At 59.5% G+C, this 112120-nt stretch carries 102 protein-coding genes, 5 tRNA genes and 1 pseudogene (1 of these 108 only partly in view); 57 read left to right on the top strand and 51 right to left on the bottom strand.

Annotation, left to right across the window (positions count from 1 at the left end; genetic code table 11):
* Positions 1-269: pseudogene (locus ACFC5L_RS17825) on the top strand (recombinase family protein); the annotation flags it as partial.
* On the opposite strand, the gene ACFC5L_RS17820 reads toward ACFC5L_RS17825, so the two are convergent.
* A tRNA-Asn gene (locus tag ACFC5L_RS17820) sits at positions 240-315 on the bottom strand. The pseudogene ACFC5L_RS17825 and the gene ACFC5L_RS17820 overlap by 30 nt on opposite strands.
* 75 nt (positions 316-390) lie before the next feature.
* On the opposite strand from ACFC5L_RS17820, the gene ACFC5L_RS17815 reads away from it, so the two are divergent.
* Together ACFC5L_RS17815 and ACFC5L_RS17810 are read left to right on the top strand one after the other, a co-directional pair.
* Positions 391-1872 carry an MmgE/PrpD family protein gene (locus tag ACFC5L_RS17815; protein WP_375204041.1) on the top strand — a complete coding sequence of 494 codons (1482 nt, stop codon included), beginning with the start codon at positions 391-393 and terminating at the stop codon, positions 1870-1872.
* A 14-nt stretch (positions 1873-1886) separates the two neighbouring features.
* Positions 1887-2681, top strand: coding sequence for a hypothetical protein (locus tag ACFC5L_RS17810; protein WP_375204040.1), 795 nt, complete (start codon positions 1887-1889; stop codon positions 2679-2681).
* A gap of 182 nt (positions 2682-2863) precedes the next feature.
* Here the strand turns inward: ACFC5L_RS17810 and ACFC5L_RS17805 are convergent, their stop codons facing one another.
* From ACFC5L_RS17805 to ACFC5L_RS17785, 5 genes are all read right to left on the bottom strand, one after another.
* The gene (locus tag ACFC5L_RS17805) at positions 2864-6052 is read right to left on the bottom strand and encodes an efflux RND transporter permease subunit (protein WP_375204039.1); all 3189 of its coding nucleotides are present in this window, start codon (positions 6050-6052) and stop codon (positions 2864-2866) included.
* A 2-nt stretch (positions 6053-6054) separates the two neighbouring features.
* Entirely contained in the window at positions 6055-7251 is a 1197-nt protein-coding gene (locus tag ACFC5L_RS17800) for an efflux RND transporter periplasmic adaptor subunit (RefSeq protein ID WP_375204038.1), read from the bottom strand.
* Positions 7252-7260: 9 nt separating this feature from the next.
* Positions 7261-8841, bottom strand: coding sequence for an efflux transporter outer membrane subunit (locus ACFC5L_RS17795; RefSeq protein WP_375204037.1), 1581 nt, complete (start codon positions 8839-8841; stop codon positions 7261-7263).
* A gap of 227 nt (positions 8842-9068) precedes the next feature.
* Positions 9069-11075 carry an acyltransferase family protein gene (locus ACFC5L_RS17790; protein ID WP_375204078.1) on the bottom strand — a complete coding sequence of 669 codons (2007 nt, stop codon included), beginning with the start codon at positions 11073-11075 and terminating at the stop codon, positions 9069-9071.
* A 99-nt stretch (positions 11076-11174) separates the two neighbouring features.
* A tRNA-Cys gene (locus ACFC5L_RS17785) sits at positions 11175-11248 on the bottom strand.
* A 218-nt stretch (positions 11249-11466) separates the two neighbouring features.
* Here ACFC5L_RS17785 and ACFC5L_RS17780 point away from each other — a divergent pair.
* The 5 genes from ACFC5L_RS17780 to ACFC5L_RS17760 all read left to right on the top strand — a co-directional run bounded on the left by ACFC5L_RS17780 (position 11467) and on the right by ACFC5L_RS17760 (position 19426).
* Positions 11467-12120 (top strand): protein-L-isoaspartate O-methyltransferase family protein, encoded by a 654-nt coding sequence (locus ACFC5L_RS17780; RefSeq protein WP_375204036.1) that lies wholly within the window; start codon positions 11467-11469, stop codon positions 12118-12120.
* A gap of 129 nt (positions 12121-12249) precedes the next feature.
* Positions 12250-13611 (top strand): TolC family outer membrane protein, encoded by a 1362-nt coding sequence (locus ACFC5L_RS17775; RefSeq protein ID WP_375204035.1) that lies wholly within the window; start codon positions 12250-12252, stop codon positions 13609-13611.
* 114 nt (positions 13612-13725) lie between these two features.
* Positions 13726-14277 (top strand): DUF2497 domain-containing protein, encoded by a 552-nt coding sequence (locus ACFC5L_RS17770; protein WP_375204034.1) that lies wholly within the window; start codon positions 13726-13728, stop codon positions 14275-14277.
* A gap of 111 nt (positions 14278-14388) precedes the next feature.
* Positions 14389-16488, top strand: a complete 2100-nt coding sequence (locus tag ACFC5L_RS17765) for a prolyl oligopeptidase family serine peptidase (RefSeq protein ID WP_375204033.1) — start codon at positions 14389-14391, stop codon at positions 16486-16488.
* A gap of 55 nt (positions 16489-16543) precedes the next feature.
* The gene (locus tag ACFC5L_RS17760) at positions 16544-19426 is read left to right on the top strand and encodes a valine--tRNA ligase (RefSeq protein ID WP_375204032.1); all 2883 of its coding nucleotides are present in this window, start codon (positions 16544-16546) and stop codon (positions 19424-19426) included.
* Here ACFC5L_RS17760 and ACFC5L_RS17755 read toward each other — a convergent pair.
* From ACFC5L_RS17755 to radA, 6 genes are all read right to left on the bottom strand, one after another.
* Positions 19423-20502, bottom strand: a complete 1080-nt coding sequence (locus ACFC5L_RS17755) for a WD40/YVTN/BNR-like repeat-containing protein (protein WP_375204031.1) — start codon at positions 20500-20502, stop codon at positions 19423-19425. The genes ACFC5L_RS17760 and ACFC5L_RS17755 overlap by 4 nt on opposite strands.
* A gap of 18 nt (positions 20503-20520) precedes the next feature.
* Positions 20521-20790, bottom strand: coding sequence for a MoaD/ThiS family protein (locus ACFC5L_RS17750; protein ID WP_375204030.1), 270 nt, complete (start codon positions 20788-20790; stop codon positions 20521-20523).
* A gap of 432 nt (positions 20791-21222) precedes the next feature.
* Entirely contained in the window at positions 21223-21921 is a 699-nt protein-coding gene (locus ACFC5L_RS17745; protein ID WP_375204029.1) for a hypothetical protein, read from the bottom strand.
* A gap of 238 nt (positions 21922-22159) precedes the next feature.
* Entirely contained in the window at positions 22160-23731 is a 1572-nt protein-coding gene (gene purF / locus ACFC5L_RS17740) for an amidophosphoribosyltransferase (protein WP_375204028.1), read from the bottom strand.
* Positions 23728-24429 carry a CvpA family protein gene (locus ACFC5L_RS17735; protein ID WP_375204027.1) on the bottom strand — a complete coding sequence of 234 codons (702 nt, stop codon included), beginning with the start codon at positions 24427-24429 and terminating at the stop codon, positions 23728-23730. Before ACFC5L_RS17735 ends, purF begins: the two co-directional genes overlap by 4 nt.
* Before the next feature lie 102 nt (positions 24430-24531).
* The gene (gene radA / locus ACFC5L_RS17730) at positions 24532-25890 is read right to left on the bottom strand and encodes a DNA repair protein RadA (protein ID WP_375204026.1); all 1359 of its coding nucleotides are present in this window, start codon (positions 25888-25890) and stop codon (positions 24532-24534) included.
* 187 nt (positions 25891-26077) lie between these two features.
* On the opposite strand from radA, the gene ACFC5L_RS17725 reads away from it, so the two are divergent.
* Entirely contained in the window at positions 26078-27349 is a 1272-nt protein-coding gene (locus ACFC5L_RS17725) for a response regulator (RefSeq protein WP_375204025.1), read from the top strand.
* A gap of 93 nt (positions 27350-27442) precedes the next feature.
* On the top strand, positions 27443-28834 hold the full coding sequence (locus ACFC5L_RS17720; RefSeq protein ID WP_375204024.1) for a carotenoid oxygenase family protein: 1392 nt from the start codon (positions 27443-27445) through the stop codon (positions 28832-28834).
* Between the two features lie 38 nt (positions 28835-28872).
* On the opposite strand, the gene ACFC5L_RS17715 is transcribed toward ACFC5L_RS17720, so the two are convergent.
* Together ACFC5L_RS17715 and ACFC5L_RS17710 are read right to left on the bottom strand one after the other, a co-directional pair.
* Positions 28873-30948 carry an EAL domain-containing protein gene (locus ACFC5L_RS17715; RefSeq protein WP_375204023.1) on the bottom strand — a complete coding sequence of 692 codons (2076 nt, stop codon included), beginning with the start codon at positions 30946-30948 and terminating at the stop codon, positions 28873-28875.
* A gap of 171 nt (positions 30949-31119) precedes the next feature.
* On the bottom strand, positions 31120-31908 hold the full coding sequence (locus ACFC5L_RS17710; RefSeq protein WP_375204022.1) for an NAD kinase: 789 nt from the start codon (positions 31906-31908) through the stop codon (positions 31120-31122).
* 87 nt (positions 31909-31995) lie between these two features.
* On the opposite strand from ACFC5L_RS17710, the gene egtB reads away from it, so the two are divergent.
* Together egtB and ACFC5L_RS17700 are read left to right on the top strand one after the other, a co-directional pair.
* Positions 31996-33282 carry an ergothioneine biosynthesis protein EgtB gene (egtB, locus tag ACFC5L_RS17705; RefSeq protein ID WP_375204021.1) on the top strand — a complete coding sequence of 429 codons (1287 nt, stop codon included), beginning with the start codon at positions 31996-31998 and terminating at the stop codon, positions 33280-33282.
* Positions 33283-33353: 71 nt separating this feature from the next.
* Entirely contained in the window at positions 33354-34184 is an 831-nt protein-coding gene (locus tag ACFC5L_RS17700; RefSeq protein ID WP_375204020.1) for a class II aldolase/adducin family protein, read from the top strand.
* A 151-nt stretch (positions 34185-34335) separates the two neighbouring features.
* On the opposite strand, the gene ACFC5L_RS17695 is transcribed toward ACFC5L_RS17700, so the two are convergent.
* Positions 34336-34770, bottom strand: a complete 435-nt coding sequence (locus ACFC5L_RS17695) for a c-type cytochrome (RefSeq protein WP_375204019.1) — start codon at positions 34768-34770, stop codon at positions 34336-34338.
* Positions 34771-34848: 78 nt separating this feature from the next.
* Here ACFC5L_RS17695 and ACFC5L_RS17690 point away from each other — a divergent pair.
* Positions 34849-34924, top strand: a tRNA-Thr gene (locus ACFC5L_RS17690).
* A 320-nt stretch (positions 34925-35244) separates the two neighbouring features.
* Positions 35245-36078 carry a S1 family peptidase gene (locus ACFC5L_RS17685; RefSeq protein WP_375204018.1) on the top strand — a complete coding sequence of 278 codons (834 nt, stop codon included), beginning with the start codon at positions 35245-35247 and terminating at the stop codon, positions 36076-36078.
* 110 nt (positions 36079-36188) lie between these two features.
* Here ACFC5L_RS17685 and ACFC5L_RS17680 read toward each other — a convergent pair whose 3' ends face one another.
* Positions 36189-36659 (bottom strand): Dps family protein, encoded by a 471-nt coding sequence (locus ACFC5L_RS17680; protein ID WP_375204017.1) that lies wholly within the window; start codon positions 36657-36659, stop codon positions 36189-36191.
* Between the two features lie 124 nt (positions 36660-36783).
* Positions 36784-37992, bottom strand: a complete 1209-nt coding sequence (locus ACFC5L_RS17675; RefSeq protein WP_375204016.1) for a pyridoxal phosphate-dependent aminotransferase — start codon at positions 37990-37992, stop codon at positions 36784-36786.
* Between the two features lie 309 nt (positions 37993-38301).
* Here ACFC5L_RS17675 and ACFC5L_RS17670 point away from each other — a divergent pair, with 309 nt between their 5' ends.
* The 4 genes from ACFC5L_RS17670 (at position 38302) to rimK (ending at position 42007) form a co-directional block, all read left to right on the top strand.
* Complete coding sequence (locus ACFC5L_RS17670) at positions 38302-39390, top strand: PAS domain-containing protein (protein ID WP_375204015.1); 1089 nt, start codon at positions 38302-38304, stop codon at positions 39388-39390.
* 93 nt (positions 39391-39483) lie between these two features.
* Entirely contained in the window at positions 39484-40599 is a 1116-nt protein-coding gene (locus ACFC5L_RS17665) for a CaiB/BaiF CoA transferase family protein (protein ID WP_375204077.1), read from the top strand.
* Between the two features lies 1 nt (position 40600).
* Positions 40601-41089 (top strand): ATP-dependent zinc protease family protein, encoded by a 489-nt coding sequence (locus tag ACFC5L_RS17660; RefSeq protein ID WP_375204014.1) that lies wholly within the window; start codon positions 40601-40603, stop codon positions 41087-41089.
* Positions 41090-41101: 12 nt separating this feature from the next.
* Positions 41102-42007 (top strand): 30S ribosomal protein S6--L-glutamate ligase, encoded by a 906-nt coding sequence (gene rimK / locus ACFC5L_RS17655; protein WP_375204013.1) that lies wholly within the window; start codon positions 41102-41104, stop codon positions 42005-42007.
* Here rimK and ACFC5L_RS17650 read toward each other — a convergent pair.
* Positions 42004-43467, bottom strand: coding sequence for a pyridoxal phosphate-dependent decarboxylase family protein (locus ACFC5L_RS17650; RefSeq protein ID WP_375204012.1), 1464 nt, complete (start codon positions 43465-43467; stop codon positions 42004-42006). The genes rimK and ACFC5L_RS17650 overlap by 4 nt on opposite strands.
* A gap of 207 nt (positions 43468-43674) precedes the next feature.
* Here ACFC5L_RS17650 and ACFC5L_RS17645 point away from each other — a divergent pair, with 207 nt between their 5' ends.
* Complete coding sequence (locus ACFC5L_RS17645) at positions 43675-44052, top strand: VOC family protein (protein WP_375204011.1); 378 nt, start codon at positions 43675-43677, stop codon at positions 44050-44052.
* On the opposite strand, the gene ACFC5L_RS17640 is transcribed toward ACFC5L_RS17645, so the two are convergent.
* The 4 genes from ACFC5L_RS17640 to lgt form a co-directional block, all read right to left on the bottom strand.
* A complete protein-coding gene (locus tag ACFC5L_RS17640) occupies positions 44049-44993 on the bottom strand; it encodes a ribose-phosphate pyrophosphokinase (protein WP_375204010.1) in 945 nt (314 codons plus the stop codon). The two genes, ACFC5L_RS17645 and ACFC5L_RS17640, sit on opposite strands and share 4 nt — an antisense overlap.
* Positions 44994-45082: 89 nt before the next feature.
* Positions 45083-45880 carry a peptidoglycan editing factor PgeF gene (pgeF, locus tag ACFC5L_RS17635; RefSeq protein ID WP_375204009.1) on the bottom strand — a complete coding sequence of 266 codons (798 nt, stop codon included), beginning with the start codon at positions 45878-45880 and terminating at the stop codon, positions 45083-45085.
* Positions 45877-46986: a class I SAM-dependent methyltransferase gene (locus tag ACFC5L_RS17630; RefSeq protein WP_375204008.1), complete on the bottom strand. Its 1110-nt coding sequence runs from the start codon at positions 46984-46986 to the stop codon at positions 45877-45879. The genes pgeF and ACFC5L_RS17630 overlap by 4 nt, the downstream gene beginning before the upstream one ends.
* Positions 46983-47849 carry a prolipoprotein diacylglyceryl transferase gene (lgt, locus tag ACFC5L_RS17625; protein WP_375204007.1) on the bottom strand — a complete coding sequence of 289 codons (867 nt, stop codon included), beginning with the start codon at positions 47847-47849 and terminating at the stop codon, positions 46983-46985. Before lgt ends, ACFC5L_RS17630 begins: the two co-directional genes overlap by 4 nt.
* Before the next feature lie 253 nt (positions 47850-48102).
* Between lgt and ACFC5L_RS17620 the strand changes: the two genes are divergently transcribed.
* The 3 genes from ACFC5L_RS17620 (at position 48103) to proC (ending at position 50327) form a co-directional block, all read left to right on the top strand.
* Positions 48103-48342: an accessory factor UbiK family protein gene (locus ACFC5L_RS17620; protein ID WP_375204006.1), complete on the top strand. Its 240-nt coding sequence runs from the start codon at positions 48103-48105 to the stop codon at positions 48340-48342.
* A gap of 306 nt (positions 48343-48648) precedes the next feature.
* Positions 48649-49152: a type III secretion system chaperone family protein gene (locus ACFC5L_RS17615; RefSeq protein ID WP_375204005.1), complete on the top strand. Its 504-nt coding sequence runs from the start codon at positions 48649-48651 to the stop codon at positions 49150-49152.
* Between the two features lie 362 nt (positions 49153-49514).
* On the top strand, positions 49515-50327 hold the full coding sequence (proC, locus tag ACFC5L_RS17610; RefSeq protein ID WP_375204004.1) for a pyrroline-5-carboxylate reductase: 813 nt from the start codon (positions 49515-49517) through the stop codon (positions 50325-50327).
* 22 nt (positions 50328-50349) lie between these two features.
* Here the strand turns inward: proC and ACFC5L_RS17605 are convergent, their stop codons facing one another.
* From ACFC5L_RS17605 to uvrC, 11 genes are all read right to left on the bottom strand, one after another.
* On the bottom strand, positions 50350-51660 hold the full coding sequence (locus ACFC5L_RS17605) for an ATP-binding protein (protein WP_375204003.1): 1311 nt from the start codon (positions 51658-51660) through the stop codon (positions 50350-50352).
* Between the two features lie 5 nt (positions 51661-51665).
* Positions 51666-52367, bottom strand: coding sequence for a response regulator (locus ACFC5L_RS17600; protein ID WP_375204002.1), 702 nt, complete (start codon positions 52365-52367; stop codon positions 51666-51668).
* Positions 52364-52918: a CDP-diacylglycerol--glycerol-3-phosphate 3-phosphatidyltransferase gene (pgsA, locus tag ACFC5L_RS17595; RefSeq protein ID WP_375204001.1), complete on the bottom strand. Its 555-nt coding sequence runs from the start codon at positions 52916-52918 to the stop codon at positions 52364-52366. Before pgsA ends, ACFC5L_RS17600 begins: the two co-directional genes overlap by 4 nt.
* A gap of 54 nt (positions 52919-52972) precedes the next feature.
* Complete coding sequence (locus tag ACFC5L_RS17590) at positions 52973-54370, bottom strand: DUF2330 domain-containing protein (protein ID WP_375204000.1); 1398 nt, start codon at positions 54368-54370, stop codon at positions 52973-52975.
* 15 nt (positions 54371-54385) lie between these two features.
* Positions 54386-55282 (bottom strand): RnfABCDGE type electron transport complex subunit D, encoded by an 897-nt coding sequence (locus ACFC5L_RS17585; protein WP_375203999.1) that lies wholly within the window; start codon positions 55280-55282, stop codon positions 54386-54388.
* Between the two features lie 101 nt (positions 55283-55383).
* Positions 55384-56172, bottom strand: coding sequence for an agmatinase (speB, locus tag ACFC5L_RS17580; protein ID WP_375203998.1), 789 nt, complete (start codon positions 56170-56172; stop codon positions 55384-55386).
* Between the two features lie 55 nt (positions 56173-56227).
* On the bottom strand, positions 56228-56431 hold the full coding sequence (locus ACFC5L_RS17575) for a hypothetical protein (RefSeq protein WP_375203997.1): 204 nt from the start codon (positions 56429-56431) through the stop codon (positions 56228-56230).
* A complete protein-coding gene (gene infA / locus ACFC5L_RS17570; protein ID WP_375203996.1) occupies positions 56428-56709 on the bottom strand; it encodes a translation initiation factor IF-1 in 282 nt (93 codons plus the stop codon). Before infA ends, ACFC5L_RS17575 begins: the two co-directional genes overlap by 4 nt.
* A complete protein-coding gene (locus ACFC5L_RS17565; RefSeq protein ID WP_375203995.1) occupies positions 56627-58186 on the bottom strand; it encodes a DEAD/DEAH box helicase in 1560 nt (519 codons plus the stop codon). The genes infA and ACFC5L_RS17565 overlap by 83 nt, the downstream gene beginning before the upstream one ends.
* 332 nt (positions 58187-58518) lie before the next feature.
* Positions 58519-58752, bottom strand: a complete 234-nt coding sequence (locus tag ACFC5L_RS17560) for a hypothetical protein (protein ID WP_375203994.1) — start codon at positions 58750-58752, stop codon at positions 58519-58521.
* Positions 58753-58839: 87 nt separating this feature from the next.
* Positions 58840-60765 (bottom strand): excinuclease ABC subunit UvrC, encoded by a 1926-nt coding sequence (gene uvrC, locus ACFC5L_RS17555; RefSeq protein ID WP_375203993.1) that lies wholly within the window; start codon positions 60763-60765, stop codon positions 58840-58842.
* 78 nt (positions 60766-60843) lie between these two features.
* Here uvrC and ACFC5L_RS17550 point away from each other — a divergent pair, with 78 nt between their 5' ends.
* Positions 60844-61329: a DUF3592 domain-containing protein gene (locus tag ACFC5L_RS17550; RefSeq protein ID WP_375203992.1), complete on the top strand. Its 486-nt coding sequence runs from the start codon at positions 60844-60846 to the stop codon at positions 61327-61329.
* Between the two features lie 147 nt (positions 61330-61476).
* Here the strand turns inward: ACFC5L_RS17550 and folB are convergent, their stop codons facing one another.
* The 3 genes from folB to ACFC5L_RS17535 are packed head-to-tail and all read right to left on the bottom strand — an operon-like array spanning position 61477 to position 63652.
* Positions 61477-61905 carry a dihydroneopterin aldolase gene (gene folB, locus ACFC5L_RS17545; RefSeq protein WP_375203991.1) on the bottom strand — a complete coding sequence of 143 codons (429 nt, stop codon included), beginning with the start codon at positions 61903-61905 and terminating at the stop codon, positions 61477-61479.
* A 4-nt stretch (positions 61906-61909) separates the two neighbouring features.
* Positions 61910-62671, bottom strand: a complete 762-nt coding sequence (locus ACFC5L_RS17540) for an SDR family oxidoreductase (protein WP_375203990.1) — start codon at positions 62669-62671, stop codon at positions 61910-61912.
* Between the two features lie 3 nt (positions 62672-62674).
* Positions 62675-63652, bottom strand: coding sequence for a calcium/sodium antiporter (locus ACFC5L_RS17535; RefSeq protein ID WP_375203989.1), 978 nt, complete (start codon positions 63650-63652; stop codon positions 62675-62677).
* 441 nt (positions 63653-64093) lie between these two features.
* On the opposite strand from ACFC5L_RS17535, the gene ACFC5L_RS17530 reads away from it, so the two are divergent.
* From ACFC5L_RS17530 to ACFC5L_RS17490, 9 genes are all read left to right on the top strand, one after another.
* Positions 64094-64561, top strand: a complete 468-nt coding sequence (locus ACFC5L_RS17530) for a hypothetical protein (protein ID WP_375203988.1) — start codon at positions 64094-64096, stop codon at positions 64559-64561.
* 134 nt (positions 64562-64695) lie between these two features.
* Positions 64696-65199: a hypothetical protein gene (locus tag ACFC5L_RS17525; protein ID WP_375203987.1), complete on the top strand. Its 504-nt coding sequence runs from the start codon at positions 64696-64698 to the stop codon at positions 65197-65199.
* A gap of 239 nt (positions 65200-65438) precedes the next feature.
* Positions 65439-65750 (top strand): encapsulin-associated ferritin-like protein, encoded by a 312-nt coding sequence (locus ACFC5L_RS17520; RefSeq protein WP_375203986.1) that lies wholly within the window; start codon positions 65439-65441, stop codon positions 65748-65750.
* A 76-nt stretch (positions 65751-65826) separates the two neighbouring features.
* Positions 65827-66456, top strand: a complete 630-nt coding sequence (locus ACFC5L_RS17515) for a DedA family protein (protein WP_375203985.1) — start codon at positions 65827-65829, stop codon at positions 66454-66456.
* 21 nt (positions 66457-66477) lie between these two features.
* Positions 66478-66756, top strand: a complete 279-nt coding sequence (locus ACFC5L_RS17510) for a hypothetical protein (RefSeq protein WP_375203984.1) — start codon at positions 66478-66480, stop codon at positions 66754-66756.
* Entirely contained in the window at positions 66734-67795 is a 1062-nt protein-coding gene (locus tag ACFC5L_RS17505; RefSeq protein WP_375203983.1) for an enoyl-CoA hydratase/isomerase family protein, read from the top strand. Before ACFC5L_RS17510 ends, ACFC5L_RS17505 begins: the two co-directional genes overlap by 23 nt.
* A gap of 105 nt (positions 67796-67900) precedes the next feature.
* Positions 67901-68185, top strand: coding sequence for a GIY-YIG nuclease family protein (locus ACFC5L_RS17500; RefSeq protein WP_375203982.1), 285 nt, complete (start codon positions 67901-67903; stop codon positions 68183-68185).
* 3 nt (positions 68186-68188) lie between these two features.
* Complete coding sequence (locus ACFC5L_RS17495; RefSeq protein ID WP_375203981.1) at positions 68189-68605, top strand: EVE domain-containing protein; 417 nt, start codon at positions 68189-68191, stop codon at positions 68603-68605.
* 302 nt (positions 68606-68907) lie between these two features.
* Positions 68908-69579: an SDR family oxidoreductase gene (locus ACFC5L_RS17490; protein ID WP_375203979.1), complete on the top strand. Its 672-nt coding sequence runs from the start codon at positions 68908-68910 to the stop codon at positions 69577-69579.
* A gap of 5 nt (positions 69580-69584) precedes the next feature.
* Here ACFC5L_RS17490 and ACFC5L_RS17485 read toward each other — a convergent pair whose 3' ends face one another.
* Positions 69585-69986, bottom strand: a complete 402-nt coding sequence (locus tag ACFC5L_RS17485; protein ID WP_375203978.1) for a PilZ domain-containing protein — start codon at positions 69984-69986, stop codon at positions 69585-69587.
* A gap of 182 nt (positions 69987-70168) precedes the next feature.
* Between ACFC5L_RS17485 and ACFC5L_RS17480 the strand changes: the two genes are divergently transcribed.
* Complete coding sequence (locus ACFC5L_RS17480; RefSeq protein WP_375203977.1) at positions 70169-72007, top strand: ABCB family ABC transporter ATP-binding protein/permease; 1839 nt, start codon at positions 70169-70171, stop codon at positions 72005-72007.
* On the opposite strand, the gene ACFC5L_RS17475 is transcribed toward ACFC5L_RS17480, so the two are convergent.
* Positions 72004-75516, bottom strand: coding sequence for a response regulator (locus ACFC5L_RS17475; RefSeq protein ID WP_375203976.1), 3513 nt, complete (start codon positions 75514-75516; stop codon positions 72004-72006). The two genes, ACFC5L_RS17480 and ACFC5L_RS17475, sit on opposite strands and share 4 nt — an antisense overlap.
* 187 nt (positions 75517-75703) lie before the next feature.
* Between ACFC5L_RS17475 and ACFC5L_RS17470 the strand changes: the two genes are divergently transcribed.
* The 4 genes from ACFC5L_RS17470 to ACFC5L_RS17455 all read left to right on the top strand — a co-directional run bounded on the left by ACFC5L_RS17470 (position 75704) and on the right by ACFC5L_RS17455 (position 78819).
* Positions 75704-76675, top strand: coding sequence for a DUF3137 domain-containing protein (locus ACFC5L_RS17470; RefSeq protein WP_375203975.1), 972 nt, complete (start codon positions 75704-75706; stop codon positions 76673-76675).
* 77 nt (positions 76676-76752) lie between these two features.
* Positions 76753-77169, top strand: coding sequence for a thiol-disulfide oxidoreductase DCC family protein (locus ACFC5L_RS17465; RefSeq protein WP_375203974.1), 417 nt, complete (start codon positions 76753-76755; stop codon positions 77167-77169).
* Positions 77151-78311: a saccharopine dehydrogenase NADP-binding domain-containing protein gene (locus tag ACFC5L_RS17460; protein WP_375203973.1), complete on the top strand. Its 1161-nt coding sequence runs from the start codon at positions 77151-77153 to the stop codon at positions 78309-78311. Before ACFC5L_RS17465 ends, ACFC5L_RS17460 begins: the two co-directional genes overlap by 19 nt.
* Positions 78268-78819, top strand: a complete 552-nt coding sequence (locus tag ACFC5L_RS17455; RefSeq protein WP_375203972.1) for a DUF4166 domain-containing protein — start codon at positions 78268-78270, stop codon at positions 78817-78819. Before ACFC5L_RS17460 ends, ACFC5L_RS17455 begins: the two co-directional genes overlap by 44 nt.
* Here the strand turns inward: ACFC5L_RS17455 and ACFC5L_RS17450 are convergent.
* Complete coding sequence (locus tag ACFC5L_RS17450) at positions 78816-79301, bottom strand: PH domain-containing protein (protein WP_375203971.1); 486 nt, start codon at positions 79299-79301, stop codon at positions 78816-78818. The two genes, ACFC5L_RS17455 and ACFC5L_RS17450, sit on opposite strands and share 4 nt — an antisense overlap.
* Positions 79302-79447: 146 nt before the next feature.
* Between ACFC5L_RS17450 and ACFC5L_RS17445 the strand changes: the two genes are divergently transcribed.
* Complete coding sequence (locus ACFC5L_RS17445; protein WP_375203970.1) at positions 79448-80122, top strand: hypothetical protein; 675 nt, start codon at positions 79448-79450, stop codon at positions 80120-80122.
* Positions 80123-80135: 13 nt separating this feature from the next.
* Here the strand turns inward: ACFC5L_RS17445 and ACFC5L_RS17440 are convergent, their stop codons facing one another.
* Positions 80136-80462 (bottom strand): DUF4282 domain-containing protein, encoded by a 327-nt coding sequence (locus ACFC5L_RS17440; RefSeq protein WP_375203969.1) that lies wholly within the window; start codon positions 80460-80462, stop codon positions 80136-80138.
* Between the two features lie 138 nt (positions 80463-80600).
* A complete protein-coding gene (locus ACFC5L_RS17435) occupies positions 80601-81686 on the bottom strand; it encodes an ATP-dependent DNA helicase (RefSeq protein ID WP_375203968.1) in 1086 nt (361 codons plus the stop codon).
* Positions 81687-81779: 93 nt separating this feature from the next.
* Here ACFC5L_RS17435 and ACFC5L_RS17430 point away from each other — a divergent pair, with 93 nt between their 5' ends.
* The gene (locus ACFC5L_RS17430) at positions 81780-82193 is read left to right on the top strand and encodes a hypothetical protein (RefSeq protein ID WP_375203967.1); all 414 of its coding nucleotides are present in this window, start codon (positions 81780-81782) and stop codon (positions 82191-82193) included.
* Positions 82194-82196: 3 nt separating this feature from the next.
* Here ACFC5L_RS17430 and xth read toward each other — a convergent pair whose 3' ends face one another.
* The 3 genes from xth to ACFC5L_RS17415 all read right to left on the bottom strand — a co-directional run bounded on the left by xth (position 82197) and on the right by ACFC5L_RS17415 (position 84325).
* Complete coding sequence (xth, locus tag ACFC5L_RS17425) at positions 82197-82991, bottom strand: exodeoxyribonuclease III (RefSeq protein WP_375203966.1); 795 nt, start codon at positions 82989-82991, stop codon at positions 82197-82199.
* A 162-nt stretch (positions 82992-83153) separates the two neighbouring features.
* On the bottom strand, positions 83154-83648 hold the full coding sequence (locus tag ACFC5L_RS17420; RefSeq protein ID WP_375203965.1) for an SRPBCC family protein: 495 nt from the start codon (positions 83646-83648) through the stop codon (positions 83154-83156).
* Between the two features lie 5 nt (positions 83649-83653).
* A complete protein-coding gene (locus tag ACFC5L_RS17415) occupies positions 83654-84325 on the bottom strand; it encodes a nitroreductase (protein WP_375203964.1) in 672 nt (223 codons plus the stop codon).
* A gap of 76 nt (positions 84326-84401) precedes the next feature.
* On the opposite strand from ACFC5L_RS17415, the gene ACFC5L_RS17410 reads away from it, so the two are divergent.
* Positions 84402-85130: a hypothetical protein gene (locus ACFC5L_RS17410; protein WP_375203963.1), complete on the top strand. Its 729-nt coding sequence runs from the start codon at positions 84402-84404 to the stop codon at positions 85128-85130.
* A 234-nt stretch (positions 85131-85364) separates the two neighbouring features.
* Positions 85365-86243, top strand: coding sequence for a tetratricopeptide repeat protein (locus ACFC5L_RS17405; protein ID WP_375203962.1), 879 nt, complete (start codon positions 85365-85367; stop codon positions 86241-86243).
* On the opposite strand, the gene ubiG is transcribed toward ACFC5L_RS17405, so the two are convergent.
* Positions 86244-87029 (bottom strand): bifunctional 2-polyprenyl-6-hydroxyphenol methylase/3-demethylubiquinol 3-O-methyltransferase UbiG, encoded by a 786-nt coding sequence (gene ubiG / locus ACFC5L_RS17400; RefSeq protein ID WP_375203961.1) that lies wholly within the window; start codon positions 87027-87029, stop codon positions 86244-86246.
* Positions 87030-87135: 106 nt separating this feature from the next.
* Here ubiG and ACFC5L_RS17395 point away from each other — a divergent pair, with 106 nt between their 5' ends.
* From ACFC5L_RS17395 to ACFC5L_RS17355, 9 genes are all read left to right on the top strand, one after another.
* Positions 87136-88401, top strand: coding sequence for an aspartate kinase (locus tag ACFC5L_RS17395; RefSeq protein WP_375203960.1), 1266 nt, complete (start codon positions 87136-87138; stop codon positions 88399-88401).
* A gap of 31 nt (positions 88402-88432) precedes the next feature.
* A complete protein-coding gene (gene ptsP / locus ACFC5L_RS17390; protein WP_375203959.1) occupies positions 88433-90724 on the top strand; it encodes a phosphoenolpyruvate--protein phosphotransferase in 2292 nt (763 codons plus the stop codon).
* Between the two features lie 136 nt (positions 90725-90860).
* On the top strand, positions 90861-91685 hold the full coding sequence (locus tag ACFC5L_RS17385; protein ID WP_375203958.1) for a TonB family protein: 825 nt from the start codon (positions 90861-90863) through the stop codon (positions 91683-91685).
* A gap of 148 nt (positions 91686-91833) precedes the next feature.
* Positions 91834-92964 (top strand): flavodoxin-dependent (E)-4-hydroxy-3-methylbut-2-enyl-diphosphate synthase, encoded by a 1131-nt coding sequence (gene ispG / locus ACFC5L_RS17380; RefSeq protein WP_375203957.1) that lies wholly within the window; start codon positions 91834-91836, stop codon positions 92962-92964.
* Between the two features lie 76 nt (positions 92965-93040).
* A complete protein-coding gene (prfA, locus tag ACFC5L_RS17375) occupies positions 93041-94114 on the top strand; it encodes a peptide chain release factor 1 (RefSeq protein WP_375203956.1) in 1074 nt (357 codons plus the stop codon).
* On the top strand, positions 94107-94982 hold the full coding sequence (prmC, locus tag ACFC5L_RS17370; protein WP_375203955.1) for a peptide chain release factor N(5)-glutamine methyltransferase: 876 nt from the start codon (positions 94107-94109) through the stop codon (positions 94980-94982). Before prfA ends, prmC begins: the two co-directional genes overlap by 8 nt.
* 302 nt (positions 94983-95284) lie before the next feature.
* Positions 95285-95836 (top strand): DUF4167 domain-containing protein, encoded by a 552-nt coding sequence (locus ACFC5L_RS17365; protein ID WP_375203954.1) that lies wholly within the window; start codon positions 95285-95287, stop codon positions 95834-95836.
* Between the two features lie 85 nt (positions 95837-95921).
* Positions 95922-96713: an SDR family oxidoreductase gene (locus ACFC5L_RS17360; RefSeq protein WP_375203953.1), complete on the top strand. Its 792-nt coding sequence runs from the start codon at positions 95922-95924 to the stop codon at positions 96711-96713.
* 8 nt (positions 96714-96721) lie between these two features.
* Complete coding sequence (locus tag ACFC5L_RS17355; RefSeq protein ID WP_375203952.1) at positions 96722-97468, top strand: class I SAM-dependent methyltransferase; 747 nt, start codon at positions 96722-96724, stop codon at positions 97466-97468.
* Here ACFC5L_RS17355 and ACFC5L_RS17350 read toward each other — a convergent pair.
* On the bottom strand, positions 97465-99282 hold the full coding sequence (locus ACFC5L_RS17350) for an aminopeptidase P family protein (RefSeq protein ID WP_375203951.1): 1818 nt from the start codon (positions 99280-99282) through the stop codon (positions 97465-97467). The two genes, ACFC5L_RS17355 and ACFC5L_RS17350, sit on opposite strands and share 4 nt — an antisense overlap.
* Before the next feature lie 74 nt (positions 99283-99356).
* Positions 99357-100250, bottom strand: coding sequence for a 50S ribosomal protein L11 methyltransferase (locus ACFC5L_RS17345; protein ID WP_375203950.1), 894 nt, complete (start codon positions 100248-100250; stop codon positions 99357-99359).
* Positions 100251-100344: 94 nt separating this feature from the next.
* Here ACFC5L_RS17345 and ACFC5L_RS17340 point away from each other — a divergent pair, with 94 nt between their 5' ends.
* A complete protein-coding gene (locus ACFC5L_RS17340) occupies positions 100345-101442 on the top strand; it encodes a glycosyltransferase family 61 protein (protein ID WP_375203949.1) in 1098 nt (365 codons plus the stop codon).
* A gap of 3 nt (positions 101443-101445) precedes the next feature.
* Here the strand turns inward: ACFC5L_RS17340 and ACFC5L_RS17335 are convergent, their stop codons facing one another.
* On the bottom strand, positions 101446-103797 hold the full coding sequence (locus ACFC5L_RS17335) for a DUF3553 domain-containing protein (protein ID WP_375203948.1): 2352 nt from the start codon (positions 103795-103797) through the stop codon (positions 101446-101448).
* Positions 103798-104116: 319 nt separating this feature from the next.
* Between ACFC5L_RS17335 and ACFC5L_RS17330 the strand changes: the two genes are divergently transcribed.
* Together ACFC5L_RS17330 and ACFC5L_RS17325 are read left to right on the top strand one after the other, a co-directional pair.
* Positions 104117-104452 (top strand): YegP family protein, encoded by a 336-nt coding sequence (locus ACFC5L_RS17330; RefSeq protein ID WP_375203947.1) that lies wholly within the window; start codon positions 104117-104119, stop codon positions 104450-104452.
* Between the two features lie 96 nt (positions 104453-104548).
* Positions 104549-105103 carry a GNAT family N-acetyltransferase gene (locus tag ACFC5L_RS17325; RefSeq protein ID WP_375203946.1) on the top strand — a complete coding sequence of 185 codons (555 nt, stop codon included), beginning with the start codon at positions 104549-104551 and terminating at the stop codon, positions 105101-105103.
* On the opposite strand, the gene ACFC5L_RS17320 is transcribed toward ACFC5L_RS17325, so the two are convergent.
* Both ACFC5L_RS17320 and ACFC5L_RS17315 read right to left on the bottom strand, forming a co-directional pair.
* Positions 105100-105402, bottom strand: coding sequence for a DUF4286 family protein (locus tag ACFC5L_RS17320; RefSeq protein ID WP_375203945.1), 303 nt, complete (start codon positions 105400-105402; stop codon positions 105100-105102). The two genes, ACFC5L_RS17325 and ACFC5L_RS17320, sit on opposite strands and share 4 nt — an antisense overlap.
* Positions 105403-105405: 3 nt before the next feature.
* Positions 105406-106230 carry a hypothetical protein gene (locus ACFC5L_RS17315; RefSeq protein WP_375203944.1) on the bottom strand — a complete coding sequence of 275 codons (825 nt, stop codon included), beginning with the start codon at positions 106228-106230 and terminating at the stop codon, positions 105406-105408.
* 207 nt (positions 106231-106437) lie between these two features.
* On the opposite strand from ACFC5L_RS17315, the gene ACFC5L_RS17310 reads away from it, so the two are divergent.
* On the top strand, positions 106438-108114 hold the full coding sequence (locus tag ACFC5L_RS17310) for a M28 family metallopeptidase (protein ID WP_375203943.1): 1677 nt from the start codon (positions 106438-106440) through the stop codon (positions 108112-108114).
* 52 nt (positions 108115-108166) lie between these two features.
* Here the strand turns inward: ACFC5L_RS17310 and ACFC5L_RS17305 are convergent, their stop codons facing one another.
* On the bottom strand, positions 108167-108886 hold the full coding sequence (locus tag ACFC5L_RS17305) for an SIMPL domain-containing protein (protein ID WP_375203942.1): 720 nt from the start codon (positions 108884-108886) through the stop codon (positions 108167-108169).
* 201 nt (positions 108887-109087) lie between these two features.
* On the opposite strand from ACFC5L_RS17305, the gene ACFC5L_RS17300 reads away from it, so the two are divergent.
* The 3 genes from ACFC5L_RS17300 to ACFC5L_RS17290 form a co-directional block, all read left to right on the top strand.
* Positions 109088-109164, top strand: a tRNA-Ile gene (locus tag ACFC5L_RS17300).
* A gap of 83 nt (positions 109165-109247) precedes the next feature.
* A tRNA-Leu gene (locus tag ACFC5L_RS17295) sits at positions 109248-109334 on the top strand.
* A gap of 179 nt (positions 109335-109513) precedes the next feature.
* Positions 109514-112120: the 5' portion of a LuxR C-terminal-related transcriptional regulator gene (locus ACFC5L_RS17290; protein ID WP_375203941.1), read on the top strand. Its footprint extends 93 nt past the window's final position; 2607 of the gene's 2700 nt are visible here — the first part of the coding sequence; it begins with the start codon at positions 109514-109516; its stop codon lies beyond the right edge, outside the window.

Genomic DNA, 112120 nt, shown 5'->3' with positions numbered 1-112120 from the left:
CCTACATGGACGAGGGTGTCGAACTGTTGAAATTGGCGAAGGACGCCCATCGCCTGTTCGAAAAACAGTCGGCAAAAGAGAAGTCGAGGATGTTGAATTTCTTACTTTCGAACTGCACCTGGGCGCATGGAGAATTGAATGCAGAATTCAAGCAACCATTTGATTCTCTTGCAGAAACGGCAATGATTGCCGCGCAAGCCTCGTCATCGAAAATGGGCGATTCGGCTCGTTTTGAGAAATGGCTCCCCGAACTGGACTCGAACCAGTGACCCGCTGATTAACAGTCAGCTGCTCTACCAACTGAGCTATCGGGGAACGCCGTTGGAACGCGGCCTATAGCAAAGCCGCCGCCTTGAATCTACACCCTTTTGCTTAACAAGAACCGTTTTTTTGAGGTTCCGGGCGGGGCTCGCAACGCGCGGCGCGCTTTTCATCGCCCCCGCCCGAGCCTATCTTCGCCGCATGTCGCAAAACCCCGTTACCGCCTATGGCCGCTGGATCGCCGAGACGCCTGACGCATGGCCTGAGGACGCTATAGAGGCCGCGCGCCGAGCCTTTATCGATATCGTCTCGGTCTCGATTCCCGGCGCGGTTGAGGAGGTGACGCGGCTCGCCTTCGGGACGGTCGCGCCCTGGGGCGCCGGGCCGTCAACGGCGATCGGTCACGGGGCTTCGCTGGCTCCGCCCTGGGCGGCGCTGGTTAATGGCGCGGCCGCCCATGCGCTCGATTTCGACGATAATTTCGACCCGGCGAAAGCCCATGCGACGGCGGTGCTGGCGCCCGCCATTCTGGCGCTTGCCGAAAGCGAAGGCGCGTCGGGCCGCGACTGCCTCGATGCTTATATCGCAGGGCTTCAGATTCTCGGCCGCGTCGGGCAGGGCGTGAATCCCGTCCATCGCAATCGCGGCTGGCACGCCACGGCGACAATCGGGGCGGTCGGCGCGGCGGCGGCCTGCGCGCGTCTTTTAAAGCTGGACGCCGAGCGCGCCGCCAATGCAATCTCGATGGCGACCAGCATGGCTGGCGGGTTCATGTCGCAGTTCGGCACGATGACCAAACCGCTGCACGCCGGTCTCGCCGCCAAGTCGGGCGTGATGGCGGCAAGTCTCGCCCGCGCCGGCGTCGACGCCGGGCGCGATACGCTCGATGGTCCGACCGCCATGAACCGGCTGATGGTCGGGCCCGATTATGAGCAGCTTCGCGACGGCCTCACCCATGTGGAGCACGGCCAGACTTTGCGTTTTGAAACGGAGGCGATCGGGGAGCCGCTGCTCATCCTCTCGAGCGGCCTCAAGGTGAAACGCTTTCCCAATTGCGGCAGCGCCCATCGCGCGATGGATGGCGTTCTGGAGTTAAGGCTGGCCAACGCCTTCACGCCGGATGAAGTCGAGGCGGTGCATATCTATGCGCCGGTGACGCATCTGAACAACCTGATGCATATGAATCCGCAGGACGGGCTCCAGGCGAAATTCTCTCTTGAATATGGCGTCGCCATTGCGCTTCTGACCGGCGCCGCGACTCTCAAGGACTTCACAGACGAGGCGGTGCGGCAACCGGAAATCCGCGCTTTTTTCCCCCGCATTCATCGCCATCCCGTGGACAAGGCGGAGGGTGAATTTCCGACCGAAGTCGAAATCGCGCTGAAAGATGGGCGGGTGCTGAAAACGGCTGTAGCGATGCCGGCCGGAAGCCTCGCGGCGCCATTTACGATGGATCAGCACTGGGCGAAACTCGAGGGCTGCGCCGCCGGATTGCTTGCGCCGGACCGGCTCGAAAAGCTCCGCAACGCCCTTGCTGAATTCGCCGAATTGCCATCTGTTGCGCCGCTTACAGAGTCGATAAAAGGCCCCTTCCTGACCAGGGAAGCATAAAGGGAAAGACGGCCATGACCGAACCACGTTGTACTGCGCTTGTCCTCGCTGCGAGCCGCGGCAATCTCGATCCGCTGGCGCAGGCTGGCGGCGTTTCCCATAAATGTTTCATCGACATCGCCGGTCAGCCGATGCTCCGCCGCGTTGTCGGCGCGGTGCTCGAATCCAGCCGCGCAACACGCACGATTGTCGTTATTGAAGAAGAGAGCATCGCGGAGGCCAAAACAATTCTGGCCGGTCTTCCCGGCGCGGAGGATATCACCTACACGCCCAGCCGCGACAATATCGGCTCCAGCGTCGCCGAGGTCGCCAAGCCTGACATGTTGCCGCTTGTCATCACGACCGGGGATAATGCGTTGCACACGGCGGAAATGTTCGCATTCTTTTGCGACGCGCTGGACGGTGTCAGCGAAGATGTCGCCGTGGGCCTGACGCCCGCGACGTACGTTCTGGAAAAATATCCCGACGGCAATCGCGCCTTTCACCGTTTCCGGGACGGCGCTTTTTCTTCCTGCAATCTCTATGCGCTTTTAACGCCAAAGGGGATCGAGGGCGCCCAGGTTTTTAAATCCGGCGGTCAGTTCGGCAAAAAACCGAGACGGCTCATCGGTGCGTTCGGGCTCTTTGCTTTCCTGTTGTACAGAAGCCGGCTGTTCACCCTGCGCACCGTGCTGCGGACATTGTCGCGCGGCATTGGCGTCAAGACGGCGCCGGTCCTCATGCCTTTCGCCGAAGGTCCGATCGACGTCGACCGGCCGGTGGACTGGGAACTTTCCAATCGAATCATTGCGGCCAGAGAAGCTGGCTGACCCATAAAAGCGAGACGGCCGCGTTTGGGGGAAACGCGGCCGGTACTCACTGTCGTGGGGTATGGTGGGGTATCTTCTCGGGAGAAGACCTTATTAAGGTCTCATCAAGGTCTTAACATATGGTTAACAGAAAACGGGGCCGAAGGCCCCGTTTCCCGGTTTTTCTCGAAGGAAAGCCGCGCCTATTCGGCCGGATCCCAGAGCGGGTTCCGGCGGCCGCTAAGGCCCGGCAGGTGACCTTCATGTGATTCGCCGTAATCGGACTGTTCCGACGCGCCGTGTCCGACCGGCGGCTGTTTCTCGCCCGTCCAGGCCCAGCGATAGAAGCGCGAGATGTCCGCACCCACGGCATACATGGCCGGCACGAAGAGCAGCGTCACGAAGGTTGCGAAAAAGACGCCGAAGGCGAGGGAGACAACGGTCGGCATCAGGAACTGCGCCGAGGTCGAGCGTTCGAACATGATCGGCAACAGTCCCACAAATGTCGTCAAGGATGTGAGGAGGATCGGACGGAAACGTCCGACGCCCGCTTTGACGAGGGCTGAGATAGCGCCTTCGCCTTCTGCGCGCAGGCGATTCACATAGTCGATCAGAACAAGGTTGTCGTTGACGACAACGCCCGCCGCCGCCGCAATCCCAAAGAAGGAAAACAGCGCGAAGTCGAGGCCGAACAGAAAGTGTCCGAAAGCGGCGCCCATAAAGCCGAACGGGATCGCCGACATGACCAGCAGCGGCTGGAAGTAGGAGCCGAACGCGATTGCCAGCAGCATATACATGGCGAAGAAAGCAAACCCCTGAAGCCCCGCCCATTCGGCGATGAAGTCTTGCTGGTCTTCCGCGTCTCCGCGCTGGGCGAGATCGACGCCCGGATGGCGCTGCTTGAACTCGGGAACGAATTCCTCGCGATAGATTTTCATCACCGCTTCGCGGTCGGCGCCTTCGCGCAGTTCACCGGTGATGCGGGCCGAACGCTGGCGGTCGCGGCGGTCGATGCGCTTGAAGCTGGGGGCGAATTTGGCGTCGGCGACAACCGTCAGCGGCACCTCGCGTCCATCCGGGGTGCGGATGCGCATGGATTCGATGGTGGTGAGCGACTCCCGGTCGGATTTGGGATAGCGCACCATGACGCGCACATCCTGGCCGCCGCGGGGCAGGCGCTGCACCTCTTCGCCGTAAAACGCCTGACGGATCTGACGGGAGACTTCGGCCAGCGTGAGGCCGAAGCGTTCTGCGCCGGGTTTCAGCTCAACCTGAAGTTCGGGCGTTGCGGACTGAAGATTATTGCGGACGTCATAGGTGTCGGGCAGCGTGCGCAGGAAGTTCTGCAAGTCGAGCACGCCGAGACGCAGCTCTTCAAGGCTGTCGGATTCGATGCCGAAAGAAAGATCGGGCCCGCCGTCGTTCAGCGTGTAGCTGATGGTGACTTCCTCGGCGTCCGGAATATCGCCAAGTTTTTCACGGAAAAGTTCGGCGATTTCCTTGGTGGATTGCTTGCGCTCGTCTGCCGGAAGAATGGTGACATAGGCGGAGATGTCTTCTTCATCAGCGCCGATATAAACGGATTTTACGAATTCTTTTTCCGGCGTGTCGAGTTCGGCTTTCAGTTTGCTGGCGGCGACCTCGATCTCTTCAAAGATTTGCGCGGACCGCGCCCATGGCGAGCCCTCGGGCATGCGCACGGTGAGCGACATGAAAGTGCCTTGCACTTCGGGCTGGAATTTGAAGGCGACCCAGCCTTGGGCAAGAAGGGCGGCCGCGATGGCGAACGCGCCAATGAAGAAGGCGACCGTGAAATAGCGGAAGCGCAGCGCAGTTTTGACGAGTGGACGGTAAACATTATCCGCAAAGCCCATCAGGCCTTCCGCGAATACTTTCTGCAGCCGGTAGTAAACGCCTTCCTTGTTCTGTTTTTTCATGTGCGCCAGATGCGACGGCAGAATAAGGAAGGATTCAATCAGCGAGAATAAAAGCGCGAAGATGATCGTGTAGCTGATATGTTTGGTGAACTGCGCCGTGCCGCCGGAAAGGAACAGCCATGGGGCGAAGGTGATCATTGTCGTAATGACCGCGAACAGCACCGGCTTTGCGACGAGCTGTGTGGAAAGCGTCGCGGCGTCAACGCCTTTGCCGCCGGCTTCGACTTCATTGTGAATCGCCTCGCCGACAATGATGGCGTCGTCAACGACAACGCCGATCACAAGAAGGAAGGCGAACAGCGACAGCATATTCAAGGATACGCCAACCATGGGCAGGAAAATGAACGCGCCAAAGAAAGAAACCGCAATGCCGACCGTCACCCAGATGGCGACTGCCGGGCGAAGGAAAAGAAGCAGCACGATCATGACGAGCACGAGCCCGATGCCGGCGTTGGAGGCGATCAGGTTCACCCGTTCAAAATAAAGATCGGCGAAGTCGAACCAGATATAAAGTTCGGCCTTGCCCTCATATTCCTTGTTCTTTTCCTCAAGCCATTTGTCGACAGCCTCGGAAAGGGTGACGATGTTGAGCGTGTCCGGGGCCTGAATCGCAAGGTTTACTGCCGGATGACCATTCACTTCGCGGATGGATTTGGAATCTTCGAAGCCGTCAACGACGTTGGCGATATCTCGTATGCGGATGACGGATCCGTCTGCGCGCTGACGCACGACGATCTGCTCGAACTCTTCCTCGGTGTCGGCGAGATTGCGCGTGGCGAGCTGGATGTTGCCCGTGTCGGTGCGCACTTGTCCGCCGGAAAGGTTCAGCGAGGAGCCGCGAATGGCCTGCGCCACATCATCGAAGGTCAGGCCGTAACGGCGCAGGGCCTCTTCGGAGACCTCAATGGAGACTTCTTCATTGCGGACGCCCCAGGTTTCGACAAGCGGCGATCCGTTGGGGATCTGCGCCAGCTCATCGCGCAATTCGCGGCCGAGGCGGTAAAGCTCACGCGGCTCCAGATCGCCATAGATGGCGATGAACTGTGTCGGGTTCTGGTTGCGCCACTGTCTGATGATCGGGGGGAAGGCGTCCTGCGGCAGGGTGGAGATGCCGTCAACGCGGTTCTTGATCTCGTTGAGGAAAAAGGTGGCGTCGACGGTGTCGAGCCCTTCCACATTGACCGTGGCGACGCCTTCGCGCGCGACTGAGCTGATATGCTCGACGCCGTCAATATCGGAAATCGACTCCTCGATACGCAGGATGACCTGTTCTTCAACCTCCTGCGGCGAGGCGCCGGGCCAGGCGACGGAAATGGTTGCGCCGTTAAACGAAGCCGAAGGAAAGACCTCCCGCTCCATTCTGGTGAAGGCGATGATGCCGGCGATGACGCAGGCGACCATCAAGAGGTTTGCAGCAACCGAATTGCGAGCCCACCATGCGATAAGTCCGTTCACGTCTATTCTCCGGATGTATTATTGGAGGCGGTGGCGCTCGGCGTCGGCTCTTCGGAGTTGATGGAGCCGGGTGTGTCCTCAAGAGGATTGGCGGGGCTCACCTTGTCGCCGGCGCCGGCGCCGCGTAGCGGCGACGTCACAACGCGGTCGCCTTCATCAAGGCCGCTGGCGATGGTGATGGTGTCGCGGTCGGTGGAGACGATCGCCACTTTGTGCTCGACCAGGGTGTCGTCATCGTCGATCGTATAAACCGTATCGCGGCCATAAAGCGCGGAGCGCGGCAGCACGATGGCGTTTTCATAAGGCTTGCCGGTGATCGTCGCCTCCACAAAGAGACCCATGGCGAGGGGCGTGCCATTGTCGGAGCCGGCGCCATATGGATCGTCCAGAACTGCGATGGCGATCACCTGACGGGTTGCGGCGTCGATTGCGCCTTCTGTACGGGCGAGGCGGCCGACCCAGTTATGAGTATTTCCGGCGATCGTCGCTGTCATATAGACCGGCGGGCCCGGCTCTTTATCGGATTCGGTGAAGGCGAGCGGCACACCGAGCTTGGCGAGATCATTATCGGTGAGCGGCAATTTGATTTCCGCCACATCGGTTGAGAAGATGCGGCCGAGCTGCGCGCCCGGGGCCACATATTGGCCGACGCCGGCGATGCGCTCGCGAACGCGGCCCTTGAATGGCGCGCGGATCGTGGTGCGGTCCAAGTCCAGTTTTCTGGCTTTATATTCCGCGCGCGCCTGTTGCAGTTGGGGAATCCGCAAGGTCAGCGCCGTCGGGTCTTCTTCAAGGCCGAGTTCTTCATAGTCTTTGCGCGCCAGCGCCGCTTCGGCTTCTTCCTGCGCAAGGCGCGCGCGGGCCGCCGCTTCAGCGGCGCGATAAGGCGCGTCTTCGATCTTGATCAGCATGTCGCCTTTTTCAAAGGCGCCGCCATTGACGAAGGCATCCGAGGTCGAGACGATCTGCCCGGAAACCTGCGCCGTCAGGTTAATATCCGTACGCGGACGAACTTCGCCTTGCGCAGAAACGTCCAGCGTCACCGACTGCGAATCCGCAATGGTGTAAAAAACCGAAGGGGGCGCGACTTCCGGCGCCTGAAGCTCAGGCTTGGGCCGGAGGGAACCCATTGCAAAGACAAGAACAGCAAAACCGACGAAAATGCCGATTGTGCCGAGGATAGTAAAAAGTTTGCGCATAACGGCTACTTACTCTCCGGTGTCAGCTTGCAGCGCAGCCAGTCTTTCCTCTGTGAGGAAATCGCCCCCGATGGCGAGATAAAGCTGGACGCGGTTCGAAACGCGCTGCTGCTGGGCCTGGATATAGGCGCTCTCGGACGAAATTCTCCGGGTTTGCGCATCCAGAAGGTTAAAAATAGTGGCGGCGCCGCTGGAATAACGGCGTTCTGTCAGTTCTTCGGCCGCGGCTGCTTCTTCATAGGCGAGAAGGAGCGCTTCTTCGCGCGCCGCAAGAAGCGTTTCGGCGGCGATGGCGTTTTCCGCTTCCTGATAGGCGGTGAGCACCGTCTGCACATAGCTGTAGAGGCTTGCCTCCGCCGCGGCCCGGGCGCGTTTGGAGTTTGCGAGAATCCGTCCGCCCTGGAACAGGGGCTGGAAAAGTCCGGCGGCGATGTTGCCGGCGAGACGTTCCGGATCGATGAGGTCGGCGAGATTGGGACCCGATGTAGAGATCTGCGAACTCAATGTCAGTTGCGGCAATAATTGCTTGCGGGCGGCGCGGGCTTGAAGGCCGGCCGATTGCATGCGGGCTTCGGCCGCAATGAGATCGGGGCGGCGTGAAAGAATGTCGCCCGGCGCCCCGGCGCCGGCCAGCTCGGGAAGCGACGGCAAGGTCGCGGCTGCTTCAAGCTCTGCGGCGGGATAGCGGCCAAGCAGAACTTCGAGCGCGCGTGAGGCTTCGAGTTCAAGGCGCTGGCGCAACGCCAGGTTCGCCTGACTTGATCCGAGCGCAGAGCGTGAAAGACGTACATCGAGACTCGAAGAGACGCCGCGATCATAGCGCCGTTCGGTGACGCGCAAGTTGCGTTCGCGCGCTTGCGTGTCGCGTTCGGCGAGTTCGCGCTGCTGGCGCGCTTCGATCAAGGCGAACCAGGCTTGCGCCACGCGCGCTGCGAGCGACAGGCGCGCGGCTTCGAGATCGGCGTAGGCTGCGGCTGCGTCTTTATAGGCGGCGCGGGTCTGGTCGGTCAGACGGCCCCATACATCAAGCTCCCACTGGATTTGGGCGCCAAGGGAGAAGTTGTTGATGTAAAGACGGCGGTTCGGAAGATCAGCGTCAATAAAGCCGTCGCTGTCAGTATCGAGCCCGTCGAGATTGCCGTCGCCATCAGTGTCGAGGCCAAAGCGGTCTTCGATTTCCTGTGCGCGCAAACCGCTGACATCGGAATTGCCGCCCGCCTGCGCCGCCGATGTGGGATCGGTGACGATGGCGTTGCGGCTGACATTGCCCGACGCGCCAAGGGTCGGCAAAAGATTTGCGCGGCTGATGCGTGCGCCCGCGCGGGCTTGTTCGAGATTGGCGGCGGTGGCGAGATAATTGTTGTTGCGTTCAAGCGCCTCGTCGATCAGGCCGCGCAACGCCGTATCATGAAACGCAGCGACCCAGTCGCCGGTCGGGGCGATGCCGACCTCAGCGTCCGCGGTCCAGCTCTCCGGCGTTTCCGGCAACTGCGCCTGCAAAAGCTCCTGATCCACGCTCGCACAGGATGCGGCCATAAGAATTGCTGTCGCTGCGGCGCTGCTGCGAAAGATTGTTTTGCCAGAAAACATCAGGCCCCTCTTTGTCCTTTTTCTTTATGCGTACATGTCGGCGCCGCGCCCTGACTGCAAGGCTCTTTCGGCCAGATGAGCGGCGTCTGCGACAAACACCGTGCATTTGGGCGAAACTGGTGACGCAACCTACCGTCCCATCTTGACACGATGGTTAACAAATAGGGACTACGCCCGGAAAATCTCAGGAAAACTGCGGCCTTTCCCCCACACTTGAGGGCTTTTTTTCACCGGATCGGCGGGAAAGCAATCTCGGTTTTCAACGCGCGCGCGCCGGCTGCGCTGAGATGGCCGGGATCGCGATAGGCGAAAATCCCGTTCACGACCGGCAGGCAGACCGCGTCCCCGCAAAAAATATCAGATATATCAACAAAATAGACGCCGTTTTCGACGGCTGCCAGCGCCTGCATATTTGGCTCCGTCAAGGACAGTTCGCGGTCCACATCGCGCCGGGGCGTTCCGCAATCCTCTATCTTGCCGTCTGAGGCCACAGCCCGCGCGATGCAGCGCGCCGGAAGCTCGGCATAATGTGGGATGCGCCCCAACAGCAGCACCTCAATGTCTTGCGCGCGAAGTTCGCGCACAGTCATTTCAAGCGCGTCGGCGAAGACGACAGGACCGGATGAGACCCGGCTGGTCATCTCACTGAGATAGCTCGACCAGTTTGCAGACAGGATGACAAGTTTCAGGTCCGGGTTTTGAGCGACGAAACGCCGGACCGTTTCATGATAGTCAGCGCATTGTTGTCGGGTGAGGGCGGGCAGAAGCAAGCGCTGCACATCATAGACAGGCCCGCACTGACTTTGCGTGACTTGCCGTCCGGCGAGATTGTTTTCAGCCGCCCAGTCGGCGATGAGCGGCGTGAAATGATCCGCATTGGAATCGCCGAACAGCGCAATGTCATAGGAACTGTCGTCGCTTTTGCGCCGGCCGAAATTGCATTCGTCGTCATGGATGAGCGCATTTTCGACGCCGTCGCAGCGCTCTCGCCACGGGTTGCCCTGGCCCATATCCGTAAACATTTTTCCCACCTCGCCCGGGAACCGTCGCGGCAGGCCGTCGGCTTCGCGTAAGGCAAGCCCGCAAAGGGCAAAGACGATTATGCCTGCAACGGCGAACCCAAGCGTTTGCGTTTTTGTGGCTTTGCGCGCGCCCCTGGGCCGGCGGATCGGTTCTTCTACAAACCGCCAGGACAGCGTCGCAAGCGCCAAGCTTGCAGCCAGCACGCCAAGGGTCTCGACAACCGTAAGGCTGCGTTCGGCCTGATAGCGCGCCAGGGCGAGCAGCGGCCAGTGCCACAGATAAAGCGAATAGGAAATAAGCCCCACAAAGACGGCGGGTTTTGAGGCGAGCGCATCGATAATGAGGGAGCGCCGATTGAGGCCCGCGACAATCAGGCCCGCAGAACCGAGACACGCCGGCAGTGCGGCAAGACCGGGAAAATAAGGCCCGCTCTGCAACAGGAAGGCGCTGGCGATGATGGCCGCTGCGCTGACCAGCGCGAGCGCTGAATTTGCATATCTGTTTTCGATCGCGATGGGCCCTGCAAGGGCGAGCGCAGCGCCGAGCATGAGCTCCCACGCGCGCGGCGCCAGCATGTAAAACGCATAGTCGGCATTGCCGGGAATCGCGCTGACGGCATGGACGAAGGAGACGAAACCGATGGCGACGACCATCCCCGTTAGAGCCGCCTTTCCACGCAGTTTCATCAGCGCGGCGAGCAGCAATGGCCAGATCAGATAAAACTGATCTTCAACCGCCAGCGACCATGTGTGCAGCAACAACATTTCCTGCGCGGGCGGGGCGAAATATCCGGCGCGGTCGAGGAAATGAAAATTTCCCAGCATCACCGAGACCGATACGAGACTGCGCCCGAAGGCTTCATAGGCGTCGGGAAGAAGGATGAACGCGCCGAGCAGGGCGACGCCTGCGAAACAGGCAAACGCCGCGGGCAGGAGACGGCGCACCCGCCGCGCCAGAAATCCAAGATAAGTGAATCGCTCTGCGCGCATGTCTCCGGCGAGCAGGCGGGTGATCAGAAAGCCGGAAATGACGAAGAAGACATCGACGCCGATAAAGCCCCCGGAAACGAGACCGGGAAAGGCGTGATAAAGAAGGACGCAAATGATGGCGAGCGCGCGCATGCCGTCGACAAACGGCAGATAGGATTGATCCGGCTGGGTGCCGGTTGGCGAAGCAGGGGCCGGAGAACTGGTCTGACTTGGGCGCGGCATCACGGCGATGTAGCCGGGTTCCGCCCCCTGACGCCAGATCCTTAGAAGTCGGATCCCGTGACGCCGGATTTTGCGCGATCTATTTCTGCGCCGGAGAAATGGAGGCCACGGCCGGAATCGAACCGGCGTACACGGCTTTGCAGGCCGCTGCGTCACCACTCCGCCACGTGGCCGAAAAGAAATCCGCCCTGTGGTGAGGAAGGGCGGCTCCGAAGGGCCGCCCTCATAGCGCGGGGCGGGGGCCCGGTCAAAGGCGAAATAGCGGGGGCTTTCAAGGCGGTGACATGGGGGCTAATTGGTCCCAGCCTGAAGGGGGCGGTGCGCGTTGCCATAGGGCGCGGCCGGATGTATTCCCCGGGGACGAAAAAAACCGGCCACAAGGGGCTTAAAGATGGACTTCAAGACGGCGCGGCGACGGATGGTGGAAAGCCAGGTGCGCACCAATGACGTCACCGATTTGCGGTTGCAGGCAGCGCTCGAAACCATACCGCGGGAGATGTTTCTCCCGTCAGACCTGCGTGAGCAGGCTTATGTGGAACGCGAGCTGCCTTATGCGCCGGGCCGGTCCATGTTGACGGCGCGGGATTTCGCCAAGCTTGTCGCCGCCGCCGATCCTCGGCCTGGCGATCTCTGTCTCGATGCTGTGGCCGGAACCGGTTATTCCACGGCTGTGCTGGCGGGGCTGGTCGATATGGTGGTTGCGGTCGAGAGCGATGAGGCGCTGGCCGCCGCCGCGCAGGAAAATCTCACCCAGCTCGATGTGGCCAACGCCGCCGTCATCATTGGAGACAGCCTTAAAGGCGCGCCGGATCAGGGCCCGTTCGACCTCATTTTGGTTGACGGGGTGATTGAAATCCGGCCGGACGCCCTGTTGGCGCAGCTCAAGGATGGCGGCCGGCTCGCGGCCATTGAGCGGCGGGAGGGCGTATCGCGCGGCGTCGTCTATCGGCGCAGCGGCGATGCTTTCGCAGCAAAAGAGAAATTCGACGCCATGGCGAAAACTGTGCTGCCCGGATTCGCCGCGGCCAAAAGCTTCGTCTTTTAACGGGATATTCACGCAGGAAGCTGCTGAATCCCCTTGAAGACAGGCTTGTCGGGCGCAGATTAAGACAGTGGGCGCGATCAATTGCGCCCGGCGCCCGGTTAAAGATTGTCTGTCAAGGAGCGTTTGGTTGTGCGGGTTTCGGTTTCTCTTCTTGCAGTGGCGGCGTTGGGCGCAAGCGTAAGCGTGCCGGCTTCCGGCGAAACCCTCAATGACGCGCTGGCGCTCGCCTATCAGACCAATCCGACCATTCGCGCCGAACGGGCAAGGCTGCGCGCGATCCGCGAGACGAAATCGCAAGCCTGGGCCGGCGCCCTGCCGCAGGTTTCAGCCTCCGCCAGCTATCAGCATGTGGATCAGACAGTGACGTCGCTGTTCAATGTGGACCCGAACGATCCCAATCCCATGCCGCAGGCGCAGGATACGGAGTTCGAACCGATTACAGCGGGCGTCAACGCCGAGCAGCCGGTCTTCACGGGCTTTCGCAATTACAACGCAATCAAGCAGGCGGGCGCCCGGGTGCGCGCCGGCGGCGCGCAACTCGCCGCCGCTGAACAGCAAGTGCTGCTCGATGTCGCCAGCGCCTATTTCAACGTCCAGCGCAACATGGCGGTTTATGAGTTGAACACGAACAATGTGTCGGTGCTGTTGCGCCAGCAGGATATGGCCAAGGCGCGCTTCGATGTGGGTGAGATCACCCGCACCGACGTGTCGCAGGCTGATGCGCGTCTTGCTGAATCGCGTGCGCGGCTGTCTTCGGCGCAGGGCGATTTGGCGATCGCCCGCGCGCAATATGTGGAACTTGTGGGACAGGCGCCCGGCGATCTCGAGCCGGTCGAGGCTTTGCCGGAATTGCCGGAAACGCTAGAAACTGCACTCGCCATCGCCGAACAATACGCGCCCGCGAATATCGCTGCGCGCGAACAGGCGGAAATCTCCCGCCGTCAGGTGAACATTGCGCGCGGCGCTTTTCTCCCCTCGGTGTCGCTGACGGCCGGTTATCAGTATGCGGAGGAACCGAGCTTCTTCGTCAATAACAGTGAAGAGTTTACGTTCGGCGCCCGCGCTTCGGTGCCGATTTTTCTCGGCGGTCTCAACTTCTCCCGTGTGCGCGAGGCGAAGGCATTGCATGAGAGCGACCGCTCAAGCGCTGTCGCCGCCGCGCGTCAGGTGGAGGCGCAGACGATCGCCGCATGGGAGCGTCTTGTTACAGCGCGCGCCATTGTCCGCTCGGCGGCCGCCTCGGTCGACGCCAACACGCTTGCGCTCGAGGGCGTCCGCCAGGAAGCCCAGGTCGGGTCGCGCACGACGCTCGACGTGTTGAATGCGGAACAGGAATTCCTCAACGCCCAGGTGACGCTTGTGAGCGCGCAGCGCGATGCGCAAACGGCTGCGTTCGGCCTTTTGGCCGCCATCGGCATGCTGACGCCGGAAGCGGCTGGCGTGTCGCAGGAGGCGCTTTCCGCCGCGGCGGGCGCGTTTTACGAGGATTAGGCTTCGCGTTAAGCTAGGCCTTGATAAGTGGTGCGAAGCGCCTGAAAACCACAGAACAAGCGCTATGCGCGCCAATTCCGACGAAATGACCCCCGTCAGAGGACCCTAGGTCTCATGGAAAACGCCCAACCTGAACCCAGCATGGAAGAGATTCTCGCCTCGATCCGCCGGATTATCTCCGAGGATGAGGACGATCAGGCCGCGCCTGCGCCAACGGCTGCGAAAGCCGCCCCGGAACCGGCGCCGGCCCGGGAATCGGCTCCGGCCGCGACGCCGGAACCGGCAGGTGAGCCGGCAAAGCCCGAACTGACGCTGACGCCTGAAGCGGCCAGTCCTCCTGCCGGGCAGGCCGGCAATGTTGGCGGCGAGGGCCGATTCAAGACCGAAGACGTTGAAATGGTTAAGCAAAAGGCGGCTGCCCCCATGCAACAGGAAACCGAAGAAGACATTCTCGACCGGTCTGCGGCGGCTGCGGCCTCGCAAGCCTTCCAAAATCTCTCCCAGTCGGTCCGGATTTCCGAAGGGCCGGGCAAGACGCTGGAAGACATCGTCACCGAGATGCTGAAACCCATGGTCAAGGACTGGCTCGACGCCAATCTCCCCGCAATTGTCGAGGAGAAGGTCGAGGAGGAAGTCCAGCGGGTGGCGCGCCGCCGCCGCGGCTAAGCTTGGCGGCTGAGCCTACCGGAATTGAATTTGTGGAAAGCCGGCTTCCGAAACGGAAAAGGGGCCGGCTTTTTCTTTGCGTCCGAGCAGATGATGCGCGAAACCGGTCCCATGAAACAGGATCAAATGAAACCGGCTTATCCGGCGACCAAAACCGTCGATCAACAGGATGAATTTTTTGGCGTCGCCGTCGTCGACCCCTATCGCTGGCTCGAAAATGACGTGCGCAAGGATGATGCCGTGGCGGATTGGGTCGCGGCGGAAAATGAGACGACCTTCGCCTATCTCGAAACCCTGCCGGGACGGAGCGCCATCAAGGCGCGCCTCAAAACGCTCTGGGACTACGAAAAATTTCTGCTGCCGGTCAAAAAAGGCGGACGGATTTTTTACCGCCGCAATGACGGCCTCCAGAACCAGTATGTGCTTTATGTGCAGGACGGCGACGAGACCCCGCGCGTTCTCCTCGATCCAAACGCATGGTCAAAAGACGGCGCCACGGCGCTGAGCACCTATCATCCGTCGCCGGACGGATCGCTTGTCGCTTATCAGGTGCAGGAAGGCGGGTCCGACTGGATGACGCTGCGCATCGTCGATGCGGGCGAGGGCGCGGTTCTCGATGATAAAATCGACTGGGTGAAATTCTCCGGCGTCTCATGGGCGAAAGACGGATCGGGCTTTTACTATTCGCGCTATCCCGAACCCGAAGAAGGAGAGGCGTTTCAGAGCCTCAACCTCAATCAGGCGGTTTTTTTCCATAAGATCGGCGACGATCAGGAAAAGGACAGGCTCATACACGCGCATCCGGAACGGCCCGAAGAAGGGTTCAGTGCGACAGTGTCGAGCGACGGAAAAACCCTTGTTGTCACCGTCTGGAAAGGCACCGACAGTCGTTATGAAGTGGTGCTGATCGATATTGAGCATTTTGCGGCGGAGCCGTTGAAAATCGTTTCCGGCTTTGAGCATGACTATAGCTATATCGCTACCGCGGCGGGCCGCCATTACTTTTTCACCGACAAGGACGCGCCGAAGGGCAGGCTGATCTGCACCTCAACAGCCGCGCCAGGGGCCGAATGGACGGAAGTCATTCCCGAAAGCGAGCATGTTCTGTCCGGCGTCAACATCGTCGGCAGCCGCATCTTTGCTCATTACATGGAAGACGTGAAATCCGCGGTGCGGATGTTTGCGCTTGACGGCGCCGCGTTGGGCGCCGTTGATCTGCCCGGCGTCGGTTCGGCAGGCGGCTTTGGCGGCGAACCCGATGACACGGAAACTTTTTTCAGTTTCGAAAGTTTCAACCGGCCGCCGACGATTTATCGATATGAGGTAGATACGGGCGAACAATCCGTGTTCAGGGCGCCGCAAACGCCCTTCGATGCTACGGATTACGAAGTGCGCCAGGTTTTTTATCCGTCAAAGGACGGAACAACGATCCCGATGTTCATCGCACACAAAAAGGGGCTCGATTTATCCAATGGGGCGCCGACGCTGCTTTATGCGTATGGTGGGTTCAATGTGTCTGTGACGCCGGCTTTTTCTGTGACGCGCCTTCAGTGGATGGAAATGGGCGGCGTCTTTGCGCTCGCCAATATTCGCGGCGGCGGTGAATATGGCAAAGCCTGGCACGACGCCGGGCGGCTCCTCAACAAACAGAATGTCTTCGATGATTTCATTGGGGCTGGCGACTATCTGATCGCCGAAGGGATCACGACGAAAGAAAAACTCGCCATTCAGGGCGGGTCCAATGGTGGGCTCTTGGTGGGCGCCGTCATCAACCAGCGCCCGGATCTCTTTGCGGCGGGGCTGCCTGCGGTGGGCGTCATGGACATGTTGCGTTTCAACCAGTTCACGGCGGGCCGGTTCTGGGTCGATGACTATGGCGACCCGGCGGAAGAGGCGCATTTCCGGAACCTTTACGGCTATTCGCCCTATCATAATATTCGAGAGGGAGAGGAGTATCCGGCGATCCTCGTCACAACCGCCGATACTGACGACCGGGTGGTGCCGGGCCATAGCTTCAAATACGCCGCCGCGCTTCAGGCGGCCGAGATCGGCGACAAGCCTCATCTGATCCGGATCGAGACCCGGGCGGGCCACGGGGCCGGCAAGCCCACGGACAAGATCATTGAGGAATATGCCGATATGTGGGCCTTTATCGCCGCCCATACGGGGCTTGAGGTCCCCCAAGAGCTAAAGGGCGGCCAAAGCGGTTGAGCATTGGCCCGGCGGCGGATAAACCCGGACTTCCGCAGCCGCGAAGAATGACCCCATGTCCGAGAAGACCCTAGAGAAGAATTTCGATTTCCAGTCCGCCGAAGCCCGCCTTTACGAGGCATGGGAGGCTTCAGGCGCCTTCAAGCCGTCGGGTGAGGGTGAGCCCTTCACCATCGTCATTCCGCCGCCCAATGTCACCGGCTCCCTCCATATGGGGCACGCCCTCAACAACACGTTGCAGGACATTCTCTGCCGGTTCGAGCGCATGCGCGGCAAGTCGGTGCTGTGGCAGCCGGGAACGGATCATGCGGGCATCGCAACGCAGATGGTGGTTGAGCGCCAGATGATGGAGCGCCAGGAACCCAAGCGCACCGACATCGGCCGCGAGGCGTTTGTCGAGAAAGTCTGGAAATGGCGCCATGAGAGCGGCGGCACGATCATCAACCAGCTAAAGCGCCTCGGCGCTTCCTGCGACTGGTCGCGCGAGCGCTTCACTATGGGCGACGACGGCTCCTCCGACGACCAGATGGTCAAGGCCGTGATGAAGGTCTTTGTCGATCTTTACAATGAAGGCCTCATCTATCGCGACAAGCGTCTCGTTAACTGGGACCCGAAATTCGAAACCGCGATTTCCGATCTCGAAGTGGAGAACAGGGAAGTCGACGGCCATATGTGGCATTTCAAATACCCGCTGGCCGGCGGCGAAACTTACGAATATGTCGAAAAGGATGAAGACGGCAACGTCACCTTGCGCGAGACGCGCGATTACATCTCCATCGCGACGACGCGCCCCGAGACGATGCTTGGCGACGGCGCGGTGGCGGTGCATCCGTCGGACGAACGTTACGCGCCCATCGTCGGCAAGCTCTGTGAAATTCCTGTGGGCCCGAAGGCGCATCGCCGTCTCATTCCGATCATCACTGACGATTATCCCGATCCGGAGTTCGGCTCTGGCGCGGTGAAGATCACCGGCGCCCATGATTTCAACGACTATCAGGTCGCGAAACGCGGCGACATTCCTTTGTACCGGTTGATGGACGAGCAGGGCGCCATGCGCGATGACGGCGCGCCCTATGCTGAGGAATCCGCGAAGGCGAAAAAGATTGTCGAAAAGGGCGGAACGCCCGACGCCAAATATGTCGACGACATCAATCTCGTGCCGGACGAATATCGCGGGCTTGACCGGTTCGAGGCGCGAAAGCGCGTGATCGCCGATATCGATGCTGAAGGCCTGATGATCATGGTCGAGGACAAGAAGATCATGCAGCCTTTCGGCGACCGTTCCGGCGTCGTCATCGAGCCCATGCTTACCGACCAGTGGTATGTGGATGCAAAGACGCTGGCGAAACCCGCGATCAAGGCGGTGGAAACCGGCAAGACGAAATTCGTGCCCGAAAACTGGTCGAAGACTTACTACCAGTGGATGAACAATATCGAGCCGTGGTGCGTCTCGCGCCAGCTCTGGTGGGGCCATCGCATTCCCGCGTGGTATGGGCCGGACGGTCACTGCTATGTGGCTGAAAGCGAGGAAGAGGCGACCAAGCTCGCCATCGCGAAATACACCGAAGAGGGATATTCGCTCGAAGACATTAACGACATGCGCCGCCATGAACATCATGGCGCGCCGCTGCTCGTTCAGGACGAAGACGTTCTCGACACCTGGTTTTCCTCTGCATTGTGGCCGTTCTCGACGCTCGGCTGGCCGGAGAAAACGCCGGAGCTTGAGCGGTATTATCCGACCAGTGTGCTCGTCACCGCCTTCGACATCATCTTCTTCTGGGTGGCGCGGATGATGATGCAGGGTGTTCACTTCATGAAGGACGTGCCGTTCCACACGGTCTATATCCATGCGCTGGTGCTCGATGAGCATGGGGCAAAGATGTCGAAGTCGAAGGGCAATGTCATCGACCCGCTCGTCCTCATCGATAAATACGGCGCCGATGCACTGCGCTTTACGCTGGCCGCGCAAGCCGCGCAGGGCCGCAATGTGCGCCTCGCGGAATCCCGCGTCGAAGGCTATCGAAATTTCTCAACGAAATTGTGGAACGCCGCGCGTTTCTGCGAGATGAATGAGTGCAAGCCGGACCCGAATTTCGACCCGGTGAAAGCGACGCTGACGCTCAACAAATGGATTGTGCATGAAGCGAACCAATGCGCCGCTGACGTGACGCGCGAGATCGAGGCTTACCGCTTCAACGATGCGGCGGGCGCCAATTACAAATTTATCTGGAATATTTTCTGCGACTGGTATCTGGAACTCGCCAAGCCCATCCTGATGGGGGAGGATGAAGCGGCGAAAACGGAAACCCGCGCCGCCGCCGCCTGGGCGCTCGACCGCATCCTGCAACTCTTGCATCCGTTCATGCCCTTTGTGACGGAAGAGCTTTGGGGCAGTTTCGCAGACCGCGACGCGCTGATGTTGAGTGCGTGGCCGTCTTTCGATGAGACGCTCAAAAATGACGACGCCTCGACTGAAATGAACTGGGTGATTGATCTCATCTCCGGCGTCCGTTCGGTGCGTCAGGAAATGAATGTGCCGGTCGCCGCGAAAATCCCGCTGATCCTTGTCGGCGGTTCGGCGGAGGACGCCGCCAAACTGAAACGCCATGACGATGTATTAAAGCGCCTTGCGCGTCTTTCGGATATCTCAACCGCGGACGCTGCACCCAAAGGTGCGGTGCAGGTGGTGCATGGGGGCGCCGTGGCGGCGCTGCCTGTCGCTGACTTCATCGACATCGCGGCGGAAAAAGCGCGTCTCGCCAAGGAAAAAGACAAGACCGAAAAGGAAGTCGCCGGCATCGACAAGAAGCTCGCCAACAAGAACTTCGTCGACAAGGCGCCCAAAGAAGTCGTCGAGGAACAGCATGTGCGGCGCGCGACTTATGTCGAGCAGCTTGAAAAGATCGACGCGGCGCTCGCGCGGCTCGCCGACCTTTAACCGAACGCAACCTGCGCAATCGGCGGCAGGTGTGCGTTCAATTGGCGCCAGCTTGCCCCGCCATCGTCGCTCGCCCAGAGATTGCCGGTGGTGGAGCCCATGATGAGGCGGTTGCCGCTTTCATCGACATCAAGGGCGTGGCGAAATACAAGGTCATAGCTCGGCTCCGGCAGGCCCTTTGCGTGGGGTGTGAATGATTTCCCGCCATCCGTGGTTTTATTGACGATGAGCTTGCCATCCACGGGGACGCGATATTCGTCTTTCACGCCGGGAACCAGCCAGGCGATGTCGGGATCGTTGGGGTGAACCGCGACTGCGAAACCGAAGACGGCCGGTTTGACGTCCTTGAACTCGACAAATGTCTCGCCGCCGTCGCGCGATAAAAAGATCCCGTTGTGATGCTGGCACCAGATGGTGTCGGGATCGCTGGCGCATGATGCGAGGCGGTGGGGGTCTTGGGTGTTCAGTTCCTCCGACTGGTCGGGCGGCGTGTAATCCGAACGCAAGCCCTTGCCCGTGAGGCGCCAGGTCTCGCCGTGGTCGTCGGATTTCCAGATCCCGCCACAGGAGACGCCAAGGGTGATTTTTTTCGAATCTCGCGGGTCGACGAGAATGGAATGAATGCCGGGCTTGTCATAACCGCCGCCGAACCAGCCCTTTCGCTCTTCACGGTTCCAAAGAGATTCAATCAGCGTCCAGCTTTCACCGTGGTCTTCGCTGCGGAACAGGCCGCCCGGAATGACGCCGGCGTAAAGAACGCCGGGCTCATCATCGCCGCCGGTTTCGAGCGTCCAGATGAGATCGACGGAGGGCGCGTCTTCGGCGCTGTCTTCCGCCTTTGGGAACGCGGGCGGCGTCAGTTCCTTCCAGGTGGCGCCGTCATCGTCGGAGCGGTGCAGCTTGCAGCCGAAATGGCCGAGATTGAGCGCCGCGTAAATCGCGCCGTCTCTTTTGTCTCGTAAGACTGCGCTCACCGGTTCGCCAAGAAATTGCGGCGCAGCCGTTTCCCAGTCCGCACCATTGCGCCTGTAAGTGAACAGCCCCTTGCGGCTCGCGACGTAAAAGACATCGGTCATGTTTCTTCTCCCCAATGATTATCCGCCCGACAGCGCCTGAAACACGAAGACGCGATCATTCTCGGCGACGGCGTCGCTCAGTTTCACGCGGTCCGAAATCGCCACGTCGTTGATGAAGATGTTGACGTGTTTCCTTAAGCGGTCCTGATCGTCGAGAATGTAGCCGCGTAAAGGCGGGTTCTCCTCGAACACCGCATACATCACGGCGCGCACCGTTTTTCCCGGCGCCGTTTGCGGCGGGCAGGGCAGGTGTTTTTGAAGGTTATCCGTGAAGGAAACATGAGGCATGACCGGATATCCCTAGAGCCTTCCTATTGATCAATCTTTCCTAGCAAGCAAAAAGTGATTAATTTCGGTAAACACTAAAAGGAAAGGTGAATTGCAACAATAAGAGCTAATCTGAGCTAAGCCTCACTCGTCGGGAACATTCTCATAGTCCCATGACTCATATTTTGTCTCTTCTTCGCCAATACCAGAATACGCTTCCGTGTTATCGGTAGGGCCAATAACAATTTCAGAGATAAACCAAAGAATAAAGACAATAAAGATAATACCCCCTCCAACGGCTGAAAGGAATTTTCCTAACGGGCCATCGGAGCCGCCTGGCAGGTTAGGGAAATTAGGGACCCGGCCATCATCACGATCGTCATCATCATCGTGATCATCCCAATCATCAAAATCAAAACTTTTTCTAATCAGTTATTCTCCTGACTTTGGAAATTAACGCCCACAACGGGACATTACGCCAATCACTACGTTTTGAGTGGTGATTGGAGAAAATTTGTGGATGATGCGCGTATCTTTTCCGACTTGGAAAGCGAATGTAAGGTCGCGGGCAAATTTAATTCGCTCAAGGATTGTTTGAGATGGGTTATATACGCTTGCTGCAATAAACGCTGGAAAAGCAGATCGAGATTGGACGTACCCTTCTTTCAATAGCCATGGTTTGTGATCGTCTGCAATAACGCCGATTCCGAAATCTTGACTGTAATTCGAGCGCCTGTCGAATGTGAGGTCTGGGTATTCCATGACAAAATTATCAATTTCGTTGCCTTTGACATTGCTTTGAGCAAAATAAGTTATGCTTAAGCTTGAGGCGCAAGAAACAATCACTTTGTAATGCGCATTTTCTTGTTGATCAGACAGTATAGCTTGTTTGTGAACTATTCCTTGGTCGTTTGTATTCTCTTTATACTCCCATCTAAAATCGGTTCGTCTTTTTGGGAGAGGCTCCGATTTTCTGTTTCGGTAGCGCTCAGCTTTTATTGTATTCCCGTGAAGCTGTGACAGCTCGTAGTAATTCGACGATGCCGGAGGGGTTTGATATTCCACGCAACCAGAAAGCGTCCCATACGTACTAAGCAAAAATATAATAAAAAACTGATGAGGCTTTCTACGAATAAAGAAGGACAGTAACATGCACATAAAGTCCTCGCACGTATATACCGCTGCATTTTCGCAACATCATAACTTATTACACTAGAAATTAGTTATTTTCGTTCTTCATTATTGTAAGGGTCTATGACGTGCAAAATAAAGCGTAATTTATAGTGCAGTTATTGTCGTGCATGAACCTGACATCTCATAACCATCTGAATTCTTTAGAAAAGTCTGATGGCGTGAATGCGCAGTATTTTTCAAGCAAGAGGTTACGCCGTCAGCTCGTCTCAGCCAGGAACGACAGCTGGGTCACCATGGCGTTGCGGGCTTCGGCGTCGCGGTCGGTGAGCTTGGTCGGGTAATCGCCGGTGAAACAGTGATCGGTGAAAGCGGGCGAGCTTTCGTCGCGCTTGCCTTTGCGGAACGCCTTATAGAGCCCTTCGAGCGACAGGAAAGCGAGACTGTCGACGCCGATCATCTCACGGATTTCCTCGACCGTGCGGCCGACGGAAATCAGTTCTTCATAGGACGGCGTGTTGATGCCGTAAAAATCCGGGTGAATGATCGGCGGGCAGGCGATGCGCATATGCACTTCTTTCGCGCCTGCATGTCGCAACATCTGCGCAATCTTGCGAGAGGTCGTGCCGCGCACCACGGAATCGTCAATCAGGACGACGCGTTTGCCTTCGATCAGGGCGCGATTCGGCGAATGTTTGCGCGCCACGCCCGCTTCGCGAATTTTCTGCTCCGGCTCGATAAAGGTGCGGCCGATATGATGGCTCCGGATCAGCGCCATCTCATAGGGAAGGCCGGTCTTTTGCGAATAGCCGATGGCGGCGGGCACGCCAGAGTCAGGGATTGGCGAAACGAGATCGGCTTCGCAGGGCGCTTCCTTGGCGAGACGTTCGCCGAGGCGCTTGCGCAATTCATAAACGCTTTGCCCGTCGACGACAGAGTTCGGCTTGGCGAAATAAATGAGCTCGAAGATGCAGGGTCGGGCGTGATCTTTTTTCGGAAAGACCTGACGGCTTTCGATCGCGCCGTCCGCCTTGCAGATGACGACTTCGCCGGGATTGATGTCGCGCACGAATTTCGCGCCGATAATGTCAAGCGCGCACGTTTCCGAGGCGAGGATCGGCGCGCCGTCAAGGTCGCCGAGAATGAGCGGGCGGATGCCGACCGGATCGCGCGCGCCAATGAGGCCTTCCGGCGTCAGCACGGTCAGCGCATAGGCGCCTTCGATCTGTTTTAAGGACTCGATCAGCTTGTCGACGACGGAGAGATATTGCGAGCGCGCCGTCAGTTGCAGGAAGATTTCAGAATCCGAGGTCGACTGAAAAATGCAACCGCGCCGGACAAGGTCGGCGCGGAGCGTTTTCGAGTTGGTGAGATTGCCGTTATGGGCGATGGCGATGCCGGTCTGGTCGAGATCGGCGTAAAGCGGCTGCACATTGCGCAGCACCGTGTCGCCTTGCGTCGAGTAGCGCGTATGGCCGATGGCGGCGTCGCCTGCGAGGGAATGAAGCGTTTCCGCGTCCGAGAAATTGTCGGAGACGAGGCCCATAAACCGTTCGGTATGAAAATGCTTGCCGTCATAGCTGGCGATCCCGGCGGCTTCCTGACCGCGATGCTGGAGGGCGTGGAGGCCGAGCGCCGTCAGGGCCGCGGCGTCGCTTGTGCCGATAACGCCAAAGACGCCGCATTCTTCAATCAGCTTGGGCTTGCCGACAAGCGCTTCAAGCTCCCGGGTGTGGGCCTTGAAGGCCGCGCCGTCCTTTTTGAGGAATCTGGCGGCGCGTTCGGTAAAAGTCATGGCAGCGTCGCCTGTTTCCTCAAATGGCGTGGTCATTCCGGTGTGTCCTCGTTCAGAATGTCAGCGATGGGATCGTCTTCTTCGGCCGTCCCGTTGTCCGTCGCGTCTGCATTTTCGGCGCCGGGCGCGCTGTCCGCGATGGCGGGGTCTGTCGTCGTCACCGTGGTGACGATTTCATTGAGGCTGTTGCGGTCGCTGCGGTCATAGCCGGAAACAGCGGCGTCATCCTCAGGGTCGATTTGGGAAGGCGCTGTCGGCGCGTCAAGGTCGGCGGTTTCCGGCGTGAAGCTTTCGAACCAGTGCGCCATGCCGGCCGCGACGGGGCGAGTGATGGCGGTTTTGACTTCCTCGGGCTGCTTGGCTTCGTCGAGATAGTAGGAATAGCCGAGATAGCCGAGGCCAATGAGGACAAGACCGCGAAAGAATCCGAAAACGCCGCCGCCGACGCGGTCAATGGTCTTGGCGCGGCCTTCGAGGGGAAAGCGCTTGAGGCCGATATGAAGGCCGATATGGGCCGCCAGAAAGAAAACACCGATCAGGAGGCCGGCGATCAGGGCGGTGCCAAAAAAACTGCCCGCCTGACCGGTTAAGGCGAGAACGGGCTCAATCAGGAGGAGAGTGATTCCGCCGGCGATGGCGAGCGCGAGCAATGTCGACAATTCACGCAAGCCGCCACGCAACACGGCGAAGGCGGTGGACACGCCAACGACCACTAAAAACAGGAGATCAAACATTACCGAACCCGCCTATCGTCGCCCCGAAACTGTAGGGCGAGTCGCATACAGCCCCCGGCCAATTCCATAGCGGCGCTGGGGATTTTTCTCAACCATTCACGCTCACGGATTGCGCGCCCAGCGCACCAAATCGGCAAGCGTTTCCGCCTCAGCGACCTTTATTGTCCCGCTTTGGGCCCCGGCCGGGGCGAGGGCGCCTGAAAAGCCCAGCTTTTTGGCTTCTTTAAGGCGGGCTTCGGTCTGGTTGACCGGCCGGACCGCGCCCGACAGCGCAACTTCGCCGAAAACCACGCGATCGCGGGGCAAAGGCGAATCAAAGAGCGACGAACAAAGGGCCGCGGCGGCGGCGAGATCGGCGGCGGGCTCCGCGATCCTGAGCCCCCCGGCGACATTGAGGAAGACGTCATTGCGGCCGAAATCGAGCCCGGCGCGGGCGTCGAGAACGGCGAGGAGCATGGAAAGCCGCGCCCCGTCCCAGCCGACGACCGCTCGGCGCGGCGAGGCCAGCGACGAAGGCGAGACGAGCGCCTGAATTTCAACCAGCACGGGACGCGTTCCCTCGATCCCCGCAAAGACGGCGGCGCCCGAGACGGCCGCGTCGCCGCCGGTGAGGAAAAGTTCGGACGGGTTCGCCACTTCGCGCAGGCCGTCGCCCGCCATTTCGAAAACGCCGATTTCATGCGCGGCGCCGAAACGGTTTTTGACGGCGCGCAGGATGCGGAAATCGCGGCCCTGTTCGCTTTCGAAATACATCACCGCGTCGACCATATGCTCAACGACGCGGGGGCCGGCGATCTGTCCGTCCTTGGTCACATGACCGACGAGGATCAGAATGCAGCCGGAGGATTTGGCGAAGCGCACAAGCTCCTGAGCGCAGGCGCGCACCTGGGTGACCGTGCCAGGCGCGGCGGGCAGGGCGTCCGACCATAGCGTTTGAATCGAGTCGATAATGACCGCGTCCGGTTTTTCCGCTTTCAAGGTGGCGAGGATGTCGCGCAGGGACGTCGCGGAGGCGAGATGGACCGGCGATTGTTCAACGCCGAGCCGTTTGGCGCGCAGGCGGATCTGCGCCGGCGCTTCCTCGCCGGAGATATAGGCGACCGACGCGCCGCCCTTGGAAAGGCCCGAGGCGATCTGCAGCAGAAGGGTCGATTTGCCGACCCCGGGCTCGCCGCCGATGAGGATCGCGGAGCCGGGCACCAGCCCGCCGCCGCAGGCGCGGTCGAATTCGTTATTGCCCGTGAGGAGCCTTGGCGCTTCTTTTGTGGAGCCTGAAAGGGTCGTGAAATCGAGCTTGTTGGCTTTCGACTTGGTCCCGCCGCTCAAACTTCCTGGGGGCCCCGCTTCGGACGCCTCCAGTTCGATGGTGTTCCATTCCCCGCACGCCTCACAGCGCCCGGCCCATTTTCCATAAACCGCGCCGCAGGACTGGCAGACATAAGTGTCGGAGTGTTTGGCCATTCAGGGTTAATGGATCACGCCGGGCGAGAAAACAATCAGCCGTCCGGCGCCGCGCCCGAAAAGGCGCGCGCCGGGATAGCTAAAAACTGCGGATAATTTTTCATTATTTGGGAGCGGTTCTGGATTTAAGTGATGCAACCATAAGTAGTAGCCTCACTGGCGGGGGAGGACAACGCCGGAGGATTTTGTGACGGTCTTTGCAACCGGGCTTGCTCTTCTATCATTTTTCGCCGGGGCCGCTGTCATGTGGCTCCTTGGCCGCAGAGCGCATAAACAGGAGCTGGGCGCCGCAGCCGCGACGAACAACGCCTTCCTCTCGGCCTCGGCGCAGCAGTTGCGGGCCCCGCTGAACCAGATTGTCGGCGCTTTGCAGGCGCTCGATTTCCAGAGAGCCGGTCTCACCAAAAAGCAGGAAGAACTGGTCGGCGTCCTGAACGAGGGCTCCTACAATCTTCGCGGCGCCTTGATGGATATTCTGGACATCCTCGATCTGCAGGCGGACCGGCTTGCGATTGAACCGGCCAGGATCAATTTCCGGCGGACGTTAAAAACGCTTGAGCGCCGTTTCACCAAGCGGGCGGCGGCGAAAGGGCTGTCGTTGCGCTTCGATGTCCGGAAATTGTCTCACTGGTATTTCGACATGGACCAGACCCGTTACATTCAATGTCTTTCAACGGTCATCGCGCAGTGCCTTAAACAGACGGAGACAGGCGCGGTGAGCGTTGCTTTCGATCTCGCCCATACGGGCGCGCAAAAACACGGCTATCTGGAAGCGGTCATCAAGGACAGCAGCCGGGGCATGGATCAATATATGACGGAGGCTTACTTCCGTCCTGACAAATACGACGTCAATGCGGAAATGATGAACACCGACGGCCGCCGTCTTGCGTTGATGCTGGCGCGGATGCTGGTTCAGAAAATGGGCGGCTCGCTGACGGTGAAAAGCGCCTATGGCAGCGGAGTTGTGTTTAAACTGAAGGTCCCGGTTACGCTGGCCGAGGCGCCCGCGGCGGACATGGAGCCCGCCGATGTAAAACCGGTGGACCGCATGCGGGGACGTCTGGAGAACACGACGATTCTCGTGGTGGATGACGACAAGATCAATCTGCTGATCATGAAAGAACTGCTCGATCAGGGAGAAGTGCATAATGTGCTGATGGCGGCGAACGGAAGCGAAGCCGTTGACATCATCAAAGCCGGTAAATGCGATTTGGTGTTCATGGATATTCAAATGCCGGTGATGGATGGAATCGCCGCGACGCGTGAAATCCGGCAATGCGGCGAGCCCTGTTCAAGCGTGCCGATCATCGCCATGACCACGTCGGTCACTCGGGAATATCTGGTGCGCTATAAAGAGGCGGGCATGAACGCCGTCTTGCCGAAACCGGTGATCATCGACGCTCTCTACGAAACGCTTGAGACGTTTCTGGTCAAGAAAAAGCAACGGGAAGCGGCGTAAGCCTGAACTCAAAATGTGGGCTGCAAGCTGATCTGCATAACGTGCTGGCGCACATCAACCACAAGCAGTAATCTCGCATGAAGCAGCTTCTGTATGTGCGAGATGAACCTGAATGATGTAAATCCTTACCTCCATGGCCTCTATGCGCCGGTGAGGGAAGAAGTGAGCGCCGATGATCTGCCGGTGATTGGCGAAATCCCGCGCGAGCTTCATGGCGCCTATTTCCGCAACGGGCCGAACCCCGCCGAACCGCCCAAAGGCATGCATCACTGGTTCGACGGCGACGGCATGATCCACGGGATCTGGTTTGAGAACGGGCGCGCCCGCTATCGCAACCGCTATGTTCAAACGGAAGATTTGAAGCTGAATGGCGCGTCGCCGCTTGGCGGGATATTCGAGCCGTCGCGCGAGGCGGCGGGCCGCAAGGTCAATTACCGCGACACCGCCAATACCGATGTCATCGTCCATAACGGAAAGCTGCTCGCGCTCTGGTATATCTCCGGTCAGCCGGTGGCGGTGGATATGGAAACGCTTGAAACCATCGGCGCCGAAAATTTTGGCGGCAAGCTGCCGCGCAATATTTCCGCCCATTCAAAGACCGATCCTCAAACCGGCGAACTCGTCTTTTTCGACTATGCGCTTTACGAGCCGAAAATGTGGACGGGGACCGTGTCGCGCGAAGGCGCGCTGACGCAGTTTCAGGAAATCGGTCTGCCGGGGCCGCGCCTGCCGCACGATATGGGGATGACAGAAAACTATGTCATCCTGCATGACCTGCCGGTCATCTTTTCCGAACAGGCGATCCGCAACCGCTTGTGGCAGATCCATGTCGCCGATCAGCCGACGCGTTTCGGCGTTGTCCCGCGAAAGGGCGGAGACGTGAAATGGTTCGAGTTTCCGACCTGCTATGTCTATCACGTCATCAATAGCTGGGAGGACGGTGACGAGGTTGTCATGGCCGCCTGCAAGATGGTTCCGAACGGGTTGAAGCCCGATCCGAAATACGGGCCCTATGCGGCGATGGCTGATGTGCTCGCCTTGCGCGCGCAGCCATTTCTCTGGCGCATGAACATGAAAACCGGCGAGGGGCGCGAGGAACAGATCGACGACGCGCTGTCGGAGTTTCCGGTTGTGAATAACGCCTATGCGGGACGCAAGACGCGTTATTCCTACCACGTCATTTTCGATGACTGCATCGAACAGCGCTTCTCCGCGCTATTGAAATACGATCTGCAAACCGGTCAGAGCGAACGTCATGATTTTCCGAAAGGCGTTTACGGATCGGAACCTGCGTTCGCATCACGCACTGGCGCCATTGAAGAAGACGACGGTTGGCTCGTCACTTTCACCACTGACATGGATGGAAAGTCGGAAGCGCATGTGATTGATGCGCGAAATTTTTCAGCGCCGCCGGTTGCGCGTGTGACGCTGCCTTGCCGCGTGCCTGCGGGATTTCATGGAATATGGGCGCAAGGCGCTCAATAAAGATTGCTGCGCCTGAAGGATGACAACCGGCCGCCGGATTATTCCGCCGCTTGCGGTTGTTCCACTGCGCGGGCGGCCGCGCGGCGCTTCCAGGCGCGTCTCCAGCTTTTCGGCCAGAAGTGCCTTGAGATCGGCACAACCGTGCGCTTGAGGAAGGGCTTGCGGCGGCGAACCGGCGCGGTGGTGTCGGGTGCGTCGCTGTGAAGATCGCCAAGCACGGTTTTCTTGGTGGGATCTGCAAAAAGCGGCGCCTCGATGGCGGGCTGGGGGTCGCGGACCGGTGCTGACGGCGGCGATTCCGGCGTTTTGGTTTGGGGCGCCCTGACTTCCGACGCCTTGGCTTGCTGCGTGTTGGCTTGCGGCCTTTCGGCTGGCGCGGCCGGGGCTCTGGGAGCGGCCGGGGCTGCTGGCGGTTGCGGCAGGCTGAGCCCGCTCGGTTCGATCGGTGTGTCGGGTTCGCCAAACAATGCCGGCGCGCCGACGCGAATGCCCGGCTGGAAATAGGCGCCTGAGGCGCCGACGGCGAGCGAGACCGCTCCGCCCGATGCGGCGGCCCGTGCGGCGGGTTGCTGCGCTGCGGTCTGTTGTTGGGCACGGCTTTCCTGGGCCCGATTTTCCTGAGCCATGGCGCGCTCGATAATGGACGGCTTTGCGGCTTCGTCTTTTTTCACGGATTTTTCAGCGGCCGGAGGTTGCGCGTTGTCTTTTGCGGCCGGCGCAAGCTCATCACGCGAGATGAAGACGGGCGTTCCTGTTTCGGCGGCGTCATCGGCGGGCGCAGCGTCAACAGACCCAGCATCATCAGGCGCCGCTTCCGGCGCAGGCTTGGGCGGTTTGGGTTCTTGCCGGGGGGCGCTTGCAGCTGGCGCCGTGGCTTCGGATTTTTCTTCGGGCGTAAAGGCGCGGGTTAACATGTCCTGCATGTCGCGCGGCGCTGAGCTGTCGGCGGGCACGTTTGTTGTCTCGTCCGCGGGCCGGCCGGCGGCTTTCGCTTTCGCCCGTTCTATCGCAGCGGTCTTGCGTGCGGCGCGCGCCTTTGCGCGCTTGGCCATGGCGAGCGCTTTCGCTTTCTCGCGCGCTTTTGCTTTCTTGGCGTCTTCTGCGGTTTGCGCCGGTGCGGCTTCGCTTTCAGGCTCCGCCGGGGAGGTAGCCTGTGAAGGCGTGTCGTACTGGGCGACGCGCTCGTTCAATCTTTCGATCAGGGCGTCTTCCGCAGGCTCGCTGTCCGCCGCCTTTGCAGATTCAGTTTCCGCCGCCTGCGCCGCTGGCGCTTCGGTGCGGAAGAGGGCCGTGAGATTTTCCTGGCTCAACGGTTCGAGGTCCAGAAGGCCGCGCACTTCGTTGATGCGGTGGGGACGGAAATCCTTGAGCGCGCCAACCTTGGCGAGATGATTGCCCTGCGCGGCGGTGAAGCCGAGACCGCGCAGCGCCGCAAGCGACGCCTGATCCTCAACGCCCACGGCCGTGATGGCGGCGTTGGCGTTGTTGGCGACGTCAAGAAGATCGGCGATAGCAGAAAGGCCGGGGCCGCGCACCGTGCGCGCAAAGCGCAGGATCGCGGAGCCGCCGGTTTTGATTTCGTCAAAAGGAAAGGGGTCGAGCGACCGCAACAGCTCATTGGCGCGCCCACGCACTTCAATGGCGAGGCGCGCGCCGGTTTCCGAGAGCCGCTGGAAATGCCCCTGCGCCGCCTCGATGGACATATCCACAGGCGGCATCGGGCATTCGAGCGTCACGAGATCGGCGGGGAAATCGTTGTCGCGCAAAAGCTTGGTGAAATGCGAGGTGAACGCCTCGTCGCTCAAATCCGAGAGCGCCAGATTGACCGACAGTCCTGGCGGCCACGGGCCGCGCCAGTCCATATAGGATTTCAGCGAGCTCGCCAGCACATAGCGGGTGAGTTCACTCATCCGGCCTTGCGATTCGAAAAACGAAATGAATGCGCCCGGCGGCAACAGGCCGAGCTTTGGGTGACGCCAGCGCACAAAGGTCTCAACCCGGGCGAGGGCGCCGTTGCCAAGATCAAACACCGGTTGAAACAGGACTTCGAAGTCCTTGTTCTTCAACGCGTTGTCGATGTCGACATTGGAAAGCCGAACTGCCTGAGCGCCCATCCCTTAAAGCCCTTCCGCCAGCCGAAATGGCTGCGACTCCCCGGTTAACATTCCGTCCATAATCCGTGGCGCGGGTTAATTCTCGCTGAACAGAAACCGGAAGTATTCGGCGGCACACTGCGTCGATTCAGGGCCGAAGGTAAACCGCTGATTAACCGGTCTGGAAAAAGCTTAATAGTCGAACTGTTCGCGGAGAACGCGCTCCTCCAGCGACTGGCCGCGGTCGAACAGCAGGGTCATGGAGATATCTCGATTCTCCCACGCCTCCACCTGGATCACGTCGCGCACTTCCTGATTGTCGGCCACGGCCGAGACCGGACGCTTGTCGCTTTCGAGGGTCTCAAAGGTCACCGACGCGTCCCGGGGCAGGAGCGCCCCGCGCCAGCGCCGCGGTCGGAAGGCGCTGATCGGGGTGAGGGCGAGCATCTGGGCCGAGATCGGCAGGATCGGCCCATGGGCTGAAAGATTGTAGGCCGTGGAGCCCGCCGGCGTCGACAGGAGTACGCCGTCGCAGGTGAGGCTTTCCATCCGCACCTTGCCGTTGACGGAAATGCGGATGCGCGCGGACTGCCGGGTCTCGCGGAAGAGGGACACTTCATTGATCGCCGTCGCCGTGACGGTTTTCCCCTCCATGGTCGTCGCTTTCATGACGAGGGGGTGAATCACCGTCGGCTCTGCGTCGGCGATCCGTTCCGGCAATTCCTCAAGCCGGGCGTCATTCATCATGAAACCGACGGTGCCGCGATTGATGCCGTAAAAAGGTTTGCCCGTGTCCATATGCGCACGCAGGACGTCGAGCATGTAACCGTCGCCGCCCACCGGCACGATGACATCGCAATCTTCGACGCTGTGATTGCCGTAGCGGTCTTTCAGCTCCGCAAGCGTTTCCTGCGCCGTCGGCCGGTCCAGGCCGATGAAATACATTTTCACCTTTGCTGCGGTCAGCGCGCCCTCAGGCATTTGTATTCCCCCCATTTGCGTTACAGGGGGGCTTTCGGGTTATGATGGGTTGCGCCTGTTGTCTGCCGTCAAACGTCATGGAAGCCAATGCCTCTGGATATTCCCGCTGGTCTCGATCGCGCCACTATACTCGAAAGATTCCGCCGCGTCAGGAAAGATAGCGAGACTTTGGCGGCGCCGCTCACGCCCGAAGACTGCCTTTTGCAGTCCATGGAGGCGGCGAGCCCGGCCAAATGGAATCTCGCGCATACAAGCTGGTTTTTCGAAACCTTCATCCTTGCGCCTCATGCGGCGGAATACGAACAGTTTCACCCTGATTTCGGCTATCTCTTTAACTCCTACTATAACGGCGTCGGCGAGCGGCATCCGCGAGATATCCGCGGGCTCGTCTCCCGGCCGTCGCTCGACATGGTTTACGCCTATCGCAGCCATGTGAACGAGGCGTTGACGAGATTTATCGAAAAGGCGGACGCGCAAACGCTGGCCGGTGTCGTGAGTTTCCTTGAACTCGGTTTTGCGCATGAAGAACAGCATCAGGAATTGCTGGTCACGGATTTGCACCACGCCATGTCGTTCAATCCGACCAAGCCCGTCATTTATGAAGATGCGGGCGCTCCTGCGCACAATGCGGCGCCGGCGATGCGCTGGCGGCGAATGGAAGGCGGTCTGTGCGATATCGGCTGGAACGGCGAAGGCTTCGCTTTCGATAATGAAGGCCCGCGCCACAAGATTTATCTTCATCCCTTCGAGCTTGCGAACCGGCCGGTCACGAATGCGGAATTTATCGCCTTCATGGAAGACGGCGGTTACGAAACGCCCGATCACTGGCTTTCCGACGGCTGGGACAGGGTGCAGGCCGAAGAGTGGCGCGCGCCGCTTTATTGGCGCAAGGCCGATGGGCGCTGGCTGCACTATTCGCTGTTCGGCGAACGCGAAATTGATCCGCATGCGCCGGTTTGCCATGTGAGCCATTTCGAGGCCGCGGCCTATGCAAGCTGGGCCGGCGCGCGCCTGCCGACGGAAGTCGAATGGGAGGCGGCGGCATCGCTGTTTCCGACCCAAGGGCGGTTCATGGAAGGCGGCGCCCCGCGCGCGCCGGCGCCGGCGCCGCAGCCTGAAGGCGATGAGCTGTTGCAGCTGTTCGGCGATGTCTGGGAATGGACGGCGAGCGCTTATCTTCCCTATCCCGGCTTTGCCGTCGCCGATGGGGCGGTGGGCGAATACAACGGCAAGTTCATGTCGGGCCAGATGGTGCTGAAGGGCGGGTCCTGCGCCTCGCCGGCCGGGCATTTGCGCGTTTCCTACCGCAATTTCTTCCCGCCCGATGCGCGCTGGCAATATTCGGGCTTCCGTCTCGCCCGCGATATTAACTGATCTCAATCATGGCGCTGCGCGCCCTGTTCCCATATGATTGCTCCCACCAAAAAACTTCAGGAGGAGCGGTCATGACTGCGCAGATGAAAGCCACGGGGATCGACAAGGCGCCTGGTTTTGACATTCCCGATCCGTTGAGCCTGCCGACGCTCAAGGGCAAGGTGAGCGATGAGGAATGGAAGCTGCGCTGCGATCTTGCGGCGACCTATCGTCTGGCTTCGATCTATGGCTGGACCGATCTCATCTTCACGCATTTCTCCGTGCGCTGCCCGGATGAGGACGGCAAGGCGCGTTTTCTCATCAATCCCTATGGCGTCCTGTTTGACGAAATGACCGCCTCGGCGCTGGTCAAGGTCGATGTGGACGGCCAGGTCGTCGCCGATACGCCGTATTTTTCAAACCCGGCGGGCTTTACGATACATTCCGCGGTGCATATGGCGCGCGACGACGCCCATGCGGTGCTGCATATTCATTCGCCATACGGGGTTGCGGTCTCGGCGCAGCAGGATGGCCTCAAGCGCTATACTCAATTCGCCATGGTGGTGCATGACGACATCGCTTATCATGACTATGAGGGGATCGCGCTGGACCATGACGAGCGCGAGCGTCTTGTCGCCGATATGGGCGTCCATCACTTTGTGATTTTACGCAATCACGGCACGCTGACCGTCGGCGCCAACTGCGCCACGGCGTTTTTACGCATGTATTTTCTGGAGCAGGCCTGCAAGGCGCAGATCCTTGCGCAATCGGATACGAAACCGCCGCGCGAGGAAGGCCCGGAAATGAGCGCCAAGGTGATGCAGCAGGGCGCGCCGGCCTTTGTGCCCGGTCTCGGCGACAATCTCGCCTGGCCCGGATTGCTCCGCAGGCTGAACAGGTTGAATCCGGGATATGATGTTTAGCATTCGACTTTGATTGCTTGGAGCCGTTGTGTCATCCCGGAAAACGCTGAAAGCGTTTATCCGGGAGCTCATTATTCAGCATGAGGAGATCCCGGCTCTCCGCTTCGCGGTGGCCGGGATGACAAGACGTGGTCAGGCTTGTTAGGCCGACCTATTTCAGCGTCTTCAGATAGGCGATAATGTCGGCGCGCTTTTCCGCGTCGCGCTGGCCGACATAGGCCATGCGGTTGCCGCGCAGGAACATTTGCGGGTTCTCGATAAACGCGTCGATATTTCCCTCGGTCCAGACGATGTCGCTTTCGGTCAGCGCCTTTGAATAGGCGAAGCCTTCGGCCTGGCCGGCGGCGCGGTCGACAATCCCGAAGAGATTGGGGCCGACGCGATTCGGTTCGCCTTCTTTCGCCGTGTGGCAGACCGCGCATTCGTTAAACAGCCGGCGCCCTCGTTCCTCCGGCGTCGTCTGCGGCGCAGGGGCGGCGGCCGATGGCGCAGAAGGGCTGGCGGAGCCGCCCGTGCTTTCGCTTTGCCCGCCGCAGGCGGCAAGCGTGAAGGCGGCGAAAATGGCGAGAGCGGCGGCGTATTTCATGAAGGACCCCGGCGAATGAAAACAGGGCTCTATACCCTCTAGTCAGACGGCGTCCAATCCGTTATCGGTGCGGCCAATGCCCCTATAGCTCAGCTGGTAGAGCAACTGATTTGTAATCAGTAGGTCGTTCGTTCGAGTCGGACTGGGGGCACCACCTCTCTCGTTTTTGCTGCTAGGCCACGGACGTTGCGCGGTTCTTTTGGTGACGCGCCGCAAGATTGCTTTTTGGTCAGCTTTCCGGCGGATCGCGATTAAATGTCAACGCGGTGGCGCTTTGTCTCTGTCTCGGCGTGCGCCGCGCAAGCTCTTGCTAAACCATAAGAACTCGACCTATCCGCTTATCTTTACACAAAAAATTCCGCCTTATAGCTTTCCTACAGCGCTTTTGCGATTCGCTATTCAAGCGTTTCGCAGTCGGCGTCATCCACAGCGTCCGCTGCGGATTTACCCTAAATTTCGGGAAGAGGGAGCACTATGCTTAAGAAGCTAATCGGCGCCGCTGCACTCGCATGCGCCTTTATGTCGACGTCCGCGAACGCGGTGACCTGGGGCCAGCCTGACGGCGGCGAAAACCCCAATGTGGGCACGCTCTTGTTCGTGCAGAATGGCGTCGGCTTTTTCAGTTGTACGGGGACGATGATTGCGCCGCGCGTCATGTTGACGGCGGGCCACTGCGTGTCTGAGGCCGGCAACACTAACGACCTGACCTATGTGCGTTTTGAAGAAGACGCGCTGTCGGGCATCGGCGATTACGCGTCGCTGCAAGACTGGTTCGACGCTGAATGGATCGCGACCGAAACGGTGATCGCACACCCGCAATGGGCCGACTATGCGCAGTTTCCGAACACCTATGATATTGGCGTCGTGATTCTCGCGGAACCTTATTATCCGTCGAACGGCTTCGGTGAAATTCCGCCGATCGACTTCCTCGCCAACCTCAAAGGCAAAGACAAGCAGTCCTTCAGAGCGGTCGGTTATGGCCAGCAAGGCACGCTTCCTCCGACGGCGATGAATGACTATGAGCGCTACAAAGGCGAGATTCGTCTTCTCGAAGTGAACAGCTATCTGAGCGGCGGCGGCAACGCCAGCGCAAAGTTCTCCAACAACCCCGGCATCGGCGGCGGCACTTGCTACGGCGATAGCGGCGGCCCGACCTTCTACAAGAACACCAATCTTGTCGTGGCGGTCACGTCCTTCGGCTGGGCGAAGAACGGCAACTGCGTCGGCAATGACTTCAACTACCGCACCGATATTCCCGATGCGCAGGACTTCCTCGACGGCGTCCTCGCGGAATATGGCGACGAATAAGCATTGAACTGAGCTTTTAAAAACGAACCCCGCTGCGGCTTGCGCAGCGGGGTTTTTTTCAGCGCAGTTTTATGGAGAGAGGGAAGGCTGCGCCGATTTTGTTGTGTAATTTACTGAGTAAGCGAGCGCAGCATCCACGCTGTTTTCTCATGGGTCTGGATGCGCACGGTCAACAAGTCGGCGCTCGCTGCGTCGCCTGCTTCTTCGGCTGTTTCCAAACCGTTGCGCGCGCGCTTGATGAGCGTTTCATGATCGGACAGGAGACGTTCAATCATCTCAGCCGCCTTGGGCGGCGAAGTGTCCGCATTATCGATCGCTGAAAGCTCCGCAAACTGCTTGCCTGATGTGGGCGCGAAAACGCCAAGGGCGCGCACGCGCTCTGCAATTTCATCGAGCGCTTCCCACATTTCGCGGTACTGCTCTTCAAACATGACATGCAGGGTTTGAAACTGCGGCCCGGTCACGTTCCAGTGATAGGCGTGAGTTTTCATATAGAGCGAATAGGTGTCGGCGAGGGTCGCATTCAAAGCCTCAGCGACGGAATTGCGCGCATTTTCTTCGATGCCGATATCAACTTTCATAAGGTCCTCTCCTTTTTGCTTTGTTGCTTCACGCAAGAAATAGGAAGGAGCCTTCGAACAATCAAATTGATAATATCAAAATGATTGTTCGGAATAATCGATGGAACTGAAAGGCGGCTGAGCCTTATTTCAGCCCGGCGCAAAAACGCTGAATCCGGGTGCAAGCCTCGCGCATATCGTCGATAGAGGCGGCGTAGGAGACCCGGAAGAACGGGGCAAGGCCAAAGGCCGCCCCGAACACGGCGGAAACGCCTTCAGCCTTGATAAGCTCGGTGGTGAAGTCCTCATCACTGGCGATTTTCGCGCCGTCCGGCGTCGTCTTGCCGATCGCGCCCGCGCAGGACGGATAGACATAAAACGCGCCCTCGGGTTTGGCGCAGGAAAGGCCCTCGGCGTCGTTCAGCATGTCGACGACAAGGTCGCGGCGCGCCTTGAAGGCGTTGTTGCGCTCGATCAGGAACGACTGGTCGCCATTCAGCGCCGCGACGCTGGCATATTGGGTGATGGAGCAGGGGTTCGAGGTCGATTGCGACATCACTTTCGCCATCGCCTTGATCAACGGTTGCGGCCCGCCGGCATAGCCGAGGCGCCAGCCGGTCATGGCGTAGGATTTCGAAACGCCGTTGATCGTCAGCGTCCGCTCATAAAGGCCGGGTTCGATTTGCGCCGGCGTTGTAAACTCAAAATCGTCATAGACGATGTGCTCATACATATCGTCGGACATGATCCACACATGAGGGTGGCGCATGAGGACATCGGTGAGCGCTTTGACTTCATCACGGGTGTAAGCCGCGCCGGTGGGGTTTGACGGCGAGTTGAAGATGAACCATTTCGTCTTTGGCGTGATGGCGCGTTCAAGATCTTCGGGCGTTAGTTTGAACTTGTTTTCCTGTGTCGTCGGGACGACCACCGGTTCGCCGCCTGCGAGCAGCGTCATGTCCGGATAGGATACCCAGTAAGGCGCCGGGATGATCACTTCGTCGCCGGGGTTCAGCGTCGCGACCAGCGCATTATAAAGCACCGCCTTGCCGCCCGGCGCCACATTGATCTGGCCGATCTCGTAATCAAGCTCGTTGTCGCGTTTGAATTTGGCGACGATCGCCTCTTTCAGTTCCGGAATGCCGTCCACATTCGTGTATTTCGTTTTGCCGTCGCGGATCGCCTTGATCGCCGCTTCCTTGACGAAGTCCGGCGTGTCGAAATCAGGCTCGCCTGCGCCGAGAGAAATAATATCGCGGCCCTGCGCCTTGAGGTCGCGCGCCATTTGGGTGGCGGCGAGGGTCGGGGAAGGTTTGATGCGCTGTAGCGCGGTCGATGACTGAAAGCTGGTCATAACGAATTCCAAGGGGGTTGATTCCAAGGCGGATGCGGGGGCTGTTTAGCCCCTTGTTGCGCCGCAACCAATGATTTTTAGGCGCGTTCCGCACGCCAATTGCCGCGGCCATAGCATGGCTAAACTTAAGGATAGCTTTGGCGCCTTTTTCAGCCGGCAAAGCGGCTGCGCCCGGTAACGCCTTCATAGTCAGGAGAATTTCACCATTCTGGGGAAAAGCGGCGAAAGGCCGCCCGGCCGCAACTTTTGGTTTGAGCCGGGCCGCGAATGTGATTTCATAGGTGTGAGCGGGGAACGAGGGAGAGCTTTATGATTGCGGAGCTCCAGACCGCCATTTCGCAAGTTCCCAGCCGCAAGGCCCGGCTCAAAGGGCTGACGCAGGTTGAGGCGGTAAAGATCAAGGTTGAAAGAGCGGCGCTTTTGTTCCGCGGCGCGCCGACCGCCGTGATCGCCAGTTCTTTAAACGCGCTCATCACCATGGTCGTCGCCTGGCGCGCCGTGGACCATCAGGTTCTGTTTTCATGGGTGAGCGTTGTTATCGCCATCGCGCTTTTGCGCGCGGGGTTATGGCTGCGCTATCGCATGGGCGGCGTCGGCGCGCGGCATCTGTCGAATTTTGCAAAACTCCATGTGCTCTTCATGGCGTTGAACGGCATGGCCTGGGGTGCCCTCGCGCCGATCTTCGCCGTGCATGGCGTTATTGATCACGCATTCCTTCCTTTCGTGATCGCCGGTATGACGGCGGCGGCGATTGTCTCCGCCGGCGCGTCCTGGCGCGCGGTGCTCGCTTTCAACATCCCGGCGCTGGCGCCGCTGGCCGCAACCTACGCTTATACGTCAAGCGCAAACGGGCTCGCGATCGCCGGCGTTGTTGTTCTTTACGGTGTGGCGACCGCCTATCTTGCGCTTGTGACGCAACGCATGATCGACCGCTCGATCCTGTTGCATACGAAGAACGAAAAACTGCTGACGGCGCTCCGGCGCAAGGTCGACACGGCGCATACGGCCGAACAGCGGTTCCGCGCGCTGGTGGAATCGTCACTCGACGTGACGCTGATCTTTTCTCCCGAAGGCCGCGTTGTTTACGCCAGCCCGTCTGCGGAAAAAGCCTTCGGGACGCCGGCCTATACGCTGCGCGGCCGCCGGACCAAGGAGATGGTCCATCCCGACGACATGCCCATGTTCAGGGCGGTGGGCGAGAAGTCGCTCTCGCAACTGGGCGAGGGTATGGCGCTGCCGCATGTCTGCATGCGTTCGGGCGAGGGCGGTGAGTATGTGGCGTTCTCCGGCCGTCTCACCAACATGCTTTATGTGCCGGGGGTTGAAGGTTTTGTCTTCACCGGCGGGCGCCTGAAGGAAACGGCCGCCCGCCGCCATCATATCCACGCAGCTGAATAACGGCCCTTCTTTCTTGCCTCATCCCGCGATCTTGCCCATTAACGCCGCAGGGCGCGCACACGGCGCGCAGGTAAAGGATTGAGGGCGGGCGTGCTGGAAGGCGTCAGGATTGTTGAATTCGAAGGGCTTGGGCCGGGACCGTTCTGCGGCATGCTGCTCGCTGATCTCGGCGCCGACGTCATCCTGATCGAGCGCAAGGGCGGGGCGGATGCCGGCGCCGCCGCCATCTATAAGCGCGGCAAGCGGTCAATTGCGCTGGATCTTAAAAATGAGGACGCGAAAAAGATCGCCCTCGATATTATCGCTAATTCCGACGCCCTGATCGAAGGCCTGCGTCCGGGCGTCATGGAGCGCCTCGGTCTCGGCCCTGACGAGGCGCGTGCGCGCAATAAAAAATTGGTTTACGGACGATTGACCGGCTGGGGCCAGACGGGACCGTTCAGCGCCGCCGCCGGGCATGACATCAATTATGCGTCGCTTTCCGGCGCGGCTTGGTATGCGGGCGCTGAAGGCGCGGCGCCGGTTCCGCCGCCAACCCTTGTTGGCGATGTGGGCGGCGGAGCCCTTTATCTCGCCATCGGCATTCTCGCCGGCGTGATGCGCGCGCGGGAGAGCGGAGAGGGAACGGTCGTCGACGCCGCGATTGTCGACGGCGCGGCGCATATGATGAACCTTCTTTATTCGGTGCGGGCTGTCGGCGGCATGCCCGATGACCGCGGACAGAGCATGCTCGACGGCGCGCATTTTTACGGCGCCTATCAATGCAAATGCGGCGGCTGGATCTCGATTGGCCCACTGGAGCCAAAATTTTACGCAGAGCTTGTTGAAAAGCTCGGGCTCGCCGGGGACGCAGAGTTCGCCGCGCAATATGACAAGTCGAAATGGCCAGCGCTGAAAAATCGCTTCGCGGAAATCTTCAAGACAAAGTCCCGCGAGGACTGGAGCGCGCAGTTTGAAGGGACCGATGTCTGTTTCGCGCCGGTGCTGGCCCCGTCTGAGGCGGCGGCGCATCCGCATATGAAGGCCCGAAATATTCTGCGTGATGTTAACGGCGTGTTGCAGGCCGCGGCCGCGCCGCGCTTTGACGGCGCCGAACCTGCCGATCCGCGCCCCATTCCGGCGCCCGGCCAGCATGCGGAAGAAATCCTCGCCGAGATTGGCGTCGATGACCGCATGATCGCGTCCTGGCGCGAGGCGGGAGTGCTATAGCGTGAGCGAGGCCGTCAAAAAGAAGAAGACTACAAAAAAGAAAAGGGAAAGACCGCTCATCGGCTGGCGCGAATGGGCCGCGCTGCCGGATTTCGACGTCACGGGCGTCAATGCCAAGATCGATACGGGCGCAAAATCTTCCGCCATCCATGCCTTCCGCATCCGGGAAGTTGTGCTCGATGGCGTCGATCACGTCGAATTTTACCTCCATCCGCTGCAACGGCGCAAAAAACCTGAAGTTTTCTGCCGCGCGCCCATCGCCGGCCGCCGGGTGATCCGATCCTCCAACGGGCAGGAGGAGGAACGATATGTCATCGAAACGCGTTTGCGTCTTAACGGCAGGACTTGGAAAATCGATTTGACTTTGACCAATCGCGACGCCATGGGGTTCCGCCTCCTGATCGGGCGCGACGCGTTGCGCCGGAAATTTCTCATCGACCCTGGCGCGTCCTACCTTTTGGGTCCCAATGATTCCGAAGACAAAGAATAGAGGATACTCACCATGAAACTTGCACTGATGTGCCGCAACGCGGAGCTCTATTCTCACAAGCGGATCGTCGAGGCTGCTGAAGCCCGCGGTCACGATATAGATGTTGTCGATCACCTGCGCTGTTACATCAACATCACCTCGCTTCGTCCGACCGTGCGCTATCGCGGCGAGGAGTTGCCTTATTTCGATGCTGTCATCCCGCGCATCGGCGCCTCGGTGACGTTTTACGGCACAGCCGTTTTGCGCCAGCTTGAGATGATGGGCGTTTATCCGGTGAATGAATCCGTCGCCATCTCCCGCTCGCGCGACAAACTGCGCTCGCTGCAATTGCTGGCCCGTAAAGGCGTCGGCCTGCCGGTGACGGTGTTCGCCCACCGGACCAGCCGGGCGGACGAAATCCTCGACATGATTGGGGGCGCGCCCGTGATCATCAAGCTGCTGGAGGGGACGCAAGGGATCGGCGTCGTTCTCGGTGAAACGCAGAAAGCCGCTGAGTCGATTATTCAGGCCTTTGGCGGCGCCAACACCAACATCCTCGTGCAGGAATTCATCAAGGAAGCTGGCGGCGAGGATATTCGCTGCATCGTTTTGGGTGAGAAAGTCGTCGCCACCATGAAACGCAAGGGCAAGGAAGGGGATTTCCGCTCTAACATTCACCGCGGCGGCACGGCTGAGAAAGTCAAAATCACGCCGCAAGAGCGCACGACGGCGGTGGCCGCCGCCAAGGCCATGGGGCTCAATTTCTGCGGCGTCGACATGCTGCGCTCCAATCACGGGCCGGTGGTGATGGAAGTGAATTCGTCTCCGGGGCTTGAAGGCATGGAGAAGGCGACGGGAATCGACGTCGCTGACCAGTTGATCGACTGGATCGAAAAGAACGCCAAGCCGGGCAAAACCAAAACCCGCGGCAAGGGTTAGGCGCGGTCGCCTGCAATTTCCCGCCCGAAGCGCAAGGCAAGCTCTATGAGTTTATCGATGTCTTCCTTGCGCGTGCGGTGATTGGCGACGCAGGCGCGCAGGCAAAACCGGCCCTTGATCATGGTGTGTGAAGGCAGCGCTTCACCGCTCTCCTGAATGCGATAGAGAATATCCCGATTGAGCGCGTCGAGCGCCGCTTCATCCGTAGACGGCGCCACATAGCGAAAGCAGACAATGTTCAGCGGCGCGGGCGCCATGATCTCCAGGTTGTTTTCATCGTCGACACGCTTTGCAAGATAGTGTGCGAGATCGACATTTTGCTGAATGAGCGCGCCAAGTTTGTCGGCGCCGGTTTCTTTCATCAGCATCCACGCCTTGAGCGCGCGAAATCCGCGGGAAAGCTGCAACCCCCGGTCAGCAAAATAGGTGGAGTCGACAGCAAGGCCCCGTTCCATCGAGGATATATAGGTGGCGTTTTGCGCGAACGCGCCTTTATGCGCGGCGTCGTCGCGAATAATCACGCAACCGATTTCGTAAGGTTGATACCCCCATTTATGAAGATCGAAGGCGATGGAGTCGGCCAGGGACTGGGCTTCAACCTGTCGCCGCGCTTCCGGCGCGAGCGCGGCTAACGCGCCGAAGGCGCCGTCCACATGCAGCCACAGACCGAATTCATCGGCGAGGGCGCGCAACGCCGCAACGTCGTCAGAGGCGCCGGTATTCACCGTTCCGACCGTGGCGATAAGGCAAAAAGGTTTGCAGCCCGCTTCGATGTCACTTCGGATCATGTCGCGGCAGGCTTTTACATCGATGGCGTAATCGTCGCCGCACGGGACTTTGCGAAACGCCTTTGACCCCAGTCCCGTTAGCTCGCACGCCTTGACGATCCAGTTATGGGTTTCGGCGCCGCCATAGACGGTGAGTTGCGGCGCGCCGGAAAGGCCCTCGCGGCGGATGTCGAATCCGGCGCGCTCACAGCGCGCAACGGCGAGTGCATTGAGATTCGCCATGGTGCCGCCCGAGACGAGAAGCCCTGAACTTTCCGGCGGAAAACCCAGCAAGTCGGCGAACCACGAGATCACCTGTTTTTCGACCATGGGCGCGGACTGGTCATAGCCCGCGAGATGCGGGTTCATGCCGGACGCCAGCATGTCGGCGAGCATGCCGGTCGGCGTGCCGTTGCCCATGACCCAGCCGAAAAAGCCGGGATGCTGATTGCCGGTGGGATAGGGCAGGATGTGCTCCTTGAAACTTTGGTACACATCCTCCAGCTGCGCGCCTTCCATAGGCGTCGGCGCATCGAGCGCCGCACGAGATTGCGGCGGCGGCGAGACCCAGGCCGGCCGTTCGCGCAGGCTCATGAGATAATCGAACATGTCGTCAAGCATCCGGTGACCCAGCGCCCGCGTCTCGTCCCAGTCATCGGGATCGAGTGTGTGTTGTGAAATGTCCCTGGTCACCCGTCGTTCTCCGGCAGAAGTTTTTGATTCTGGATCGTCCGGTCATAGCGGCGGCGCGCCAAAGCGAAAACCCGCGAGCGGCGATCAGCGCTCGTAAGATCGGGCGAAGTCATCACCCGGAAGGGTGAAATCAAGTCTTTTCAACGGGTTCGGTCTTGCTGTCTCAGGCGGCCTGTGATGGGCTTCAGGTGAAAAGGGAGCAGCATCATGGAAAAAGTCAGCGGCGTTGGCGGCGTGTTCTTCCGGGCGAAAGATCCGGACGGCCTGGCGAAATGGTATGAAGACAATCTCGGCGTCGCCAAGGTGCCGAGCGATTACGACACGCCCCCCTGGCGGACGACTGCGGGGACCGTCGTGTTCGCGCCGTTCAACCAGGACACGACCTATTTCGGCGACATGAAGAACCAGTGGATGATCAATTTCCGCGTGGACAATCTTGACGCGATGGCGAAGCAACTGCGCGCCAACGGGATCGAGATTGAAGTCGACCCGGAGACACATCCCAATGGCCGCTTCGCCCATTTGACGGACCCTGAAGGGAACCGGATTGAGCTCTGGGAGCCGGGCGACAAGGACCCGGGCTAATCGAACAGGCTCGACACCGACTCTTCATTGGCGATGCGGCGAATGGCTTCTGCAAGCAGCGTTGCAATGGAGACCTGTTCGATCTTCGGGCACTCCGCGACGCCTTCACGCGCTTCGATGGAGTCGGTGATGATGAGACGCGTGAGCGCTTCTGACTTCATCACCCGCTGTTCTGCGTGATCGGAAAGAACGCCATGGGTGATGCAGGCGGTGACCGATGACGCGCCTTTGTCCATCAACGCTTGCGCCGCATTGCAGAGCGTGCCGCCCGAGTCGACGATATCGTCGAAGATCACGCAATGGCGGCCTTTGACTTCGCCGATGATGTTCATCACTTCGGAAAGGCCGGGGCCTTCGCGGCGTTTGTCGACAATGGCGAGGGGGCGGTCTTCAAGACGCTTGGCGAGAGCCCGGGCGCGCACCACGCCGCCGACATCGGGGGAGACGACGGTGACATCGCCGAGATCGCCGTTCTGCAACTCGCGGATGCGGCGCTCGAATTCCTTGACGGCGTAAAGATTGTCCGTGGGAATGTCGAAAAAGCCCTGGATCTGCCCGGCGTGAAGATCGACGGTCAGCACCCGGTCGGCGCCGGCGGTGGTGATAAGATTGGCGACGAGCTTTGCAGAGATCGGCGTCCGCGGGCCCGCCTTGCGATCCTGACGGGCGTAACCGAAATAAGGGATCACGGCGGTGATGCGGCTTGCTGAAGCGCGGCTCAGCGCATCCATGGTGATCAGGAGCTCCATCAGATTGTCATTCGCCGGATAGGCGGTCGACTGGATCACGAACACGTCTTCGCCGCGCACATTTTCCTGAATCTCGACAAAGACTTCGCCGTCCTTGAAGGTTTTGATTTCCGCTTGCGAGAGCGGGGTTGAGAGCTTGCGCCCAATGGCTTCGCTTAACCGGCGGTTGGAATTTCCGGCGATCAGTCTCATGAAGCGGCCCCTCGCTTAACCCTGACAAGCGCGGGCTTCATGACGGTTTCTTGACGGATGCGCAACCCGCGGCGGCGGCCTTTTTGAAATCATATTTCTTTCAGCGATATAGCCGAGAGATTGCGGCCATAATCGGCCTCGCCGCGGCGGCGCATGGCGCGGTAACTGAAGAATCGGTCCGGTTCGGCGAGGGTGCATAGCCCGATATCGTCGAGCTGGGTCACGCCCGATTCCGCAAGCCGCCATCGCCCGAAACCGGCGAGATCGAGCTGGCGCTTGTCCGGAGTTAAGCCGGGAGCGAAAAACCGTTCTGCTTCAGGGTGTTTGGCGGTGAAAGTTTCGAGCAGGTCGAGGCCCACTTCGAAGTTCGGCTGACGCAGGCAAGGCCCGACCGCGGCGACGATGTTTCCCGTTTTGGCGCCGAGCTTGACCATCGTCTCCACCGTGTTTTCGAGAACGCCGGCCAGCGCCCCCCGCCAGCCGGCATGGGCGGCGGCGACAATCCCGGCTTGGCGGTCGGCGAACAGGAACGGCATGCAGTCGGCGGCGAGTGCGCCCAAGGCAAGGCCGGGTGTGGCGGTCACCAGCGCATCGACTTTTTCAGGACCGTTCTCCCAGGGGGCGTCGACGACGCGCACATCCGGCGAGTGCACCTGATAGGCCGTCATCAGCCGGCCCGGCGCCACGCCGAGCGCGATGGCGCAGCGGCGGCGGTTCTCGGCGATGTCTTCCGGCCGGTCGTCAGAGCCGGGCCCTGTGTTCAAGCTTGCATAAGGCGGTTTCGACACGCCCCCGTCGCGGGAGAAAAAACCGTGGTCCACCCCGGCCTGATCGAGCAGCGGGGAAACCAGATAGGGCGGCGCATTTTCATTAGCAGGGGGCGTCACGTCTCAAATCCAGCGGGGACAGGCAGGGTCGGCGCGGAAAGGCACATCACTTTGAAAATTTCGCCCATGGCGCCGGGCGAGGCGATGCGTGCAGCGGCGATCCGGATGGCGTCGGCGTTTTCCGGCGTTTGCTGCCTGCAAAGGCTTTCGACACGGAAAGGCAGACCCAGCCGCTCAAGAAAGCGTCCCTGCGTCACGGGGCCATAGACGGCCGCGCCCGCTTCGATGGCGGCGTCGGCGAGTGTTTCAAAATCAACATGGGCGGTGAGGTCGGCGCGCCCGGGCGTCGCCAGCGGCGGCCAGTAATGGTGGTTCTTTACCGCCTGCAACGTATCGCCAAGCCCGCGCGCCATATGGCCATAATCGATGATCAGCGCATGGCCGCCCTGGTCAATGAGCGTCTTGCAGATTTCGGCGGTGAATTTTTTCGTTTCGAAGGAGATCTCGAAGATGTCGCCTTCCTCGCTCTCATCGAGCGAGGGAAGGTTGTAGTCCGGCGGCGGCGGGGTCTTGCCCAGTGTAAAGGCAAGACGTTCGGTTTCTTCATCGAGTCCGACCAGCCTTTCGCGCCAGCCGGACTTGATGCGCTCGAACTGCCGGATCGGCAGGCAATCAAAGAACTCATTGGCGACGATCAGCGCCGGCGCCGGCGGGATGTCGGCATAGTCATCGGCCCAGAGCGGTTTTGCTTCTGTGACCTTGAGGCGCTTTTGCTGTTCGAGGCGCAAGCGCCCCGACGTTTCGAGCAGCCAGACCTGCGCCGCCTTGGCGAAACCGGGGCGCAGGCGCGCCGCGCGCAAGATATCCGCCATCAACACGCCGCGGCCGGGCCCGAGCTCGATGAGATTGAAAACGGCGGGCGAGCCCATGCCTTGCCAGGCTTCCACGAGCCAGAGGCCGATCAACTCGCCGAACACCTGGCTGATTTCCGGCGCGGTCGTAAAATCTCCCTCCGCGCCGATGGGGATCCCTTGCATGTAATAGCCTTCATGGGGATGCGTCAGCGCATCCGTCATGTAGTCGGCGACGGTGATCGGCCCTTTCAGTTTGATGAGGTCGATCAGGCGTTCTTCCAGCGGCGTCAGTTCCGGAATGCCGCTGCTCATGCTTTAGCCTTCTGTGACGGGGTCTGTTGCGGCGTCCTGAAGGTTCGCCAGATCAGCCAGCCGCCAAGCGCCAGCATCGGGATCGAGAGCATCATGCCCATGGTCAGACCGAGGGGAAAGTCAGGCATATGGGCGTCAGGCTCGCGGAAATTTTCAACGATGATGCGCGAAATCCCGTAGCCGAACAGGAACAGCCCCATGGCCGCGCCGGGCCGTTTCAGAAAACCGAACTTGCGCGTCGCGACGAAAAGAATCGTGAACAACGCAACGCCCTCAAGCGCGGCTTCGTAAAGCTGGCTCGGATGACGGGGAACCTGTTGCGGGTCCGTAGGGAACACCATCGCCCATGCGCCGTCCCAGGGCCGCCCGTAAAGCTCTGCGTTGATGAAGTTCGCGATGCGGCCGAAGAACAAGCCGATGGGCGTTGCGCAGGCGAACATGTCGCCGAGCGAGAGCATGTTGATCTTGTGCTTCCTCGCAAACCAGACGCCGACCAGCGTCACGCCGAGAAGGCCGCCGTGAAACGACATGCCGCCATTCCATGTCATCAGCGCCGGCGGGAAGGGAACGACTCCAAACAGTTTCTCCCATGGCGCAATGATGAGGTTTGGTTCGTAGAAGAGAAGATAGCCAAGCCGCCCGCCCGCCATCACGCCGATTGCGACCCAGAAAATCACATCGTCGAGTTGCTGGCGCGTCACCGGCGGGCCGGATTTCGGCCAGAGCGGCGTCTTCTTGATAAGGCGGGTCAGATACCACCACCCGACGGCGAGCCCGCCAATATAGGCCAGCGAATACCAGCGCAGGGAAAACGGGCCGATCTTTAGTAAAACAGGGTCAATGGTGGGATAAGGAACGCTCATAACCAGCCTTGAAGGGAGCTTGGACGGTTTCGTGCGTCTCAATAGCGCGCTTTGCCGCCCCTGTCGCCCCGCGCTCCTTCGCTGTCATCCCGGAAAAAGCTGACAGCTTTTATCCGGGATCTCCCTCAATCTGCTCTAAGATCCCGGATCGCTGCTGTGCAGCGTCCGGGATGACAACGGCGAAGCATGCGTCAAGATTGAAGCTGAAAAGTCAGCCCCAAGCCCCTATATTCCTCTCCAAAAGGAGTTTCCCATGCAGACCCAGAGCGCCATTTTCGACGAAATCGCCAAGCTGATGACCGAGGCGGCGGGGGCGGCGGACGGCGTCCGGCGCGAGGCGGAGACCGTCATGCGCAGCCGCTTGCAGCGCCTGCTGGCCGACATGGATCTTGTCACCCGCGAGGAGTTCGACGCGGTGAAGGAAATGGCCCGGCTTGCGCGTGAGGAAAACGAATCGCTGAAAGCGCGCCTCGACGCGCTGGAGAATCGCTAACTTCCCCATGAGCCTTGCAGAGGCGGCGGCCCATCGCGGGGCGCCGGCTGGACAGACGTTCGCCAGCCAGAAACCGATGCCACAAGGCTCATGGTTCAAAGAATCAGCGCCGGCGCGGTATCGTGTCGTTGAGGCTAACGTCTGATCTTCCCCAATCTGTTGGCGTTAATAGTTTTTTTGCAGAGGCGCTGCGGAAAAACAGTTTCATCGAATCATTTGTGCGCGTCCCGAATCGCAGCGACATGCGGTTGCAGGCGGCTGGCAGCAGTCGCCCAAATCGAGAATTTGATCGGGAAAAGGGGCGCTATGTCCATCGAACTCATCCGCAAACCGAAACAGGCCGTCAATCCTTTAAAGGCGCTGGAAGCCGCAGCGGCCGGCCTTGAGTTCGAAATGGAGCGCGCCGGCGAGCATGAGCTTCATGTGATGCTGCCGGGCGTATGGCGCGACATCGGTCTCTGGTTCACCTGGCGGCCCGAACTTGCGACCTTGCAAATGGGCGCGCCGCTTGATCTGAAAGCGCCGGTCGGGCGTCTCGATGATGCGAGCCGGTTGATCGTCATGGTGAATGAGCGGTTGTGGATCGGACATTTCGATCTGTGGGCGGAGGATCATTCCATCGTCTATCGCAATGCTGCGCTCCTGAACGAAGAGGGCGGTCTCGACAGCGTGCAGGGCGAAGCGCTCATTCGCGCAGCCAGCGAAGCGGTGGACCGGTTTTATCCGGCGTTCAACTTCCTGATCTGGGGCGGCAAAAAGCCCGAAGATGCGCTCAAGGCGTCGTTGTTCGAAACGCAGGGCAACGCATAAAACTCCGCGCCCCAATAACGGGAATTTCACCTCAAATCTGTTGAATTCCTGCAGATTTTTGAGGGTTGGTGCAAAGTTATCCACCACGTCTCCAGCCGCCTTATGCTTTGTCCGTTGCCGGACTGAAACCGAAGCGAAGGCGGACGAGATACTCTCCGCATGTCACAGCAAAGAGGTTCTGACGGCGCCGCCTTCCGGTGCGAAAGCATGCCGGAAGAGGCTCTTTGACATTGTGGATTGAGGCGCGGAGACCGGCCTTGTTGCTGGTTGTTGCGCAAAACATTCGGGTCGTGCGCCGTCATTTGGGCGGCGGCGCACGCCCGGCGTTTCTTTCAACACGAACACGGCCTATGGTCGCGGCCATGACAGGACAAACGAAACCTTCCGTAGCCTTGATCGGCGCCGGCGCCATGGGCGGCGCCCTGTTAAAGGGTTGGCTCGCCGCCGGCACGATCGACTCTGCGCGCTCCGCTGTTTTCGATCCGAACATCACCGAGGATATGGCGAGACTGTGCGCCAAGAAAGACGTGGCGGTGAACAAGGGCGAGGGCTTTGACGCCATGCTCGTCGCCGTGAAGCCGCAGATCGCAGGTGAGGTGTTGCCTCATTACGCCGCGCTGGCGGAGAGCGCCATCGTGATCTCGGTCATGGCGGGAAAGAGCGTCGCCACCATTCAGAACATGCTGAATGGTGCGCCGCGCGTTGCACGCGTCATGCCGAATCTGCCCGCCGCCATCGGCCGGGGCGTCTCAGGACTATACGCGCCGGACGCAATTGACGCGGACGGACGAACGCTCATCGAAACGCTGATGCGCGCCGCCGGTGAAACGGTCTGGGTCGAGACGGAAAAAGAAATCGATTTCGTGACGGCGGTGTCGGGCTCCGGTCCCGCTTACTATTTTCTGTTGACCGAAGCGCTCGCCGAAGCCGGCGCATCGCTGGGGCTCGACAAGACGGCCGCGGCCGCGCTTGCCCGCGCAACGCTCGCCGGCGCCGGCGCCATGATGGACGCCGACCTGCGAAGCCCCGCCGAGATGCGCAAGGCCGTGACGTCTCCCGGCGGCACAACAGAAGCAGCGCTCAAAGTTTTTGACGGCGATGACGCCGCCATGCGCAAGCTGGTGGAAAAAGCAGTGAAAGCTGCGGCGAAACGGGCCGGCGAGCTGACGGATTAGACCGCCTGATTAAACCGGCAGATTAAACCGGAAGGCGCATCACCGCGCGAAGACCGCCCTTGTCCGATTTTTCGAGCGTAACATCACCGCCATGGGTGCGCGCCACATCGCGTACGATAGTGAGCCCCATGCCGACGCCGCTCTCATTCATATTGCGCGCCTCATCGAGACGGGTGAAGGGCTTGAAAACGTCTTCATATTGAGCGGGGTCGATGCCCGGGCCGTCGTCGTCAACGGTGATTTCGATATAGCGGTCGGAACGGCGCGCGCTCACCCAGACATGATCGGCGTAGCGCAGGGCGTTGTTGACGAGATTGCCGACCGCGCGTTTCAGCGCGCTGCGGCGCGCCTCGATGACGATGCCCGCCGGCGCCTGTATCTCGACCTCGCGTCCGGTGCGTTTTGCGTCTCCCGCGATCTCCTTGATCAATTCGGCGACGCGAAAGGTGCCGGGTTCTTCCTCGGCGGCTTCATTGCGGGCGAAATCGAGATAGGCGCCGATCATCCGCTCCATCTCGGTCACATCCTTGCGCAGCTCGTTGATGTCTTCGCTTTCAGGCTGCATGGCGAGCGCGAGCTTGATGCGCGTCAGCGGCGTTCTAAGATCATGACTGATCCCGGCGAGCATGGCGGTTCGCTGTTCGAGATGGCGCTTGATGCGCTCGCGCATGGCGATAAAGGCGTAGCCTGCCTTCCTAACTTCCGTGGCGCCAGACGGGCGGTATCCCGGCGCGTCGCGCCCGCGCCCGAAGGCCGCCGCGGCGTCAGCGAGGCGCAGGATCGACCGCACCTGATTGCGCATGAAAATGATGGCGACAACGCCAAGCAGGATCGACGTGCCGATCAGCCAGAACAGGAAGATGCGGCCGGTGGTTGCAAACACCCGGTCGCGCTTGACGAAATAGACGAGGGCGCCGTCGCTATAGGCGACGCGGATCTCCACATCTTCGGGCCAGCTTTGGGTGTTGAGCCAATAGGGCTGTTTGAGCGTGTGGCGCAGGCGCCGTTTCAGCGTGGCGTTGTAGACGTTGAACGGCGCCAGGAGGTTATCGTCGGGAAGCGGCGCCAGCGGATCGTAATGGACGCGCATATGCAGATCCTCGCGCGCCATCTCGATAATGGCCATGCGCGCCGCATCGTCTGCGGCGTCGCCATAAAGCCGCGTCACCATGGCGATCTGTCCCGCCACATTCTCCGACATGTTGGCGGTTACGAGGTCCCAGTGCCGCGCAAAGAAAATGTAAGTGACGAGCGCCTGCGTCAGAAAAATCGGCAGGACGACGATCAGCGTCACCCGCGCATAAAGACTTTTGGGAAGATAGCGCCGCAGCATGTCTTTTAGTCCGTCATCAAGGCGTAGCCGACGCCGCGCACGGTTTGAAGATAGATCGGCGCGCGCGGGTCTTCCTCGATTTTCTTTCTGAGACGCGTCACCTGCACATCGACGGAGCGTTCCATGCCTTGCGCCGTCTGCTCGGCGAGGGCCTCACGGCTGATCGCCTCACGCGGTTTTTGCGCCAGCGCTTTGAGCAGCGCCGCTTCGCCGGAGGTGAGCCGCACCGGTTCGCCATTCTTACGCAATTCGCTGCGGCCGAGTGAGAACGTGCAGCCGCCGAATTTCACTTCACGCTTTTCGCCGCCCGCCGGCGCTGAACGGCGCAGCAACGAGTTGATGCGTAAAAGCAGCTCACGCGGTTCAAATGGTTTCGAAAGATAGTCATCGGCGCCCATTTCAAGCCCTTCGATCCGGTCTTCGGCGAGACCGCGCGCGGTCAGAAGAAGGATCGGCACATTCGATGCGGCGCGCACCGATTTCGTCAGTTCAAACCCGGTTTCGCCCGGCATGGTCACATCAAGCACGAGCGCATCGAAATCGACGGACGCCATGAGCGCACGGGCCTCCTTGGCGTTGCCGGCGACAGATGTCCGAAAGCCGTTTTCGCTCAAATAGCGTTTCAACAGACTGCGAATGCGGTCGTCATCGTCAACGATCAGCACATGCGCAGCGTCTTCGGGAATGGTTTTCTTCGCCGCCTTCATGCGCGTTTGCCCTGAAGCAGTGCGGCGGCGCGCAGGGAATAATCAGCGCCTGTCCACAAGGTGAGGATCGCTGCGATCCACAGCGCGGCGCTGGCGGCGGGACGCAGCACATCGCCAATAATTCCCGTCGGCGCGGCGGCGAGCATCAAACCGGCCGCAATCAATTGCGCCGTCGTTTTCCATTTGGCGAGAGAGGTGACGGCGAGCGTTTGCTGCGCGGCCGCCAGCGCTTCGCGCAACCCGCTGACGAGAATTTCGCGCAACACGATAATGATGACGGCGACGACGCCAACACCGGCGATAACGCCATTGCGCGCAAGCAGGATCAGCGCCGCGGCGACGAGAAGCTTGTCGGCGATGGGATCGAGCGCGGCGCCGAGCGCTGACGTTTCGCCGCGCGCCCGCGCGACACGGCCGTCAACGAAATCGGTCAGCGCGGCGACGACGAAAATAATCAGCGCCGCCGTCATGTTCCATTGCGCATTTGCGAGGAAAGCGAAAACAAACGGAATGACGAGCGCCATGCGCGCCAGGGTGATAAGATTGGCCATGGCGGGAAGATAAACCGCGCCGTCTTTATTCGCCAGTGCGCGAAACGCCTTGGCTTAGCCTTCTTTCCCGTCTCCGCCCCAGAGTTTCTTCCACCACGGCGTGGGTTTCGGCGGTTCAAAGCGCTGGCCGCCGTCGTCCATCTTGGCGCGGATATCGTCAATGTCCCAGCCGGTGAGGGTTGCGAGCGTCTGCGCTTCCGCTTCGAACCGCTTCGGCAGTTCGGCGCGATACGCCTCGGCCGCCTCGCATTCCGCATCGCCCTTATAAGGATGACGCAGCACATAGCGGCCCTGATAATTCGAGCGATCGCCGGTTTCCTTGAACATCAGATCTTCGGGAAAATGTTCGGCGTCATAGGAAACATGAAGGCGCGTGACGAACACATCCTGCGCCTGTTGCGGTCCGGGACGGCGCGGCATGACGCCTGGCTTGCCGTTATTATTGGGGCCGCCATCGAGCCAGTAAACGCCAAGCTCGCGCAATTCGTTCCGGGAAAGCGGATCGGCGGCGCAAGGGTCGCACCAGTTCATGTCCCAGGCATATTCCAGAAAGACCGCGCGGCCATTTTCCTTTTCCACCTGTTCGTGGAACATGGATTTATAGAACTCACCGAACTCAGCCTTCACATAAAGCGGGATGTTCTGGCCGGTCGGCAATTTCACCGTGCGGTAGTTGGTGGTTTCGACCCGTCCCGAGCGGGTGAGGGCGAAGACGAACAATTCCTGTTTTCCGTCAGCGTTCACGGTGCCGAGGCGGATCGGCAGGCTGAAGCGGGGGTGTTCAAAAGCGATCTGCAAGGGGCGCAGATATTTAAGGCCCGTTTGCGCCTGTTCTTCGAGATTGATCTTGGCGACGAAGAATTTGGTGTTCTGCTTGATGTAGCTGCCAAGCGTCGCCTCCGCGCCTTCGGGCAGTTTGTAGCCATTGTCCGTCAGCCACGCGGCGAGGCCGTCCGACTGATCGGCGGAGAGGATCTGGATGTCATACTCGCCGACGGTGTATTCGGCTTCGATGGTGACGCCGTAACCGTTTTTGCGGGCGCGGCCGCCGCCGTCTTCGGCTGCGGCGGTCGGCGCGGCCATGGCGAGCTCTTCGCGGAAATACACCTGACAGGGATCTTCGTCGAAATATTCGACAAGGCGCGGCGCCGTATAGGCGTCGAGATGATCGAGGATCGCGTTTTCGGTGACGTGAATTTGTCCTTCTTCGAGGACCACCGGCACCGGAATGACCATCGCGAATTCTTTCAAATCGCCTTGGTAGTCATTGGCCATGGTGATGACGGTGCGGTCGCCATCGCGCATGATCGCGACTTTCGACGCCTTGTTGAACAGTTTCGTGTCGGCCTTGGCGACGTAAAAGCCGCAAAACGCGACAGCGCCGCCGGTGAGCGCCAAGGCGGCGACCGCCGAGGTAGCGGCGATGAGGGTTTTCTTCAAGGAACGGCGCATAAGGTCTCTCCCTTTTTATTCGGCGGGTAGCGGATGGGGGCGGGCGCGTGAGGGGCGCGGCGGGAAACGGAACAGCCATCGCGGGGACGAGACCGGATCGCCCCAGCGATAGTGCGGCGCGGGATCGAACGCTTCGATCACCGGGCGCGCAATGCACATTGCGGCGAGGGCGTAGAACATCCCGTCCGCGATAAAGAAGTGATAGGTCAGGATGTAAGCGATGAGCGCGGCGCCGGCGGCGAACACTGCGCGCGCGATCGCGCCGTCGGGCGTCGTTTTCGGATCGGAGATCATGAAGAACGCGAACAGCACCAGCGCGCCGTTTTGAAGCCGCAGGAGCGGGATCGCCAAAGGATCGCCGAGCCACAAGGCGCGCGCAACGATCAGCGCGGCGAACCCGCCAAGAAAAATCAGCGGCACATCGAGGCGCGCTGCACGATAGGTGACGAACAGTCCCGCGCCGGCAAGCATCGCCGCGAGCCAGATCGCCGAGCCCCACTGGCCCGACGGCGTCCAGGCCGCGCCGGGCATGATGGTCTGCGACAGGAGGAGGAGCGCGACAATGCCTGCATTCGCCGGGTTGAAGACATGTTTGCCGTAAAGCCGGAACATGAATTTCGAACCGACCCCGATCGCCGCCGCGATCATCAGCGGCGCAAGCGTATCCGCGCGCAGCAAAAGTGAGAGCGATAGCGAAGTGATCATGGCGCTGCGGGGATCGAACCGGGTTGCGGTCATGAAGGAGCCGAGCAGTTGAACCATGAGCGCCGCTGTGAAAATGGCGGCGATCTGGATCGGCGCAATTTCAAAGGCGCGTGTTGTAACGCCGAAGGCGAGCAGCGCCGACAGGGTCGCCAGCTGATAATGCCGCGGGTCCTTGAACAGGCGATCCCTTAATTTCGCATTCACCATGTGACGGCGCCTAATCCGGTTTGCCTTGCGGGGCCAGGAAGGTCCCAAGAAAGCGGAGGAACAAGGCGGAAACGGGGCGAAGGCGGGATCGTTTGGGGGCGCTATTGCGCCATCAGCGCCGCAAGCTCCTTCACGAACCGCGCCGCAACCCCCGCCGTCATCATGTTGATGTCCCGTTCCGGGTTCAGCTCGACAATGTCGGCGCCCACAGGCGCCGCCGGCAGGGCGCTTAAAATTTGAAGGACATCACGGGTCGAAAGACCGCCCGGTTCGGGATGCGATACGCCCGGCGCAAAGGCGGGGTCGAGCCCGTCGAGATCGATGGAGACATAAAGCGGCCCCGTCAGCCGGTCATAAGGGATCGCGTCCATCTCTTCAGCGCCGAGCATGACAACCCCGTGTTTTTCGCCAAAGGCGCGGCAGTCCGGCGTTGTCGAGCGCAGGCCCACTTGCACCAGCGTTCCGATGCACCCATCCTCAATCGCGCGGGCGAAAGGACAGGCGTGAGAATACCGGTCGCCTTCAAATTCCTCATAAAGATCCGTATGCGCGTCTATATGAAGAATGTTGAGGGGGCCGTGCTTTTCCTTCATCGCCCTGAGGATTGGATAAGTGACGGAATGATCGCCGCCGAGGCTCAACGGCTTTGCGCCGGCCTTCAGCGTCGTTGCAATGCGCGTGGAGATCGCCTCGCGCGCCTCTGCGCCGTCGTCCGGCAGGTCCGCGAAATCATAAGCGCTGATGATTTCGCGCGCGTCGGCCCCGGAAAGGGAATAGGAGCTGGAGCTTTCAGAAAACAGAATGGCGCGAATGACGGGCGGCGCAAGCGCCGGTCCGCGCGCATAAGAAGAGCTTGCATCCCAGGAAAAGCCATGAAGCGTGACGGTCATGGCGTCAGGCTAACGCCTGCGCCAGAGGCTTGTCCATCGGGTTTGTCCCGCGGCGCTAATGCGCGGTCCCGGTGTTGTCGAGATTGCGCAGCTTCAGCTCCGCTCTGAACAGGGGCGCAAGGTGCGCCGCCCGGTTGCGTTGCTTTTTGTGTTTGCTGCGCGCAGCGCGCCACACCCGGAACGCCAGCGCCTTGAGGCGGGCGTCCGAGAGTTCGGCGATTTTGGCGCGCGAGGCTTCGGCGGCGTTTCTTTCGGTCATCTTCGGCCTCTTGATTTGTAACTGCTTTGGCGTTTGCCGGGCGCAGGCGGCGCGCCTTCCGTTTTGTGACGGAAGGTGATGCGCCCTTTGGAAAGGTCGTAGCCGGACATTTCCACGGTCACGCGGTCGCCTGCGAGGGTTTTAATGCGCCGCTTGCGCATCTTGCCGCCAATATAGGCGAGCACTTCGTGTTCGTTATCCAGCGTGACGCGAAAATTCCCGTCCGGGAGCGCCTCGGTGACGACGCCGTCGAACTCGATTAGTTCTTCCTTCGCCATGTTCGTGTCCTTTCTTTTCATCAGCGCTCTCATGAGGGAGCGCTTCATTTGAATGGAACGCCGCCTGTTTTGGCGGTCTTGGTGATTTCGGGCCGCCCTTGCGGCGGCGGTTTTCGTTGGCGGGATTGTTGTTGGCGGCTGGTTTGCGGGCGTCTGCGCCATGGAAATCGGGCTTGCCGTTGGCGTCGTTGCGCCCTTCGGCGTTTACGCCGTCAGGATTGCGGTCGCCGGGTTTGCGTCCTTCGAATTTACGGCCGCCGGGTTTGCGCCCGCCGGCTTTGCGTCCCCAGTCCTTGCGGGGGCCGCCTTTGCGTCCATCAGGGCGTGGACCGCGCGGCTTGCGCGGTTCTTCGCCGACGCTTTCTCCGTTGGCGTCGGTCAGCCTTTGCCGCGTCACTTTCTCAATCGCTCTCAGGAACGGACGTTCCTCGCCCGAACAAAAAGAGATGGCGACCCCTGTCGCGCCTGCGCGGCCGGTGCGGCCGATGCGGTGCGTATAGGTTTCCGGCACATTCGGCAGGTCGTAATTCACCACATGGGTGACGTCCTGCACGTCGATGCCGCGCGCGGCGATGTCGGTCGCGACGAGGATATTCGCCTTGCCCTTGCGGAAGGCGTTGAGCGCTTTTTCACGCTGCGCCTGGGAGCGGTTGCCGTGAATCGCGTGGGCCGGAGCGCCGGCGGCGTTCAGCATGCGCACGATTTTGTCGGCGCCGTGCTTGGTGCGCGAGAATACAAGACCGCGCTTGAAGGCGTCCTGTTTGACGATAGAGACAAGCGTTGCGGCCTTGTTGGGCTTTTCTACAAAGATGACGCTCTGGTCGATCTTCAAGGGTTTCGCCGCGGCGATTTCCACGCGTTCCGGATTGGTCAACAGGGCCGATGCGAGTTTCGCGATCGCCGGCGGCATGGTCGCCGAAAAGAAAATATTCTGGCGTTCCTGCGGCAGCATCGACGCAATTTTGCGGATCGAATGAATGAAGCCGAGATCGAGCATCTGGTCGACTTCGTCGAGGACGAAATGGTCGACGGCGTCGAGTTTCAGCGCGCCTTTTTCGATAACATCGATCAGGCGGCCGGGTGTCGCCACAAGAATGTCGAGGCCGCGATGCAGCATGGCGCGCTGTTTGCCGAAGGCGACGCCGCCAATGACGAGGCCGGTGGCGAGACCCTGCGCGGCGCCATAGGCGTCAAAACGCTCTTTCACCTGAAGCGCCAGTTCGCGCGTCGGCGCCAGCACCAGAACGCGGCACTCGCGCGGGGCCGGACGCTGGCGGTCTTTGGCCAGATGGTTGAGGATCGGCAGCGCAAAGGCCGCCGTCTTGCCGGTGCCCGTCTGGGCGATGCCCAACAGGTCGCGGCCTTTCAGGACCACCGGAATGGCGGCCTTTTGAATGGGGGTGGGCGCATCATGGCCTTCGCGCGCAAGGGCCATCAGGATCGGCTTTGAAAGGCCGAATTCAGCAAAAGAAGTCACAAATATCTTTCCGCGCTCGGGGCGGAAATCGCCACGCGAACGCTATGGGTTCAGGAGAACCCGCGTGTCAGGCGCTCTAAATCTTGGTTGGTTGAGAATGGCCTTGCGGGAATTTTAGTCCGCTTACACGCGCCACCCGGGCGTTTTCCGGTCAATGCGTGACCGGTGGATGGTAGGGAACGCCCTGATTTTATAGATGAGCGACACGTTGCGCATGGGCGCCATGGTTCACTCTGGGCTCTATATGGACTGAAAGCGCGCAAATGCAAGCGAAATCGTGTTGCGGCGCAAAATTCGTCCGTAGACGAAAAATCTTAACCTTTGAAAACAGCTCAGCGTTCGCGCTCAAACTCAGGCAATCCGCGCTTTTTCGGCTTTTTCGCCGGCTTTTTCGGGTTTGCAGCTTCCGCGGCGCGGTCTTCGGCTTCCTTGGCGAGACGCAACTCGCGCAGTTTCGCCGTTTTCTTCAGCGCATCGCGCTTTTCTTTTTCATGTTCGGCGCGCGCAGCTTTTGCATCGACCTGGCGATAGGCGCGGCTGGCGGCGGTGTTTTTGGGGGTGGACAAGACGCTATTCCTTTCGGGTTCAAGCCCGGGAACAGCACCATGCGGCCGAGGCCTTTATGCATATAGGGTGTCGCGGGCCCGATTGCATCAGCCGCCGTGGAAATAGTCGTAAATCTTCTGCGCCAGCGCGGCGGAGACGCCTTCGACGGCCTCCAGGTCGGCGGGTTTGGCGCGCGCGATTTCTTTCGCTGAGCCGAAATGGTTGAGAAGCGCGCGCTTTCGTTTCGCGCCGATGCCGGGGACGCCGTCGAGCGGATTGGCGGCGATGGCTTTCTTGCGTTTTGCGCGGTGCGCGCCGATGGCGAAGCGGTGCGCCTCATCGCGCAGGCGCTGCAGCACGAAGAGCCCCGGATCGCGCGGTGGCAGGGTGAAGGGCTCGCGCCCCGTCATGACGACTTGCTCGCCCGTCGCGCCCATGGTGCGGTCGATGCGCTTTTCGCCTTCGTCATTTTCGCGACGTCCTTTGGCGACGCCGATAATCGTGACGCCTTCGGCTTGCGGATCGACGCCGATCTCTTTCAACGCATCGAGCACGACGGAGAGCTGGCCCTTGCCGCCGTCGATGATCACAAGATCCGGGCGTTCGGCGTTTTCGTCTTTCATCAGCCGCGCAAAACGCCGCGTGATAACTTCGCGCATCATGCCGAAATCGTCACCGGGCGCGAGGCTCGAGGTTTTGATGTTGAACTTGCGGTACTGGTTTTTGACGAAGCCTTCTGGCCCTGCGACGATCATGGCGCCGACGGCGTTCGACCCTTGAATATGCGAGTTGTCGTAAACCTCGATGCGCTCCGGCGGCGCTTCGAGGCCCAGAATATCGGCAAGCTGGCGCAGGCTTTTCTGCTGGCTCGCCGATTCCGCCATGCGCCGTGACAACGCCTCGCGCGCATTCATTTCTGCGGCTTTTACAAGGTCGCGCTTTTCGCCGCGCCGGGGCTCGTGGATCGCAACCTTGCGGTTCACCTTGATCGAGAGCGCTTCTGAAAGGAGGTCCGCCTGCGGCGGCTTCACGGACACATAGATTTCCCGCGGCGGTTCGCGCGCATCGTAAAACTGCGCAATAAACGCGTCGAGGATCGCCGCCGGTTCGTCTTCCTTGTCATGCTTCGGGAAATAGGCGTGATTGCCCCAGTTCTGCCCGGCGCGGAAGAAAAACACCTGGACGCAACTTTGTCCGCCCTCGGAATGAATGGCGAAGACATCGGCTTCGGAAACGCCGCCAGGATTGATATCCTGTGTTCCCTGAATATAGGACAGCGCGCGAATGCGGTCTCTGAGGCGCGCTGCGGTTTCAAAATCGAGATCGGCGGAGGCTTTCTCCATCTGCGCTGACAGGGTCTTCTGCACTTCAGCGCTTTTGCCGGAGAGAAAGTCATTCGCCTCCGCGACGAGTTCCTTATATTCCTCCGCGCTGACAAGGCCGACGCAGGGCGCGGCGCAACGCTTGATCTGATGCAAGAGGCAGGGTCGCGCACGCCCTTCGTAAACGCTGTCGGTGCAGGAGCGTAACAGAAACGCTTTTTGCAGCGTGTTGAGCGTGCGGTTGACCGCGCCGGCAGACGCGAAAGGCCCGTAATATTGCCCGGGGCGTTTTTGCGCGCCGCGATGTTTCAGAATCTGCGGCGCCTCGTGATCTTCGGCGACAAGAATGAACGGGAACGACTTGTCGTCGCGCAGGATGACATTGTAGCGCGGCTTTAACTGCTTGATTAGGTTCGCTTCGAGGAGGAGCGCTTCGGTCTCGGTGCCCGTGACCACGAACTCCATCGCCCGCGTTTCGGAAATCATGCGCAGGATGCGGTTCGAATGGCCGCGCCCTTGTGCGTAGGACGAGACCCGGTTTTTCAGGTTCTTCGCCTTGCCCACATAGAGAACGTCGCCCTTGGCGCCATACATCCGATAGACGCCGGGTTTTCCGGGCAGGCGTTTGACCTGATCTGCGATCAGCGCTTGTCCGGATTGGGGGCCGGAAAGCGTTTCTTTTTCTATTGTATCCGGAGTTTCAGGGCTCATGCGAAATGGTTAACCGGGCGTTCACAAAGGGGCGGTAAGGCTATTATCGGAGCTAATCGCGCGCGGGCGAAAGGTCAAATGGCGCCGGAACTGAAAAAGAAATCGGACATCTCGATCGTGCTGATTGTCTTTACGGCGATGGCGGTGATCGGCGTCGCTTGCGGCGGCTTTGTCGTTCACGATTACGCGCGTTCACGGGCGAGTCTGGCCTGGCCCGCCGCCGACGGGATTGTCCTCAGCCGGCTTGAAGGCGAGCGCGCGCCCTTACGCTATGTCTATTCTTTTGACGGGCGCAGTTACGAAGCGACCCGAACGCGCACTTTTCTCGGCTGGTTCATGACGACGGACAAGGTGGACTACCGTCCCGGTGAATCCGTCATCGTTTATGTGGACCCGGAAGACCATGGCTACGCCGTGATCTATCCCGGCGGGGCGAGCTTTGCTTTCGTGATTCTGTCGCTCTTGTCGGGCGCCGCCGTATTTTTCGGTGTCGGCGGAGTCGTCTGGGCTTTGTCGCGCACGCGCGAAGAGGTCATCGGCGTTTCCGCTCATCACGCCTTTTGACGGTGTCATCCCGGAAAACGCGATAGTGTTTATCCGGGATCTCCACAGCAAGAAAAAGAGATCCCGGCTCTTCCCCGGAACAAGTCCGGGGTTCGGCCGGGATTACAATTGAGAGATTGCGGTCCTTTAAAAACTCGGGTGCTGTTTCTAGCGTTTTGTGCGGCTGATCTCGACGCCGGCGGCGTCCGCTTCGGTGATGGCGTTCGGTTTGACGATGCGCACCATCACGGAAATCACCATCGGATGCGACAGCACCAGATCGGCGATGCGTTCGGCGAGGGTTTCAACGAGCTTGATATGGCCTTCGGCGATGATCGCCTTGATGCCGCGGGTCATCTCGTCATAGCAGACAATGTCTTCAAGTTCGTCGCTCACCGGATTGGCGGGTTCGATGACATCTGCTTCGAAGTCGATGCGGATCGGCTGGGTGACGCCCTGTTCGCTTTCATAGGCGCCGATATAAGCGTCGAGAGTCAGCCCGCGCACAAAGATGCGCCGTTGCGGCGCCGTCGCGCTGCGGGGAAGGGGCGTAATCTCGGGCTGTGTTTTTTGGGGCGGCGTTTTGGGCTTGCTCATAGGTCTATTCCTGCACCAGGACATCCGCGGTGCGCCAGGTGAGATGTTGCCCCCCATCGACGGCGATCATCTGTCCCGTGACCGAACGCGCTGACAACAGATAAAGAAGCGCTCCGCATATATCCTCAGGGTCCGCCCCATGGCCGAGGATGGTAGACTGGTTCTGGCGCTGCCAGTCTTCATCGGTCTGGCGCGGGTTTTTAAGGGTCGGGCCGGGGCCGATGGCGTTCACGCGAACGCTCTTGGGGCCAAGCGCCTGGGCCAAGGTCTGGGTCAGCGTAAAGAGCGCCGCTTTCGACGCCGTGTAGGAAAGAAATTGCGGCGTCAGTTTCAAAACACGCTGGTCAATCAGGTTGACGATAAGGCTGTCTTTCGGCGCCTGTGCGGCAAAGTCCTGCGCAAGTTTCACCGGCGCGCGCAAATTGACCTCCATGTGAAGGTCCCAGCTGTCGCGGTCCATGGTCGTGATGTCGTCATGCTCAAAGGCGGAAGCGGAGTTGACGAGCAGGGCCAGCGGACCGAGCGCTTTTGCGGCCTTGCCGATCAGCGCGGCGGTTTCGTTTTCTTTTGAAAGATCGGCTTTGACGGCGGCGGCGCGGCGGCCCTTCGCCTCGATCATGGCAACGACGGCGTTAGCTTCCTCCGGGGAGCTGTTGTAGTGAACGGCGACGTCGTAGCCGGCGTCCGCGAGCGCGAGCGCCATCGCCCGGCCCAGCCGTTTCCCGGCGCCGGTGACGAGCGCTGCGCCGGATGGAGCGACCGTCATGGTTTAAAACGCTCCCGCATTTTCAGCGAGCATCAGAATAAAGCCGATATAGGCGCCGGTGAACACAAGGCCGGCCACACGCCCGATATCCTTGCGGGTGAGCACGAAGGCGGCGAGCGCAATGGCGGCGATGGCCATCACCGGCAGGTCCAGCGTCAGCGACGCTCTATCGAAAGCCGCCGTGCCGGCAAGACCTGCGGCGCCGCCCACGGCGAGAATGTTGAAGATGTTTGAGCCGACAACGCCGCCAATGGCGACATCGGATTTCTTGTGAAGGGCGGCGGCGAAGACCGTCGCCAGTTCCGGCAGGGAGGTGCCGAAAGCGACGATCGTGAGGCCGATCAGTTCTTCGCGCACGCCAAGATTGGACGCGAGGTCCGCCCCGTGAGACACGAGGAGATGCGCGCCGGCGGGAAGGCCAATGAGGCCCGCGGCCAGAAACATCATGGTCTTGAGGCTGACACCCGCCGTGTCCTGATATTCCTCGACTTCATCAAGGATCGGATCGTCGGATTTGCCGGTGCTGGCGCGCACCCACATATAGCCGACATAGACAAGAATGCCGATGAAGAGGGCGGCGCCGGTTCGCGCGCCGATCTCGCCCGGACCGTAAGCGGCGAAAAGAAAGCCGGCGGTTGCAATCAGCATGATGACCGCATGCCGGCGCAAGCCCAGAACATGCGTCGTCACCGGATAGATGATCGCCGGCACGCCGAGCACCAGAAAGACATTGGCGACATTCGAACCGATAATATTGCCGAGGGCGATGCCGTCATTGCCGCTCAACACCGCCTGCACGGTGACGACGAGCTCCGGCGCGGAGGTGCCGAAAGCGACGATGGTCAGGCTGATGAGCAGGGCGGGAATTTTCAGCGCCGCGGCAAGGCCGACCGCGCCGCGCACAAGCAAATCGCCTGCGACAAGCAGAATGGCGAGGCCAAGAATGACGAATGCGATCTGGGGTGCGATCTCGGGGATCATGAAACGCCTATGTTGCGCGGGGGCGTGGTTATCGCCGTAATGGCGGCGGGGAAGACCCGGCCGCAAGCTCCCATATGGGAAGCCTTTTTTCGCTTTCTAGGGCGGGAGAGCGCTAGTCGACGCTGCCTTTTTCAAGGAGATTGAGGACCGCAAAAACAATAATGAATACGAGGATCGTGGAGACAGCCATCCAACCTGGATTCATGGAAATACCCCTTCTTTAGCGTTGCCTGACCGCCCTTATAGGGCCGCCCGGCAACACCGTCACCCCCCGGCTGCTGACACCCGTCCAGCGGCCGTCGGCGCTGGCCCTCGCGACTTCGCGGGGGTAGGCGCGCCCCGCAACTCCTTCAAATTTTCCACAAAACCCGCCATGCGCCTTAGCCCTTTCGCATAGCTTCGGACCTATGCTCGCCTCAAGTTGTTTCAGGGCGGGCTCAAATGAAGTCGGAAGTACTCGAGGCAGCGGGGAGACAGACATCACCGAGAATCACCGAACGCCGGATCACCGAGCGGGTGAGGAACAAATGGGCTCGGCTGGCGCGTGAGCGTCTGCCGTCCCTCAAGGAAATAGAGGCGCTCAATTTTGGGCCCGACTGGCCGTTCTGCTTCGCGGTGGATATGCGGCTGTCGGATATCTTTCCCTATTTCCTGTTTATGGGGGATGCGATCTCGCGCTATTCGACCGCCTATCCCATGGGCGATCCGCGGCGGGAGAAAACCCTGCTCGACACCGCCATCGCCAAGATGGACGAGGCGGCGCTGACGCGCGCGCCGGTGGAGTTCAACGACATCAAGCAGCTTGATGACGGGCGGCGCGTGGCGTTCCGTTCGATCTTGTTGCCCTTGTCGGAAAACGGAACCGACGTCACGCATATCTTCGGCGCCGCAAAAGGGCGCAGCGTTTAACCGCAAATCCGGGCGCCGCCGGTTCTATGGTTACCGGCTTTTGGGAATTTGATCTAAATTCACCTGTTCGCGCAAATCGTCAGCTTACGAACCTGTTCTATTCTTCATGACGAGAACGGGAACTTTACGGGGCGATGATGCTGAGCGATGTGGCGGATCTATTCGGCGACGTGGTTGTGGCGCCGGCGGCGGACAGGCGGTTGACCCGCCGTCTCGTCGATGTCTGGGCCCGGGCGGCGCGCGGAAAGTTTCCGAGCTGGGAAGCGATGCAGGACTCAGATCTTGGCGAGGACTGGGATTGGGTTTTCGCGGTCGATCTGGAAAAGAGCATCGGCTTTCCGTTTTTCATTTATCTTGGCCATTGCCTCGCGAAACTCTCCGACGTGCATTTGAGCGGCGAGGACGACTGGACCCTGTCGCTGCTCGACAAGGCGACGGCGGATATTTACGCCGCGGTGGCGTCCGAGGCGCCCCATTATCGCGACGATACGCTCACCTTATGTGATGGCCGCCGGTTGTTGTTCCGCGCCGTGACGGCGCCGCTGGCCGCCAATGGCAGTGAAATCACGCATGTGATCGGCGCTGCGAGCGGCCGTCTTGCGGTTGACGTTGAGCCCGGCTTGCGGCTCGTCGACTGAACCCTCCAATTTCCTGACCCTGCAGATGTCGCCTGCGCGCTCATGGCTTCTTGACGCGCTGCAACATGAGCGTCAAAAATCCTGTGCTTTTTGGAGCAGGGGGTGTAGCCATGTGGCGGTTTTGGCGGCGGCGGGGCGAAAGGGCCGAAAAGGACGAGGCGCCTGCGGCGGCCGGTTTTCAGGAAGAATCTCAAAGGCCTTCGGCGGTGAAGCCGGGCCAGATGGCTACAGGAGCGTTTATGTCGAGCGAAGGTTTGCACGCGCCGCGGGAGCGGCTCAGCAAAGAGACGATTCACATGCACCAGGCGATTTCCTCTTTGATGGAGGAACTTGAGGCCGTGGACTGGTACCAGCAACGAGCGGATGACTGCGACGACCCGTCGCTGAAGGCGATCCTCATTCACAACATGAAAGAAGAGATCGAACACGCCGCCATGGCGCTGGAATGGCTGCGGCGAAATTCCGAGGATTTCGATAAGGAATTGAAGAACTATCTTTTCAAGGACGGTCCTATTACCAAGCTCGAAGCGGAAATCATGAACCGCAAATAATAAGGCGCCTCTCGGCGTCGGCATGTAACGGGAGCGTGCGGCTATTTTCGGGTTTGAAGCAGGCGACCTGGCGACGATGAGCTGGTGGGTGTTGTTCGGCGCCCTGTTCCTGACGCCGTTTTTACAGGAAGATTTCGGCGTCATCCTCGCCGCCACGGCGTCGCTCGCCGGAACTGCGCCAACGATCCTGCTCGTTGCCGCTATTCTTTGCGGGCTTGTCGCCTCCGACGCCTGGAAATACTGGATGGGCCGGCTCGCGCGCCGATATGAATGGGCGCATAAATTCGCTGAAAAGCCGGGTGTGTCTGTCGCGGGCGATTTGATCCGCAAGGAATTCCTCCAGACCATGCTGACCGCCCGTTTTGTGCCCGGCACGCGCATTCCCACCTATATCGCGGCCGGATTCTTCAAAGCGCATTATCCGAAATATGTGCTGACGCTGGTGTTCACCGCATCGCTTTATATTGGCGTTGTCTTTTCCCTGTTTCACACAGTGGGCGCCGTGGCGGGCGAGGAGGCGATCGTCTGGATGCCGCTGGTCACTATCAGCCTGCTTGCAGCCTATATCCTGTTCCGCTGGATCAATCACCGCCGCAGGCATGAAGGCGTGATGACGCCGCTCACCAAGGAGCTCGATCACCCCATGCCGGGCATGCCCGGCTTTGAAGGCACGCCCCTTGAAAAAGAAGAAGAGGAAGAGGAGTAATCCGGTGGAAGGCGGGTCCCCATGCGGATATTGATTTCCATTGGACTCTTTCTCGCGAGCCTCGCGCTCCTGGCTTATTCCTATCTCGGCGCCTTTGCAAAATTGGGCGAGGAGCTCAATGCGGCGGAAACGCCCTTGTCGGCCTTTTCCATGATGCTCACCGTGATAGAACGGATCGCGAGCGGCGATATTCCGCAATTGAGCGGTTTTCTTTATGCGGGCCTTTTGCTCTTTGTAATCGCCGTCGTGAACTTGATTGGCGGCAGGAAGCGTTCGGATGACGACAGACATTCTCTTTGAAGAAATCGGCGAATGGGGCGTCATCACGCTCAATCGCGAAAAGGCGCTGAACGCGCTGAACTGGGACATGGTCAAGGCCATGCGCGCGCAACTGACCAAATGGGGAAGCGGGCGCACGACGGTGAAGGCTGTCCTGGTGAAGGGCGAGGGCGAGCGCGCCTTTTGCGCCGGCGGCGATATTCGCTGGCTCCACGATACGGCGAAGGAAGATCCCGCTTACGCCTGTGAATTTTTCCGCGAGGAATATCTCAATAATTCACTGATCTACCATTATCCGAAACCCTATGTGGCGCTGATCGACGGGATCGTCATGGGCGGCGGCGTCGGGATTTCGGTGCATGGCGATTTTCGCGTCGCCGGCGACGCGACGCTGTTCGCCATGCCGGAAACAGGCATCGGTCTTTTTCCCGATGTTGGCGGCGGTCATTTCATGCCGCGCCTTCATGACGGTCTCGGACTTTATTACGCGCTGACGGGCGCGCGCGCCAAAGCCGCCGACTGCATGGCGGCGGGGATCGCGACCCATTACGCGCCGGGCGATAAATATGAAGAGCTGGCGGATGCCCTGTTGAAGACGCCGCTGGGGGGGCACGCCCATGCCGACATTGAAACCGTCCTTGATATCTATGCCGGCGATCCGGGCCATGCGCCGGTGAATGATAGTCGCGGCGACATTGCACGCCTGTTCCAGGGCCATGAAACGCTCGACGGATTGATGGCCGCGCTTGGAAAAGATGGCGGCGACTTTGCAAATACGACGCTGTCGACGCTTGAAAAAATGTCGCCGACATCACTGCGCCTGACCTTTGAACAGATGCGCCGTGGTCATGAACTCGACTTCGACGATGTCATGAAGATGGAGTTCCGCATGGTTCGCCGGGTGATGGAAGGTCATGACTTTTTCGAGGGCGTGCGCGCGCAGATTCTCGACAAGGACCGTAATCCGAAATGGTCGCCGGCCGCGCTCGCCGATCTCAGCGACAAGGATGTGGCGCCTTATTTCGAACCGCTGGGCGAGGCGGAGCTCGTGTTGCCGTGAGCGAGGAGATCCCGGATATTTGCTACGCAAATTCCGGGATGACATCCAGTGTTGAACGCTCCATTGTCGTCCCGGCCGTAGCGAAGCGAAGAGCCGGGATCTCGCATGAAGGATCGCTATTACGTTTATATAATGACGAACAAGCGTAATACGGTCTTGTATGTCGGCGTAACTGGCGACCTCGGTGAAAGAGTTACTGCTCACATTTCCGGCGCTGGAAGTGATTTCACGTCAAAGTACAAAATCAGTAAGCTTGTTTATTATGAAGCGTTCGCTCAGATCGAAGAAGCCATAGCGCGGGAAAAACGCTTGAAGCGATGGCGGCGATCCTGGAAAAATGAACTGATCGAAAGGTCGAATCCCAATTGGGATGAACTGACAGCATGGTGATCTATGGCTTATTGGCTTCTAAAAACCGAACCCGATGACTGGAGCTGGGACGAACAGGTCGCCAAGGGCAAGAAAGGCGAAATCTGGACCGGCGTGCGCAACGCGCAGGCGCGCAACTTTATCCGTGAGATGAAAAAGGGCGATCTCGCTTTCTTTTATCACACCGGCGGCGAGAAACAGGTCGTCGGCGTCGTGAAAGTGACCAAGGAAGCCTATCAGGACCCGACGAGCGATGACGAGCGCTGGCTGGTTGTCGATGTTGTCGCCGTCGAGCCGGTTCCGGAACCGGTGACGCTCGCGGCGATCAAGGCCGAACCGAAACTGGCTGAAATGAAGCTGGTTAAAAATGCGCGGCTTTCCGTTCAGCCGGTGACCGACAAGGAATGGAAGCTGGTGCGCAAAATGGGCGGCCTCAAATGATGAGCGGCCAGGGAGCAAGTTGATGATGCGGCGGCTGTTGCTTTGGGGTGTTCCCGTTGTGCTCGTCGCCGCCAGCCTCTATTTCTTTCGTGAAGCTTTCGAAGCTTATGGCTTGTGGCGTCTATGGCGCGAGACGGACCCGTCCGGCGCTGAACTACATCAGTTGACCTTTCACTTTAACGTTACGCCTGCCGGCTTGCTTCTTTTTGCTGGCGGTTTCCTCGCTGGTCGATGGTGGTTTCGGCGGTCAAGCTGATCCAATACAGAGAATGAACGGGGCAGAGTATGAACGGGAGAGCTAAATGACGACTGTTCTCATCACAGGGGCTAATCGCGGTATTGGCCTTGAATTCGTGAAACAATATGCGGGCGAGGGCGCGCGCGTGCATGCCTGTTGCCGCAATCCGGACAAGGCGGAAGCGTTGAACGCGCTCAAAGGCGATATCGTTATTCATGGGCTCGACGTGTCGGACTTTGCCGCGGTGAAAGCGCTGGGTGAAAAGATCGACGAACCGATCGATATTGTCGTCGCCAATGCCGGCGCGGGCGGCAAGGACGCGGGCGATTTCGGCGATATCGACTTCGACGCCTTTTCCAGGCTCTTGCAGGTGAACACCCTCGGGCCGGTGGCGACGCTGGAGGCGTTTGCCCCGCATCTCAAAAAAACAAAAGGCAAGTTTGCGGCGATTTCCTCGACGCTCGGGTCTATCGAAAACGCAGGCGGCTACGCGCCCGCTTATTCAACCTCGAAAGCCGGTCTCGATATGGCGATGAAGTCCTATGCGGCGCTTCTGGCGGCGGACGGCGTCGCCGTCGGGCCGTTTCATCCTGGTTGGGTCAAAACCGATATGGGCGGCCCGTCGGCGCCGGTCACCCCGGAAGAAAGCGTTGCGGGTCTGCGCCAACAGATCGCCGCCATGAAGCCCGGCGCGCCGCACCTCGTCGCCTATAATGGTGAAGTTTTACCCTGGTAAGCGGGCTAGCGCGCCACGATGGGCGGCGGCTCATGAGGGTCGTCCCCCTTGCGGCCCGGGGTCATATCCTTGACGAAGGCGAGGCCCGCCTCGATATCGTGTTGCCATGCGACGCGCGCTTTTTTGGTGACCCCGGTCTGCTCAAAACGCAGCATGACCACCGGCGGCAGCGGCTGCATCCCTTCGAGATGCACATAGGCGCCGCCATCGCTGACATTGCGAATCACACAGCGCACCTGATCGGTTCTTGAAAGATAGATCTTGCCCGGGCGGAAGACAGCCTCGCGCTTTTCCCGTTCCGGGGGGCCGCGCTTTTTCGGTTGCGGGATGCGGGCGTCCGTCACCGTTGGCGCCGCGCTTTTAATCGCCGCCAGCCGTTCCGAGAGCCGATTGTTTTTCTTCCGCATTGGTCTTCCATTCACGCGCGCGTTGGCTCCCCCGAATCCGCGCGCCCGCGACCATAGCACATTCCCAAATAGCTAGCGTTAACAGGGAATTGATATTTCGTAAGCCGCCCGCGCCGCCGGTCTGGCTGTTTTCTGGGGCCGCAAGCCTAGCTTTTTCGCTTTTCCGGTCCCATTTTGCGCCAATGCCTCCCGATTATGATCAGGAATTTAATTCAGCGCCGGCGCCCTTCGGCCGGTCCATCGCCCGGATGTTCCAGGTCCTTTTGAGGCCGGAACTCGCCAAGTGGCGTTTTCGAATTGCGCTCGCCTTCATTATCACTGTCGTGTCCAAGGGCTTTGCCGTCATTGCGCCGGTTCTTATGGGCAACGGCATCAACCGGCTGGTCGATGGAGAAGCGGCCGAGGCGGGCATGTCCTTCGCGATGTTCTTCATCCTGTTCGCCGCGGCCCGATTCGCTGCGAACGCGCTTCCCTATGTGCGGGACGGATTTTTCTCGCCGGTGACCCAGGACGCGCAGCGCCTCCTTGCGGTCGACGCTTTCCGTCACTCCCAGCATCTCGACCTGCAGTTTCACCTGACCCGGCGTTCCGGCGCCTTGAACCGGATCATCGAGCGCGGCGCCGGCGCCATGGATTACCTCTTCCGGTTTCTCGCCTTCAATATCGGGCCGACCATTGTGGAGCTTGGCTTCGCGGCGGTGGTGCTGGCGGTGGTTTACGGCGTTCAGTTTTCCCTGACCGTTGTCGTCGTCATCGTCATCTATTCCGGCTTCACGATCGTGGTGACCGAATGGCGCAACAAACAGCGCCGGGCCATGAACGAAGCGGATACAAGGCTGCGCGGCATCGCGCTCGACACACTGACGAATTTCGAAACTGTGAAAGCCTTCGCCGCCGAGGACCGCGAAGCGGCGCGCTATGACGGCGCCATGCAGGATTACAACCGTCATATGGTGACCGTGCAGCAATCCCTGTCGGTGCTCAATGTCGGTCAGGAACTGGTCATGACCGGCGGCCTTCTCGCAGCGGTCTTGCTGGCTGGATATGGCGCCGTCAACGGAACCATGAGAGCTGGCGATGTCACCGCGGTGATGCTCATGCTTTACAACATCTACCGCCCACTCAACATTCTCGGCTGGGCCTGGCGCGAGATTAAACAGGGCACCGTGGATATCGAAAAACTCTTCGCCCTGATGGACCGCAAGCCTGACGTCGCGGATGCATCAGGGGCGGAAGCGTTCTCTCCTCAAAAGGGCGAAGTCGTTTTCGATCATGTGTCCTTCGCTCATGAAGGCAGGGCGAGCGGGTTAAAGGATGTATCCTTTTCCGTTCCCGGCGGCGCTTTTGTGGGCGTTGTCGGTCCTTCCGGCGCGGGCAAGTCCACCGTCCTGAAACTGCTCTTCCGGTTCTACGACCCGGCGTCGGGCCGCATTCTGGTCGACGGCCAGGATATTACGGGTGTGTCGCAGCAATCCTTGCGCGCTGCGCTTGGCCTCGTGCCGCAGGAGGTGGTTCTCTTCAACGACACGCTGCGGTTCAATCTCGCCTATGCGCGCCTTGAAGCCAGCGATGAAGAGATCATGGCGGCGGCGGATCGTGCGCAGTTGCGCGGCTTTATTGAAAGCCTTCCCGCGGGCCTTGATACGAGGGTTGGCGAGCGCGGTCTGAAACTCTCAGGCGGTGAGAAACAACGGGTGGGCGTCGCGCGCGCTATTCTCCTCGATCCGGCGATCCTGATTCTGGATGAGGCGACATCCTCGCTCGATTCAACAACCGAACAGGAAGTGCAGGCGGCGTTGAAAGAAGCCGCCCGGGGACGCACGACGATTGCCGTCGCGCACCGCCTGTCGACCATCGCCGGCGCCGACAAGATCCTTGTTTTTGACAATGGCGAGATTGTCGAACAGGGGCGTCATCAGGACTTGATTGCGAAAGACGGGCTTTATGCGTCGCTTTGGCGCCGTCAGAGCCAGACTGGCGACGGCGTTGATGAGGCTGTCCTGCAAATGGCGGAACTTTAGGCGCTGACGCTCGACTTGCCGCGTCCGATCGTCCACCGGCTCATCACGTCCATGAGCGCATCCTGCTTCACCGGTTTGGGCAGATAGTCGTCCATGCCGGCGTCAATGCAGCGTTGACGGTCCTCGCGCAGGGCGTGCGCCGTTACGCCGATGATCGGTGTGTGAACGCCTGTTTCTTCCTGCGCTTTGCGGAGATGGCTTGTCGCTTCTGCGCCGTCCATCTCCGGCATGGACATGTCCATCAGCACGATATCCGGTTTGTTGTCCTTATAGGCCTCGACCGCGAGTTTGCCGTTGGACGCGATGGCGACATCGCAGCAAAGTTTTTCCAGCATCGCCTTGATCACCATCTGGTTGACGATGTTGTCTTCGGCGACAAGGACCTTGAGGGCTGATCCATCCTCGGTGAACGGACATGCGCCAGCGCCGGGCGTATCGCTGGATTTTTCTGTCTTGGACCGCAGCTGCGCCACGGCGCCGTCATTGAGCGCCGTCAGAATGGCGTCGAGCAGCATGGAGGCGCGCGCCGGCTTGACGAGATATGCGGAGAACAGATCTCCGCCGAGGCCTCCCGGATCACCTTTGCGCCCCGCAGAGGTCAGCAGCACCAGCGGCGTCGCCGCAAGCGCCGGGTCCCTTTTGATGATCTGCGCGAGCTCCACGCCGTCAGCGCCGGGCATCTGAAAATCGAGAATGCCGATCGCGTAGGCTTCGCCTTTTGAGCCCGCGGCGCGAAGCGCAACCAGGGCGTCTTCGGCGCTCTCAACGGCGTCTGCTTCAAGTCCCCAGGAAGCGAGCTGTTCTTTTAAAATGGTGCGATTGACTTCGTTGTCGTCGACAATAATCGCGCGCTTGCCTGAAAAAGTTGCGTCCGTCGCAACGATTTTCATCGGCGCTGTGTCATCAATTGCAAGCGGCAGGCGAATGCGGAAGGTTGATCCCTTGCCGACTTCGCTTTCGACGGAGATCTCGCCGCCCATAGCCTCGATCATTTTCTGGCTGATCGCGAGGCCAAGCCCGGCGCCGTTATGTTTGCGCGCCGATGAACCGTCGACCTGTTCGAATTCGTCGAAAATCGCTTTCAGCTTGTGATCGGGAATGCCGCAGCCGGTGTCTGTCACCGAAATGACCACATCTGCGATTTCGCCGCGGCGCACGCCGCTGACATCAACAAGAATGTGCCCTTGTTCGGTAAATTTGACGGCGTTGCCGACGAGATTGGTGATGACCTGGCGCAGCCGCCCCGGGTCGCCGATAAAGCCGCAATCCACTTCCGGCTGATACCGCACCATGAGCTCCAGGTGTTTTTCCTCGACCGGTAAGGACAGGAGCGCGGCGACATCCTCGATACATTCGCGCAGTTTGAACTCTTCCTTGACGAGGCGCAGCTTACCGGCCTCTAGGCGCGAGAAATCGAGAATGTCATTGATGATTTTCAAGAGCGCATCGCCGGAGCTGACGATCACCCGCGCCATATCCGACTGGTTCTCGTCAAGCTTGGTGTCGAGAAGAAGCGAGGCCATGCCGATGACGCCATTCATTGGCGTGCGGATCTCATGGCTCATATTGGCGAGAAATTCTGACTTCGCCCGGTTTGCCGCTTCCGCTTCGTCTTTCGACATGCGCAGTTGTTCGGAAAGGGCGCGCAGCTCATCTTCGCGGATCTGTTGTTCGGTGATGTCGCGATAGGTGATAACGATGCCGCCATGGGGCCGGCGTCGGGCGCTTTCCTCGATGATGACGCCGTCCTTCTGGCGGCGCGCCACGCGGAAATCCTTACCCGCATCAAGCGTCGAATCGCAATCTTCGAAATACTCCTCGACGCTGTTATACGGATACATGCCGTAGTCGATGCCGAGCTGCAAAAGCGGACGGATATCGTTGCCGATGGCCCAGGCATGTTTCGGCAGACCGGAAATGCGCCAGGCTTTTTCGTTAAGTTCAAGAATGGTGAAACTGTCGTCGATGACGACCACGCCCTGCGCCATGGATTCCAGTACTTCGCCCATCAACTGGGATTTTTCTTCAATCACCTGCATTCGGTGGTGTACGATTTCTTCAAGATTGGCGTTGGTTTCCTCAAGCCTTTTAAGCGCATCCGCGGCGGCGATTTTCGCGTTCATGCTTTCGGTGACATCGTGTGCAACGCCGCGATATCCTTTGAACGCGCCATCGAGACCGAAGACCGGCTTGGCGCTGCGTTCAATCCACAGGGAACGCCCGCTTTCTTCAAAATCAACACATGAGACGAAGTTCTGTATTGGCTTCCTCTGGCTGATCGCTTCGCGTAATTCCTTCCAGGCTTCCCCGCTGACCTTGTTTCCGTCCAGCGACATTTTCGTGCCAATGATCCAGCTGTGGTCAATGCCGGTGACTTCCTTTGCGCGGTCGGAAATATGTGTGTAACGCAAGTCGGCGTCGATCTCCCACACCCAGTCGCCGGCGCTTTCAGCGAAGTCGCGATAGCGTTTTTCGCTTTCGCGCAGCCGCTCTTCCGCTTCAGCCTGTTCGGTAATGTCTTTAGACCAGCCGATATAGCCTGTGAACTGGCCGTGATTGTCGAATTGCGGCATGGCGAATTCGGCGATGCACATGACCTCGCCATTGGCCTTGATGACATTATGGCGCAAGCCTTCGATAGGCGCACGTTTGTTGAACAGCTCGATGAATTGTTTTTCAGCTTCTACAGATTGGCCGTTGTCGAGCGCTGAAATGTTAAGACTGTATTGGCCGATCCGGTGACTGGTTGGTATCCCTGTGATCTTTTCAAAGTTGGGCGAGACGTAGAGCTGTTCGCCTTTGGCGTTGAACTCCCAGGCCCAGTCCGATGTGTTCTCAATGAAGTTTCGGAACCGCATGGCGGCGCGTTCTGCATGTTGTTCGACCGCCTGTTTGCTGATGGATATCTCCGCAAGCACCTGACCAAAATGGGTGTTGTGAAAGTGCGCTACGACGGCGCCGATGATCATGATGCCGGCGAGGATAACAAGGTCCGTGTCTCCTGTTGCGAACATCACGGGTGTGTAGGGAAGAATGCATGTGACAAGCGGTACGCTTGACGCGCGCGGCAACGCCGTCAGCCCCATGGAGCTGGCGACGCCGCAATAAAGACACCACAGGCCGAGCATGATCAGCCCTTGCTTGTCGGCGAACTGGGAAAGGTAAATGGCAAGCGTTACGCAGGCCAATCCCAAGCCGGCCCCGATGAAAGGCGTGGCCGTAAGCTGGCGGCGTTTCGCCTCCGGGGACATGGCGTTGATGTCAAGGCGGAGCCAGCCGGGAACGCGCGCCATAACAAAAGCGACGTAAAGACCGAAGCTGATGAGAATCAGCGCGCTTGCATGTTCGAAAAATCGATAGCCAATCAGCCCTGACGTCAGTCCGATCCCGATCAGGACTCGCGGCATTTGTTGTTTGAGCTCCCGGATTTGCCGATCGATCACCACATCGGGCGTGGCGTCTCCTGGCGCGCCGAGAACGGCCGCAATCTTCTTTTTTATGTTCTGCATCGGGCAGAGGCTCCGGATGGTTTGTCCGGCAGCTTCTGAAATCTTGGTTAATTCGCCGTTTAGGCGGCTGCAAACGGTTGGCGTTTGTGAATCTCAATTCTTATGGCAAACCTTTGGCCCGCCGCGGAAAAGAAGAGTTAACAATTTCCTAGCAGGATCGGCGGGACATCAAGCGGGGAAGGGATCAATGAGCATCAAGCCGCCATCTGAGCGCGAGGAATTTCAGGCGTTCTCTGCTTTTTATGAGAGTGACATCGCGCCCTATCTGCGCAGCAAGGAAGATGCGCGCCAGCAGGCGGTGATGGAAGCCGGGCTGATGGCGATCGGCATGGCTGTCGCGGCCTTTGCCGTCGCCCGCTTTGGTCCTTTCGGGGGGAGCAATCTACAGGCTGCCTTTGTGATTGGCATGCTGGCGATTGGCTCGGTCATGTGGCGGATCAACAAGACCCGCGGCGACATCACCGGCGGGTTGTTGCAGCGGGTTTGCGGTCAGCTCGGCTATGTCTATCGCCGCGATATCGGCCGACCGGCCTATTTCACTGATTATGACCGGTTAAAGCTCATCCCCAATTTCAACCGCGAGAGCTGGGAAGATGAAGTTCGCGGTGAACGGCACGGCGCTGAATTCGTCATGTGCGAAGCGCATCTTAAATATAAATCCAGCGGGAAAAACTCATCGACGCGCACAGTGTTTCATGGCCAGCTTCTTGTCATCGACTATCACAAGAAGTTTCTGGGTGAGACCGTTGTGCGCCGGGACACCGGTATTTTTAATCGTTTCGGCAAACCCGGCAAAGAGTTTCAGAATATCGGCATTGTCTCTCCGAAATTCGAAAAGATCTTTGAAGCGTGGTCCACCGATCAGGTGGAGGCGCGCGAGCTGCTCGATCCTCTGGTGCTTGAGCGGTTTGAGGAGCTTGATCGTCTGTTTGACGGCGCCAAACTGCGCGCAGCGTTCACCGGCGGAAAGCTCTGCATTGCGCTTGAGACTGGCGACAAGCTCAATATGGGCTCGATGTTTGCGCCGCTTGAAGGACCGGCGCGTGTGGAGCGCATTCTTCATGAGTTCGATCTCATTTTCGATCTGATTGACGTGCTCTTCCAGCGGGTGGAAGGCCGCCTCGACGGCGCTTTCAGCGTTGAGGCCGTGCGCCGGTAAAGATGCGCGACGGCGCGCCGCAGCGGCTTTTGACGGCGCAAGCGTTATCACGAACAGAGAACATGGAGCGCGGTTCAGTGAATGACAGGCGTCAACATGGGCCGATCATTGTTTTTGACGGCGACTGCGTTTTGTGTTCGCGCTGGGTGCGTTTTCTGCTTGATCGCGACCCGGACGAGAAGTTTCGTTTTGCCGCTATGCAGACAGAAGCCGGACGACAGATTTTGGCCGGCGCAGGGCTTGACCCTGACGATCCTTCAAGTTTCGTTCTCGCAGCTGATGGCGATGTGTTGCGGGAAACCACCGCGATCATCGCGGTATTAAAGCGCTTAAACGCACCATGGTCTTTCCTGGCGAGGCTCGTCGCCCTGTTTCCGAAGGCTCTGCGCGATTGGGCGTATTTTCGCATCGCGCGAAATCGCTATCGTCTGTTTGGCAAACGCGCCGCATGCTACGCACCGGCGCCGGATGAAGCATGGCGGTTTTTGCGGTGACGCGCGTTCTCATTCTCGGCGGGGCAGGCGTTTTCGGCTCGCGCCTCGCTCACATTCTCGACCAGGACGCGCGCATTGAACTTGTGCTTGGGGGACGCAATTACATACGCGCTCGAAAAGTCGCTGAGTCGCTTTCAGGACCGGCCCGAAAAACTGCGGCGATAGTTTCAGCGCAAGATGTCGGCCCTGCGCTGGTGAAGCTGCAACCGGATATTCTCGTGAATTGCGTCGGGCCGTTTCAGGGGCAGGACTATCATGTTGCGGAGGCGGCCATCGCGGCGCGGCTTCCTTATGTGGATCTGGCCGACGGCCGGACCTTTGCGGAGGGGTTTGGACGTCTCGATGAAGCAGCAAAAACCGCTGGCGTATTTGCGCTCACGGCCTGCAGTACGACATCGGCGCTTTCAAGCGCGGCGGCGCTGGCGCTTTCGGCGTCCCTGTCGCGTGTGGACGGCGTGCGCGTTGGCGTGACGCCCGGCAATCGCGCGCCGCGCGGGCGCGCCGTTGTCGAAGCGATTCTCAGCTATGTGGGCGAGCCTGTTCCGCAGCGGCGCGGCGGCGTTGATGTCGCGGCGCCTGGCTGGGGGCGCCTTGCGCGGCTGGAGCTGCCCGGTTTGGGCGCCCGGCTCTTCAGCCCTTGCGATGCGCCGGATTTGCCGGCCATGAAAATGCTGTTTCCCATGGCGCAGGATATTGAATTCCTCGCGGGGCTTGAACTTACCATTCTGCATCTGCCGTTGTTTGTGTTGGCGAGGCTGCGGCGCATGAGGGTTATCCCCAATCTCGCCGCCGCCGCGCCTTTTTTTCACAAGGCGGCGCAGTGGTTTGAACCATTTGGAAGCGACCGCGGCGGCATGTTCGTAGAACTCTCGGGACTGGATGAAGAAGGTGCGCCGGCGCGCCGCCGCTGGAGCCTTTGTGCGGGATCGGGCGACGGGCCCTATATTCCGGCCATGGCTGCTGCGCATGTTGTGAAGCGGGTTGCTGATGGGGGAGGGTTTGCGCCGGGGGCGCGCATGGTTGTGGGCGAGATTACCCTTGCAGACTTTGAGCGCGAATTTGCGGCGTTCGATATTGAAACCACCATGGAGGCGAGCGATGGCGCGGACGCTTTATCGCGACCTGTTTGGCGAACGCTTTGACATTCTTCCCCGGGCGATTCGTGACATGCACGGGCAGGCGCGCCGGGCCGAAGGCCGCGCGGATGTAACGCGCGGCGGCTCCTTTTTGGCGAAGCTTGTCTGCATCGTATCGGGCGCTCCTGCATCCGGCGTGAATGTTCCGCTTGTTGTGACGTTCGACGCCAGAAAAGGCGGCGAGCGCTGGACCCGTAATTTCAACGGCGCCCGGTTTCAGACCCTGTTGCGGCTGAGAAAAACGGAAGAGCCCGAAGTGACGGAATGTTTCGGCCCGCTCTGGTTTCGCCTGCGCATGGCCGCTAGCGAAGAGGGCGTCGATCTGGTTCCTGTCGGCGTGAGTTTTTTCGGGGCGCCATTGCCGCGGTTTGTTTGTCCTCGGGCGGGCGGCGCCGAGCGCGAAAAGGACGGACGATTTCATTTTGATGTATCGGTTAGGTTTCCCCTTATCGGCGACATCATTCGTTATCGGGGATGGTTGGTCCCGGCGGATGAAAATGTCGATGGAAACTAAGTCGACATTTGCAGTCTTGTCCGCTCGCGGGCGCGCAATTCTTCTTGGTTGAATTCCGGTTGCTCGACGACAACGGCGCGATCCTGCGCGCGGGCATCGGTGACAAGACGGCGGAATTTTACCGGATCAGCCATGGTGTGCGTGCGAATTTGACCTTCTCCCGTGCCGGACACCTCGACCACGCCGAACCCGAAAACGCGTCCCCAAAATCCCTGATGGAGTTCGATCTGTTCGATGGTTGAGACGCCGAGCTCCAGGGTCTCGCGGGTGAACAGACCCTTCTTGTAGACGACGCGACGCGAGGTCAGCGCCGCTTCCGTTGTGGCGAAGTGAACAAGCATCATCATCCAGATGATGATGCCGACGCCGACAATCCCGAGCAGCAAAAGAGCGCCCCAGGCGACCAGGTGATAGGGCCAAGGGAACTTGGCGATCATCAAAATCTCTTCATCGGCGCCGAGGCTGGATTTGACATAAGACATGGGGCGGCCTGTCGGTAGTTGCCTCAGGAAAACACCAGAAATCCCGGAAAGTTGCCTTTGCGCGCCGGCCTTTGTCGAAAGCGGCGGGGACCGGCCGTCTTCTCTGAGGCGGCGCGCGCCGCCGGGACTTGGAAAAGGAGAAATCCATGCTGAAACAAACCTGTATTCTCGCCCTTCTAATGATGACGGCGCCGGCTTTCGCGGCGGGAGACCCAGAATGGTCGAGGAAAGAAGAAGTCGCCATCGCCCGCAGCGCCGGGCCCGACGGGCTCTCAAAGGACGCCACGGTCTGGGTCATGGGCAAGAAAGGCTATGAAGTCGCCGTTAAAGGAACGAACGGCTTTAATTGCCTTGTCCTGCTCCGCTGGGGCGCCGCGTTCGATTCCCAAAGCGATGCGTTCGAAACGCCGGGCAGTGTGATTGCGCCGATCTGTTACGATGCGAAAGCGTCCGCCAGCGGGCCGATGCAGGAGCAGCTGATGCGCGCCGAACTGGGGCTCCAAGGCAAGTCTTACGATGAAGTGAGGGACGCTGTCATGAGCGCCTATGCGTCAGGCGAAATCGATGAGGTCGACGGCGTTGCTTTCGCTTATATGTATTCGGCCGCGCAGCGGCTCGGGCCGAATGTCGGCGCGTGGCATCCTCATGTGATGGTCTATGCGCCGGGCTATACCAACGACATGCTGGGCGGCGGCGGCATCGCAAGCGGCGATCCGGTGGTCGCCGAAGCGCCGGGAACGGCGCGCGCGATCATTGCGATTCCGGTCGACGGCCGTGAAGGGCATATTGCGCCTATCGCGCATGGTTCATCTTTGCATTAACAAAGCCGATAGCTTAGTCAGCGGCGGTATTGATGTCCTTTGGCGTGCCGCCGCCGACGGCTTCCTGTATTTTGCCAAGGCGATCATACATGCCGAAGACTACGAGGTAGACCTCGCACATGAAGCGCCAGAAAACGAGAGAAAGGAGACCGACAATCGGTGCCATGATTAGCATGCCGACACCTTGAAGAAAGCCTTGACCGAAGGCGGCGAAGGCACCGAAAATCGCGATTAGCGTAAAAAGGGCGATTCCTACCAAGCCGATCCAGTAAAGAACTTTGATAAGTCCTGTGGCGATGAGCTTGTCGAAGCTGAGAAAGCGGCTGACAATTCCAGACATGAATTCAATCTCCCAATTGCGCCTCGGCTATTACTCAAGCCGGGCGGGTTTTGTTGCGCTGATTGCGTCCGGTGAAAACGCATCCGGAAAACTAAACAAGGTTCTCAGCAGGATTCGCGAATCAGCGCCAGCTAGGCTCTAGCGCACCAGAATGAGCCGTTCCGCGGCCCTTGTAACGCCCGTATAGAGCCAGCGCGCGCCATGTTCGCGAAACATGTAGCTTTCGTCGAACAGGACGACGCTGTCCCACTGACTGCCTTGAGCCTTATGGACGGTGAGGGCGTAGCCATAGTCGAACTCGTCGGCGCCCTTGCGCTGCGGCCAGGGCACGGCTTCGGGCCCTTCGGTGAAAAAGGCGCGGGGGACGGAGACATTGACCGCCTTGCCGCCTTCTTCCGGGTTGACGGAAAAGCGCACGCGGCCGCCGCGCGGGCTCATGCGCTGTCTTACGGTCCACAGGCCACCATTCAACAAGCCCTTTTTCTTGTTGTTCCGCAGGCAGACGAGTTTTTCGCCGGCTTCCGGCGAGGCGTCCGTGTGCCCATGCAGCTCGCGCAGGCGGTCATTATAGCGCTTGCGGGTCTTGTTGGCGCCCACAAGAATCTGGTCGGCCGCCATGATCTCGTCTGTCTCGACCTCGCGCCGCGAGATGAGGCGGCATTGCTCTGACTGCTCATCGAAAGGCTCGCCCTCGCGGATCGCCATGGACAGGCGAATGATCGGATTGTCCGCCGCCTGACGGTGAATTTCCGTCAGCATGAAATCAGGCTCGCCTTCGGTGAAAAAGCCGCCGCCTTTAACGGGAGGCAACTGCGCCGGGTCGCCAAGCACGAGCACAGGCTTGTTGAAGGAGAGAAGATCTTTGCCAAGGTCCTCATCGACCATGGAGCATTCGTCGATGATGATGAGATCAGCGTCGGCGGCGGGCGCGTCATAACGGATGGTGAAGGAGGGCTCGCCTTCTTCCTCGACGCTGGACGGGCGGTAGATGAGGGAGTGGATCGTCGTCGCGCCGGCGCACCCCTTTTGGCGCATCACATGCGCCGCCTTGCCGGTGAAGGCGGCGAAGGCGACATCGCCGCCCGCGTTCTCCGCAATATGGCGCGCCATGGTGGTCTTGCCCGCGCCCGCATAACCGAACAGGCGGAACACCTGTTTGTCGCGCTTTTTCAGCCACTCATCGACAGCGAGAAGGGCGTTATCCTGTTCGGGAGACCAGTTCATAAGGCTGTATGACGCGCGTTCGGTTGGCGTTCAATCAAATAACTTCTACGATGAAGGTGATGTAGCATGAAGCAGGGTAGGCGGGGCAATCCCATGGGAAGTATGATTCGGTGTATTGCTTTCTTTCTTTTCCTGATGCTGGCGACGGCGCAAGCGGAGACTGGAGACGCTGAAAAGGATGCGCCTCAAAGAGAGGAAGTGCAGTTTCGTCTCGAAGAAACCGGTGAGACCCGAATGTGTCTTATTTACTCGAAACTTGGCGGCGTATCTCCGGTTGCGAAAAATACTTTTCTATTTTCGTATGACGGAGAATATTACCTCAATGTAACTCAGTCTGATTGTTATTATGACCCAGCAAAAAAAATTGATATTTCGTTCAACCTGAAATCGCCTAATCTATGCCGAAATGCATTTATGGAAATTATCGCGCCGGGCTATGATCAATGGTCGTATCGGCGTTGCACATTGAGTGACTTTCGGAAGGTTCGGCTGGTTGCCCTGGATTGAAATTTAATCCAGCTCAACCCACGCCGGCACGTGGTCTGACGGCTTTTCCTTTTTGTCGCCGGGCGCGCGTTCCTTACGGTCGACGCCGGCGGACTTGAAACGGTCGGCGGCCTGCGGGCTTAACAGCAGATGGTCGATGCGGATGCCGTTGTCTTTTTCCCAGGCGCCGCGTTGATAATCCCAGAAAGTGTAACAGACGCCATTGGGGTTCGCCTGACGGATGGCGTCGGTCAGGCCGAGATTGAGGAGTTCGCGAAACGCCGCCCGCGTTTCCGGCAGGAACAGCGCGTCATCCGCCCATGCTTTGGGATCGTGAACGTCTTCTTCCTGCGGAATGACGTTGTAATCTCCAGCGAGCACGAAAGCTTCCTCGTTTTTCAAAAGCTTTTCCGCATGACGTTTCAGCCGGTGCATCCATTTCAGTTTGTAATCATATTTCGGGCCCGGCGCCGGGTTGCCGTTGGGGAGATAGAGTCCGCCAATGCGCACGGGCTCGGCATGATCGGGCATCACGAGCGCCTCGATATAGCGCGCCTGGTCGTCCGAATTGTCATAGGGAAGCCCGCGCAAGACATCATCGAGCGGATGCTTGGAGAGAAGCGCGACGCCGTTATAGGTCTTCTGTCCATGCACTTCGACATTATAGCCGCGATCCTCAAATTCGTGCGCGGGGAATTTTTCATCAATACATTTGATTTCCTGCAGGACGACGGCGTCAGGTTTTGCCTTGTCAAACCAGTCGAGAATGCGGGGCAGGCGGGCGTTGATGGAATTGACGTTGAAGGTCGCGATTTTCATCAGAGCCTGTCTTTCGATATATAAACGCCGTGAAACATAATGATCAGACGTTCATTTCCAAACACCGATACCTTTACGGCTCTGCTGAAAAAAACGATGAAGCGCCTGAGAAGCATCGGCTTTTATCAGGCGAATGTCTGCCTATCAATTCTTGTTTTCGTGTCAGGCCTTGATGGAGGGCGCTTCGTGTTCTTCGGCTTTTTCTTTGACGCGGGCGAGGGCCGCTTTCAGATAGCCGGGCCAGAAGAGTTTTACAATGAACCAGAGGACGGGTTCGGCCGCCATGCTCTGCGGCGTAAAGGAATATGTCCAGTCGATCTTGGTGCTTCCCGCCGTGCGCTGCGTAAAATGCCAGTCCGCGCGGGCGGACTTCACCAGCGGGGCGAAGGCGCCCGTGAACTCGGTCAGGCGATAGGCGAAGGTCTGATTGCGGGTGAAGGCCACAAGCTCTTCCCTGACGCTAGATTTGTCAGACAGCGTATGGCGGCGCACCTCGCCAATCGCGGACCAGGGCGCGTCATGGCCGTCTACATTGAGGATGCCCGGAAGGAATCCATAGGGCCTGATCAACTCTCGTGCGTTGATGTGAGTTGCGGCGTGAAACGCCGCTTCAGCAGGCGCCTTCACTGTCTCGCAGACTGATATCTGAACCGGCATGAGGCTTATTCCGTGATGAACGCGGCAAAATCGTCGACGGGCGCGCGGGATGAGCGCAGTTTGTTCACATCCGCTGACGGGTCGGCATAGCCCAAAGCCATCCCGCAATAAAGCTGCTCATTGTCTTTCAGCCTAAGAAAGGCGGAAACGGTCTTCGCCCGCGCGGACCATGCTTCCTGCATACAGGTGGCGAGGCCCATTTCAGCCGCTGCAAGGGCGATTGTCTGCATGAACATGCCGAGATGGGCCCACTGGCCCTTGTCGAACTGGCGGTCTAGCGAAAAGAAGAGGCCCACAGGCGCGCCGAAAAATTCATAATTGCGCATGAGATGCTGAATGCGCGCAGGTTTGTCATCGCGGGGAATGCCAAGCAGCGCATACATATCCTCGCCGACCTCAAAGCGCCGCGTCCGCCAGGGTTCGCCGAGTTTCGGCGGGTAGACCGCGATCTCCGATTCATTCGCCAACGGGTTTTCCACGATCGCCTTTTTAACGGTTGCGACCAGCCGGTCTCGGCCCGCCCCCATCACCACATGCACGCGCCAGGGCTGAAGATTGCCGCCCGACGGCGCCCAGCGCGCAAGATCCAGGATATCGCGCAACTGCGTCTCGCTCACCGGCTTGTCGAGATAAGCGCGGATCGACGTTCTTTCCTTGATGGCGTCGCTGACATTCATGTGTCGTTCCTTCTGCCGGGGGCTTGCTCTTAGCGGCGCGAATGCTCACCTTTACCAAAAGTCGGGCCCGCAGATCATGTGCAAAGATCAGGCGGGGTCGGACAAAGGTGAGTGCGCCCCGGAGCGCACGCAAGAGTTAAGAACAGTGAACCAGAAGCAGCAAAACCAGTTGATGCCGTTGGCGACGTTGATTTTGCTGGCGCTTACCGTTCTCCTGATTGCACGAAATAATGACCTGATCTTTCAGGATAAGGGAGAGCTTTCCGTTGCGCGCGACCGCGGCGATCCCGAGACGATCGTTTTCACCTGGCGCAACGAAGTGGAGGCGCCTATGGCGCGCCGGTTTGAAGAGGCCTGGCGCGAGTGGAAAAATGAAGGCGACCGCGTCGTTATCGATCTTCATTCGCCGGGCGGCGCCATTGCTGAAGGTCAGGAGGTGATCCGCATCATCGAGCGGATGAAACGCACGCATATCGTCGATACGCGTGTGCGTTCGCGCCGGGCCTGTTATTCCATGTGCGTTCCGATCTTCCTGCAAGGGGAGGAACGTTTCGCGGCGTCGAATGCGACCTTCATGTTTCATGAACCCACCGCCTATGATTTTTACACCGGCGAAAAAGTCGATCAGCCGAAATTCGAACGGGATATGATGAGCCGGCGATTTTTCGACATCTATTTTGTCAATTCGCCCATGGACCCGGTATGGCGCGACAGGCTTTCGCGCGAATGGAAGGGCAAGGATCTTTTCTATTCGGCGCAGGAGCTGACGGATCAGAACTCCAATATTGTCACCGTGCTGGAATAAAGCTTTTTTTAGTGTCATCCCGGCCGAAGCGAAGCGGAGAGCCGGGATCTCCAATTGTGCCTAGAATGAGATCCCGGATAAACGCCTTTGGCGTTTTCCGGGATGACAGTGCGGTTTGGTGTATCGCCATTATCGCGCCCGGCCCATGTGGCTTGAATTGCGAATTTGGGCCGAATGCTCTTCTCTTTCCGGGATCGGTGCTATTCATAAGCGCTGTTTTTCAGGGAGCATCTCATGAAACCATTTTGCGCTGCAGCGATTTTCGGCCTGGCTGTTTTTGCAAGTCCCGCCTACGCCCAAACAGATGAAGAAGCCTCAGCGAAATACGCTGCGCAGGACTGGCAGGGAACGGTGGAGGCCTATAGCGCGCTTCTGGAAAGCGACACCGACAACGCCGGGTATCACTATTATCTTGCGCGCGGGCAACATGAGCTTGGCCAATATGAAGAGGCGGAAAAGAGCTATCAAAAAGCGCTGGACGAAGGTTTCGCCAGTCCGGCCTCAGTGCAATACCACCTTGCGCGGCTTTACATGTCTGCAGGCAAGAAGAAAAAGGCGCTCGCCATGCTCGAAACGCTGGCGGAAACCGGCGGCATTCCGGGCGGCTTTGTTTCCAACACAACAGAATTTGCACCGCTCGCCGATGATGAGAAATTTCTTGCCGTCGTTGCGGCGCTGACGCCTTGCACCGATCCTGAATACCGCCATTTCGATTTCTGGCTCGGGGAATGGGATGTGACCTCGGCGGGAAGCAGTTCCTCTGCAACGAACAATATTTCCGCAGAACATGGCGGCTGTGTGGTGCTCGAACAATATAATGCCGGCGGCTTCACCGGCATGAGCATCAATTTTTACGATAGCAATGACAGCCACTGGCATCAGACCTGGATGTCGAACGCCGGGGCCGCGCTCTATCTCAAGGGCGGTCTTGAAGACGGCTCCATGGTGATGTCCGACAAGGGACTGGTCGAGAGCGACACCATCAACCGCATCACCTGGACGCCCAATGAGGACGGCAGCGTGCGCCAGCATTGGGAAACCTCGACCGATGACGGGGAAAGCTGGACGACAGCGTTTGACGGGCTCTACACGAAAAAAGCGGAAGAAAGATAATCAGCCTTTCACCGCCGTCAGCATGTAGTTGACGCTCACATCATCGCCGATGCGCCAGATATCCATCAACGGATTGTAGCTGACGCCGGCTTCCGCTGTGATGGTGAGGCCGGCATTGGTGAGCGCCGATTTCGCTTCTTCGGGTTTGACGAATTTGCGCGGATCATGAGTGCCGGCCGGCAGCCAGCGCAGAATATATTCAGCGCCGATTTTCGCGAGCGCGAGGGCCTTCAAAGTGCGGTTCAGCGTCGCCATCACCATTATGCCGCCCGGTTTGACGAGGCTGGCGGAGGTTTGCAGAAACAAATCCACATCCGCCACATGCTCGACCACTTCGAGATTGAGGACGATGTCGAACGGCGCGGTGTTTTCTTCGGCGAGTCTTTCCACCGTCGTGGCGCGATAGTCGATATCGAGATCGAGCGGCGCAGCATGGGCCATGGCGGTTTTGACGTTGCGTTCCGATGCGTCAATGGCCGTCACCGATGCGCCGAGACGGCGCATGGGTTCGGCGACAAGCCCGCCGCCGCAACCAATATCGAGGAGCGAAAGCCCCTCCAGCGGCGCTTTGGCGCGCCGGTCCCGGCCGAAATGAGCGCAGGCGCCGTCGCGAATATAGGCGAGACGGACCGGGTTGAACTTGTGCAGCGGCTTGAACTTGCCGAACGGATCCCACCATTCATCGGCGATGGCGGAGAACTTCCTGACTTCTTCAGGGTCGATTGTTGTGCGGCCGGAGCGTGTTGTCGCGTCTTTTTGGGCGCTTGTTAACTCGGTCTGCGCCATTTTTGAAATTTCCTCGCTTGCGCCCGAGGGCGCTGCTTTCTAGAGATACGCCAGATTTGCGCTTCCGGCTGTCGGGGGCAAGAGGACATGAATTCGCAGTCGCAATATGGCCCGCATTGTAATGAAATTCGGCGGCACGTCAGTCGCCAATCTCGAGCGTATCCGCGCTGCGGCCGCCTTTGTGCGCCGTGAGGTCGATGCCGGCCATTCTGTCGCGGTGGTGGTTTCCGCCATGGCCGGCGAAACCAACCGTCTTGTGGGCTTGTGCGCAGAAGCCGGGGAGCCGGCGCCGGCGCTGGACGCCCGGGATGTGGAATATGACGCCGTCGTCGCCTCGGGCGAGCAGGTGACATCGGGGCTGTTGGCGCTGGTGATGCAAAATCTCGGTTATCGGGCCCGCTCGTGGCAGGGCTGGCAAATTCCGCTGAAGACAGACCTCGCTCATGGCCGGGCGCGCATCGCCGATATCGAAGGCGACGCCCTTGGCGAAGCGATCGACAGCGGTGAGATCGCCGTCTGTGCAGGCTTTCAGGGCATCGCGCCGGACAAGCGCATCGCCACTTTAGGACGCGGCGGTTCGGATACATCCGCTGTGGCGCTGGCCGCCGCCATCGGCGCCGCGCGATGCGACATCTATACGGATGTGGACGGCGTCTATACGACCGACCCGCGCCTGACCAAGCAGGCGCGCCGGATCGGCAAGGTTTCTTTTGAAGAGATGCTGGAAATGGCGTCTGTGGGCGCCAAAGTATTGCAGACCCGCTCGGTTGAGCTCGCCATGCGCTATAAGATGCCGGTGCGGGTGCTCTCGAGCTTCGATCCGCCTGACGCGCCGGGCCCCGGCACGCTCATCTGCGATGAGGATGATATTGTGGAAGAAAACATCGTCACCACCGTTACGCCCGATTTCAACGAGGCGAGCGTCACCGTTCTTGCCGTGCCCGATGAACCGGGCCGCGCCGCCGGGATTTTCAACGCGCTCGCCGCGGCGAATATCAATATCGACATGATCGTCCAGAGCGCTTCGCGCGAGACCGGCTTCGCCAACATTTCCTTCACCACGAAGGAAGGCGATCTCGATCGCGCCATGCAGGTGTTGTCCGAAGAACAGCCGAAGGTCGGTTTCAAGGCGATGCAGTCCGACCGCAATGTGGCGAAGGTTTCGGTTATCGGTCTTGGCATGAAGAGCCATGCCGGCGTCGCCGCCACCATGTTCCGCGCCCTTGCCGAGAAGGGCATCAACATTCAGAATATCTCCACATCCGAGATCAAGATCAGTGTTCTGATCAATGCAGACGCCGCGGAATATGCGGTGCGTGTGCTGCATGATGCGTATGGTCTGGATAAATTGCCCCAAGCCGCGCAGAGCTGACCTGGCGCCTGCGCGCAGCGAATAGGCCGCGATGAGTATTGAGAAAACACGCCCGCCTCATGGTGGACATGGCGAACAGGGCATCACGGTGCTCCTGAAGCGCATGCGCGATGCTGTCGCGCATGACACAAGCGCTCAGGACCGTCTTGACCTGTTGACCAAAGTCATCGCCAGCCATGTGGTGGCGGATGTGTGCTCGATCTATCTGCGCCGTCCTGACGATGTTCTTGAACTCTATTCGACGGAAGGTCTGAACCCGCAGGCGGTGCACAAGACGCGTCTCGAATGGGGCGAGGGGCTTGTGGGTCTTGTGGCCAAGCGCGCCAGCCCCATGGTGACGGCCGAAGCGCCGAGACATCCGGCCTTCTCCTACCGTCCGGAAACGGGCGAGGACCCGTTGCATTCCTTCCTCGGCGTGCCGCTGATCCGGTCGGGCAAGACGCTCGGCGTGCTGGTGGTTCAAAACAAGGCGTCGCGCGAATACACCCATGAGGAAATCGAAGCGGTGCAGGCGGTTGCGACCCTGCTCGCTGAAATCGCCGCATCGGGTGAACTCTTAAGCCAGGAAGAGACCGAGGTGGTCGGCGCCATGCTGCACCGCCCGGAAAAGCTCCGGGGCTTCGGCATTGTTTCCGGCATTGCAATCGGCAAGGCGGTGTTCCTTCAACCGCCGGCGCCCAAGCACAAGGTCTTTGCGCAAAACCCGGCCGCAGATGCCGCGCGTCTTGAAGAAGGCCTCAACGAGTTGCGCCAGTCGGTGGACGAGATGCTCGCCACCAACGCCTCACTGAGCGGCGTCTCCCGCGAAGTGCTCGAGACCTATCGCCTCTTTGCGTATGACCGAGGCTGGAAAGACCGCCTCCGCGCCGCCGTGTTTTCAGGCCTCACTGCAGAATCGGCGGTGGAGCAGGTGAAGTCGGAAAATCGCGCCCGCCTCTCGCAATCGCGCGATCCCTATCTGCGCGAGCGCATGCATGACCTCGACGATCTGTCGAACCGGCTCTTGCGCCATCTTGCCGGCGACAAGAATGTGGGCCAGCGCGCGCTTTATGATGAGACCATTCTCATCGCGCGCACCATGGGTCCTGCAGAACTCCTCGAATATGACCGCAAGCGCCTGAAAGGCCTTGTGCTCGGCGAGGTCTCGGCGACCTCACATGTGGCGATTGTCGCCCGCGCGCTGAAACTGCCCATGGTCACCGGCGCGCCCGAAGCCATTGACCTGGCGGAGGAGGGCGACGCCACGGTGATCGACGGCGAAGCCGGCGAGATCCACATTCGTCCGTCGCCCGAGACGCTTGAGGAATTCCGCGGCAAGCAAGCCCGCTATCGCGAAGTCGAAGAGAGCTATGTCAGCGAGAAGAGTCTCGCATCGCGCACCAAGGATGGTGAAGACGTCGCGATCATGATGAATGCGGGCCTTGCCCTCGACATGCCGTTCCTTGAGCAGACCGGCGCTGAAGGGGTGGGCCTCTTCCGCACTGAGCTGCAGTTCCTGATCGGGTCGCAATTGCCGAGCGTCGCCAGCCAGGAGGCGCTTTATCGCGAAGCGCTCGATCTCGCCGGCGACAAACCCGTGATCTTCCGCACCGCCGATATCGGCGGCGATAAGACCGCGCCCTATATGGATCACGGCAATGAAGTGAACCCCGCAATGGGCTGGCGCGGCGTCCGCATGGCGGTGGACCGCCCCGGCATGATCCGTCCGCAATTGCGCGCGCTTTTGTCGGCGGCGGCGGGAAGGACGCTTTGGGTCATGTTCCCCTTCGTCACGCTGCCGGGCGAGGTTGAAGATATCCGCGAGCTTCTTGATCGCGAAATCGACCGCGCCAAGCGCCGCGAAAAGGAATTGCCGAATGACGTGAAGATCGGCGCGATGATCGAAACGCCGGCCTCGGCCTGGCGGGCGGACCTGATTGCCGAGAAAGTCGATTTCCTCTCGGTAGGCGGCAACGACCTTGCGCAATTCTATTTCGCCGCCGACCGCGACTCTGAACGCGTGCAGCGGCGTTACGATCCCATGAACCCGGGCTTCCTGAGTTTCCTGAAGAATACCGTGGAAAAAGTGTCCCGCACCGGGACGCCCTTATCCTATTGCGGCGAGCAAACGGCGGATCCGGTCACGGCGGCGGCGCTGATCGGCGTTGGCGTGCGCCTGTTCTCCTTGCCCGCAGCGTTCGTGGGGCCGTTCCGGCGCCTTGTGCGCTCGCTCGACGCAAAAGCGACCGCGGCCTGGCTCGACGCCAATATGACGACGCCGCAGGTCACCCTTCGTCCCGCTTTCAGGGAATATCTGAAAGACGCCGGCGTCGTCCTTGAATAAATCACAGGTTAACGCATTCCTGCTTAAACATGGGTGATATTTCACCTTAAGGGCGCCATTCGGCGCGGCTTTTTTGCTATGCTGCGAAAAGCCGGGATTCGAAGGCGAGTGCGAAGAAGAGGCGCGAGACGCAAAGATGGCGAGCGGGGCGACAGCGAACGGATCAGCGGAAATTGTCGATATGGCGGATGCGCGGGCGCGTCTTGCCGCCGATGCCGGTGAATTCGAACATGTCGGCGCGCGGCTCGCCGCCGTTCGCGAAAGCCGCGGCGTCGATCTGCGCGAAGCCGCCGCCCGCACGCATATTCGCGAAAACCACCTGACTGCGATTGAAGCTGTGGAGGCGAGCGCGCTCCCGGCGCGTCCTTATGCGCTGGGCTTTGTGCGCACCTATGCCGAGTTTCTCGAACTCGACGCCCGCGCCATTGTTGAGCAGTTCAAATTCGACGCCGGTTACGACGCTCCCCAGGAAATCGAGACCGAAAAGTTTCGCGCCGCTGAGGAGGCCGCCGAGACGCAAGGGCGCGACATGTCGCTGCCGGTCTTTGTGGCGATCATCGCCTTCATCATCTGGAGCGCGTGGCAGATCACCCTGACGAGCAAGGTTACGCCTATCGGCGATACGCCGGAAGCGGCGAGCGTGGCGCCGGTGATCGAAACGCCGGCCCCGGCGCCGGTCGCCGGTCATCTGGTGGAAGCGCGCGCTATCGAGCGTATCGACCCCGTCTATCCCTATAGCTGCGCGCCGGGCGCGCAGGCGGTGGAGACGGTCACCGTTTCTTTCACCGTGACGGCGGCGGGCCGCGTTTCGGGAGAACGCGTGGCGGGCTCAACGAATAGCTGTTTCGACGACGCATCGCTCAACGCGCTGCGCCGCTGGCGCTATGAGCCGCAAACGGTCGACGGGACGCCCAAGCCCGCCTATGACCAGATTCACGTTTTCCGCTTCGAACGCCCGTAAAAAGCGCACCTAGCGCTCGCGTGAACGCCGATTTCCCGGCTTTTCAGGCCTTAGCCATTGGTGGGGCTTGACTTCGACGCCGGGCGCGCAATCTTGGCGGCGGAATTCCAGTGTTTTTCAAGGCCCCGAAAAGGCCAAGGCAGGTCCCATGTCCGTTCGTCCCTGGCGCGATATTGAGCGCCGCAAATGCCGCCAGATCATGGTGGGCAACGTCCCTGTGGGCGGGGATGCGCCCATCGCCGTCCAGTCCATGACCAATACGCTGACCTCGGACGCACAGGCGACCATCCGCCAGGTGAACGAGATCGCGGAAGCCGGCGCGGACATCGTACGCGTGTCCTGTCCGGATGTGGAATCAACAAAAGCGCTGAAAGAAATTTGCGCGAATGTGCCGGTGCCGATCGTCGCCGACATTCACTTCCATTACAAACGCGGCATCGAGGCGGCGGAGGCTGGCGCGGCGTGTCTCAGGATCAATCCGGGCAATATCGGGTCTGAAGAACGCGTGCGCGAAGTCATCAAGGCGGCGAAAGACCATGGCTGCTCCATGCGCATCGGCGTCAATGGCGGCTCGCTCGAAAAAGATTTGCTTGAGAAATACGGCGAGCCCTGTCCCGAAGCGATGGTGGAAAGCGCGCTCGATCACGCAAAAATCCTGCAGGACAATGACTTTCACGAATTCAAGATTTCGGTGAAAGCCTCCGACGTGTTCCTGACCGTCGCGGCCTATCATGCACTGGCCGAAGCCATCGACTGTCCGTTGCATCTCGGCGTCACCGAAGCGGGCGGACTTCGCATCGGGTCGGTAAAATCCGCCATCGGCATGGGCAATCTTCTCTGGGCAGGCATTGGCGACACGATCCGCGTGTCGCTTTCCGCCGATCCGGTTGAAGAGATCAAGGCCGGCTACGACATTCTGAAATCGCTCAATTTGCGCCATCGCGGCGTCAATGTGATTTCCTGTCCGTCCTGCGCGCGCCAGGGGTTCAATGTCATTGAAACGGTCGAGACGCTGGAACAGCGCCTTGCGCATATCACGACGCCCATGACGCTTTCGGTCATCGGTTGCGTGGTCAACGGGCCAGGCGAGGCGCGCGAGACCGATATCGGATTCACCGGCGGCGGCGCCGGCAAAGAACACGGCATGATCTATCTCGGCGGCGAGGTCGATCATCGTATCGATAATTCCGAGCTGGTGGATCATCTCGTCGAACTCGTCGAAAAACGCGCCGCTGAAATCAAGGCGGAAGAAGAAGCGCAATCCGTCGCTGCGGAGTAGCGACGCAACATTTTGAACCGCGCGCGAGGGAGCCTTCGCGCGCGGTTTTCTTATCTTAGAGAATGGAAATCCTTTCGTGATCCCTCAGGAAAAACTCGACGCGCTGGTCGCGAAGTTTGAAAAAATCGAAGCCGCCATGGCGACGGCGTCAGGCGCCGATGAGATTGTGCGCCTGTCAAAAGAACATGGCGAGTTGAAAGAAGTCGTGGAAAAGGCCCGCGAGCTTTCCTCCGTGCGCCAGCAGATGATCGACCTCAAAGAGCTGTCCGAAGGCGATGATAAGGATATGGCCGAGATGGCCTATGAGGAGTTGCAGGAGCTGAAAGAAACAGCACCCGAGATTGAACATGATCTCCAGCTGATGCTGCTGCCGAAAGACAAGGCTGACGATAGTTCCGTCATTCTTGAAGTGCGCGCCGGCACGGGCGGCGATGAGGCGGCGATTTTTGCGGGCGATCTGTTCCGGATGTATCAGCGTTACGCCCAGCTTCAGGGCTGGAAAGTGGAAGTGTTGTCGGCGTCTGAGTCCGACAAGAACGGCTATAAGGAAATTCAGGCGAACATTTCCGGCGACGGCGTCTTCGCCAAGATGAAGTTCGAAAGCGGCGTTCATCGCGTTCAGCGCGTGCCGGAAACGGAGACGCAAGGCCGCGTTCACACCTCGGCGGCGACCGTGGCGGTGCTGCCGGAACCGGAAGATGTAGACATTGAAATCAATGAAGCCGATCTCAGGATCGATGTGTTTCGCGCGTCCGGCCCTGGCGGCCAGTCGGTGAACACGACGGACTCTGCGGTGCGCATCACGCATATTCCGACCGGCGTTGTCGTTTCGCAGCAGGATGAAAAGTCCCAGCATAAAAATCGCGCCAAGGCGATGAAGGTCTTGCGCGCGCGTCTTTACGAAGCCGAACGGGCGCGCGCTGACGCAGAGCGCGCGGCGGCGCGGAAAGGCATGGTCGGGACCGGCGACCGGTCGGAGCGCATTCGCACGTATAACTTCCCGCAAAGCCGCGTCACCGATCATCGCATCGGGTTGACCGTGCACAATCTCGACGAGATCATTCGCGGCGACGGCCTCGATCCAGTCATCGAAGAACTCCGGGCGCAGGATCGCGCGGACCGGCTCGCGGCGATGCAGGAAGATGCCTGACTATGTGCCGGTGACGATTGGCGAGGCGCTTCGCCAAGGCGCTGCGCGTCTCACCAATAGCGACACACCGCAACTCGATGCGCGAATTTTACAGAAACATGTGCTGGGCGTCGATGATGGCGCACTCATCGCTCGCGCCAATGATATGATGGGTGAAGCGGATGCGGCGCTGTTTGCAGCGCTTGTCGCCCGCCGCGCGTCAGCGGAGCCTGTGGCCTATATTACAGGCGTCAAGGAATTCTGGAGTTTGCCATTCAGCGTCAGCCCGGAGGTCCTCATTCCCCGTGACGATTCCGGCGCGCTGATCGAGGCGGCGGTGAAGCGGCGAGGCAGGGACGAACCCTTACGCATCGCAGATCTTGGCACGGGGTCGGGATGTCTTCTCTGTGCATCATTGTCAGAATTTCCAAAGGCGCAGGGTGTCGGCGTAGATCGTTCGGCTGCAGCCCTGGCGGTTGCAAAGACCAATGCTGCGGCGCTGGGCTTCGGCGAGAGGGCGTCTTTTGTCGCGGGCGATTGGCTGTCGCCGCTGTCCGGCGTCTTTGATCTCATCATCGCTAATCCGCCATACATCGCCGTGACCGAAGCCCCGACGCTGGCCCGTGATGTCGCCGCCTATGAACCCCGCGACGCGCTGTTCGCCGGTCCGGACGGGCTTGACGCCTATCGGGCGATCATCCGGCAATTGCCCGGCCACCTTGCTGAAGGCGGACTTGTTCTCATGGAATGCGGCTCGGGCCAGACCGGGGCGCTTGCGGGCATTCTTCATGAGCTGGCGCCCGAAAACACTATATTTACCCTCTATGACCTTGCTGAAAGGCCCCGCGGTGTGGGATTTGACCTCAGAAAGAGGCAAAAAGGGGATTGAAATGCGCGGGACACGCACTATCATGGAGCCCAAGACAGGGGTTCAACGCCTTCGACTTCCTTGAATCTTCGGCGGCCCGGTCTTGCATCCGACCATCGTCCGGTTTTGGCGTGATCCGTTGGGGATCGCTTTGTTCGGAAACAGTCGGCGCTGACCCCGCAGCCTTGCTGCGCCAGGAACAAGACAATCGCATGAAGAAACAGGCGGGTCTGATTTTCCGCCGTTAGCTGGAAAGACTGTTTTCATCGCGAAAAGACGGGATAAGCCCGCTTTTCGGTAGGGGAATTGTTAAAGGTAATCATATGAAGCGTGGCCGTAACCAACGCCGCCGTCCCGGTGGCTCTAATCCCAACCGGGCGCTCGACTCCAACGGCCCGGATGTTCGCATTCGCGGCACCGCAAACCAGATTTACGACAAATACCAAGCGCTCGCTCGCGATGCGTCTTCCGCTGGCGACCGTGTGAAGGCCGAAAGCTATCTTCAGCACGCAGAACACTATTTCCGTCTGATTCGCTCCATGCAGCCGGCGCAGCAGCCGAATCAGCAGCCGTCGGATACTGACGGCGAACAGCCAAGCGTTGACGATAACGATCAGGAGCAACCGCAGCGCGAGGCAAGGCCGCCGCGTAACCGCCGCAATGGCAATGCTTCTTCGGAGAATGACGGAGGCGACAGCGCCCCCGGCGCCAAAGAAGACAGCGCCGCCCAATCCGAACCTGCCGCTGAGAAGGAAGAGCCTAAAGCGGCTGCGGAGGAGGAAAAGAAGCCTCGCCGCCGTCGGGCCCCCCGTCGCACGACCAAAAAGGATGAGGATGGCGCCGCGGACGCCCCGGCCACCGCTGCGGCTGAATAGGACGCCGCAGAATAAATTACCGCCGCCCATGTCGCGACTCACTGCGATCCCGTAGTCTCCCTTCTTAAAAAGAGGAGAGAGAGGCATGGCCGAACCCGATTCATTATTGGACCTTACCGGCAAGACCGCGATCGTCACCGGCGCGTCGCGCGGCATTGGCGAAGCAATCGCCCGGCGTCTGGCGCAATACGGCGCCAATGTCGTTGTTTCGAGCCGCAAGCTCGACGCCTGTGAACCGGTTGTCAATTCCATCAATATGCTGGAGGGGCGCGAAACAGCTTTCGCCATCCCCTGCAATATTACCCATAAGGAAGAGTTGCAGCGCCTCGTTGATGAAACGAAAGCGAAGCTGGGGCCCGTCGACATTCTTGTCGCCAACGCCGCCGTCAATCCCTATTACGGTCCTGCGTCCGGCATGACCGACGAACAGTTCGACAAGGTTATCGATTGCAACGTCAAATCCCCGCATTGGCTGTCGCAGATGGTGTTGCCCGACATGCGCGCGAAAAAAGACGGATCGATTATTATCATTTCGTCAATTGGCGGCTTTTTCGGATCGTCGTCCCTCGGCGCGTATAATATTTCCAAGGCGGCGGACCTGCAGCTTGCGCGCAATCTTGCGGTGGAGGTTGGCCCCGATAATGTGCGGGTTAACTGTATCTGCCCTGGCGTCGTTAAAACCCATTTCGCAGAAGCGCTCTGGAAAGATCCGAAGATTGAAAAAGTCATGACGGAGCGTTTGCCGCTGCGCCGTTTTGGTGAGCCTGACGATATAGCCGGCGCTGCCGTGTTTCTGGCTTCGCCCGCTGCGCGGTGGATGACAGGGCAGGCGATGATCATTGATGGCGGCGCGATGATTTCGCTGGGTGAGCTGTAAGAAAATTCATGGCTGATCCGTCGATGAATTTCGGCGAAGCCGCCGCGCGATATTCGGCGTTTCGTCCTGAATACCCACGGGAAGTTTTCGACTTTCTCTTGTCCCATGTGACGAGCGGCTGCGCACGCGCCGCCGATCTCGGCGCCGGATCGGGGCAGGCGACGCGTCGGCTCGCCGGATTGTTTGACGAAGTCATCGCCGTTGAACCTGACGGCCGGCTGGCGGGCGACGCCGGCTTGCCGGAAAACGCTGTGATTGAAGTAAAAGCTGCAGAGGCGGCGATCTTTGACGAGGCGAGCCTCGACGCGGTGATCAGTGCGACGGCGTTTCACTGGATGGACCAGAAACTCATCTGCAATAATGTTGCGCGCTGGCTCAAGCGCGGCGGCGCTTTCTTCCCTTTCGCCTTCGACGCCTTCGAGGTCGCGGGCGCCGCAAGCGATTATTTTGCCGATGAGTTTGATAAGTGGCGGGTCTATCGCGATCGGCGCCTGGTGGAAAACTATGACTATGGAAAAGTCCTGAAAGAAAGCGATGTTTTTTCTTCAGTCACTCCCTATCGCCAGAGCCTGCGACATGAATTGCCTTCCGCGGCGGCGGCGGGGCTTATTTCCACATTTTCTTTCGCGCGCGATTACGCCCGCGACCATGGCGGCGACGACTACTTCCAGTCAGTGAAAGACACACTCACCGGCTATGGGGAAACGGTGACGTTCATCACACCGATCATTGGCGCTCTCGGTCTTAAGGCTTAAAGCGCCCGCGTCGCTTTTTCGAACCAGTCTTTGATTTCAGTCGGAACTAAAGGCGCGAGCGTCTTGCGGACCCGGTCATGATAGTCGTTGAGCCACTGGCGTTCATCATCCGTCAGTAAATCTACCTTTACGAGATCGAGATTTATCGGCGCGAGCGTGATGGTTTCAAACTCCATCATTTCGCGCTCGCCGCCCGGCACTGGTTTCGGCTTTGTCACCACAATAAGGTTTTCAATACGAATGCCGAATGCGCCTTCCTTGTAATAGCCAGGCTCGTTGGAAAGGATCATGCCGGGCTTTAGAGCTTGCGTGTTTGGCGCCTTGGCGATGCGCTGCGGGCCTTCATGGACGCCGAGGAACGAGCCGACGCCATGGCCCGTGCCGTGATCGTAATCGAGCCCGGCGTCCCACAGAGGTTTGCGCGCAACCATATCGAGCTGATGGCCAGTCGTTCCTGCGGGGAATTTCATGACGGCGAGCGCGATATGGCCTTTCAGTACGCGCGTGAAGCGGTCGCGCATTTCATCACTGGCCTCGCCGATGGGCACGGTGCGGGTGATGTCGGTCGTGCCGTCGGGATATTGCCCGCCGGAATCGACAAGATAGAGTGAGTTGCGGTCGAGCTTGATGTTCGATTCCGTCGAGACGCGGTAATGGGGGAGGGCGCTGTTGGGCCCCGCGCCGGAAATCGTGTCGAAGCTCAGATCGCGCAGCATGTCCGATTGCATGCGAATAGATTCGAGCTTTTGCGCGGCGGTGATTTCATCGACCTCGCCCGACTGCGCTTCCGTGTCGAGCCAGTGCAGGAAGATGGTGATGGCGGCGCCGTCGCGAATATGCGCTGCGCGGGTTCCGGCGATTTCGGTTTCGTTCTTCGCTGCGCGGGGGAGGGCGCATGGATCGGCCAGATCGATGACGACGGCCCCATTGGCTTTGAGGTCATCCACATATTTCGACGGCGCGAGCGCCGGATCGACGGCGACTTTCATATGTTGCTTTCCGAGTTTTTCAAGCGCCGAGGCGACGTCGTCTTCTGCGCGAACATCCACATCGTCGCCGAGAAATCCCGGAAGATCATTCCCGATCTTTTCCGGCGCCACGAAGAGCGTCGCAGAACCGTCCTTGTTGATCAGCGCGCGCCCGAGCGGTAGGGGCGACCGGGAAACGTCCTGCCCGCGGACATTGAAAAGCCAGGCGATCGAGGGCGGGGCGGTGATCAGCGCCATGTCGGCCCCGGCTTTGGCGACCGCTGCGGCGATTTCCTTGCGTTTGTCTTCAGATGACTTGCCGGCGAATTGAAGGTCATGCGGTTTCACCGGCGTCAGCGGCGCCGGCGGCTGATCTTTCCAGGCGGCGTCCACGGGATTTTGCACGACTGCGATAAGCTCGAATCCGGCTTTCTGCGCCGCGGTTTTCAGTTTATTGACGCCCGCCGTCGTGTGCAGCATGGGATCGTAGCCGATGCGTGCGCCTTTCGGCGCATTTTCGGAAAGCCATGCATCGGGCGGCGTTTCCATGAGGTCGACATAGTCGAAGAAGGCGCTGTCCGCTTGGGCGCGCACCTGAAGCGTGTAGCGGCCGTCTGTGAACATGATCGCCTTGTCGAGCATGATCAGCGCAGCCCCGGCGGAACCGGAAAATCCCGTCGACCACATCAGCCGTTCCGCATAGGCGGGAATATATTCGTTCTGATATTCGTCATCATGGGGAATGAGAAACCCGTCGAGATTTTGTTTCTTCATTTCCGCGCGCAGAAGGGGCAGGTGCTTGCCGGCAAAAGAACGGTCTGAAACGGGTTCAAAAGTCTGGAACATGGGATTATCCAAATCTGGCTTTCAGTCGGCGGGAATATCGCGCTTCGCAAGGAAAGCCACAAGAGCGGATGCGATCAGGTTTTAACGAAGAGCAGCACCGGCCATGTAGGCTGGTCGAGACGGTTGATCATGCGAAAACCGGCGGCCTCATAAGCGGAAATAACGCCCGCCTCCTGTTCCGTCATCAGGCCGGCCAGCATCACCCGGCCGTTTTTGGCCACATGCTCGGCCATCCCCGGCGCCAATTCGGCGAGAGGGCCCGCGAGGATATTGGCGAAGACAAAATCGAACGGCGCTGCGTCCTTGATCTCATCATGATTGAAGCCGTCAGCGGCAAGGGTGATGACATAGTCGTCCGCGTCGTTGAGATCGACATTTTCCGCCGCAATCGCGACGGAGTCCTCATCGATATCCGTCGCCAGCACCTGCCGCTTCCAGATTTTCGCCGCTGCGATGGCGAGGATTGCCGATCCACAGCCGAGATCGAGCACTTTTTTGGGCGCGAAGCCGGCGAAGCGGTCAAGCAGGGTGAGACAACCTGCGGTCGTCGGATGATGGCCGGTGCCGAACGCCATATTGGCGTCTATGCGGATCGGAATGTCGGCGTCTTCATTGGGCAGCTTGTCTGCGTCATGGACGCCGTAAAGCACGAACCGGCCGCATCTGACGACGCCAAGGCCCTCAAGCGAATGCGCGACCCAGTCAATGTCGGGCAGGTCTTCGGTCGCCACATGTTCGATATTGGCGAGGGCGTTGTCGAAAGCGGTGAGCTTCGCGCGCAATGCCGCGATGTCGGGCGCATCTTCTGTGTACGTCTCAAGGGACCAGACGCCGTCATCGCCTTCCTCGACGGGCTTGTCGAGGCGGCGGAGCGAGACGGCGGTCTCCATGGTTTCGTCGGCCTCGGTGAAAAACATCGAGGCGGTTTCCATTTCGGCCCGGCTTCCTTTCCAGGTCGTTTTATACATTATGAATGTTTCCGTGCTTATTGTGCGGCTGGTCGATTAGTGTTTATTGGCCTACTCGCAATGAAGGCGACGTGCAACCGGGTCCAGGGGCTCCATGATGTTCGATCTTAACAGGGCGGCGTTGATGGCGGCATATGCGCGTTTTCGTGTGCAACGCCGGTTGTCAGGCGTTCACAACTTGTTCGATCGGGCTGAAAAAAACTGGGTTATTGCGCCGCCTGAAACGATCGAGACGCCGCCGTCGATCGTCCTTGATGGAGAATTTGATCGCATCCGCGTTGTGGAGCAATGGTCGACGCCGGATGTTGAAAAGCGACGCATGTTGGGCGGCGCTTTTGATCGCCCGGCGGTCATGGCGTATGAATTTAAAGACGCAATCCTTTACCAAGGATCGATCATCGCCGCCGGCGCAGAAAAACGCATCCTGCCTAATGAACATCGTGCGTCTTCGGCAAAAAACAATCCCGTTAAAGTTATTGATGAAGGCGCGCTTGCCGGGTCTTTTCTCGGCCTTATGTATTTCGGCCATTGGCTGAAAGATGATGCGCCCTTGTCGCTGCTGGCGGAAGAATATGGAACGCCGTTTTCGCCGAGCCCGCCTTCATGGCATGCCGCGCAATTCCGTGAAACGCATATAGGCGGCTATATCGATTTCCTGGATGTGCCCTGGAGCCAGGCGGAAAATGTCCGCTGTAAAAAACTCATCATGTTTGATGATGAGGATTTCACGACTCATAAAGGTCGGCGGCTGGAGCGTCTTCGCAGTCGCGCCTATAAAAAGCTTGGCGCGCCGAAAGTGACGGGGCGGCGCATTTTCATCAAGCGCGGCATCGCCGATAAGGGCGTGCGGCGTTTCGGCAATGAGGTGGAGATTGCCGCGCGCCTCGAAGCTGAGGGGTTTCTTGTTGTAGACCCGTCAAAGATGAATGTGGTTGAGATCGCCAACGCAATTCACGGCGCGGCGCTGGTTGTCGCCGCTGAAGGAAGCCATCAGGTGCATTCGATCTTTACGCTGGCGAAAGGCGCGGGGCTCCTCGCCATCAGTCCGCCGGACCGGTTCTGCACCGTAAACAAGCGCTGGACCGATCTGCTGGGTCTTCGCTATGGCTTCATGGTGGGCGATCCGGCGGAGGAAGGGTTCACCGCCGATTATGACCGCTTGCGCCGGACAATCGATCTTTTTGACGCGTGAGCCTCAAGCCGCTTCGACAAATGTATCGATAACCTTTTTCGGTCCGGAATGTTCGAAATTGACGGTCAATTTTTGACCTTCGATGGAAGCGATTTTCCCGTAGCCGAACTTCTGGTGGAAGACGCGCTCACCGACCTTGTATTTCGATTTTCCGGGCGCCGAGACGGACACAGTGGCGCCGCGGCCTTCGATCAGCGGCGGTTGCGCAGCAGGACGCGACGAGGCCGCACGGGCGCGCTTCCAGCCCGGATTGTCGTAATAGTCGTTTTCTTTCAGCTTCATTCCTTCAAAAGAAGAATGGCTCGCGAGTGACGAGGCGGCGTTGCCGTAAAGTCCGGGCTCGGACATCACCTCCACATGTTCTTCCGGTAGTTCGTCAATAAAGCGCGATGGGATCGCCGCCTGCCAGCGGCCGTAGATCTGACGGTTCGCGGCGAAAGAAATGCGGCAGCTTTCTTCGGCGCGCGTAACGCCCACATAGGCGAGGCGGCGCTCTTCTTCGAGCGCGGCGTTGCCTTTTTCGTCAAGCGACCGCTTTGAGGGAAAAATTTCCTCCTCCCAGCCGGGCAGAAACACGACGGGAAATTCAAGGCCCTTCGCCGCATGCAGCGTCATTAGCCAGACTTGTCCGTCGGCGGAGCTTTCGCTCAGTTCAGAAACGAGCGCCACATGATCGAGATAGGCGTTGAGGGTATCAAATTCCGACACCGCCTGAATAAGTTCTTTTAGATTGTCGAGCTTGCCACCGGCCTGCGGGCTCTTTGAATTCTTCCACATTTCAATATAGCCGGATTCTTCCAGCACGAGTTCGGCGAGATCGGCGGGCGGCATGTCTTTGGCGTCGCGGGCCCAGCGGTCGATGGTGTCCACAAAATTGAGCAGCGAACGGCGGGCGGCGGCGGCGAGGTCGTTGCTTTCAAGCGCCATGCGAGACGCCGCCATCAAGGGAATGTCATTGGCGCGCGCTATCTTGTGCAAGGTTTGAAGCGCTTTATCGCCGAGGCCGCGTTTAGGTTTATTGACGACGCGGTCGAAGGCGAGGTCGTCGTCGGCGGACCGGATAAGCCGCAAATAGGCGAGGGCGTCGCGGGTCTCCTCGCGTTCATAAAAACGCGGCCCCCCGACAACCTTGTAGGCGAGGCCGAGTGTGTTGAAGCGTTCTTCAAAGGCGCGCATCTGAAACGACGCGCGAACGAGCACCGCCATATGGGAAAGGGAGCGGCCTTTGGATTGCTCTGACTCGATGTCGTCGCCGATGAGTCGCGCTTCTTCCTCGCCGTCCCAGACGCCGCGCACTTTCACCTTTTCGCCCTCTTCAAGGTCCGTCCAGAGTGTCTTGCCGAGGCGTTCTGAATTGGCGGCGATGAGGCCCGAGGCTGCGCCGAGGATCGATGGCGTCGACCGGTAATTGCGTTCGAGCCGGATTACTTTTGCGCCCGGAAAATCCTTCTCAAAGCGCAGGATGTTTTCAACTTCGGCGCCGCGCCAGCCATAAATCGACTGATCGTCATCGCCGACGCAACAGATATTTTTGTGTTTTTGCGCAAGGAGCCGCAGCCACAAATACTGCGCGACATTGGTGTCCTGATACTCGTCCACCAGCATGTAGCGAAACCGCCGTTGATATTCTTCGAGAATGTCGGCGTGGTTTTGAAAGATGGTCAGGTTATGAACGAGGAGGTCGCCGAAATCTGTGGCGTTTAAGGTGGTCAGCCGCGACTGGTAGGCTTTGTATAAGGCGATCCCGCGTCCGTCGGCGAAATGCCACGCCTCGTTTTCCGGGACCTTGTCCGGCGTCAGCCCGCGGTTTTTCCAGCCGTCGATGACAATGGCGAGACCGCGTCCGGTCCAGCGTTTCACGTCGAGATTGGCGGCTTCGATCACCTGTTTGGCGAGCCGCGCCTGATCATCGGCGTCGAGGATGGTGAAGTTGGATTTCAGGCCCACAAGTTCCGCATGACGGCGCAGGATCTGCGCGCCGATGGAATGGAACGTGCCGAGCCATTTCATGCCTTCTACATCGCCGCCGACAAGCGCCGCAATCCGCTCCTTCATCTCGCGCGCCGCCTTGTTGGTGAAGGTGACGGCGAGGATTTGCCAGGGCTGCGCGCGGCCAGTGTGGAGGAGGTGGGCGAGGCGGGTTGTCAGCGCCCGGGTTTTGCCCGTGCCGGCGCCGGCGAGCATCAGCACGGGGCCGTCGACCGTCAGCACCGCCGCGCGCTGTTCGTCATTGAGCCCCTCAAGATAAGGCGCATTTTCAGCATCTCCGCCGGGCGATCCTGCGGAGGGGCGGGCCTGCGCAGCGGCGAGCGCGCGCTCGGAAATGCTGGGTTTGCGGTCGGTTGAAGGGGCCATGAACTCTATTTACCGAAATGAGAACGATTCTGGAACATTTAGAAATAATGAGTGCCGGGCCTGAGTGAAACCCTGCAAAATAGAGTCAGGGGAGGTAATCGGGCCAGCCCGGCCTGATCCGGTGGGCTTCAGCCTTGGATTCTCATGGATTGGAGCCGAAGGGGCGCCTGTCGCCGTTAACGGGCGTCTGGCAATACGACATGAAAATATTTTGAGAAATCCCCGTTAGGGCTCCGGAAGATTTGCAATAATGGCCGGAATCGCGATCATGAGCGAAGGGGAGAACAGGGCCTCAAGGCTGACAGAGGAGACTGAGTGAATGGCCGGAAAATTTGAACTTTATAAGGACAAGGGCGGCGAATTCCGCTTCCGCCTCAAGGCTGGCAATGGAGAGAATATTCTCGCCAGTGAAGGCTATAAGGATAAATCCGGCGCTGAAAACGGGATCGCCTCGGTCAAGAAGAACGCGGCCGACAAAGCGCGGTTCGAAGTCAAGGACTCCACCAGCGGCAAGCCCTATTTCGTTCTGAAAGCGGCTAACCACCAAGTCATCGGTCAGTCGCAGATGTATGACAGCGCCTCCGGGTGCGAGAATGGCATCGAGTCGGTCATGAAGAATGCGCCGGACGCGGCCATCGACGACCAGACCGCCTAAGCCCGTCTTGAACAGGATCGAATGGCGCCGCCCTTTTTGGGGCGGCGCCATTTTCTTTGATATTTTCATTTTCGCCTCAGCGAGCATAATCGGCTTATGAGCAAGGACACCCGTTTCAGCCATCGCATCGCCACCGAAGCGGATGCGCCCGCCATTGTCGCGCTGATGAAGGCCTCCATCGCCGAAAATATGAAGGGATTTCTGACGGCGGAGGAGATCGCTGCCGCGCAGGAGACCATGGGGCTCGACACGACGCTTCTGGAAGACGGCACCTATTTCGTGATTGAGACGGAGCAGGGCGGCGCCACCGTCATGGCCGGCTGCGGCGGCTGGGGCAAACGCAAGACTTTATATGGCGGCAATCATACCAAAGGCCGCGACGACAGCTATTCCAATCCCGCAAAAGACGCCGCGCGCATTCGCGCCATGTACACCCATCCCGACTGGACGCGGCGCGGTGTCGGTTCGCTGTTGATTGAGCTTGGTGAAAACGCGGCGCGTGAGGCCGGGTTCAAAACGATTGAGCTTGGCTCGACCGTGCCGGGTGAGCCGCTTTATCGCGCGCGTGGTTATGAAGAGGTGAGCCGCGAGACGCAGGTCGCCGCGAATGGTCACGTCAATACGATCATCCTCATGCGCAAGGCGCTTTAGCGTGATTTTAGAATGCGCCGGCGCGCAACCAGCTTGCCGCCGAAGCGCTTGACGCCGTCTGCACGCATTTCCTTTGCAGGACCAGCAAGATAAGCGTCCATCGCCGCCATGTCGCGGAGACGATAGACGCTGGTGATCTCGCATTCGTCCTCTGCGTTGATGAAAATTTCGCCGGACAGAAAGCCGTCAAATGTGAGCATCTGCGCCACATGCGGCGTCAACCAAGCGAGATACTCGCCGCGCGCATCCGGGGATATGTCGGCGATGACTTCGTAAAGGACCTGTTTTTCGTTCGCCAAGACTTATGAGCCTTCGATGATCACCAAGCTGTCTTCTGACAGGTCTTCGTCGGCGTCGGCGATGATGTCGTCAGCCTCCTGCTCGGCAAAATCCGCGAGCACCTCGTCACATCCTTCTTGAACGAAGGCGACATCGTCGATGAGAAAGCGCAGGATATCTCTCGACTCCGCCGGATTGCCGCTCTTCATGCTGACTTCGATCTTTTTTGCGCGGCCGCCGATATAATAGGCCCCAGCCATATTTTTCCAGCGTACGGTGTTCTTGTTCCACTCGAACTCGGTTTCAGCGTCGGGCAGCGCCAGCCCGTCCGCATCCCAACCTTTTATCAGCACCCGGAAGGGTTCGTTTTGGCGTGCGCCGGTGGGATAAATCGCCAGCGTGGCGACGCAGACCGGTTGGTCGAACTCAATAGTCAGCGGCGCATTGAGATAATCGTAATAGCCGGCTGCGTATGCCCCGCTGGGCGCCGCCTCATAGGTGCAGATGGAATCGTAATAAAACCGGCGCTGACCTTCGCAAACCTGGCGGGTGACGCCTTTGCCAAAATGCACGCCGAATTCTTTTGCATAGGCTTCGCGAATGATCTCGCCGTGACGGCCGGGCGGAACTTCAAAATCAATGACGCGATAAGGATCATCCAGATCGCCTTTCGCTCTTTCCTGCTTTTGGATCGGGCGTGTGATCGTGGCGGGATTCGTGTCATGATCCGGATCAGGACCAATCCCGTTTTCATGAACATAACCGCCTTGCGCCGAAGCCGAGCCAAGACTGATCAACGCGGCGGCGAAGACGCTGCCTGTAAGATGTGAAACCGAAAATCTGTTCATCGCGCAATACTCCCCTGCTGGTAATAATACCGCGCTGGCGCAGGGGTTCCAATACTCTACATCAATGCGAAAAAGCGTTGCAAAATCACATCACTACTGATGTGGCGGGGGGGCTGGGCTCGCGGGAATCGGAATGCGCGCTGTCGCAGCCGCCTTGACCGGCAGGGACGGGGCGCCCCTAATCGCGGCCGTGAAAAAGGAATTTCAATGCAAGTCAATCTGCTTCGCTTAATAGCTTGTCTGTTCCTGTCTGCGCTTGTCGCCGCCTGCGCCACCGTGGAGCCGCCGCCAGCATATCCGCAGGTCGCTCAAGCCGCTGTTGAGACACAAGCAAAGAACGGTGTCGTCGAACGTATCCGCGCCGATATTGCCTGGCTGTCAGATGACGCACGCGAGGGACGTGAAACCGGAACCGAAGCCTATCGACAGGCGGCTGATTATGTGGCGGCGCGGATGGCGGGGCTCGGCCTGAAGCCCGGCGCCAATGGGCGCTGGATGCAGGAGGTTCCTTTTGTATCGGCATCGCCGGTGGTGGACGTTGCGGCATTGTCGATAACATCCCCGGACGGCGATTTGCGTCAGCTTGAAAGTCTCACGGATTTTGTCCTTTACCCTTCGGTCGCTGAAGACGCTTTTTCTATCATGCAGGCGCCGATGGTGTTTGTCGGCTATGGCGTGCATGCGCCGGCATTTGGTTATGACGACTATGAAGGCGTCGATGTGGCCGGAAAGGTCGTGGTTTATTTTTATGGAGCGCCGGACATTTTCGATACTGAAAGCCGAGCGCATTTCAACTCCAGCAGCTTAAAAGCGAAAGAGGCTTCGGACCGGGGCGCAATTGGCACGCTTACTCTCGCCACGGCTGCGAGTGAGAAGCGCACGCCTTGGGAGCGGCGAACCGCCAATCCGCATTACACGTCCTTAACCTGGTTATGGCCCGATGGTCGCGCCGACACCTCAGGTCCAAACATAAAAGGTCGTGCAGTTCTGCACCCGTCCCAGTCAGAACTGGTTTTTGACGGCGCCGCGCACAGTTATGATGAGGTGCGGGCCGCCGCTGACGGGGAAGGCGATCCTACGGGTAGTTTCGATCTCGCCGTGAAAGTCTCCATGTCCGGCGCCATGAAGCGGGAAAACATTTCAAGCCCGAATGTGGTGGGCCTTATCCCCGGCGCTGATCCGAAACTGAAAAACGAATATGTCATACTGACTGCGCATCTCGATCATGTGGGCGTCAATCACGGTCTTATCGACAAAGGTGAGGATGGGATTAATAACGGCGCCATGGATAATGCAACGGGTGTTGCGACCATGCTGGAAGCGGCGCAGCGGTTTATGGCGGAAGGCGCGCCGAAACGCAGCGTCCTCATCCTTGCTGTCACAGCCGAAGAAAAAGGGCTTCTGGGCGCGGACTATTTTGCGCATTTCCCGACCATTGGACGCGGCGAGATGGTCGCCAATGTCAATCTCGATATGCCGGTGATGCTTCATGAATTTACGGATGTGATCGCTTTCGGCGCCGAACGATCATCAATCGGACCGATTATGAAGGCCGCGCTTGAAGAAACCGGCATTGGGTTGTCGCCGGACCCAATTCCAGAACTTGGCGTTTTCACTCGCTCAGACCATTACCGCTTTGTGGAGCAGGGCGTGCCGTCAATCTTTTTGTGGACCGGCTTCGATAATGGCGGCGAGGAAAAGTTCTGGGATTTCTACAAGAACCATTATCACAAGCCGAGCGATGATATTTCCCAGCCTATTCTTTATGATGAGCTCGCGCGCTTTGCGGAGATCAACTATATCATTGCTCGCGCCATTGCGGACGCTCCGGAAAAGCCGGTGTGGAATGAAGGCGATTTCTTCGGCGACCTTTTCTCCAAATGAAAACGGCCCCGCTTGGGGGCCGCTTCAGAGAAAAGTTTTCAAAGCTCAGCGATCATTCAATTTCGTAGACGAGCGAAACAGTGACATTCACCTCCGACTCGCCAGCCTCCATAGGGACATTGGCGGCGGAATCCGCCATCTCCATCCGCGCTGAATACATTTTCGGTTGCGGCGCCTGGGCGTAGCCCTCCTGAATATAGAGGAGCTTGCCGAGACGAACGCCGGCGGCGTCTGTTAGCAGCGAAGCTTTCGATTTCGCCTCGGTGACGGCGTCGCGGCGGGCTTCGTCATAGAGCGGTTTCGGTTCGGAAAAGAAGAAAGAGACCCCGCCAAGCGTGTTGGCGCCCGATTGCACCGCCTGGTCGATCACGGATCCTGCGGAGGAAAGATCGCGCAGGCGCACCGTGACGCTGTTAGAGGCGGTGAAGCCGATCACTTCCGGCTGCGATCTGTTCTTTTCGTAATTGTAGCGCGGATTAACGGACAGGCCTGAGGTCTGGATATCCTTGTCGGCAACTCCGAGATCTTTCAGCTTTTTGATCGTCGCGCTCATATCCGCGGAATTCTGACGCAGGGCGGCGGCGGCGGTCGGCGCTTCGCTACGGACGCCGATGGAGATTACCGCCATATCAGGCGCAGCGGCGGCGCGGCCTTCGCCCGTGACGGTGATGGTGCGCGGCGCATTGGCGGGATCGGCGGCGCTGGCGGCCGGCGCGGCGCAACCCGCCATCATGATGGCGGTAGCTGCGGCGGGAAGGATGGCTGAACGCATGAATTGGCTCCTTTTTTGGTTAAACTGCTGTGACGGCCTGACACGGCGAAAACAAGGCGGCGATTTCACCGCAATATGTCAACGGGCCGAGACGCCTTCAAGTTCGGGTGAGGCGAGTGAAAAACGGCGCGGGCGGCGGGCTTTCGCCCGCTTTCGATAGCTGATAATAGGGCGCTCCCGTCAGACGGAAGGCCGTCTTCCGGGCCTGTAGCTCAATTGGTTAGAGCTGGCGGCTCATAACCGCTAGGTTGGGGGTTCGAGTCCCTCCGGGCCCACCAATCGCGCCCATCGGCAGGCCTGGTCTTTTCCAACAATTCCGGTTGCCATTATGAGAGGACGCCTGTTTATTGGCGCGCACTTTGCGGACGTGGCGGAACCGGTAGACGCAACAGACTTAAAATCTGTCGAGGGTAACCTCGTGGGGGTTCAAGTCCCCCCGTCCGCACCATTAGTCGCTTCCTTTCGCGAAGCGAACGTAGTGCACGGATATTCACTGTTCATTCGTTGTCTGCAAAGGAAGCCTCGCCGGCCAGCGCTGCAGATTTTTCCGATTTCCTTCTTTCTTGCTATATTGTCGAGGTTTGCGAGAATAAGAACCCCGACAGGCAGGGAAGCGAAATTGCAACGGTGAGCACCAACTGGATTATTGAGACCAAGCTCTGCCCGCCGCAATTGTGGCGGGATCTTATCGTCCGTAATCGCCTGGATGGCGAATTTTCGCGTTGGAGACAATCGAAACTCGGCTTGATTACGGCGCCGGCGGGATACGGCAAGACCTCGCTTTTGACGGAATGGTGCGAACGCTGGCGAGAGGAGGGGGCTCATGTCGCCTGGTTATCCCTCGATGAAAATGACGGTGAGTTGTTACGGCTAACGTCTTACCTGATCGCGGCGATTTCCAATGCAGGAGTGCGGCTCGGGCGGCTGGAAATGGCTGCCCGGCAAGGTCTCGCCGACACCTTGACCGACGCCGCCTTCGCTTCACTGATCAATCAGCTGTCTGAGTGCAAGCAGGATGTGGTGGTGGTGTTCGATGACTATCACCGCCTTCAGTCTGCGGAAGCGGACAAGCTGCTGGATGCGTTTATCGCCAGCGCGCCAGATCATGTGCATGTTTTCATCAGCGGCAGAGAGCGTCCGAAAATCGTTCACGCAACCTACAGGGCGCGTGATCAACTGATTGAGGTCGGCGCCGAAGCGCTGAAATTCACCGACACCGAGGCGCGCGACCTTCTCGGACCGACTATCTCCGCGTCCGTTCTTGAGGGACTCATCCATCAGACGGAAGGATGGGCGGTTGCCCTGCAGCTTGCGAAGCTGTGGTGGGAGGACCGTCCCGGCGCTGATGCGCCGATAGCTGGCGACCTCTTATGGTCCGGGAATGTTGCTGAGTATTTTGCTGAGCAAATACTCTTCGAGTTGGAGCCGTCGCTTCAGGAATTCCTGCTGAAAACATCGGTTCTCGAACGCTTTAACGCCGAGCTGGCCAATACGGTTTGCGGGAGAGATGATTGCGGACAGATACTGTCCAGCTTGCATCGGCTTTATGGGCTCATATTTCCGCTTGACCGAGAACATTCGTGGTTCCGATGCCATCATCTTTTCAGTGATTTTCTGAAGCGCACGCTTGAAAAAGAGAGGCCGCAGTCAATTCCAATGCTGCACGCCGCCGCATCTGAATGGTTTGAAAAGGAGAGCTTTCTGGTCGAGGCCGTCAAGCATGCGAAAGCGGCCGGCGATATTGTAAGAGCAGCGGATATTGTCCTTTCCGCTGGCGGCTGGCGGCTGATTATTGAGCATGGCGTCGGCATGGCGAGCAGCCTGCTGCAGCAATTCAGCGATGAAGAAATCAGGCGTTTTCCGCGGCTCCAGATTTGCAAGGCTTATCATTGCATGAAGACAGGCGATCTTGCGTGCGCGCACCGCCTTCTCGAAGAGTTGGCGCCGTTGTTCGAAAATAGCGGCGGAGAAACAGACGCGGCCGCCAGTCGCGACTTCGATCATGTGAACGGCCTGTTGCGGCGCTATGAAGATCATCCGATCAGTTTCAATGATCTTGCACTGGCGCGGGAGAATGTTAAGCGCGCCGATGAGAACGACCCGGGCGATCTTGCGGTGCGCCTGACGGAAGCCTGTTTGCAGCCGCTTGTGTTGGGTGATGTCGAGCCTGCCCAGGCAGCGAGCGCCGAGGCTATCCGGCGCCTGCAAGCAAGCGGACAGGTTCTGCCTTTAAATTACTGTTATTTTCATCTGGGTCTGGCGCAATATCACGCGCTTAATCTCAATGAAGCGGAAGCGACGATCAATGAGGCGCGAGCGCTCGCTGAAGAAAATTACGGCTCCGATAGCGGGCTGAAAAATATCGCCGATGGTTTGCTCGGCGTCATGCGCGCGGAACGCGATGATATGGATGCCGCAGAAAGCTTATTGTCAAATTCGCTAGGCTATATTGAACGTCACGACTCCTGGCTGGAAATCTTTGCACCGGTTTATCAGGTCGCGGCGAGCATCGCTTACTGCACGGAAGGGCATGAAGCGGTGCTCGAGGTGCTGGCGCGGGGCGAGGTGACGGCGAAGCGCCGAAATCTGGAGCGCCTTCAAAGCCTCATGCTGGCGGAAAGAGCCCGCTGGCTTGTGCATTTCGGCGCAATCGATGAGGCGGGGGAGTTGCTGAGCCATCCGTCTCTGGCTTTCGCGATTGGCGGCTGGCGAGATGAGCCGTTTCAATGGCGGCGTCATCACGCTTGCGGCATGGCGCATCTGCGCTTGCGCTTGGCGGAGCAACGAATCAGCGAGGCGTACGAGATTGCCGACGATCTTGAAGCAGCGGCGGAACGCAGCGGACGCGTCTATGATGCAGCGCAGGCGCGGATACTACGTGCTCTGTTTAGCTATATCGCCAAGGACGAAATCAACGCCGCTGCGCAGTTGCTCAAAGTCTTGTCGGCAGCCGCGCCGCAAAATGCGCGCCGGCTTTTTCTGGAAATGCCGCAGGAAATAGAAGACCTTTTGCGCCTTTGCCGCCAGCAGAGCAAGTTGCGCGCTTCGGGCAGTTTCGTGCGCAGTTTTATCGAGGATTTGCTCGAGGCCCGGCGTATGCGGCGGATGCGCCTGAAGATCCACCAGCGTCTTGACCTTCTGAGCGCACGTGAGCGCGAGGTCCTGTCAGAGCTCGCCAATGGGGCGCGGAACAAGGAAATCGCGCGTGTTCTCGATATGACAGAGAATACCGTG

Source organism: Hyphococcus sp., from assembly GCF_041986965.1.
In the GTDB taxonomy this organism is placed as follows: domain Bacteria; phylum Pseudomonadota; class Alphaproteobacteria; order Caulobacterales; family Parvularculaceae; genus Hyphococcus.
This window is presented reverse-complemented; position numbering and strand designations above follow the sequence as displayed.

Coding starts and splice junctions, on each gene's coding strand:
- ACFC5L_RS17810 (WP_375204040.1), top strand. CDS start 1,887: ATGACCGAACCACGTTGTACTGCGCTTGTCCTCGCTGCGAGCCGCGGC.
- ACFC5L_RS17800 (WP_375204038.1), bottom strand. CDS start 7,251: ATGCGCAAACTTTTTACTATCCTCGGCACAATCGGCATTTTCGTCGGT.
- ACFC5L_RS17795 (WP_375204037.1), bottom strand. CDS start 8,841: ATGTTTTCTGGCAAAACAATCTTTCGCAGCAGCGCCGCAGCGACAGCA.
- ACFC5L_RS17790 (WP_375204078.1), bottom strand. CDS start 11,075: ATGCCGCGCCCAAGTCAGACCAGTTCTCCGGCCCCTGCTTCGCCAACC.
- ACFC5L_RS17780 (WP_375204036.1), top strand. CDS start 11,467: ATGGACTTCAAGACGGCGCGGCGACGGATGGTGGAAAGCCAGGTGCGC.
- ACFC5L_RS17770 (WP_375204034.1), top strand. CDS start 13,726: ATGGAAAACGCCCAACCTGAACCCAGCATGGAAGAGATTCTCGCCTCG.
- ACFC5L_RS17765 (WP_375204033.1), top strand. CDS start 14,389: ATGAAACAGGATCAAATGAAACCGGCTTATCCGGCGACCAAAACCGTC.
- ACFC5L_RS17760 (WP_375204032.1), top strand. CDS start 16,544: ATGTCCGAGAAGACCCTAGAGAAGAATTTCGATTTCCAGTCCGCCGAA.
- ACFC5L_RS17755 (WP_375204031.1), bottom strand. CDS start 20,502: ATGACCGATGTCTTTTACGTCGCGAGCCGCAAGGGGCTGTTCACTTAC.
- ACFC5L_RS17750 (WP_375204030.1), bottom strand. CDS start 20,790: ATGCCTCATGTTTCCTTCACGGATAACCTTCAAAAACACCTGCCCTGC.
- ACFC5L_RS17745 (WP_375204029.1), bottom strand. CDS start 21,921: ATGTTACTGTCCTTCTTTATTCGTAGAAAGCCTCATCAGTTTTTTATT.
- purF (WP_375204028.1), bottom strand. CDS start 23,731: ATGACCACGCCATTTGAGGAAACAGGCGACGCTGCCATGACTTTTACC.
- ACFC5L_RS17735 (WP_375204027.1), bottom strand. CDS start 24,429: ATGTTTGATCTCCTGTTTTTAGTGGTCGTTGGCGTGTCCACCGCCTTC.
- radA (WP_375204026.1), bottom strand. CDS start 25,890: ATGGCCAAACACTCCGACACTTATGTCTGCCAGTCCTGCGGCGCGGTT.
- ACFC5L_RS17720 (WP_375204024.1), top strand. CDS start 27,443: ATGTGCGAGATGAACCTGAATGATGTAAATCCTTACCTCCATGGCCTC.
- ACFC5L_RS17715 (WP_375204023.1), bottom strand. CDS start 30,948: ATGGGCGCTCAGGCAGTTCGGCTTTCCAATGTCGACATCGACAACGCG.
- ACFC5L_RS17710 (WP_375204022.1), bottom strand. CDS start 31,908: ATGCCTGAGGGCGCGCTGACCGCAGCAAAGGTGAAAATGTATTTCATC.
- egtB (WP_375204021.1), top strand. CDS start 31,996: ATGCCTCTGGATATTCCCGCTGGTCTCGATCGCGCCACTATACTCGAA.
- ACFC5L_RS17700 (WP_375204020.1), top strand. CDS start 33,354: ATGACTGCGCAGATGAAAGCCACGGGGATCGACAAGGCGCCTGGTTTT.
- ACFC5L_RS17695 (WP_375204019.1), bottom strand. CDS start 34,770: ATGAAATACGCCGCCGCTCTCGCCATTTTCGCCGCCTTCACGCTTGCC.
- ACFC5L_RS17685 (WP_375204018.1), top strand. CDS start 35,245: ATGCTTAAGAAGCTAATCGGCGCCGCTGCACTCGCATGCGCCTTTATG.
- ACFC5L_RS17680 (WP_375204017.1), bottom strand. CDS start 36,659: ATGAAAGTTGATATCGGCATCGAAGAAAATGCGCGCAATTCCGTCGCT.
- ACFC5L_RS17675 (WP_375204016.1), bottom strand. CDS start 37,992: ATGACCAGCTTTCAGTCATCGACCGCGCTACAGCGCATCAAACCTTCC.
- ACFC5L_RS17670 (WP_375204015.1), top strand. CDS start 38,302: ATGATTGCGGAGCTCCAGACCGCCATTTCGCAAGTTCCCAGCCGCAAG.
- rimK (WP_375204013.1), top strand. CDS start 41,102: ATGAAACTTGCACTGATGTGCCGCAACGCGGAGCTCTATTCTCACAAG.
- ACFC5L_RS17645 (WP_375204011.1), top strand. CDS start 43,675: ATGGAAAAAGTCAGCGGCGTTGGCGGCGTGTTCTTCCGGGCGAAAGAT.
- ACFC5L_RS17640 (WP_375204010.1), bottom strand. CDS start 44,993: ATGAGACTGATCGCCGGAAATTCCAACCGCCGGTTAAGCGAAGCCATT.
- ACFC5L_RS17630 (WP_375204008.1), bottom strand. CDS start 46,986: ATGAGCAGCGGCATTCCGGAACTGACGCCGCTGGAAGAACGCCTGATC.
- lgt (WP_375204007.1), bottom strand. CDS start 47,849: ATGAGCGTTCCTTATCCCACCATTGACCCTGTTTTACTAAAGATCGGC.
- ACFC5L_RS17620 (WP_375204006.1), top strand. CDS start 48,103: ATGCAGACCCAGAGCGCCATTTTCGACGAAATCGCCAAGCTGATGACC.
- ACFC5L_RS17615 (WP_375204005.1), top strand. CDS start 48,649: ATGTCCATCGAACTCATCCGCAAACCGAAACAGGCCGTCAATCCTTTA.
- proC (WP_375204004.1), top strand. CDS start 49,515: ATGACAGGACAAACGAAACCTTCCGTAGCCTTGATCGGCGCCGGCGCC.
- ACFC5L_RS17605 (WP_375204003.1), bottom strand. CDS start 51,660: ATGCTGCGGCGCTATCTTCCCAAAAGTCTTTATGCGCGGGTGACGCTG.
- ACFC5L_RS17600 (WP_375204002.1), bottom strand. CDS start 52,367: ATGAAGGCGGCGAAGAAAACCATTCCCGAAGACGCTGCGCATGTGCTG.
- pgsA (WP_375204001.1), bottom strand. CDS start 52,918: ATGGCCAATCTTATCACCCTGGCGCGCATGGCGCTCGTCATTCCGTTT.
- ACFC5L_RS17590 (WP_375204000.1), bottom strand. CDS start 54,370: ATGCGCCGTTCCTTGAAGAAAACCCTCATCGCCGCTACCTCGGCGGTC.
- ACFC5L_RS17585 (WP_375203999.1), bottom strand. CDS start 55,282: ATGGTGAATGCGAAATTAAGGGATCGCCTGTTCAAGGACCCGCGGCAT.
- speB (WP_375203998.1), bottom strand. CDS start 56,172: ATGACCGTCACGCTTCATGGCTTTTCCTGGGATGCAAGCTCTTCTTAT.
- ACFC5L_RS17575 (WP_375203997.1), bottom strand. CDS start 56,431: ATGACCGAAAGAAACGCCGCCGAAGCCTCGCGCGCCAAAATCGCCGAA.
- infA (WP_375203996.1), bottom strand. CDS start 56,709: ATGGCGAAGGAAGAACTAATCGAGTTCGACGGCGTCGTCACCGAGGCG.
- uvrC (WP_375203993.1), bottom strand. CDS start 60,765: ATGAGCCCTGAAACTCCGGATACAATAGAAAAAGAAACGCTTTCCGGC.
- ACFC5L_RS17550 (WP_375203992.1), top strand. CDS start 60,844: ATGGCGCCGGAACTGAAAAAGAAATCGGACATCTCGATCGTGCTGATT.
- folB (WP_375203991.1), bottom strand. CDS start 61,905: ATGAGCAAGCCCAAAACGCCGCCCCAAAAAACACAGCCCGAGATTACG.
- ACFC5L_RS17540 (WP_375203990.1), bottom strand. CDS start 62,671: ATGACGGTCGCTCCATCCGGCGCAGCGCTCGTCACCGGCGCCGGGAAA.
- ACFC5L_RS17535 (WP_375203989.1), bottom strand. CDS start 63,652: ATGATCCCCGAGATCGCACCCCAGATCGCATTCGTCATTCTTGGCCTC.
- ACFC5L_RS17530 (WP_375203988.1), top strand. CDS start 64,094: ATGAAGTCGGAAGTACTCGAGGCAGCGGGGAGACAGACATCACCGAGA.
- ACFC5L_RS17525 (WP_375203987.1), top strand. CDS start 64,696: ATGATGCTGAGCGATGTGGCGGATCTATTCGGCGACGTGGTTGTGGCG.
- ACFC5L_RS17520 (WP_375203986.1), top strand. CDS start 65,439: ATGTCGAGCGAAGGTTTGCACGCGCCGCGGGAGCGGCTCAGCAAAGAG.
- ACFC5L_RS17515 (WP_375203985.1), top strand. CDS start 65,827: ATGAGCTGGTGGGTGTTGTTCGGCGCCCTGTTCCTGACGCCGTTTTTA.
- ACFC5L_RS17510 (WP_375203984.1), top strand. CDS start 66,478: ATGCGGATATTGATTTCCATTGGACTCTTTCTCGCGAGCCTCGCGCTC.
- ACFC5L_RS17505 (WP_375203983.1), top strand. CDS start 66,734: ATGACGACAGACATTCTCTTTGAAGAAATCGGCGAATGGGGCGTCATC.
- ACFC5L_RS17500 (WP_375203982.1), top strand. CDS start 67,901: ATGAAGGATCGCTATTACGTTTATATAATGACGAACAAGCGTAATACG.
- ACFC5L_RS17495 (WP_375203981.1), top strand. CDS start 68,189: ATGGCTTATTGGCTTCTAAAAACCGAACCCGATGACTGGAGCTGGGAC.
- ACFC5L_RS17490 (WP_375203979.1), top strand. CDS start 68,908: ATGACGACTGTTCTCATCACAGGGGCTAATCGCGGTATTGGCCTTGAA.
- ACFC5L_RS17485 (WP_375203978.1), bottom strand. CDS start 69,986: ATGCGGAAGAAAAACAATCGGCTCTCGGAACGGCTGGCGGCGATTAAA.
- ACFC5L_RS17480 (WP_375203977.1), top strand. CDS start 70,169: ATGCCTCCCGATTATGATCAGGAATTTAATTCAGCGCCGGCGCCCTTC.
- ACFC5L_RS17475 (WP_375203976.1), bottom strand. CDS start 75,516: ATGCAGAACATAAAAAAGAAGATTGCGGCCGTTCTCGGCGCGCCAGGA.
- ACFC5L_RS17470 (WP_375203975.1), top strand. CDS start 75,704: ATGAGCATCAAGCCGCCATCTGAGCGCGAGGAATTTCAGGCGTTCTCT.
- ACFC5L_RS17460 (WP_375203973.1), top strand. CDS start 77,151: ATGGCGGTTTTTGCGGTGACGCGCGTTCTCATTCTCGGCGGGGCAGGC.
- ACFC5L_RS17455 (WP_375203972.1), top strand. CDS start 78,268: ATGGCGCGGACGCTTTATCGCGACCTGTTTGGCGAACGCTTTGACATT.
- ACFC5L_RS17450 (WP_375203971.1), bottom strand. CDS start 79,301: ATGTCTTATGTCAAATCCAGCCTCGGCGCCGATGAAGAGATTTTGATG.
- ACFC5L_RS17445 (WP_375203970.1), top strand. CDS start 79,448: ATGCTGAAACAAACCTGTATTCTCGCCCTTCTAATGATGACGGCGCCG.
- ACFC5L_RS17440 (WP_375203969.1), bottom strand. CDS start 80,462: ATGTCTGGAATTGTCAGCCGCTTTCTCAGCTTCGACAAGCTCATCGCC.
- ACFC5L_RS17435 (WP_375203968.1), bottom strand. CDS start 81,686: ATGAACTGGTCTCCCGAACAGGATAACGCCCTTCTCGCTGTCGATGAG.
- ACFC5L_RS17430 (WP_375203967.1), top strand. CDS start 81,780: ATGGGAAGTATGATTCGGTGTATTGCTTTCTTTCTTTTCCTGATGCTG.
- xth (WP_375203966.1), bottom strand. CDS start 82,991: ATGAAAATCGCGACCTTCAACGTCAATTCCATCAACGCCCGCCTGCCC.
- ACFC5L_RS17420 (WP_375203965.1), bottom strand. CDS start 83,648: ATGCCGGTTCAGATATCAGTCTGCGAGACAGTGAAGGCGCCTGCTGAA.
- ACFC5L_RS17415 (WP_375203964.1), bottom strand. CDS start 84,325: ATGAATGTCAGCGACGCCATCAAGGAAAGAACGTCGATCCGCGCTTAT.
- ACFC5L_RS17410 (WP_375203963.1), top strand. CDS start 84,402: ATGTGCAAAGATCAGGCGGGGTCGGACAAAGGTGAGTGCGCCCCGGAG.
- ACFC5L_RS17405 (WP_375203962.1), top strand. CDS start 85,365: ATGAAACCATTTTGCGCTGCAGCGATTTTCGGCCTGGCTGTTTTTGCA.
- ubiG (WP_375203961.1), bottom strand. CDS start 87,029: ATGGCGCAGACCGAGTTAACAAGCGCCCAAAAAGACGCGACAACACGC.
- ACFC5L_RS17395 (WP_375203960.1), top strand. CDS start 87,136: ATGGCCCGCATTGTAATGAAATTCGGCGGCACGTCAGTCGCCAATCTC.
- ptsP (WP_375203959.1), top strand. CDS start 88,433: ATGAGTATTGAGAAAACACGCCCGCCTCATGGTGGACATGGCGAACAG.
- ACFC5L_RS17385 (WP_375203958.1), top strand. CDS start 90,861: ATGGCGAGCGGGGCGACAGCGAACGGATCAGCGGAAATTGTCGATATG.
- ispG (WP_375203957.1), top strand. CDS start 91,834: ATGTCCGTTCGTCCCTGGCGCGATATTGAGCGCCGCAAATGCCGCCAG.
- prmC (WP_375203955.1), top strand. CDS start 94,107: ATGCCTGACTATGTGCCGGTGACGATTGGCGAGGCGCTTCGCCAAGGC.
- ACFC5L_RS17365 (WP_375203954.1), top strand. CDS start 95,285: ATGAAGCGTGGCCGTAACCAACGCCGCCGTCCCGGTGGCTCTAATCCC.
- ACFC5L_RS17360 (WP_375203953.1), top strand. CDS start 95,922: ATGGCCGAACCCGATTCATTATTGGACCTTACCGGCAAGACCGCGATC.
- ACFC5L_RS17355 (WP_375203952.1), top strand. CDS start 96,722: ATGGCTGATCCGTCGATGAATTTCGGCGAAGCCGCCGCGCGATATTCG.
- ACFC5L_RS17350 (WP_375203951.1), bottom strand. CDS start 99,282: ATGTTCCAGACTTTTGAACCCGTTTCAGACCGTTCTTTTGCCGGCAAG.
- ACFC5L_RS17345 (WP_375203950.1), bottom strand. CDS start 100,250: ATGTATAAAACGACCTGGAAAGGAAGCCGGGCCGAAATGGAAACCGCC.
- ACFC5L_RS17340 (WP_375203949.1), top strand. CDS start 100,345: ATGATGTTCGATCTTAACAGGGCGGCGTTGATGGCGGCATATGCGCGT.
- ACFC5L_RS17335 (WP_375203948.1), bottom strand. CDS start 103,797: ATGGCCCCTTCAACCGACCGCAAACCCAGCATTTCCGAGCGCGCGCTC.
- ACFC5L_RS17330 (WP_375203947.1), top strand. CDS start 104,117: ATGGCCGGAAAATTTGAACTTTATAAGGACAAGGGCGGCGAATTCCGC.
- ACFC5L_RS17325 (WP_375203946.1), top strand. CDS start 104,549: ATGAGCAAGGACACCCGTTTCAGCCATCGCATCGCCACCGAAGCGGAT.
- ACFC5L_RS17315 (WP_375203944.1), bottom strand. CDS start 106,230: ATGAACAGATTTTCGGTTTCACATCTTACAGGCAGCGTCTTCGCCGCC.
- ACFC5L_RS17310 (WP_375203943.1), top strand. CDS start 106,438: ATGCAAGTCAATCTGCTTCGCTTAATAGCTTGTCTGTTCCTGTCTGCG.
- ACFC5L_RS17305 (WP_375203942.1), bottom strand. CDS start 108,886: ATGCGTTCAGCCATCCTTCCCGCCGCAGCTACCGCCATCATGATGGCG.